Here is a 107,459-nt window from a genome sequence, read left to right on the forward strand (position 1 = left end):
CAGCCCGTCGACCTTGGCCGTTGCGGCGCCATTGCCGCTGGCTTCCCTGAGGTCGGCGATTTCGCGCTTCAGCGAAGCGATCTCGCCATTGACGCCGTCGAGCGAGACCGTGCCCGCCCCTGAGCCCGGAGCGCCAAGCACGCCGGCAAACTGCAGCCCCCCGGCGGCAGCCAGCGCGATGATACCGCCGATGATGCCGGCGGCAATGCCGCTCGTGCGCTTCGGTTGCGCGGCCATGGGCTGGTTCCCGGCTGTCCTTGGGGTTTCCTTGGGTGCACCCGGCTTGGGCGAGGCATCCTCGAAACTGTAGTCGGAGGTTCTGGCGCGCGGTGGCGCATCCGAAGCGGTGGGGTAAGGCTGCTCCGCCTGGGTGGACGCCTTGGCATCGGCGCTTTCGGGAGCGGCCTGCGCCGCGGCATCGGAGTGCTCCCACGGCTCGAGATCGGCTTGATCGGCGTGAACGGGCTCGTCAGGCGTCTCCGGCTGCGCATTGGCCATAGCAGCGGCATCCTCAGCCGCAACCGACCCTGCCGGGGCCTCGACGTCGTCCGAGTTGGCGACATCCGTCTTGGCGGCATCCGCATCGGCAATGCGCGAGACAGCGCCGGGTTCGAGTTCGATGGTCACCGGCTCGCGGCGGCTTTTCGAATGTCGCATCTTCGGCGTCTTGACCATGCCTGGGCTCCGCAATCCTGCTTCGTCTGGGCGCCCGACGGCGCGTGATGGTTTGAAAAATGGTCTAGCACATCATCATCAGGTGAAAAGGGGCGGCGTGATGACACGGGCTCAGTCGCCGCGGTGCAACAGCTCAAGCAGCGCCTCCTCCTGCGGTTCCCGCGCCATGCGTATTTTTTTGCCGGCGGCATTGTCAAACGCCGCTGCCACGCGCTCGGAGAGCGCAAAAGCCTGCGTATTTTCAAAGAGATCGCGCAGTTCCGCCCGGCTGGCCAAGGCCTGCAACGCTGCCGCCGCCTTGGCTGAATAGAGCAGCACCGCGTCGACCGCCTGATCGGACAGGCGTGTACGGATTTCAGCATCGGAATAATCGAGCGAAATCGTGTCGTAGGTTTCGACGGTGCGGACCTCGACGCCGGCCTTTCGCAGCCGCGCCTCGAATGCCGGAAACCGCACGCGCCCTGTGAGATAGACGACCGCCTTGCCGGAAAGGCCGGCAGCAATCGCCTCGGCCAGCCGCTCGGCGTCGCCCGCCCCTTCGCTGACCGACAAGAACCCTGTCGAACGTGCCGCTTCAGCCGTCCTGCGTCCGACGGCATGGCAAGGCAAGGCGGCGAGCGCACGAATGAGTTCTTTCGGCGCATGCCGCACCGCATTTGCGCTGGTCACAGCGACGGCCACGGCATTGTCGCTCGCAGCATCGGCGCCAACCCGCAGTGTCACCGTTTCGGTCAGCGGCAGAAGGAGCGGCTCAAATCCCAATTCCTGCAGCCGCCGCATGGTTCGCGACGCCCCGGGTTGCGGCCGCGTCACCAGGACACGCATATCAGACCCAGCCGTCGAAGAAGGTTTCGCCCGCTTTGACCCGCACCATCCTGGCCGCGTCCGTGCCGATGTCAGCGGCATCCAGCGCCAAGCCTTCGGCCTTGACCTCATGCGATTGCGTGCCATCGGGCGAAATGATCAGCCCGGCGAAAACCAGCCTGCCGCCCGAGATCGTCGCATAGCCGGCGATCGGCGTGCGGCAGGAGCCGTCGAGCGCCGCCAGGAAGGCGCGCTCACAGGCCAGCGCCTGGCCTGTCGGCACATCATGGATGGCCACCAGCATCTTTTCGACCTCGCTGTCGCCGATGCGGGTTTCGATGCCGATTGCGCCTTGTCCCGGCGCCGGCGGAAAAGCATCGACCGGCATCAGATCGGTGACGACCTGGCCGAGCCCCAGCCGCTTCAGCCCGGCAAAAGCGAGGATCGTGCCTTCGGCGACGCCTTCCTCCAGCTTGCGCAGCCTGGTCTGCACATTGCCGCGGAACATGACCACGTCTAGGTCCGGCCGCATGCGCCGGATCAGCGCCTGGCGCCTGAGCGAAGACGACCCGACCTTGGCGCCTTGCGGCAAATCAACAATGCGCTTCACCGCCTTGCCGATGAAGGCGTCCCGCGCATCCTCGCGCGGCAGGAAGGCGGACAGCTCCAGCCCGTCCGGCAGCACTGTCGGCATGTCCTTGGAGGAATGCACGGCGATATCGATCGTGCCGGCCAGCAGCGCCTCTTCGATCTCCTTGGTGAACAGGCCCTTGCCGCCGGCTTCCGACAGCGGCCGGTCCTGGATGCGGTCGCCGCTGGTCGAAATGATGACGACCTCGAAGGCTTCCGCCGGCATGCCGTGCGCTGCCATCAGCCGCGCCTGCGTTTCATGCGCCTGGGCGAGCGCCAGCGGGCTGCCGCGTGTTCCGATTTTCAAAGTTTGCATGGCGCGCGGTCCGTGATAACCCCCGGCTGGCTTTGCGTTTCCGGCGCTCTCCCTAACGAGGCCCGCCTCTACTAACTAGGAAAGTCCGGCGATACAATCTCTGGAGACAGCGACGAATTGATCCGCGTTCTGGGCATTGAGACGAGTTGCGACGAGACCGCCGCCAGCGTGGTGACGCTGGACGGCGATTCCGTGCCGGTGATTGCGTCCAACATCGTGCTCAGCCAGATCGAGGAGCACGCCGCCTTCGGCGGCGTCGTGCCGGAGATCGCCGCGCGTGCCCATGTCGAGGCGCTGGACGGCATTGTCGAGGCCGCTCTTGCGGATTCGGGCGTAGCCCTGGCCGACATCGACGCCATTGCCGCCACTGCGGGCCCCGGCCTGGTCGGCGGGCTGATCGTCGGCCTGATGACGGCCAAGGCGATTGCAGCGGCCGCCGGCAAGCCGCTGATCGCCATCAACCATCTCGAAGGCCACGCACTGACCGCAAGGCTGACCGACGGGCTCGACTTTCCCTATTTGCTGCTGCTGGTTTCCGGCGGCCACACCCAGATCGTCGCCGTGCGCGGCGTCGGCGACTACCAGCGCTGGGCGACGACCATCGACGACGCGCTCGGCGAAGCTTTCGACAAGACGGCCAAAATGCTCGGCCTGCCCTATCCCGGCGGCCCGAACGTCGAAAAGGCGGCAATGTCGGGCGATGCGACGCGCTTTGCCTTTCCGCGGCCGATGAGGGGCTCGGCGCAGCCCGATTTCTCCTTCTCCGGCCTCAAGACCGCCGTGCGCCAGGCGGCGACCGCCATCCAGCCGCTAAGCGAGCAGGATGTCGCCGACATCTGCGCCTCGTTCCAGGCGGCGGTAGCCGACGCACTTGGCGACCGCGTGGCCCGCGCGCTGGCCCGCTTCCGCGACGAATTTCCGGACAAGGCCGAGCCGGCGCTGGTCGTTGCCGGTGGCGTCGCCGCCAACAGAGCGATCAAGGCGACGCTGCAGAAGCAGTGCGCCGAGGCCGGCTTCGCCTTTGTCGCGCCGCCGCTCAAACTGTGCACCGACAACGCGGCGATGATCGCCTGGGCCGGGATCGAGCGGTTGCGGGCAGGCCTGTCGCAAGAGAACGGCTTCGATTTCGTGCCGCGTTCGCGCTGGCCGCTGGACAGCATTTCGGCGCCGATGGTCGGCTCCGGCCGGCGTGGAGCGAAAGCATGAGCGCCAGCAAGACAAGCGGCAGGGACAAGACCGGCTGGCGCGTCGCCGTGCTTGGCGGCGGCGCCTGGGGCACGGCGCTGGCGCTGGCGATGCTGCGCTCCGGTCACGATGTGCGGCTCTACGCCCGCGACGAAGAGACGGTTTCCGCGATCCGCCGCGGCGAGAACCCGCGTTATCTCCCCGGCATCGCCATTGAAACAGGCATTGCGGCGACCAGCGATATCGGCACTGCCCTGACTGATGCCGATTGCGCGCTGGCCGTAGCGCCGGCGCAGGCGCTGCGCGCCATGCTGACGACGGCGAAGCCCCATATGCCGAAAGGCATCCCGCTCGTTCTCTGCGCCAAGGGCATCGAGCGCGACACCGGCGCGCTGCTGTCGGCGATCGTTGGTGACATTCTGCCCGAAGCTCCGGTTTCGGCCCTGTCCGGTCCGAGCTTTGCCGCCGACGTCGCCAGGGGTCTGCCGACCGCTGTCGTGGTTGCTGCACGCGACGACGCCTTGGCGGCCGAGCTTGCCGCGCGCTTTTCGGCGCAGAATCTGCGCTGCTATTCCAGCGACGATTTGATCGGCGTCGAGATCGGCGGCGCTTTGAAGAATGTCTTCGCCATTGCCGCTGGCGCCGTCACCGGCGCCGGGCTCGGCGCCAGCGCGCAGGCCGCCATGGTGACGCGCGGCTTCGTCGAACTGCGCCGCATCGGCGCGTCCTTCGGCGCCAAGCCGGAGACGCTGATGGGGCTTTCCGGCCTCGGCGACCTTTTGCTCACCTGCTCTTCGGCCCAGTCGCGCAATTTCGCCTATGGGCTGGCGCTGGGGCAAGGCAAGCCCTTGGCCGGACTGCCGCTCGCCGAAGGCGTGCCGACGGCGGCGATCGCCGCCCGCATCGCCACCGAGCGCGACATCGACGCGCCGATCATCGCTGCGGTGTCGGCGATACTGGACGGCACGATCACCATTCGGCAGGCTGTGTCCGCGCTGATGACGCGACCCCTGAAGACCGAAACCGACCTCTGATCCCCTAACAAACCGGAGTTTAACATGCTGTTTGCGTTGATTTGCAAGGACAAGCCCGGCAGCCTGCAGGTGCGGGTCGACACGCGGCCGGTCCACGTCGCCTTTCTCGAAGGCCTGAACGCCGACAACAAACTGGCCTTTGCCGGCCCGTTCCTCGACGCCGAGGGCAAGCCCAATGGCAGCCTCGTCGTCGTCGAAGCGCCCGATCTCGCCGGTGCGCAGGCGCTGTCGGCTGCCGACCCCTATGCCAAGGCCGGGCTGTTCGAAAGTGTCGAAATCCGCCAGTGGAACTGGACCTTCAACAAGCCGGCGGCTAGTTAGTTCCGACGGCGCCTAGAGCGATCCCAGGAAAAGTGTGGAACGGTTTTCCGTCCGGAATTGCGCAAAAAATAGTAGTTGGAGCAAAGACATGAACTACTGGCTGTTCAAATCCGAACCTTCGGTCTTCTCCTTCGAGGCGCTGAAGGCCAAGGGCAAGGCCGGCACGCAGTGGGACGGCGTGCGCAACTATGCAGCGCGCAACAACATGAAGGCGATGCAGATCGGCGATCTCGGCTTCTTCTATCACTCCAATGAAGGGCTGAACGTCGTCGGCATTGCCGAAGTCTGCGGGCTTGCCCATCCCGACAGCACCACCGACGATCCGCGCTGGGAATGCGTCGACATCCGCGCCTTCAAGGACGTGCCGGACCCGCCGACGCTGGAGCAGGTCAAGGCCAATCCGAAGCTTGCCGAGATGGCGCTGGTGCGGCTTGGACGGCTTTCCGTACAGCCGGTGACGCCGGCCGAATGGAAGGAAGTCTGCCGCATGGGCGGCCTGACGCCGGCTCCGTGACGGTCCTCACGCCGAACAGCGCGAAAAAGTTCATTCTCGACAACACGGCGCTTATGTCGCCGCCGCATGTGCCGGAGATTGTCCTCAATCTTGCCGACGAAGCGCATGACCTCTGGCAGCGCACGGAGAACGAGCTGATTGAAATCGGCCTGCCGCCGCCGTTCTGGGCCTTTGCCTGGGCCGGCGGTCAGGGCCTTGCCCGTTACGTGCTGGACAATCCGTCGGATGTGCGGGGCAAACGCGTGCTCGACTTCGCCTCCGGCTCCGGCCTTGTCGCCATCGCCGCCGCCAAGGCGGGTGCGGCGCAGGTGATCGCCGCCGACATCGACCCGTTCTGCGAAACGGCGATCCGCCTCAACGCAGAGGCCAATGGCGTTGCCATCGACTTTTGCGGCACGGACTGCATCGGCACCGACGCCGGCTGGGACGTGGTGCTGGCCGGCGACGTCTTCTACGACAAATCCTTCGCCGACACGCTGATGCCGTGGTTTTCGACACTGAAGGCGCGCGGCGCTGACATCCTCGTCGGCGATCCGGGCCGCTCCTACATGCCGAAGGCGGGACTGGAGCCGCTCGCCGTCTACGAAGTGGCGGTGACGCGGGCGCTGGAGGACGCCCTGGTCAAGCGCACCACGGTGTGGCGCTTCGCTTGACGGCATTGCCGAACAGGCGTTCCATCGCGCATTGATTTGAAGAATACGCATGTCGTTATCCCAGAACCGTCAGGCTTTGGGCGGCATGCTTGAGGGGAGGGCTTTATGGATTTTTCAGTGGTGAACTGGCTGGCGGTGGTTGTCGCGGCCGTCGCGGCGTGGCTGTTTGGCGCGGTCTGGTACACGGTCCTCAGCAAGCCTTGGATGAGGGCGGCCAGGATCGATCCGTCAACGTCAAAGAAATCGATATTGCCCTTCATCATCTCCTTCATCGCCGAGCTGATCATGGCGCTGGTCTTGGCCTTGGTCGTCGGCGCGATGACGGGCGGCGAGCCGGTCCTTGTCGTAGGGCTGGTCTTCGGCTTCGTCCTCTGGCTGGGTTTCGTTGCCACGACGCTGACGGCCAACCATCGCTATGAGAATTTCGGCTGGGACCTGACCCTGATCGACGGCGGCCACTGGCTCGGCGTGCTGTTGATCATCGGCGCGGTGATCGGCTGGTTCGGGACGCCGGTCGCCGGCTGAGGCCTGCAGAAGTCGTCAGGTCTGCGTCCTGGCGACTTCGTCGAGGATCCATTCACGGAAAGCGATGATGCGCGGATCGTTGGCAGTGCTCTCGGGATAGACCAGGAAGTAGCCGAACTCCGGCCCCACGCGCAGACCGAGTTCAAAGGGCTGCACCAGCCTTCCCTGGGAAAGGTCGTTTGCCACCATGGCGAACTCGGCGAGCGCCACGGCATTGCCGTCGAGCGCCGCCTGCACGGCATCGGTAGAGGTTCCAAACACGATAGTCCGACTGTCGTCGAAATCGTTGATGCCGGCCGCCGCCATCCACATGCGCCAGTTCGGCCATGTCACGCCTTGGCGCGACCATTCGATATGGGCAAGCGTGTGGTTGAAGAGGTCGCGCGGTTCGCGCAGCGGCGGGCCGGAGGTCAGCAGGCTCGGGCTGCACACCGGAATGAGGATGTTGTCGAACAGGCGATGGGCGCGAAGCCCCGGATACTTGCCGACCCCGAACCGGATGCCGACATCGACGTCGTCGAGTTCGAAATCGCGCACTTCGTAGCCGATGTCGAACCTCAGTTCGATACTGGGCTGAAGTTTGCGAAAATCGTCGACGCGCCGCATCAGCCATTTTGACGCGAATTGCGCGTCGAGCGTTACCTTCAGCAATGCCGTGCCGCGCGTCAGCTTGCGCGCCCGCGACACCGCCCGGTTGAGCAGGTCGAGCGCATCGATCGAGGCCTCGAACAGCACCGTACCTGCCTCGGTCAACCGGATGGTACGACTGGTTCGCGTGAACAGCACCAGCCCGAGCTGATCCTCGATTTCCTTGATCTGATGGCTGACCGCCGCCGGCGTCAGCCCGAGCTCGTCGGCAGCGCGGGTGAAATTGAGGTGGCGGGCGGCGGCTTCCAGAGTCCTCAGCGCGCGCGTTCCGGGCAACAGACGGGACATCAACGTATCCTCAAATAAAACTTGACGATCCGAAAAGAACTACTCGTTTCTCTCATGGATTTCAATGCGGCATGATGCATCCATCGAAACACCATCAAGCCGGATTTGATATCCGGCGGAACACGGGAGCGCATCATGTCCATCTTCGTTTTGAACTCGCCAGCAGCTCGCTCGAACTGGTTGCATGCCGTAACGGACTGGCTTCGCCAGGCGAAAGTCGCCATCAACCTGCCGCGCCAGGACGTGGAGGATCTGTCGGATCGCCAGTTGCGCGACGTCGGCGCGCAGCGCAAGGACGTGACGCGGGCCGTGGACCGGGAACTCGGCCGGCTTGGATTGCTGGACACTGGGTGGCAGAAGCCGAGAAGGCGTTAGGCAATGGTGAGTAGTGAGTAGTGAGTAGTGAAGGATTGAAACGACGCCGAGACCATCCTACTCCCTACTCCCTACTCCCTACTCCCTACTCCCTACTCCCTACTCCCTACTCCCTACTCCCTACTCCCTACTCCCTACCTCACCACCCTCACCACCGTCCGGTCCGACACCAGCGGCAACAGCCGCGCCATTGTCCGCGCTGTCACCGCCACGCAGCCTTGCGTCGGTGTGAAGCCTGGGCGCGCCAGATGGAAGAAGATGGCGCTGCCACGGCCGCGCCGGCGCGGCGCCATGTTCCAGTCGAGCACCAGGCAGGCGTCATAGAGGCGGTCGTCGCGCCGCATTCGCTCATGGCTGGCGCCATAGGGGATTTTCACCGGCCGGTTGTAGTTGCGGTCGTCCGGCACCTCGCACCAGCCGAGATCGGCGCCGATCGGCGCCATCGCCAGCCGGGTTTTGCGGCCGGCCGCGAAATGATCGCCCCGAAAATATCCTGACAAAATCCGCATCTCGCCAAGCGGCGTCGCACCGTCGCCTTCGCGCTTGTTGGCTGAGATGCCGCCGCGTCCGAGCGCGCAGGCAAACACCTTGCTGCCGGCCTGCAATATCCCCTGGCTGGGGTTGCCCGGCCTCGCCCGAACCACCAGCACACGCAGCCCTTTCGGCAAAATTGCGCCGGCTGCATTGCGATCGCGTTTTTTCTTGTATGATCGTGTCACGGAACAAATCACTGTGATCGGACTGTTGCGCCGGTCAGCTTCCGCATAAATGGGGGGCGGTCAACTGAAAATTCTTTTCAAAACAATGGATTGATCCATGACATCACGTACCATTCTGATCGTTGACGACGATGACGACCTGCGCGGAACCCTCGTCGAGCAACTGGCCCTTTACGAAGAATTCGACGTCTTGCAGGAAGCGACCGCCGCCAAAGGCGTCGCCGCGGCGCGCGGCGGGCTCATCGACCTACTCATCATGGATGTCGGGCTGCCCGACATGGATGGCCGCGAGGCGGTGAAGATCCTGCGCAAGGGCGGCTACAAGGCGCCGATCATCATGCTGACCGGCCACGATACCGATTCCGACACGATTCTGGGCCTCGAGGCGGGCGCCAACGACTATGTCACCAAGCCGTTCCGCTTCGCCGTGCTGCTCGCCCGCATACGCGCACAACTGCGCCAGCACGAGCAGAGCGAGGACGCCACCTTTTCGGTCGGGCCCTACACGTTCAAGCCCAGCCAGAAGCTTCTGATCGACCAGCGCGGCGGCAAGGTGCGGCTGACCGAGAAGGAAGCCTCGATCATCAAATATCTCTATCGAGCCGACCAGAAGGTGGTCACGCGCGACGTCCTGCTCGAGGAAGTGTGGGGCTACAATTCCGGCGTCACCACGCACACGCTCGAAACTCACGTCTACCGGCTGCGCCAGAAGATCGAGCGCGATCCTTCCAATGCTGAAATTCTTGTGACAGAAAGCGGCGGCTACAAGCTGGTTCCTTAAACTTTTCATTGTTCAATAGGCGGTCGGGGCGGGACTGTTTCGGGGAGGATCCGGCTGGGGGAGCCTGGATCGGCCCGCTGCGCAGATTGAAGTGTTAGAGCGTCCTTTGCGCGTTCAATTGGACGCGCGGCGCTCTAAGGGAGGGATTGGACTGACCGTTCGGGGACGCAGCTAGAGATGGCGCTGGATGACGACATCCGCATCCTGTCCGCCGTGAAGCTCTTTGAGGGTTTCACGCAGGAACAGCTGCGCCTGCTCGCCTTCGGCGCCGAAGCCACCCATCTGCAGGCCGACCGCAAGCTGTACCGCGAGGATGACGAAGCCGACTCGGCCTATATCGTGGTCAGTGGCCGCATCGTGCTCTACCGGGAGCATGATGGCGACCGCATCCCGATCGGCACCGCCGGCCCCGGCACGATCCTCAGCGAACTGGCGCTGATCGCCGACTCAAGACGGCTGACCAGCGCCTCGGCCGAGACCGATTCGGAAGTGATAAGGTTGAGCCGCAAGATGTTTCGCCGCATCCTGGAGGAATATCCCGAGGTGGCGGTGAAACTGCACCAGCGCATCCTCGATGATTTCCAGGCCATGATCGCCCGCATCGAGAAGCTGGCCCCAAGGTTTGGCGGGTAGGTCCCCGCGACCGCGCTCACGCTTGGGTGTGTCGAGATTCAGGTCAGGCCGAGTCGAAAATGGCTGATACCGAGAACCGGAGCGGAGCGTACTCAAAGTACGCGAGCACCGGAAGCGCAGGTATCGGCCATTTGCAGGCCGGCCTCACCTGAATATCGGCCCGCCTAATCCAGGTCGAACCGCGCAATCACCGGCACATGGTCCGAGGGCCGCTCCCAGCCACGCGCCTCTCGCAGGATCTCATAGCCGGCAAAGCTCGGCACCAGGTTCGGTGACGACCAGACATGGTCGAGCCGGCGGCCGCGGTTCGAGGCTTCCCAGTCCCGCGCGCGATAGCTCCACCAGGTGTAGAGCTTCTGCTCTGGCGGCACGTCGAGCCGCATCAGGTCGACCCAGTCGCCGGCGATCCGCATCGCGTCGAAATTTTGCGTCTCGACCGGCGTGTGGCTGACGACGTTGAGCAATTGCTTGTGCGACCAGACATCGTGCTCCTGCGGAGCGATGTTGAGGTCGCCGACCAGGATCGAGGCCGACACCTCGTCATGCGCGGCGCGGATGGCGTTCATCTCGGCAACGAAATCGAGCTTGTGGCGGAACTTGCGGTTGATCTCCGGATCGGGCTCGTCGCCGCCGGCCGGCACGTAGAAATTGTGGACCAGGATTGCCTTGCCGCCGGCCTGCACCTTGACCGACAGATGCCGGCTGTCATCGATCTCGCAGAAGCGCCGTTTCTCGACAATCTCGATCGGCCGCCGCGCCACCGTCGCAACGCCGTGATAGCCCTTCTGGCCATGGAATGCGATGTGCTCGTAGCCGGCCTTGCGGAACGCCTTTTCCGGAAACAGCTCGTCGGGAACCTTCGTCTCCTGCAGGCAAAGCACATCGGGCGCCTGCTCCGTCAGCAGCCGCTCGACGATCGGCATGCGCAGGCGCACGGAGTTGATGTTCCAGGTGGCGATGGAGAAGGGCATGCGGCGGTCCGAACAAGGTCGCCGATCTACTGCCAGCCTAGCGCCACAAACACAAGCCAGCCTTTGCGGGCGGCGGCTCTGATTCAGGTCAGGCCGAGTCGAATGGCGGTCTCCGAGAACCGGAGCGGAGCGTACTTAAACCACGTGAGCACCGGAAGCGCAGGAGATCGCCATTGGCAGGCCGGCCTCACCGCATCTAGCGCTGGTTGGTGTTCAGCTCGCGGTTCGCCGCATAGTCGATGGCAAAGGTGTCCGCAGGGAAGCTGACGCCTTCCTTGGTGTTGTAGATCATCACCGTGGTGTCCTTGCCCTGCGCGTCGGTGATGGTCCACTGGCGCAGATCATAGGATTTCGGATCGAACATCATAGTGATCTTCGAATTGCCGAACACCGACTTGTCGGCAAGCTGGATGGTGGTGAGGTCGCTCTCTTCCTTGATCGATTTCACGCGGCCCCCCGAGAGGTCGATCTTGGTGTCGAGCAACAGCTTCAGCGGCGTCTTCGACAACGGATAGAGATCGGACGTTTTCAGCCGCTTGTTGAGGATGACCACCGACTTGCCGTCGGAAATCACCCGGAAATTCGACTTGCCGTCATAGTTGAAGCGAATCTTGCCTGGCCGCTCAAGGAAGAACTTGCCGCCGGTCTGCTGGTTGTTGGGGCCGAACTGGACGAACTCGCCGCTCATCGATTTGACCGAGGAGAAATGGTCGGCGATCTTTTGCGCCGTCGGCGGCACCGCCGCCTGCGCCGAGGCCAGGAGCTGGAACCCCGGCACGACGTTGATGGCCGCGGCGCCGGCAAGCATCAGGCCAAGGCCGAGCAACTGGCGACGGTTTGGAGCGAAATCGCTGATCGCGGAAAGATCGTTTTTCATGCCGGTCACTCTCGTGTGGTGTGTGTCTCGTTGCAGTCCGTGGACCCCCAGTTAGACTTAAGTTTGGCGGGCCGGACAGCGCTCAGTCGCTGTAACGCGCCAAAAGGTTCAAGGTTGCCGCCGGGCCGTATCGGCTGATCAGAACTTGTCGTCCTCGGTCGGCACCAGGATTTCGCGTTTGCCGGCATGGTTGGCCGGGCCGACAATGCCTTCCTTCTCCATCTTCTCGATGATCGAGGCGGCGCGGTTGTAGCCGATGCCGAGCCGGCGCTGGATATAGCTGGTCGACGCCTTGCCGTCGCGCAGCACGACCGAGACCGCCTGGTCGTAGGGATCGTCGGAATCCTCGAAATTGCTGTTGCCGCCACCGCCAGCGCCGCCCTTGCCCGACGGCTCGTCATCGTCCTCGCCGTCATCCTCGGTGATGGCGTCGAGATATTCGGGCACGCCCTGCAGCTTCAGATGGGCGACGATCTTCTCGACCTCGTCGTCGGCGACGAACGGGCCGTGCACGCGCTGGATGCGGCCGCCTCCGGCCATGTACAGCATGTCGCCCATGCCGAGCAGCTGCTCGGCGCCCTGCTCGCCCAGAATGGTGCGGCTGTCGATCTTCGACGTCACCTGGAAGGAGATACGGGTCGGGAAATTGGCCTTGATGGTGCCGGTGATGACGTCGACCGACGGACGCTGCGTCGCCATGATGACATGGATGCCGGCCGCGCGCGCCATTTGTGCCAGGCGCTGCACCGCGCCTTCGATGTCCTTGCCGGCGACCATCATCAAATCGGCCATCTCGTCGATGATGACCACTATGTAGGGCATTGGCTCGAGATCGAGGTTCTCGGTCTCGTAGATCGCCTCGCCGGTCTGGCGGTCGAAGCCGGTCTGCACGGTGCGCGAGATTTTTTCGCCCTTCTTTTCAGCCAACTGCACGCGCGCGTTGAAGCCGTCGATGTTGCGCACGCCGACCTTGGACATCTTGCGGTAGCGGTCCTCCATCTCGCGCACGGTCCATTTCAACGCCACCACCGCCTTCTTCGGGTCGGTGACCACCGGCGTCAGAAGGTGCGGGATGCCGTCATAGACCGAAAGTTCCAGCATCTTCGGGTCGATCATGATCAGCCGGCAGTCCTGCGGCGTCAGCTTGTAGAGCAGCGACAGGATCATGGTGTTGATGGCGACGGACTTGCCGGAGCCGGTGGTGCCGGCGACCAGCACATGCGGCATCTTGGCGATGTCGACGATCACCGCCTCACCATTGATGGTCTTGCCCAGCGCCAGCGCCAGCTTGGACTTGGTCGTCTCGAAATCGCGGCTGGCCAGGATCTCCCGGAGATAGACGGTCTCGCGCTTGGCATTCGGCAATTCGATGCCGATGGCGTTGCGGCCGGGCACCACGGCGACGCGGCAGGCAATCGCGCTCATCGAGCGGGCGATGTCGTCGGACAGGCCGATGACGCGCGACGATTTGATGCCGGGCGCCGGCTCCAGCTCATAGAGCGTGACGACGGGGCCGGGCCGCACCGCGATGATCTCGCCCTTGACGCCGAAATCCTCCAGAACGCCTTCGAGCAGGCGCGCATTCTGCTCCAGCGCGTCCTTGGACAGGCTGGCGTCGCGCACCACGTTCTTCGGCTCCGACAGGAAATGCAGCGACGGCATTTCGAATGTTTCCGAGCCAATCAGCGAGGTCTGCGCCTCGCGCTGGACGCGCGCGCCCGGAGCGGGACGCGGCGCAGGTGCGGCGACGCGGGTCGCTGCATCGGAGCGGAAGTTCTGCACCTTGGCGTTCGTCGCGGCACGGCGCTGGACCGGCTCGTCGTCGAGTTCGACCTCCTCGTCGCCATTGTCGAAACCGGCATCGAGGACGTCGTCATCGTCCGGATCGACGGAAACGCTGCGGTCATTGACCATGGCGGCGAAGAACTCCGGCTCGACGCGGGCGCGGCCATCCGGGCTCATCCGCGCTTCGGCGAATTCCGCCGATTCGACCCGTTCGGCGGCGCGGCGCCATGCGGTGGAGCGCTGCTCCATCTCCGGCTCGAACTCGTCGCGCTCCTGCTGGCGGCGCACAGCCCGGCGATGCATCCAGGCGCGGAAAGACAGCCACCAGTGGGTAACGGCGCCGAGCGCCAGTATCCCCTCGTCGCCCTCGTCCTCGTCTTCGTCGAAGAGCAGGTCGTCCTCTCGGGGATCGGGCTCCGCGGTGCGCTCCATGACGGCAAAGCCGTTCTTGCGCGCAATCAGCGCCGAGCCATAGGCAAACAGCCACAGCGCCGGCGCAATGAGCACCATGGCAATGATGCTGGCAACGATGCCGGTCGGGTAGCCGCCAATGACCACGCCCGGAATATTGAGCACCATGTCGCCGAACACCCCGCCGAGGCCGGTCGGCAACGGCCACGTCTTGGGCGGCACCACGCAGCCGGCCATCGCCGCCGCGAGCAGCGCGAAGCCGAACCAGGCAAGGCCGCGCTTCGGCAGCCTGTCGACGCCGCGCGCCGAAAACAGGAGAAAGCCCCAGATCACCGCCGGCACCAGGGCGGCGACCGCGGCAAGGCCGAAGAACTGCATGGCGAGGTCGGAGAATACCGCGCCCGCATAACCCATGGCGTTGGTGACGATGTTGTCGGTGGCGTGCGAGAAGCTGGGATCGGCGACGTTCCAGGTCGCCAGCGCCGCGACGCCAAAGGCGACCAGCGCAAACAGGCCGGCGCCGACCAGCCGCCCGACCTGGCGCCGCGCGAATGCCTGGATGCCGTGCCCCGTATCGGTCAGCGCGAGCGGTGCTGAAGCCCCTGAACGCATGCTTCGTTCCCCGTCTGTCATGGACTGGCCGGGCGCATGACGCACTCCGGCAGATTCGGATGTCAGACTATCGGGGGGAAGGTTAAGGCCGCATTAACTATACGGCAGCCGGAGCCACGATCTTGCTCACTCCACTGTAGGCAGTCTCAACAGTCCGGAACCAATCCGGTCGACGTCTCCCCGCTGGCGGCCATCACTAGAACGTGATTGCGCAGGGACCGAGACCTGCCAGCACGGTTGCCAAAAAGAGAGGCCCGGAATGACCCGGGCCTCAAAGCGTGAACTCCTTTCGGGAGCGTCACGACGGGATGGGAGAATGCGGGGCGGCCGAGCCGCTCCGCAAGGCTTACGAGTGGTAGGCCGCTTCGCCATGCGAAGTCAGGTCGAGGCCTTCGCGCTCGGCGTCGGCTGTCGGACGCAGACCGATGATCAAGTCGACGACCTTGTAGAGGATTGCGCTGCCGATGCCCGACCACAGCAGGGTTACCAGGACGCCTTTGCCCTGCGCCAGGAGCTGCGTGGCCGTGCCGGCATAGCCGGCGGCGAAGTCGGCCGTCGAATAGTCGACGATGCCGGCGCCGCCGAGGGCGGGATTGACCAGAATGCCAGTGCCTAGCGCACCGATGATGCCACCGACGCAGTGGACGCCGAAGACATCGAGGCTGTCATCATAGTCGAACGTGTTCTTCACCACCGAGACGAAGAAGTAGCAGACGAAGGTGGCAACGATGCCAAGCACGATAGCGCCCATCGGGCCGGCAAAACCTGCAGCCGGCGTAATCGCGACGAGGCCGGTGACCGCGCCCGAAACAGCGCCGAGCATGGAGGCTTTGCCGCGCAGCAGCGATTCAAGCACGATCCAGGCCACTGCCGCCGCCGCCGTGGCGACGAAGGTGTTGATCATCGCCAGCACCGCATAGGCGTTCGCTTCGAGGTTCGAACCGGCGTTGAAGCCGAACCAGCCGACCCACAGCAATGAAGCGCCGACCATGGTCAGCGTCATCGAGTGCGGCGCCATGATGTCCTTCTTGTAGCCGATGCGCTTGCCGATCATCAGCGCGCCGACGAGACCGGCAATGCCCGCATTGATGTGAACGACCGTGCCGCCGGCGAAGTCGATGGCGCCGAAGCTGAAGATCAGGCCGGACGGGTCGGCATAGGCGCTCGGGCCGCCCCAGAACCAGACCATGTGCGCGATCGGGAAGTAGATTAACGTCACCCATAGGATAACGAAAAGGATCAAGGCGGAGAATTTGACGCGTTCGGCGAATGCGCCGACGATCAGGGCGGGCGTGATGCAGGCGAAGGTCATCTGGAAGACGACGAACACCAGTTCAGGAATGGCGACGCCCTTGCTGAAGGTTTCCGAAAGCGTTGATACGTTGACGCCGGAGAGAAACATCTTCGAAAGGCCGCCGACGAAGGCGTTGCCCGGGGTGAAGGCGAGGCTGTAGCCGTAGAAGACCCAGATGATCATGACCACGCTGGTGATGGTGAAGACCTGCATCAGCACCGACAGCATGTTCTTGGTACGAACCAGGCCGCCGTAGAAAAGCGCAAGGCCGGGAATGGTCATCAACAGCACCAGCACGGTGGAAATCATCATCCACGTGGTGTCGCCCTTGTCGACGGTAAAAGCCGGCGCTGCTGGCGCTGCCGCCGCGACGGCGGGAGCCGCCTCCTGCGCGAAGGCAGCAACCGTGCCCAATGCTCCGAGCGCTAAGGAGCCCAGCAGCGCGGAGCGCGCCACTGACTTCAAGGTGGAAGGTATATTCATTGAACTCTCCATTGGAATACGTGTTCGCCGCTCAAAGTGCGTCGGTGTCTGTTTCGCCGGTACGGATGCGCACCGCCTGATCGATGCCGAAGACGAAGATCTTGCCGTCGCCGATCTGGCCGGTCTTGGCCGCCGCCGTGATGGCTTCGACGGCCTTGTCGACCAGGTCTGTGCTAACCGCGACTTCGATCTTGATTTTCGGCAGGAAACTGACCGCGTATTCCGCCCCGCGATAGATTTCCGTGTGTCCCTTCTGACGCCCGTAGCCTTTGACTTCGGTGACGGTCAGGCCCTGGATGCCGACGGCGGTGAGCGCTTCGCGCACCTCGTCGAGCTTGAACGGCTTGATGATTGCCATCACGATTTTCATAAGGTTTCACCCTTTGCTGTTGCGGTCCCCCGCGTTTGCACACCTTCACCGATCCCAAAAAGCCCGGAGAGTGCCCAACAGGATTCAAGCTCCGTGCCAGTTGCCGAAGCAGGGTGTTAACTCATTGTAAACAAACGGATCGCTCGAGTCCCGGCGCCACGGTGCGCACTGTCAACGGACAGTCACTGATTAAAAAGTAGGCAATTTTTCGAAAATGCCTATTCCGCAGGCGGCCGCTTCAGCCGGATCAGGCCTTCCTGGGCAACCGAGGCGATCAGGGTGCCGTCGCGGGCAAACAGCGAGCCGCGGGTGAAGCCGCGCGACCCCTGCGTCGACGGGCTGTCCTGCGTGTACAGGATCCAGTCATCGAGCGGATGGCTGCGATGGAACCACATCGCATGGTCGAGGCTCGCCGCCTGGATGTCGCGGTCGAAAATGGCGCGGCCGTGCGCAAAGGTCGAGGTGTCGAGCAGCGTCATGTCGGAGAGGTAAGCAAGCACCGCCGCCTGGATGCCGCGGTCGGCCGGCACCGGGCCGGTGGTGCGGATCCAGATGTTCTGCTGCGGCTCCAGCTTTTCGCGGCTGGTGTAATGCTTCAGCATCACCGGCTTCATCTCGATCGGCCGGTCACGCTCCCAGTAGCGCTTGATGCCGTCCGGCACCGCCTCGCCGAACTTGCCCAGCAATTCGCGCTGCGACAACAGGCTGTCGGGCGGCGGCACGTCGCGCGGCATCGGCAGCTGATGCTCAAGGCCAACCTCGTCCTGCTGGAACGAGGCTTCCAGCGAAAAGATCGCCTGGCCGTGCTGGATCGCCACCACGCGCCGCGTGGTGAAGGAGCCGCCATCGCGGATGCGGTCGACCTCGTAGACGATCGGCACCTTGGTGTCGCCGGGCCGCATGAAATAGCCGTGCAGCGAATGCACGTGGCGCTCGGGCTCGACGGTGCGCTGCGCGGCGACCAGCGCCTGGGCGATGGTCTGGCCGCCGAAAACGCGCTGCCAGTCGAGCTTGGGGCTGCGACCACGGTACAGATTGTGTTCCAGCTGCTCGAGGTCGAGAATGCTGAGAAGCTCGTCCATGGCCGCCGTCATGCTTCGTGACCTCGCCGTAAGATGCTATGGCGGTTTCCGACAGGAATGGCGGGCAGTCAAGGCCGGAATGCCCCAGTGGGCGGGGATGGTCGAGACTTCGAAAGGAATTGACATGGCGAACCGCAACCCGGACGCAAAAACCCCGCTCGACGTGCTGGTCGCTGGCGCCGGCTATGTCGGCCTCGCCGCCGCCGTGTCGCTGAAACAGGCGCGGCCGGGCCTCGCCGTGGCGGTCGTTGATGCTGCCCCCGCCGGCGTCTGGCAGAAGGACCGCCGCGCCTCGGCGATCGCCGCCGCCGCCTGCCGCATGCTCGACCAGCTCGGCGTCTGGCAGGAAATCGTCGGGCAATCGCAGGCGATCACCGAGATGATCGTCACCGATTCGCGCACCGCCGATCCGGTGCGTCCGGTGTTTCTCACCTTCGATGGCGAGGTCGCGCCGGGCGAACCGTTCGCCCACATGGTCGCCAACAAGGACCTGAACGGCGCCTTGCGCCGCCGCGCGCAAAAGCTCGGCATCGACATCATCGAAGGTGTCGCGGTCGCATCGTTCGACGGCAATGGCGCCGGCATCACCGTGCATCTGGCCGACGGCGCGGCGATTGAGGCGCGGCTGCTGGTCGCCGCCGACGGCGTCAATTCCAAATTGCGCGACATGGCCGGCATCAAGACGGTGAAATGGGAATATGGCCAGTCCGGCATCGTCTGCACGGTGGCGCATGAGCGCCCGCACAATGGCCGCGCCGAAGAGCATTTTCTGCCGGCCGGCCCGTTTGCAACGCTGCCGCTCAAGCCGACCGAGGACGGCACCAACCGTTCGTCGCTGGTCTGGGTCGAACGTTCCGAGGATGCCGAAAAGCTGGTCTCGGGCGACGACCTCGTCTTCGAGCAGGAGCTTGAATTGCGCTTCGGCCTGAAGCTCGGCGAAATCCGCGTCACCGACAAGCCGCGCGCCTGGCCGCTCGGCCTGACCATCGCGCGCGCCTTTGTCGCCCCGCGCGTAGCACTTGCCGGCGACGCCGCGCACGGCATCCACCCGATCGCCGGCCAGGGCCTCAATCTCGGCTTCAAGGATGTGGCGGCCCTTGCTGAAGTGGTGGTCGAGGCCGATCGCTTGGGACAGGATATCGGCGCGCTCGACGTGCTCGAGCGCTACCAGCAATGGCGCCGCTTCGACACGGTGCAGATGGGCGTCACCACAGATGTGCTGAACCGGCTGTTTTCCAACGACATCGGCCCGCTGCGCCAGCTCCGCGACATAGGCCTCGGCCTTGTCGAACGGATGCCCAGGCTGAAGGAGTTCTTCATCCGCCAGGCGTCGGGGTTGTCCAACGGCACACCACGGCTGCTCAAGGGTGAGGCGATTTAGGCCGGGAATGAGTGCCGCTTTGTCATAGACGCGGCTCGGCTCCTGACATCAGCCGCGCAATGTTGGCGCGGTGGCGCACGATCACGTAGATGCCGCCGGCGATGACCAGCAACCGGTAGGGCAATGGTTGTTCCATGCCGCCGACGAGGGCGATCGCGGTGAGCGCCGCCAGCATCGAACTCAGGGACACAATTCGGGAAACTGCCAACACCACGGCAAATGCCGTCGCCGCGCCTAGACCCACAGGCCAGGACATCGCCAACAAAACACCCAACCCCGTCGCAGCCGATTTGCCGCCGGTGAAATTCAGCCAGATCGAACGGCTATGCCCAAGCAAAACAGCGAGTCCGGCCAAGCATACAACCCAAGGAGCCCCAACGGGCATATCAGATATTGCCGACGGCGGCGTTGCGGAAGACCAGAAACAAAACCAACGGGCAAAGATGACCGCTGCCGCCCCTTTCAGCACGTCCACCAGAAGCACCACCAATGCTGGCCATTTCCCGAGTGTGCGCAATACATTTGTCGCACCGGTGGACTTGGAGCCGTGCTCCCGGATATCGATGCCCTTAAGCAGTTTCCCCGCCAGATAGCCGGCAGGCGTAGAGCCGATAAGGTAAGCGGCAGCCGATCCTACCACGCTCGCTATCCAGAATGACATGCGCCCGGGCTGTTTCTCAGTTGACCTCAAACCCCAGCTTCTGCCGCAGTCGCAGCATGCGTTGGTCGGCGACCTTGAAACTCTGCTCGCCGCTCTTGGCAACACGATCCAGCATCTGCAGCAGGTCTTCGCGCTCATGCGGATCGAGGCGCTCGCGCAGGAAGGGCGCCAGCTTGTCGATGACGATCGTCGTGTCGTCGATCTGCGCCGCGGCCCATTTGGCGTAGACGACGGCTTCATCGGTCTTCTTCTGGTTGTCCGCAATCTGCGAGATCACCTCGCGGATAACCGTTTCGCGCTTCGGCAGGATCGGACCATGCTCCGCCGCGATTGCCATGATCAGCGTTGCTGCCGCCACCACCGGATCGTCGATCGCCGTCAGCGGCGACAGCGCCGCCTGCTTGCGCAGCTTCTTGCGCCTTATGTTGCCCTGGACGCGGCCGACGACGTCGGCGACCTCGCGCGCGGCTTCGTTCATAGCCTTCATGCGATACCACCAGAACGCCCCGGCTCCCAGCACGCCGAGAATAGCAATCAGGAAAGGCATGTCGAATTCCCCCGAAAATTGCGGCGACGATAGGAGAACTCCGGCGTTGCTTCAACACGCAAGAATTGTATCTGATGAGAAAACAGAGCTGGCATCCAGACGCCGAGATCGGGCGTCCTGGGTGCAGGTCGCTCGTCACGGGCACTAATGATGCAACCGCTTAGCGATAACGCTGACTTCACATCGAGCGCGGTGCCCATTATGACGATCCGTTCGGCCACTGCAACGCGGCTGTCGGCGCGGTGACGCCAACCTGGGACGATCCGATGTTCCACCCGTTTCTCTACGGGTCGGGACAAGGGGCGGAGTTCCGCGCCGGCTTCTACGGCCTCGCCGGTTGGCATAGGGAAGGCCATATGCTGCGCGCGCTGTTCGAGGGCGTGATGTTCGAGCACCGGCGCCACATCGAAGTCTTGAAAAAAGCCGGCGTCGGCTTCGACAGAGCCGTGCTATCCGGCGGCGGCTCGCGCAGCGAACACTGGCCGCAGATCTTCGCCGACGGGCTTGGCGTGCCGATCACCGTCCCCGAAGCGCGCGAGACCGGCGCGCTTGGCGCGGCAATCGGCGCCGGGGTCGCGGCCGGCCTGTTCGCCGACTACGAGGCCGGCGTTGACGCCATGACCCGGTCAAGCGCCGCCTACCGTCCGAACCCGGCCATGCAGGACCATTACAACAGGCGTTATCGCGCCTATTGCGGCCTTGCCGATACGCTGCGATCGTTCTGGGCCGAACAGGCGGCAGAACCGAGTAGAACACCGCCGAGTAAACCACCGCAATGACCCAACGGCTCGATGGCGACTACGACTACATCATCGTCGGCGCAGGCACGGCGGGCTGCGTGCTGGCCAATCGGCTGAGCGAAAACCCGGCGACGCGCGTGCTGCTGCTTGAGGCCGGCGGCAGCGACAATTATCACTGGGTGCATATCCCGGTCGGCTATCTCTATTGCATCGGCAATCCGCGCACCGACTGGATGATGAAGACTGCCCCCGAAGCCGGCCTGAACGGCCGCTCGCTGGTTTATCCCCGCGGCAAGGTGCTGGGCGGCTGCACCTCGGTCAACGGCATGATCTACATGCGCGGCCAGGCGGCGGACTACGATGGCTGGCGGCAGATGGGCAATGTCGGCTGGGGCTGGGACGATGTGCTGCCCTATTTCCTCAAATCCGAGGACCATCATGGCGGCAAGACCAAGCTGCATGGCTCCGGCGGCGAATGGAAAGTGGCGCGGCAACGCCTGTCCTGGCCGATCCTGAACACGGTGCAGGAGGCGGCCAAGGAATTCGGCATCATGCCGCGCGAGGATTTCAATGACGGCGACAATGAGGGGTCCGGCTTCTTCGAAGTCAACCAGAGCAAGGGCGTGCGCTGGAACACAGCCAAGGCATTCTTGCGCCCGGCGCTGCGACGGCCCAACCTTCGGCTGGTCGTCAACGCGCATGTCGAGACAGTGCTGTTCGAGGGCAAGCGTGCTATCGGCGTCCGCTACCGCGCCGGCGGCCAAGCCATAGAGGCAAAGGCCAGGAGCGAGGTGCTGCTGACCGCCGGCTCGATCAACACGCCGAAACTGCTCGAGCTTTCCGGGGTCGGCGAGCCGGATCGCCTCGCCGCGCTCGGCATCGATGTGGTTCACGCCAGCCCCAACGTCGGCGAGAACCTTCAGGACCATCTGCAGATCCGTACCGTCTATAAAGTGTCGGCGGCGCTGACACTCAACACGCTTGCCAACAGCCTGAGCGGCAAGGCGAAGATCGCGCTGCAATATGCCTTTGGCCGCTCGGGACCGATGTCGATGGCGCCGAGCCAGTTCGGCATGTTCTCGAAATCCGATCCGTCGATGGCGACGCCGGACCTGGAGTACCACGTCCAGCCCTTGTCTACCGACCGGCTGGGCGACCCGCTGCACCCGTTCCCGGCAATCACCATGTCGGTCTGCAATCTGCGGCCCGAGAGCGTCGGCTCGGTGCACGCTACGACGCGCGAGCTGGCCGTGCAGCCGGAGATCCGGCTGAACTACCTCTCTACGGCGCGCGACCGCGAGATCGCGCTGCGTTCGGTGCGCCAGGCGCGCAGCATCATGACCGCCAAGGCTCTTGCCGGCTTCCATCCGGAAGAAATCCTGCCTGGTCTCGCCCACCAGTCGGACGAGGACCTGCTGCACCAGATCGGCTCGATCGCGACGACCATCTTCCACCCGGTCGGCACCTGTAGGATGGGTGTCGACGGCCGCGCCGTCGTCAGCCCGGACCTGCGCGTGACCGGTGTCGAGGGCCTGCGCGTCGTCGACGCCTCGATCATGCCGCGCATCGTCTCCGGCAACACCGCCTCGCCAGTGGTGATGATCGCCGAGAAGGCGGCGGATATGATCCGCCGGCCTGCATGACCTCGCCGCTGCCGCCTACGACCCCGGCACGTCGTAGATCGCCCTGACCTCGATCGTGCCGATTTCGGCCAGCGGAATCTCGCCTGCGATCGCCAGCGCCTGTTCGAGACCGTTGGCCTCGATCATGACGAAACCGAGCAATTGCTCCTTGGTTTCGGCAAACGGACCGTCAGTGATCAGCCGCTTGCCTTGGCGCCGCCGCACCGTCTTCGACGTCTTCACCGATTGCAGCGCCTGCGCGATGATCAGCTTGCCTTGCTGGTCCAATGACCGGTCATAGGCCATCGAATCGGCGTCGAGCTTGGCCAGACGCTCCGGCGTCATGGCATGAAGGTGCTTTTCCTCGCCGTAGACCAGACAGACATATTTCATTTCCAGCTCCCTTGCTGTGACGAACCATAGGTGATCACGGCGCCGGCGGCATCCTTGCCGGCAGCAGCGTGGTCGAGCACGCAGACCGCAATGCCGATCACGGCGACCGCAGCAAGCAGCCGGCCGAAGCCGGAAGGTCGCGAGCACTCGATCTCGTGTAGACGCGCGCTTTTGTCGGCGTCGTTCCAATGGGCAGAAAACAGATTGTTCATCTTGGATCTCCATCCGCCACGAGAATCCGTGGACGCTCGCAGGACGGCCGGCGCCGATGCAAGTCGACATTTTTGCACGCACATTTTTTCAGAAGAATTTGCAGGGCACGCCGGCGTCGCATCCGGCCGAAACAGCGCGGTGGTCTTCCCCTGCCGCCGCGCTATAGTTGGAGGGAACGCCGCGTGGCCGGCGCTGTCGCTGTAATCAAGGAGAATTCTATGGACCGTACCGCAAACGCCGTCTGGAAAGGCAATCTGAAGGAGGGCACGGGCACGCTCGACAGCCAGAGCGGCACCTTGAAGGGCACGCCCTATTCGTTCAAGGCTCGCTTCGAGGACGAGAGCGGCAAATCCGGCACCAATCCCGAAGAGTTAATCGCGGCGGCACACGCCGGATGCTACGCCATGCAGCTGTCGCATTTCCTGGCCGAGAACGGCACGCCCGCCACCGAGCTCGACGCCAAGGCGGTGGTGACGCTGGTCCCCGGCACCGGCATCACCGGCAGCGCCATCACCCTGATCGGCAAGGTACCGGGCATCGATGCGGCGAAGTTCAAGGAATTGGCCGAGAAGGCCAAGGCCGAATGCCCGGTTTCGAAGGCGCTCGGCGCCATCAAAGTGTCGCTCGACGCGAAACTGGGGTGATCCGCCGATTTTGCCCGGGGTAGCGATTCTTCGCGCCCCCCTCTGCCCTGCCGGGCATCTCCCGGGGAAATTGGAAGCTCGGTAGCTGGCACTCTTCTTTCGACGTTCGTAATTGGCGAAGGCCGGCGTGACATCTGATCTCCCCACTTGAGGGGGAGATGGCCGGCAGGCCAGAGGGGGGTGCTGTCCCACCAACGTCTCGGATAACTATTAGGCGCCCAGCGCATCAAGCCGGGCGCGAAGGGCTGCGACTTCCTGCTCCAGAGCCTCCAATCTCGCTTCCAGGTCGGAAGCAGGCAAGGCCGGCGCGCTCCGCTGCACCGATAACGCCGCGACGTCCACCGGTCCTGCGAGCAGATGCACGTAGCGGTCCTCGCGCTGGCCTGGCCCGCGCGGTATTTCCTGGATCAGCGGCGGTCGGCGGCCGATCAGCATGTCGAGTTCAGCGCGCAGGTCTTCGATCGACGAAAACCGCGCCATGCGCTCAGCTCGCGCCAGCAACTCATGCGCCGTCTGCGGCCCGCGCAGCAAAAGCAGGCCGATCACCGCAGTCTGCGGCCTCGTCAGCGAGAAGCGCTGCGCCATCTGATGCTCATAGCGCTCGACGCGCGAGCCGAACATCTGACGCACCAGCCCCTTCTGCTCGAGCAGCTTCAGCGTCCGATGCACCTCTGTCGGCTCGAGCGCCATCACAGGCTCGCGCGCCGTCTTCTGGTTGGCGGCTGCAAGTGCTGCATTCAGCGTCAGCGGATAGACATCCGGCGTCAGCTCCTTCTTCTCGATCAGGCAGCCGAGCACACGGACTTCGATCGGATTAAGGATTGGAAGCTCTTCGCTCATTGGGTTGAGTATCCTTTCTAGCGCCGGCGAGACAGCGCCCACCTCTCTGTCCTACCGGATATCTCCCCACCCGTGGGGAGATGTCCGGCAGGACAGAGGGGCGCGCGAAGGATCGCCGCGTTCGAGATTGCCGCGAGCGAACTCGCCTCAACTAAACCCGCCGCTCCACCATCATCTTCTTGATCTCGGCAATCGCCTTGGCCGGGTTGAGCCCCTTCGGGCAGGTCTGGGCGCAGTTCATGATGGTGTGGCAGCGGTAGAGCCGGAACGGGTCTTCGAGATCGTCGAGCCGTTCGCCCGTGGCTTCGTCGCGGCTGTCGATCAGCCAGCGATAGGCCTGCAGCAACGTCGCCGGGCCGAGATAGCGGTCGCCGTTCCACCAATAGCTCGGGCACGAGGTCGAGCAGCAGGCGCACAGGATGCACTCGTAGAGCCCGTCGAGCTTTTCGCGATCCTCATGGCTCTGCAGCCATTCCTTGGCCGGCTCTGGCGACACTGTCTTCAGCCATGGCTGGATCGAGGCGTGCTGGGCGTAGAAATTGGTGAGGTCGGGCACCAGATCCTTGACCACCTGCATATGCGGCAGCGGGTAGACCTTGACGGCGCCGGAAATGTCGTCGCAGCCCTTGGTGCAGGCCAGCGTGTTGGAGCCATCGATGTTCATGGCGCAGGAGCCGCAAATGCCTTCGCGGCATGAGCGGCGCAAGGCAAGCGTCGGATCGATCTTGTTCTTGATCCAGAGCAGCGCGTCGAGCACCATCGGCCCGCAATCGTCCATGTCGACGAAATAGGTGTCGATGCGCGGGTTCTCGTCATCGTCGGGCGACCAGCGGTAGATGCGGTATTCCCGCAGGTTGGTGGCGCCCTCCGGCTTCGGCCAGGTCTTGCCCGGCTGCACCTTGGAGTTCTTGGGAAGCGTGAGTTCGACCATTACCTCAGATCCTTTCGGATGACGGGCTTCGGCACCATGGTCAGTACACCCTGGCCTTCGGCGCGATCTTGGCAAGACTGATGCCGCCGTCCTTTTCCGCCACCAGCGGCTCGGTGTGCACGGGACGATAGCTGAGGCTCACCTGGCCGTCCTCGCTTAGCCGGGCCAGCGTATGCTTGCGCCAGATAGTGTCGTCGCGGGCCGAGAAATCTTCGCGCGCATGCGCGCCGCGGCTCTCCTTGCGCGCCTCGGCGCCGTAGACCGTGGTGATGGCGTTGGCCATCAGATTTTCCAGCTCCAGCGTCTCGACCAGGTCGGAATTCCAGATCATCGAGCGGTCGGAGACTTTCAGGTCCTTGAGCCCGGTCCATATCTGCGAAATGCGCTTGCAGCCGTTTTCGAGCGACTCCTGTGTGCGGAACACGGCGGCGTCTTCCTGCATCGCCTTCTGCATTTTCTCACGCAGAACGGCGGTTGGCGTCGAGCCATTGGCGTGGCGCAGCCGGTCGAAGCGGTCCATGATCTTTTCGACCGAGGCTTCGTTTGGCGAAGGGATCGCCGAATTGCGGTCGATGACCTGGCCGGCGCGGATTGCGGCGGCGCGGCCGAACACCACCAGATCGATCAGCGAGTTCGAGCCCAGCCGGTTGGCGCCGTGCACGGAGGCACAGCCGGCCTCGCCGACCGCCATCAGCCCGGGTGACACCCGGTCAGGATTCTCGACAGTCGGGTTCAGCACCTCGCCCCAGTAATTGGTCGGCACGCCGCCCATATTGTAGTGCACCGTCGGCAGCACGGGGATCGGCTCCTTGGTCAGGTCGACGCCGGCGAAAATCCTGGCCGATTCCGAAATGCCCGGCAGCCGCTCATGCAGCACGGCCGGATCGAGATGGTCGAGATGCAGGAAGATATGGTCCTTGTTCTTGCCGACCCCGCGGCCTTCGCGGATCTCCAGCGTCATGCAACGCGAGACGACGTCGCGCGAGGCCAGGTCCTTGGCCGACGGCGCGTAGCGCTCCATGAAGCGCTCGCCCTCGGAATTGACGAGATAGCCGCCCTCGCCGCGCGCGCCTTCGGTGATCAGGCAGCCGGCGCCGTAGATGCCGGTCGGATGAAACTGCACGAACTCCATATCCTGCAACGGGAAGCCGGCCCGTGCCGCCATGCCGCCGCCGTCGCCTGTACAGGTGTGCGCCGACGTCGCCGAGAAATAGGCGCGGCCATATCCGCCGGTCGCCAGCACCACCATCTTGGCGGAGAAGCGATGGATGGTGCCGTCGTCGAGGTTCCAGGCGACGACGCCGGTGCAGGTGCCGTCCGGTTCCATGATCAGGTCGAGCGCAAAATACTCGATGAAGAACTGTGCATTGTTCTTCAGCGACTGGCCGTAGAGCGTGTGCAGGATGGCGTGACCGGTGCGGTCGGCGGCAGCACAGGTGCGCTGCACCGGCGGGCCGTCGCCATAATTCATCATGTGTCCGCCGAACGGCCGCTGGTAGATCTTGCCCTCTTCGGTGCGCGAGAACGGCACGCCGTAATGCTCGAGCTCGTAGACCGCCGCCGGCGCCTCGCGCACCAGATATTCCATGGCGTCGACGTCGCCCAGCCAGTCCGAACCCTTGACGGTGTCGTACATGTGCCACTGCCAGGAGTCCGGACCCATGTTGGACAGCGACGCGGCAATGCCGCCTTGTGCCGCCACCGTGTGCGAGCGGGTCGGGAACACTTTGGTGATGCAGGCCGTGCGCAGGCCCTGCTCGGCCATGCCGAGCGTGGCGCGCAGGCCGGCGCCGCCGGCGCCGACGACCACCACGTCGAACTTGTGGTCGACAAAGGTATAGCCGGTGGCCGATTTCGCGTCCTTGGCCAAATCAGCCTCCGAATGCCAGTTTGAGCAGGGCGAAGATCGAGGCGACGCCGACCGCTATGGTGAAAAACGTGCTGAGTGCGATCAGCGCCAGCTTCATGCCTTCGGCATGCACGTAATCCTCGATAATGACCTGCATGCCGACACGCATATGGGTGAGACCGGAAACGAGCACCAGCGCCAACACCAGCGCCACGAACGGACTGGCGAGCGCCGCCCGCACCTCGGCGAAGCCGGCGCCATTGAGCGCGATCAGGAACCCGACGAAGAACAGTATCAGCGGGATGTTGGCAATGGCCGTCAGCCGCTGTCGCCAGAAATGCCCGGTGCCTTCGCGGGCCGAGCCCAGACCGCGGACCTTGGCCAGCGGCGTGCGCATATCGTTGTTGTTCGTGCCGCTCATCACAAGGTTCCCCGCGCCATGTAGCCGGCGACCCAGATCAGCAGCGTGAGCAGGATGGAACCGGCGAGCGTCGCCCAGGCGATCTTCGATGCCGTGTGTTTCTCCAGCCCGGCGCCGGTGTCCCAGACGAGATGGCGCACGCCGCCCAGCATGTGGTGCATCAGCGCCCAGGTGTAGCCGAGCAGGATGAGCCGGCCGAGCCAGGTGCCGAAGGCCCAGTTGATCCAATCGAAAGCGCCTTGCGAACTCGCCGCCGCCGTCAGCCACGCGGCGACCAGCAGCGTGCCGAAATACAGCGCCCCGCCAGTGATGCGATGAATGATTGACATCGTCATGGTGATCGGTGGGCGGTAAATCGTCAGGTGCGGCGACAGCGGCCGTTCACGTCTGGCGGTTCGGGTGGCTGGTGATTTGCTCATGGCTGCCCCAGTTCGATGTCCGGAGCCGCGGTGGAAAGCGGCACTTACCGCCTCGATATATGACTTCAGACAGCCGGTTTCTAATGCTCTTTTTGCACCGCGTCAAAGCCGGAAAATCGTTTTGAAAACGTCATTTAGTCTGACAAAAGGCTGCTGTTTCGCTTCAATCGATTTGGCCACCGTCGAAAGCCGGCGCACCGTTCGCTGCAGTGCGGCATTTCCTTTGCAATCGACGCCAGGCTATCGTTTGCAGGTCTGTGGTGTCGAGCCCCTCTTCATCACCAGCGCCTCGCGCGCGTCGATCACGATTGCGTCATGCGACGCGGCTTCCTGGTAGCGGCTGGACTGGTTGGCGGGTGATGCGGCAAACTCCTCGGTCGTGCCATCGGGCCTGACAACGCGCAACGCCGTGCCGAGGTTCTGGATGGTGATCATGCCGCCATTGCCGCATCTGTAAGTTGCCGTGCCGACAGCAGACCGCGGCGCGGTAAGGTCGGTGACGATCTTGGCTGAAGGTGCGGCAGGCGCTGTCGGAGCCGTTGCGGAAGCCGGGGGCGCCACAGGTGCGGCGGACTGCTGAGCCGGCACGGGCGCGACAGTGGGTGGTACGGTATTCACCGCCGTCGGCGCGCCGTTCTGCGGCACGCAGGCTGCGGCAGTCAGCAAGGGGATCGACAACAGCGTCACCCGAAACGTCCGGCGTAACGCCATATGCTGTCCTCCTGCGCGGCTAACTAGCCGCGATGTTCCACCAAGATCAAGCTCACCCGACGTCAGCGTAGTTGTGTGCGTCGCGGCCGATGGTGCGGGCAAGCATGGCCGAATGATGACGCCCGGGTTTTCCATCCCGTCGGATATTAACCATGTTTGGCGAGAGATCGCCGCCGGATGCGCCTGCCCTCTTAACAAAGGTTAAGAAAAGGTTAATTTCCGATTCGATCGGGTCCACAGCAGAGAGGACACCATGCTTTCGAATTCAGGAAGAGCGCGCCTTGCGGCGCTTGTGCTGGCGACAGCCAGTCTCGGCTTCGCCGCCCCGGCAATGGCCTGGTCGCGCCATCATGACCGCGTCTATGCCGATTCCCTAGGCAATCTCGTCATCGACAGCGCCGCCGGCTACAAGCGCATCATTGTCGGCCAAGGCAGGCTGGCCAAGAAATTGTCCGACTACACCAGCGCCGGGCAGCCGGAAGCGGAACCGGAAGTCCTTTATGAAGACGAGGCGGATCACATCTCCAGGCGTGGCTGCTACCAGCCGCCGGTGTTCGTGAAGGGCCGCTCCTATATGTACGGCCTCTCCGATGGCGAAATGCCCAACCTCAGCCCTTGCCGCTGATGATCCGGCACGGCCGAGAGGCCGTTTAAGCGAGACGCTAACCGACGCTGCCTGTATCCGGGATGAACACCGTTTCCGCCCGCTCATAGGACAATCGCACGCTGTCGCGGCCGTTCTTCTTGGCCTTGTAGAGCGCTTCGTCGGCGCGCCGCATCAGCGGCTCCAGCCCTTCGTCGCCGGTGCGCGCCGCGACGCCGAAGCTCGCGGTCACCCTGGTGCCCGGCGGCAACCCGTCGACACTGCCGGCCGAATAGTGCGTGCGCACGGCTTCGGCAAACAGCCGCGCCGTGGCAAGATCGCTCAGCGACAGAAGCACGGCGAACTCCTCGCCGCCGATGCGGCCGGCAACCGCACGCGTGCCGGCGGCCGCGCGAAGCTTGGCGGCGAAGTCGGCGATCACCTGGTCGCCCGCGGCATGTCCGTATTTGTCGTTGAGCGCCTTGAAGTGATCGAGATCGGCCAGCACCAGCGCGACCGGCACCTTGGTAACAGCGCAATGCTGCAGCACCAGCAAGGCGCGCTCCTCGAAACCCCTGCGGTTGAGCAGGCCAGACAGCGGATCGGTGTGCGTCTCGGTCTTCAGCGCCTTCATCACGTCGAGCGCAGCTGCCGAGAACAGGCAGAGCGCGATCAGCAACGACAGCAGCGCGTGCGTCAAAAGCGCCGTCGTCCAGTAGGACGAGCCATAAAACCCGTCATAGCTGGTGAACGGCCCGTGCGAGATGACGACGAGCAGCGTGCGGCCGATGAAGTTCAGCCCGGACAGCAGCGACAACACGAACAGGATTTTTTCCGTCGGGCCGTTCTTGCGCACGGCGCGCAGCTCGGCAGCGACCAGCAGGCTGAGGCCGCCAAAGCCGAAATTGATCGACAGGATGCGCCAAGTCAAGTCCGGCTGGACGAACAGGAACCAGCAGAATGCCACCATCCCGCCACCCGCCAGAATGCCGATCGCGATATAGGGCACGCGCCTGCCGTAGCGTGAGATGATCGCACCGACGAGGCAACAGGCGGCGAGCGTGAAGCAGAGGTTGGAGACCAGCTTGGTCAGCACCATGCCGCCGGGCAGCGTGAAATACTGCAGCAGGAAGCCGGGCGCGGACACGCAATAGCTCGTGCCGAGCACAGCCAGATAGGGCCGGTGGCGCTGATAGAACCACAGCAGGAGGAACGCCGCGCCGAGCGCCAGCGCGATCGTCGGATTGAGCAGCGCTATGAACAGGCCGGTGTCCAAAGGACGGTGACTTCCCCGCTTGACGTCAGGGAAGACCTTAGAGCGCAAGCCCCAACAAGCGGTTAAGCCGGGACGAATATGCAAGTCGCCACTCATGAAGCTGGTGCACGGAACCGGGACCTGAGGCCGGCGTTTCCTGACAGCAATCAAGGAGAAGTTGTTCATGGCCGACACGATCACGCTGACCGATCACGAAGCAATTCGCTCATGGGCCGCAGGGCGCGCCGGATTTCCGGCGATCGTCGATGTATCGCCCGAAACCGGAACGCAGCCGTTGCTGAGGCTCGTCTTCGGCCAGCACGCCTATCAGGACCAGGATCAGCCTGAACGCCCGGTCAACGCAGGCGGCTACGAGCTGGTCGAATGGGACGAGTGGTTCAAGATCTTCGACGAGCGCGAACTGGCGCTGGTGGTCGCGACCGACGAACCCGGCAGCCGGGAGGAATTTCATGAAATCATCCGGCGTGCCGGCTAGGGCATAATACCCCAAGGGTCTTAGAGCGGCGCGCTTTAAACAAAACCCCGAACGGTTTTGCCGTTCGGGGTTTTGCATACGCTCAGGTCAGGCTTGAACCAGTCTGCGCTATTTCCAGTCGCGGATGTCGACGAAATGGCCGGCGATCGCCGCCGCCGCCGCCATTGCCGGCGATACCAGATGGGTGCGGCCCTTGAAGCCCTGCCGGCCTTCGAAATTGCGGTTCGAGGTCGAGGCGCAGCGCTCATGCGGCTTCAGCCGGTCGTCGTTCATGGCCAGGCACATCGAGCAGCCCGGCTCGCGCCAGTCGAAACCGGCGGCAATGAAGATCTTGTCGAGACCCTCGGCCTCCGCCTGTTCCTTGACCAGACCGGAGCCCGGCACGATCATCGCATCGACATGCGCACTCACCGTCTTGCCTTCGACCACCTTGGCCACCGCACGCAGATCCTCGATGCGGCCATTGGTGCAGGAGCCGATGAAGACGCGGTCGAGCGTGATGTCGGTGATCTTCGTGCCCGGCGTCAGCCCCATATAGTCGAGCGCGCGGATCTTTGACGTCCGCTTGTTCTCGTCCGTGATCTCTTCCGGATTGGGAACGACGCCCTGCACCGAAACGACGTCCTCGGGCGAGGAACCCCAGGAGACGATCGGCGGCAGCTTGGCCGCGTCGAGCACGATCACCTTGTCGAAATGCGCGCCCTCGTCGGACTGCAGCGTCTTCCAGTATTCGAGCGCGGCGTCCCACGACGCGCCCTTCGGCGCGCGCGGCTTGCCCTTGACATAGGCGAAGGTGGTTTCGTCGGCCGCGATCAGGCCGGCGCGCGCGCCGCCCTCGATCGACATGTTGCAAATCGTCATGCGGCCTTCCATCGACAGCGCGCGGATCGCCTCGCCGGCATATTCGATGACATAGCCGGTGCCGCCGGCGGTGCCGATCTCGCCGATGATGGCCAAGATGATGTCCTTGGCGGTGACGCCTTCCGGTAACTGGCCATCGACACGCACCAGCATGTTCTTGGCCTTGCGCTGGATCAGCGTCTGGGTCGCCAGCACATGCTCGACCTCGGAGGTGCCGATGCCATGTGCCAATGCGCCGAAGGCGCCATGCGTCGAGGTGTGGCTGTCGCCGCAGACAATGGTCATGCCAGGCAGCGTGAAGCCCTGCTCCGGCCCGATGATGTGGACGATGCCCTGGCGGATATCGTTTTCGGAGTAATATTCGACGCCGAAATCCCTAGCGTTCTTGGCCAAGGCCTCGACCTGGATGCGGCTTTCCTCGTTCTTGATGCCGAACTTGCGCTCGGGCGAGGTCGAGACATTGTGATCGACCACGGCCAGCGTCTTTTCCGGATGCCGGACTTTTCTGCCGGTCATGCGCAGACCTTCGAAGGCCTGCGGGCTGGTCACTTCATGGACGAGATGGCGGTCGATGTAGAGCAGACAGGTGCCATCATCCTGGCGGTCGACGACATGGTCGTCGAAAATCTTGTCGTAGAGGGTGCGCGGTGCGCTCATGTGCGTAAATCCGTCGATTTGCAAAAAGGGGAAGGGCAGACGCGCGAAGCCTTCGGCGCGGCGAAAGCGGCTTAGCTAAGTCGGCTGGTGAGCGCGCCGGAAATGCGCGAAGAGAAACGCGACGGCAGGCGTTTTCTGTCCTGCAGCACGAAACCCTTATAGGCTGGATCGCCAAAAAGCTCTTCCATGGCGTGGCTCATACCAATGTTTTGGCTTTTCGGCAATTGCGGCGTGTTTTCGCTTCTCCCCTTGTGAGAGAAGGCGAAGAGGGCGGCGCTCAAAGCACCTCGAACACAAAAGTCTTCACCAGCGCGTCCGGCTCGGCGATCGCATAGCAGCGGAACCATGGGCTTTGCTCGGCCGGCCGCCATTTCCCGGCCCGCTCCAGCCCGTCGAACACGTCCTGGAAGCCGCCGCTTTCGAAAACCTGGTCGCGCACGGTGAAGATGGCGTGGCCGCCTTTCCTGGTGATGCGGACAAGCTCGTGCAGGCCGGACGCCGGCGCATGGCCGATGGTGAACACGCCAGTCGAGAAGAAGGCGCGGAAATGCCCGTCCGGCCAGGGTAGCGGCCCGCCGAGCATGGCCTGCTTCAGATCGCCATAGGCATTGCGGCTGCCGGCGATCTTCAGCATGTCGTCGGAGAGGTCGAGGCCGGCAATGTCGTGATAACCCAGCGCCTTCAATGACGGGCCTGACAGGCCGGTGCCGCAGCCGGCGTCGAGCAGCGGGCCTTCACCCACCTTCACATGGCGCGCCACCCAGGCGGTGATCAGGAACGGCAGCAGATAGCCGAGCGAAGCGGTCTCGCCGTCATAGGTCGCGGCCCAGTCTGCATAGGCCTTGGCCAGCCCTTCCGGCGTGTCGGCCGAATAGACGGTACCCAGCGCCGCATTGGCCTTGTCGATCGTCATCGCCTGCATCCTCCGGAATCCTGTCCTCCGCGATCGTAGCCGTGCCCGCGTCGGACTTCTATTCCTGCTGCGCCCGCCGCAGTCGTTGCTCCAGCCCCCGCAGCGCCAGCGACAGGCTGACGGTGAGGATGAGATAGATATAGGCGACGATCGAATAGGTCTCGAAGAAGCGGAACGAGCCGGCGGCGTAGATCTTGCCCATCTGCGTGATGTCGGCGACGCCGAGCACCGAGACCAGCGAGGAATCCTTGACCATGGCGACGAAGTCATTGCCGAGCGGCGGCAGGATGGTGCGGATCGCCTGTGGGAAGACGATCAGCCGGAAGCGCTGCGTGCGCGTCAGCCCGAGCGCCTTGGCAGCCTCGATCTGGCCTTTCTCGACTGACTGGATGCCGGCGCGGAAGACCTCGGAGATGAAGGCGGAATAACCGATGGTCAGCGCCATGATCGCACGCCACAACAGCGACACGTCGCGCACCAAAAGCTCGCCGAGATAGCCGGCGTTTTGCAGCGGCGCGGTCAGCGCATTCCACGCAGCCACGAAGGCCGGCGCGCCGGCGAAGGCGATCCAGAACAACAGCACCAGGATCGGCACGCCGCGGATGATCTCGACATAGAAACGAGCGATCTGCTTGAGCCAACGCGACCCCGACAACCCCATCAGCGCAATGCCGAGCCCGACGGCGGAAGCCAGCGCGAAGGCGACCACGGTGACAAGAATGGTGATGCCGATGCCCTTGGCGACGGTGGCAAAAACCTGGGCGTAGAGATCGCTGGCGGCAATGGAGAGCGCAGCGACGACGGCGAGCGCGATCGCGGCGGCAAGCCACCAGGGAAAATCGGGTTTTGAGGTTGAGGCGAGCATCAATGCCCAACGCTGGTGAACAGCTGCGCTCGCAAGATCTGCCGATCTCCCCCCTTGCGGGGGAGATGTCCGGCAGGACAGAGGGGGGTGCTGTCCCTCCAACCTGTCAAACGGTTACAGTCACAACCTTTGGCCTCTTTGGAAAAGCTCAAAACAAAAGGGAGGCGATCCTTCACACCCCCCTCTGCCCTGCCGGGCATCTCCCCCGCAAGGGGGGTCAGCGGCCGTCGCGCCAAGACGGCCTACTGCCCCATCTTGTAGTCGAGAAACCACTTCTTGTTCAGCGCCTCGATCGTGCCGTCGGCCTTCAGCGCCGCGATCGCCGCGTTGACCGGCTTCACCAGGTCCGAGCCCTTCGGGAAGATGAAGCCAAAATCCTCGGTGCCGAGCGGGCCGCCGATCAGCTTGAGCTTGCCGCCGGAGGCATCGACATAGCCTTTGCCGGCGGTGCCGTCGGTCAGGACGACATCGACGTCGCCGGATTTCAGTGCCTGCACCGAAGCGCCGAAGGTCTCGAACTGCTTGATGCGCGGGTTCTGCTCATTGCCGTCGAGCACGCTGTAGACGGCGGTGTAGAACGGCGTCGTTCCGGCCTGCGCGCCGATCAACCCGTCCTTGAAGGCGGCGAAGGTCTTGGCGTCGGTGAAGCGGCTTTCATCGGCGCGCACCAGCATGAACTGCTCCGAACGCATATAGGGGTCGGAGAAATCGACCTTCTCCTTTCGGTCGTCCTTGATGGTGATGCCGGTCATGCCAATGTTGTACTGGTTGTCGGAAACCGCCTGGATCATCGCGTCCCAGGAGGTGTTCTGGTACTCCACCTTGAAGTTCAGCCGCTTGGCGATTTCGTCCATCGCGTCATACTCCCAGCCGATCTGCTTGCCGGTCTTGGCGTCGATGAACTGCAGCGGCGGATAGGCGTTTTCCGTCACCACCACGACCTTCTTGCCGCCGAGATCGGGCAGCGCATCGGCCGCCCATGCAGCGACGGGCGCGAGGAAACAGGCCGCGAGGGCGGCCAGCAGCAGCTTCGATTTGGTCATGACACGCTCCAGGATGAGAAGCCCGCTTGCAGCCGGGCTCGCATGAAAATCCAGGCGCGACTTTAGCCGTCCGCAGACGGCTTGCAAGCCGGTCCGGTGCTCAGCGTCCGGTGAAAGCGGATTCCAATGCCTTCAACCAACGCGGTTTTAGAACGCCCCGTGGTCGGAATTTATTCCGTGATTGCGCCGCCGGCAAACCAGGCCCCTCCTGGACACGGGAACCCGTCAGATGACGGATCAGGATGGTGACGTCGCCTCACGCAGCTTGGCGACAAATCCGGTCAAGGTCCGGTGCAGCGACTTCAGCTCCTCGACTTCCAGCGGCATGGCGCAGGCAAGGCCTGCGGATACGTCCTTGATGCGGGCGCGCAGCGCCTGGCCCTTGGCAGTCGGTTCGACCAGCACGCGGCGCTCGTCGGCCGGATCGCGACGGCGGGTGACGAGACCAGCCGCTTCCATCCGCTTGAGCAGCGGCGTCAATGTCGCCGAATCCAGCCCCAGCGCCTCGCCGAGTTCGCCGACCGTGCTCGGCGCATGCTGCCACAGCGCCAGCATCGCCAAATATTGCGGATAGGTCAGGCCGAGCGGGTCAAGCAGCGGCCGATAGAGCTTGGTCATCAGCCCGCTCGCCGAATAGAGCGCGAAGCAGAGCTGTTGGTCGAGGCGCGGAACGGCGATCCTCCCGGCGGTGTCCGCCGGGACTTCGCTGGCCCTGGTTTCGGTCTTCGTCGTCATGCTGCCTTTGCCGGAAGCGCCACTGTCGAAAGCGCCACCTCGATATTGCCTTTGATCGCATTGGAATAGGGGCAAATCTGATGCGCTGCCGATACAAGCGCTTCCGCCGCCGCCTGATCAAGGCCTTTGGTCTCCGCGGCGAGTGCGACACCAAGTTTGAAGCCTTCACCATTGGGAAGCAGGCTGACGGTGGCGCTCACCGCCGCATCCTCCAGCGGCAGCTTCTGCTTGCGCGCGACGAAGCGGATGGCGCTTTCGAAGCAGGCGGCATAGCCGACCGCGAACAGCTGCTCGGGATTGGTGGCGCCACCCTGTCCGCCGAGCTCCTTCGGCAAAGCGAGGTCGACCTTCAGCAGGCCGTCGCTGGTCTCGCCGTGGCCGGCGCGGCCGCCGGTGACGCGAGCCTGTGTGGTGTAGAGTGCCATGTCAGTTCTCCATTTGATTTGTAAACGATTATTTAGTGTACAATGTAATTCGGGTCAACAGCCGTGGCCAAACTCTCGGCCGGCAATCGTTCACAGTCTGGTGAAACGAAAAAAGGCGGCCGAAGCCGCCTTTTCAAAATCCTTGGACGAGATCTTATTCGGCCGGGGTCGCTTCAGCCGCCTTTGCAGCCTCGTCGGCGGCCTTCTTCTCGGCGGCTTCCTTGGCGGCCGTCTCGGCGGCCAGCGCCTGGGCAGCGGCAACCTTCTCGGCTTCGATGCGGGCCTTCTCGGCGTTCAGCGCGTCGCGTTCTTCATCGTTGAGCTTGCGGGCGCGCACGCCGGTGTTTTCCGAAATACGGGCCGACTTGCCGCGACGGTCGCGCAAATAATAGAGCTTGGCGCGGCGCACCTTGCCGCGGCGCACGATCTCGACGCCTTCGACCATCGGCGAGTAGACCGGGAAAACGCGCTCGACGCCTTCGCCGTAGGAGATCTTGCGGACGGTGAAATTTTCCTGGAAGCCGGCGCCGGCGCGGGCGATGACGACGCCCTCATAGGCCTGGACGCGGGTGCGGGTGCCTTCGGTCACGCGGACCTGCACGCGCACGGTGTCGCCGGGCTGAAACTCGGGAAGCTTGCGCTTGGCTTCGATCTTGGCGGCCTGTTCGGCCTCGAGCTGACGGATGATATCCATCTCAATAGTCCACTTCTTGTTCTTCCGACAGTCAGAGCGTCCGACACTCGCCTTGCAGTTCCATTGACCGCTCGGCTATGCCCTTTGTCCCCGAGACATCTTGTCTTCGAAACATTGGGCAGGGGCGACTACACCGTCATTGTTGACGGGTCCGGGAGATTTTTCTCGCCAGTACGGGCGGGCACATACAGCTATTTCACTGACTTGTCACGCCTTGGCCCTGTCTTTTTTGGTCGCATGCCACCACGCAATCGTCCAGTGCAGGGTTGCGCCGGCCCTTCAAGCTTCCTAATCCGGGAGCAGCACACTTGTCCGGCGGCCTCACAATGTCTGTTTTCGACGCAGTCCTGCTCTTCCTCGCGGGTTTTCTGTCAGGCGCCGTCAACGCCGTTGCCGGCGGCGGCACCTTCATAACCTTCGGCGCCATGACGCTGGCCGGCCTGCCGCCGATCGTCGCCAACGCCACGTCCTCGGTAACGCAGTTTCCCGGTTACATCACCTCGACGCTGGCTTACTGGACCGACATCAAGCATTTCTGGCGCGGCGCGCTGCTGCTTTGCCTGATCTCGGCTTTGGGCGCGCTGGCTGGTGCGCTCATCCTGCTGGCGCTCTCAAATCCGTCGTTCCGCGCCCTCGTGCCGTGGCTGCTGCTGGCCGCAACCGCCTTGTTCGCCGCCGGGCCGTGGCTGAAACCAACGCCGAAGCCTGGGCATGAAGCCACGGTCGGCTCTCTGGCCGGTTCGCTGGCGCAGTTCGCTACCGCCATCTATGGCGGCTTCTTCGGCGCCGGCATGGGCGTCATGATGCTGGCGACGCTCGGCCTGACGCAATCCGGCGACTATCACCGGCTGAACGCGCTGAAGAACATGCTGGCCGTGGTCATCGCCGCCGTTGCCATACTGGTCTTCGTTTCCGGCGGCGTTGTTGCCTGGCCTCAGGCAATCGTCATGATCCCCGGCGGCGCGCTCGGCGGCTATGCCGGCGTCTGGATCGCCAAGCGCGTGCCGCAAAACGCAGTACGCGGCTTCGTCATCGCCGTCGGCCTGTTTCTCGCCGTCTACTATTTTGCCAAGGGCTGAGCGGCGAGCAAATCCGGCCGCCGCTCCTTCGTCAGCCTCTCGGACTCTGCGCGGCGCCAGGCGGCGATCTTCTTGTGATTGCCGGAAACCAGCACGTCGGGGATTGGCCTGCCTTCGAACTCCTGCGGTCGCGTGTAATGCGGATGTTCGAGCAGACCGTTCTCAAAACTTTCTTCCTCGCCTGATACCGCATTGCCCATCACACCGGGCAACAGCCGGACCACGGCATCGAGCAGCACCAGGGCTGCCGGCTCGCCACCGGAGAGGATGAAATCGCCGATCGAGACTTCCTCCAGCCCACGCGCCTCGATCAATCGCTGGTCTACACCCTCGAAGCGGCCGCAGACGATGACGGCGCCCGGCCCGGCGGCCAGCTCGCGCACCCGCGCCTGCGTCAACGGCTTGCCGCGCGGGCTCATCAGCAATTTTGGCCGCGGATCGCCGGACGGCGAGGTGTGGTCGATCGCCTTGGCCAGCACATCGGCGCGCATCACCATGCCGGCGCCACCGCCGGCCGGCGTGTCGTCGACGGTGTGATGGCGATCGCTGGCGAAGTCGCGGATCTGGATAGCTTCCAGCGACCATGTCCCGACTTCGAGCGCCCGTCCGGCCAGCGACAGGCCTAGCCCGCCCGGAAACATCTCGGGATAGAGCGTCAGCACCGAAGCCTTGAACGTCACCGGTTGCCCCCGGCGTCGCGTGGCCCGCGCGGCCGGCCCTTCGCGTCGAAGTCTTCTTCGCGCGGCGCCTCGCCATCCTCGTCCTCGACCAGCCCGGCCGCCGCCGGATCGACACGGACAAAACCTTCGGCAACCACCACCTGCGGCACGGCGGCCTGCGTGAACGGGATCAGCACGCCTTTGCGCCCGCCAAGCGTGACATCGAGAATGTCGCCGCCGCCGAAATTGTGTACCGCGACCACCTTGCCGACAACCGCATCCGTGTCGTCGCGGACTTCCAGCCCGACGAGATCGGCGTGGTAGAACTCGTCCTCTTCGCCATCGTCCGGCAGCATCGAGCGGTCGACGAACAGCTCCGTGCCGGCCAGCGCCTCGGCGGCGTTGCGGTCGGCAATGCCCTTGAAACGCACCACGACGACAGTGTTTGCCGGCCTTATGTCGATGATCTGGAAGGCGCGGCCGTCCTTGGCATAGAGCGGGCCATAATCCGCCAGCGCCAGCGGCTCGCCGGTGAAGGTTTTCACCCGCAATTCGCCCTTGATGCCGTGGGCGGCGCCGATCACGGCCATTTGCACGGGGTTCTGGGGCTTCGACATGGCTGATATCCTTTGCCCTGCTCTAACGCCCTACCGGCGTCATTTCAATGATCGCCCGTGGCCATTTCAATGACAGGTTCTTCACCGCTTCCTAACCCGGCTGCCTGACAATGGCGGCATGCAGGAATTTCTCATCCCGGCAAAACCCGACCTCCAGGCAGCGCGCGAAAGCTGGCTGAAGATGCTGGCGCGCGAGCGTCGGCTGTCACCGGCGACTGTCGAGGCCTACGAGCGCGACACGCGCCAGTTCCTGCATTTCCTGACCGGACATTGCGGCGGCTCGCCCGGCATTTCCGACATCGCAACCTTACGCCCGGCCGATCTGCGCGGCTTTCTTGCCGCGCGGCGCAACGCTGGCGCTGGCGCCCGCACGCTCGGCCGGGGTCTTGCCGGCATCCGTTCGCTGCTGCGTTTCCTCGAACGGCGCGGCCTCGCCAACGCCGCGGGTGCAGCAGCTTTGCGCGCGCCGCGCCAGCCGAAATCGCTGCCCAAGCCGCTGACCGCCAGCGATGCCAAACATGTCGTGTCGGTGGAAGGCCAGCTGGCTGAAGAGCCCTGGATCGCCGCCCGCAACGCCGCCGTGCTGACGCTGCTTTATGGATCGGGCCTGCGCATTTCCGAAGCGCTGGGCCTCAGCGCCGCCGACCTGGCATCGGAAGCCGACACCGTGCTGCGCGTCACCGGCAAGGGTGGCAAGACACGGCTGGTGCCGGTGCTGCCGGTGGCGCTCAGGGCAATCGCCGAATACCGAAAACTGTGTCCCTACCATCTCGATCCCAAGGGCCTGCTGTTTCGCGGCGCCCGCGGCGGGCCGCTCAACCCGGCCATCGTCCAGCGCGACATGGCCAGGCTGCGCTCGGCGCTGAACCTGCCTGACACCGCGACGCCGCACGCGTTGCGCCATTCCTTCGCCACCCATCTGCTCGGGCGCGGCGGCGACCTGCGCACCATCCAGGAACTGCTCGGCCACGCCAGCCTGTCAACGACGCAGGTCTATACCGGCGTCGACACCGCAAGACTGCTCGAGATTTACGAATCCGCGCATCCCCGCGCGTGACCACTGTATAAGTCCAGGACAATTTCCCCACGCCGGTTAACCGTTTCGCCGCTTTTCAGTCCTAGAACCGCACCATGAAACGCGCCCTTGCCATTGCCGATCGCGCGGCCCTTGTGTCGCTGAAGCTGCTCGTCGCGCTCAACGCCGTGTTTTGCCTGTCTTTTCTCGTCGTGCTGCTGCTTGCCATGGGCAGGGCGCATGCCGAAGCCCCGGCCTGCGCCGGCGCCGATCTGCTGTCGGCCCTGCAGAAGGAAGACCCCGCCACCTATTCCAGGATCGAGACGGAAGCAGCAGCGACGCTGAACGGCAAGGGCCTGTTGTGGAAGCTGGAGAAATCAGGCGAAAAGGCATCCTTCCTGTTCGGCACCATGCACATGACCGACCCGCGCGTGACCACTCTGCCGCCGGCAGCCAGGAAAGCCTATGACGCCGCCGGCACCATCATCATCGAGACCACCGACGTGCTCGACAAGCAGAAGATGATGGAGGCCATGCTCAAGGAACCCGAGCTGATGATGTTCACCGACAACACGACGTTGTCGTCGCTGTTGTCGCCGGAGGATGCGGCGGTGGTGAACAAAGGGCTCGATGCGCGCGGCATTCCGCCGGCGAGCGTCTCCAAGATGAAGCCGTGGCTGCTGTCGGCCATGGTCGCGCTGCCGGTCTGTGAGGTCGCCCGTCAGGCAGGCGGCGCACCGGTTCTGGACGTCAAGCTGGCGCAGGACGCCAAGGCCTTGGGGAAGCCGGTGGAAGGGTTGGAGACCGCTGCCAGCCAGCTGCGCGCCATGGCCTCGCTACCGATTGCGTTCCACATCAAAGGGCTGGTCGAGACCCTGAAGCTCGGCGACAAGATAAACGACATCAACGAAACCATGATCGTGCTTTACCAGCGCGGCGACACCGGCACCTTCTGGCCGCTGTTGCGTTCGATCTCGCCCGACGAAGACGACGACGCAGGTTACGCCGAATTCGACCGGACGATGATCACCGGCCGCAACAAGGTCATGGCCGACCATGCCGCACCGATCCTGGCCAAGGGCAATGCCTTCATGGCCGTCGGCGCCATGCATCTTCCCGGCCCCGAAGGCCTGGTCGAGGATTTTCGCAAGGCCGGCTATACCGTCACCGCCGTCGACTGAGCAGCGCCCGTCTTGAATACCGAATCACGTAAGCCCGGCTCTGTGCGGTGCGCAACTGATTCGCAAAGCGGAGGCGGTTGGCCCTATTTTTGGCGGAAAAGGCCAGCTAAGCTCGTTCTACCTCGTTCGTGATTGATTTTGCGGGGGAAATACAGGCCAACGAGCGGTTGCGAATCAGAATTTTCCTGCGTTCGTCAATTTGAAGGCCTAGTATGAACCCGTTCAACGGTTGCGCGTTGAGGGGTGTTGATTGATGCTTTTCATCCACGGAGGACACTTTTATGGCGAACCCTAACGATCCAGCGCCCAGGTCGGGTGGTGGCAGCGGCTGGCTGATTGCGCTGGTCGTCGTCATCCTTGCGATTGTCGCGTACTATGTTTTCGGCAGAAGCGGCGAACATCCTGCACCCGCAGAGCCGCCGGCAGCCAGCACACCGGCGCCCGCACCTGCACCGGCTGAGCCGATGAAGCCCGCCGAACCGGCTCCCGCACCAGCCCCTGCTCCCGCACCGGCTCCTGCGCCAGCCCCGGCACCCGCGCCCGCTCCGGCGCCGAGCCCGTAATCTGGCCAACTGATCTGGCATCTTGATTCCAGCCAAGAACGGCCCGCTGAAAAGCGGGCCGTTTTGTTTGAGGCACCTATCGGCGAGCGTCGCGATTCTTCACCGCCCCCTCTGTCCTGCCGGACATCTCCCCCTCGAGAGGGGAGATCGGCAGTTCACGAACAGCGCCAGGTTAGAAACGTGAGAAACTTGAAGGCTCGCGACGCGGCGGTGAAGTCCAATCTCCCCCGTTGAGGGGGAGATGGCCGGCAGGCCAGAGGGGGGGTGCTGTCCCTCCAGCGTTTCCTTAAATATGGATCGGCTTGAAGAACGTCGCCAGCGCCGCTTCCTTGACCGCTTCCGACATCGTCGGATGCGCGTGGCAGGTGCGGGCGAGGTCTTCCGAGGAGCCGCCGAACTCCATCAGCACCGCCGCCTCATGGATCATCTCGCCGGCGCCGAAGCCGACAATGTGGACGCCGAGCACGCGGTCGCTGGCTTTGTCGGCGAGGATTTTCACGAAGCCGTCTGTGTGCAGCATGGCGCGCGCGCGGCCGTTGGCGGTGAACGGGAATTTGCCGGTTTTGTAGTCGATGCCGGCCTTCCTCAGCTCTTCCTCTGTCTTGCCGACCGAAGCGATTTCCGGGCTGGTGTAGACGACGCTCGGAATGACGTCGTAATTCACATGGCCGGCCTGGCCGGCAATGGTCTCGGCCACCGCCACGCCTTCATCCTCGGCCTTGTGCGCCAGCATCGGCCCGGCGATGACGTCGCCAATGGCGTAGATGCCGGCCACGTTGGTCCTGAGATGCCCGTCGGTCTTGACCCGGCCGCGCTCGTCGACCTCGACGCCGGCTTCTTTCAACCCGAGGCTGTCGGAATAGGCCCGGCGTCCGGTCGAGATCAGCACCGCGTCGGCCTCGATGGTCTCGGCCGCACCACCCCTGACCGGTTCGAACGCAACGGCGGCGCCCTTTTTGGCCTTGGTCACCCCTGTCACCTTGGCGCCGAGCTTGAACTCGAAACCCTGCTTGGAAAGCAGGCGCTGGAACTGCTTGGAGACCTCGCCGTCCATGCCGCCCAGGATGGTGTCGAGGAATTCGACCACGGTGACCTTGGCGCCGAGCCGTGCCCAGACCGAGCCGAGCTCCAGACCGATGACCCCACCGCCGACCACCACCAGATGTCCCGGCACTTTCTCCAGCGACAGCGCGCCGGTCGACGATACGATCACCTTCTCGTCGATGTCGACCTTGACGCCGGGAATGCCGGCGACATCGGAGCCCGTGGCAATAACGATGTTTTTCGTCTGGATCTCCTCGACCTTGCCGTCCTCAGCCGTCACCAACACCTTGCCGGCCGCAACCACCTTCCCGGTGCCACGGAAACTATCGATCTTGTTTTTCTTGAACAGGAAGGCGACGCCATTGACGTTGGCCGAAACGGTCGCGTCCTTGTGCGCCATCATCTTCTTCAGATTGAGTTTCGGCGCCGGTATCTCGACGCCCAGCGCATCGAAGGAATGGCCGGCCTCGGCGAACATCTCCGAGGCATAAAGCAGCGCCTTGGATGGGATGCAGCCGATGTTCAGGCAGGTGCCGCCGAAAGTGGCGTTCTTCTCGACCACCGCGACCTTGAGCCCGAGCTGTGCCGCCTTGATGGCACAGACATAGCCGCCCGGTCCCGACCCTATGATAACGACATCATAAGCCATGTTCGTTTCCCTTAGCTTGGGGCTCAGCGGCCGCCGCTTACATTCAGGATTGCGCCCGTCGTGTAGGACGCTTCATCCGACAAAAGATAGAGAACGGCATGCGCGACTTCATCCGCCGTGCCGGCTCGTTTCATCGGCAGCATGTCGCGGAACCGCTCGACCCGGTCCGGCTGGCCGCCCGAAGCGTGGATCTCGGTGTCGATGATGCCCGGCCGTATCGCGTTGACGCGCACGCCTTCGGTCGCGACTTCGCGCGCCAGGCCGAGCGTAAAAGTGTCGATCGCCGCCTTGGACGCTGCATAGTCGACATATTCGCCGGGCGAGCTGTGTAGCGACGCCGCGGACGAGATGTTGACGATGGCGCCGCCCTGGCCGCCATGCTTGCTCGACATGCGTTTGACCGCTTCGCGCGCGCACAGGAACGAGCCGATGACGTTGATGCGCATCATGCGCTCCAGCCGCGCCAGGCTCATCTCATCGACGCGCGCCTTGACGTCGACGACGCCGGCATTGTTGACCAGCGCGTCGAGCCGGCCATAGGCGCGATCGACGGCTTCGAACATGGCGACGATGTCGGCTTCGACGCCGACGTCGCCCTTGACGGCAAATGCCTCGCCACCCGCCGCCTCGATTTCGTCGACCAGCGCCTTGGCGGCAGCCTCGTTCGAGGCATAGTTGACCGCGACCCGGTAGCGCGCCTTTGCCGCAAGCCGGCAGGTGGCCGCGCCAATGCCACGACTGCCGCCGGTGACCAGAAGCACCTTCTTGGACGCGCTCATTCCTGGCAACCTTTCAGCAGAAACACGTCCCATGGCAGTTTTGAGAAACCGTTCGGGCCGAAGGCCGTCGACATCTGCAGCGACGGCCCGAGATCGGGGAAGATCAGGCTCTGCGGCGCGTCCGTGCCTTCCGCCGCCAGGAGCGCGATGTTGCCCTTGTCGTCGGCGCTGTAGATGACGCCATGCCAGACCGTGCAGGCGGCAAGCTCGTCACCGGTGACGTCGCCGGTCGGGCATTTGTACATCAGCGACCCTTGCGGTCGCGAAACACCGGATGTCCACATGACAATGCCGTCGAGAACGATGCCCTTGTCGAGCACCATCTTGAACGAGTTGGTGACGGTGACCGCATCCGTCGTCGGCCGGAAATCAATGCCGGCCTCGCTTTCGGCATCGCCATAGACAGCAAGCGCCAGCGGGCAGGCGGCATGCGCCTCGTAACCCGCTGCGAGAACAGCCAGCCCGGCCATAAATCCGATCATTGGCGAAGCGATGTTTGTCATGAATTGCTCGGGCTGCTCTCGCGGCCGTCGGCGTTTTCGAGCACCTCGAAATCGGTCATCAAGACCAGCGGCTCGCCGGCCGCATCCAGTCCCCAGAAGGAATAATAGTTCCCATCACCGAAGCCAGTGTCGAACATGGCTATATTAAGCGGATTTCCATCAACCGGATTATCCATGCGGAACTTGTCGAACGAGCATGCAACGTCAGCAAGATAGCTGTCGAGTTCCTCCTGCTCGGACATCAGCGTCAGAACCGACTTGTCCATGAACGAAGCAACATTGTCATCGACAATAAATCCAGACTTCCAGGACGATGTGCCGACGTCGCGGACGAAGGCAGCCAACTCCCACCGCACCGGCAAGCCAGTGCCAAACCGCAATACCGCTGCAGCAACACGGCCTTGCGCCTCAAGCAACGTGACTGGATAGCATCCCGGCCTGACCTTACGGCTAAACACAGGCCGTTCCAGCCCGGTAATCAGTGGATCGCAAGCGATGATTTCGCCGGTCGGTAGCTCAAGCTCACCGATCGCGGTGACGATGATCTTCCGCTCCGCCATTTCGGCTTCGCTGAGAGCGAAGACACCGAGATTGCTGCTCGCCGGCGCCGAATCCCATTCAGTCGAGGTCGCCGGCGGAGAGATGGCGGCGGAAGCCGCCGGCCGGGAACGCCTCAATACGCTACCCGCTACTCGACCCAGCTTGAACCCAAACCGCGCCAGCCAGCCGCTCATGACGGATCAGCTCCGATCACAAATCAAGCACCAGCCGTTCGGGATCCTCCAGGCTATCCTTGACGCGGACCAGGAAGGTCACGGCTTCCTTGCCGTCGACGATACGGTGATCGTAGCTCAGCGCCAAGTACATCATCGGCCGGATCACGATCTGGCCGCCGACCACGACCGGCCGGTCCTGGATCTTGTGCATGCCCAAAATGCCGGACTGCGGCGCATTGAGGATCGGCGTCGACATCAGTGAGCCGTAAACGCCGCCATTGGAGATGGTGAACGTACCACCCTGCATGTCGGCGACCGACAGCTTGCCGTCCCGCGCGGCAATGCCCAGCCGGCCGATATCCTTTTCGATCTCGGCAATCGACATTTGGTCGGCATTGCGCACCACTGGCACGACGAGACCCTTTTCGGTGCCGACGGCAACGCCGATATGGGCATAGTTCTTGAAGATGATGTCGGTGCCGTCGATCTCGGCATTGACCGAGGGGATTTCCTTCAATGCGTGCGTAACCGCTTTGGTGAAGAAGCCCATGAAGCCGAGCTTCACGCCGTGCTTCTTCTCGAAGATGTCCTTGTACTTGGTCCTGAGCGCCATCACCGCCGACATGTCGACCTCGTTGAAGGTGGTCAGCATGGCGGCGGTCGACTGCGCTTCCTTGAGCCGGCGCGCAATGGTCTGGCGCAGCTTGGTCATGCGCACGCGCTCCTCGCGCGACGCATCGTCGCCCGAGGACGGCGCACGCACGGCGACCGGAGCCGGTGCGGCCTTCGGAATTTCGGCCGGCTGCGACGGCGCGCCCTTGGAAATCGCGTCGAGCACGTCGCCCTTCAGCACCTGGCCGCGCTTGCCCGAGCCAGAAACCTGGTCGACCGACAGATTGTTCTCGGCGATCAGCTTTGCGGCAGCTGGCGCCGGCGGCATTGTGCGCGGCTCGACCGGCCCGGCATCGCCGGCTATCTTGGCGGTCTCGGCCGCGGCCTGCTTGGTCGTATGTGCCGCGTCGGGGCTCGACGCCTGCGACACAGCTTGCGGCTTGGTCTCCTGCTTGGACGCCGGGGCGGCCGTGGCGACGCCTGCCGAGATCGAACCCAGCAACGCGCCGACGCCGACGGTCTCGCCTTCCTTGGCGGTGATCTCGCCCAGCGTGCCGGCGGCGGCGGCAGGCACCTCCACCGTCACCTTGTCGGTTTCGAGCTCGACCAGCGGCTCGTCGACGGCAATGGCATCGCCGACCTTCTTGAACCACTTGCCTATGGTCGCCTCGGTGACGGATTCGCCGAGAGTGGGAACGCGGATTTCGGTAGCCATTGTGCCTGTTCCGTTTCTTCTCTGTCTGTTCTATTCGCCGGGTTTGTTCTATTCGCCGAGCGCGTCTTCGAGCAGGGCGGCGAGCTGCGCCAAATGCTTCGACATCAAGCCGGTCGCCGGCGATGCCGCCGCAGGACGTCCGGTATAGCGCACCCGCTGGTGCTTGGCGTCGATATGCGCCAGCACCCATTCCAGATACGGATCGATGAACGACCAGGCGCCCATATTCTTGGGTTCCTCCTGGCACCACACCATCTCGGCATTGCGGAAGCGCGACAGTTCGGTGATCAGCGCCTTGGCCGGGAACGGATAGAGCTGTTCGACGCGCAAGAGATAGATGTCGTTGATGCCGCGCTTCTCGCGTTCCTCGTACAGGTCGTAATAGACCTTGCCCGAGCACAGCACGACGCGGCGGATTTTGGAATCCTTGGTGAGCTTGATCGCCTGGTTCTGCAACAGCTGGGCGTCGTCCCACAACAGCCGGTGGAACGAGCTTTCGCCCGAAATCTCCGGCAGCGTCGACACTGCCCGCTTGTGGCGCAGCAGCGACTTCGGCGTCATCAGGATCAGCGGCTTGCGGAAGTCGCGCTTCAGTTGCCGGCGCAATATGTGGAAGTAGTTTGCCGGCGTGGTGCAGTTGGCGACTTGCATATTGTCTTCGGCGCAGAGCTGCAGGAAACGCTCGAGCCGGGCCGAGGAATGTTCCGGCCCCTGGCCCTCATAGCCATGCGGCAGCAGGCAGACCAGGCCCGACATGCGCAGCCACTTGCGCTCGCCCGACGAGATAAACTGGTCGAACACCACCTGGGCGCCGTTGGCGAAATCGCCGAACTGCGCTTCCCAGAGCGTCAGCGCCTTAGGCTCGGCCAGGCTGTAGCCATACTCGAAGCCGAGCACCGCCTCTTCCGACAGCATCGAGTTGATGACTTCGTAGCCGGCCTGTGCGGCCGAGAGATTGTTGAGCGGGATGTAGCGGGTCTCGTCGCGCTGATCGTAGAGCACGGAATGGCGCTGCGAGAAGGTGCCGCGTTCTGAATCCTGGCCGGAGAGCCGGATCGGATTGCCGTCGAGCAGGATGGCGCCGAAGGCCAGCGCCTCGGCCGTCGACCAGTCGATGCCTTCGCCGGAGTCGATCGCCTGGCGGCGGTTTTCGAGGAAGCGGATGATGGTCTTGTGCGCCTCGAAACCTTTCGGCACCTCGGTCAGTTTCTTGCCGATGTCCTTCAGCACCTTGACCGGCACGGCGGTCTTGCCGCGGCGCTGTTCGTCCTGGTTGTCGGCGGTGCGCAAACCAGACCAGGCGCCGTCCAGCCAGTCGGCCTTGTTGGGCTTGTAGTGCTGGCCGACTTCCCATTCGGACTCCAGATGGGCGCGCCAGTCGGCCTTCATCTTGTCGAGTTCGGCCTGGCTGATATGGCCCTCGGCGATCAGCCGGTCGCCATAGATCTGCACCGTCGTCTTGTGGTTGCGGATGTTGGCGTACATGATCGGCTGCGTGAAGGCCGGTTCGTCGCCCTCATTGTGGCCGAAGCGGCGATAGCAGAACATGTCCACCACCACCGGCTTGTGGAACTTCATGCGAAATTCGATCGCCACCTTGGTGGCATGCACCACCGCTTCCGGGTCGTCGCCATTGACGTGGAAGATCGGCGCCTCGATCATCTTGGCGACGTCGGACGGATAGGGCGACGAGCGCGAGAAGCGCGGATTGGTGGTGAAGCCGATCTGGTTGTTGATGATGAAATGCAGCGTGCCGGCGACGCGGTGGCCGCGCAGGCCCGACAGGCCGAGAATTTCCGCGATTACGCCCTGGCCAGCAAAGGCGGCGTCGCCATGCAGAAGCAGCGGCAGCACCTTGGCGCGCTCTTCCAGCGGCACGATCTCCTCGCGGCTGCGGCCGAACAGATAATCCTGCTTGGCGCGCGCCTTGCCCATCACAACCGGATCGACGATTTCCAGATGCGAAGGATTGGCGGTCAGCGACAGATGCACCTTGTTGCCGTCGAATTCGCGGTCCGACGAGGCGCCGAGATGGTACTTGACGTCGCCCGAGCCCTCGACCTCGTCAGGAGCGGCCGAGCCGCCCTTGAATTCGTGGAAGATGGCGCGATGCGGTTTGGCCATCACCTGGGACAGCACGTTCAGCCGGCCGCGATGCGCCATGCCGAGCACGATCTCCTTCATGCCGAGCTGGCCGCCGCGCTTGATGATCTGCTCCAGCGCCGGGATCAGGCCTTCGCTGCCATCGAGGCCGAAGCGCTTGGTACCCTTGTACTTGACATCGATGAACTGCTCGAAGCCTTCGGCCTCGACCAGCTTCTGCAGGATCGCTTTTTTTCCCGTAGCGGTGAAGGAAATCTCCTTGTCGGCACCCTCGATGCGCGCCTGGATCCAGGCCTTCTCCTCGGGGTCGGAAATGTGCATGAACTCGACACCGAGCGTCGAGCAATAGGTGCGGGTCAGGATCTCCAGCATCTGCCGGATGGTGCCGAATTCGAGGCCGAGCACATTGTCGAGGAAGATCGGCCGGTCGTAGTCGGCTGCGGTGAAACCGTAATTCTCCGGGGACAGCTCGTTATAGTCCTCAAGCGGCTTGGCGATGCCGAGCGGGTCGAGATTGGCATGCAGATGGCCGCGCATGCGGAAGGCGCGGATCATCATGATGGCGCGCACCGAATCGCGCGTCGCCTGATGCACGTCGGCATCCGACAGCACGACGCCATTGGTGACCGCCTTGTCCTTGACCTTCTTTTCCAGATGCTTCTCGACGATGCCCCAATTGCCGTCGAGCGCCGACACCAGTTCGCCATTGGCCTGCAGCGGCCAGGAGGGCTTTGCCCAGGAAGCGCCCTTGGCGTTCTTGCGCACATCGCCGGCGTCGTCCTTCAGCCCGGCGAAAAAATCCTGCCATTCGGGGTTTACCGACTCTGGATCATCCTCATAGGACGCGTACAGCGCGTCGATATAGTCGGCATTGCCGCCATAGAGGAAAGAGGTGAGCGAAAATTGGTCGTTGGCCTGATCTTGTCTTGCCATTTTTGTCCGCGGAGCCTGGCTCCGTCTCCTTTTCAAAAGCGAATAGTGAGTAGCGAATAGCGAGTAGGGATTTTTCCCGGGTCGCGCCGTTACTCTCTTTTCGCTATTCGCTATTCACTACTCGCTACTCACTTGGCCTTGATCGCCTCGACCAGCGTCGTGCCCAGACGCGCCGGCGATGGCGATACTTTAATGCCGGCCGATTCCATCGCCGCGATCTTGTCTTCCGCGCCGCCCTTGCCGCCGGAGATGACCGCGCCCGCATGGCCCATGGTGCGACCGGCCGGCGCGGTGCGCCCGGCGATGAAGCCCGCCATCGGCTTTTTGCGGCCGCGTTTGGCCTCGTCCTTGAGGAACTGCGCGGCGTCTTCCTCGGCCGAACCGCCGATCTCGCCGATCATGATGATCGACTTGGTCTCGTCGTCGGCGAGGAACATCTCGAGCACGTCGATGAACTCGGTGCCTTTGACGGGGTCGCCGCCGATACCGACGGCGGTCGTCTGGCCGAGGCCGACATTTGTGGTCTGGAACACTGCCTCATAGGTAAGCGTTCCCGAGCGCGAAACAACGCCGACCGAGCCTTTGCGGAAGATGTTGCCGGGCATGATGCCGATCTTGCATTCGTCGGGGGTGAGCACACCAGGGCAGTTCGGGCCGATCAGCCGCGAGGTCGAGCGGTCGAGCCGCGCCTTGACCCTGACCATGTCCATCACCGGAATGCCTTCGGTGATGCAGACGATCAGCGGGATCTCGGCTTCGATGGCTTCGAGGATGGCTTCGGCGGCGCCCGTCGGCGGCACATAGACGACCGAGGCGTTGGCGCCGGTCTTTTCCTTGCCCTCGGCGACCGAGGCGAAGATCGGCAGGTTTTCGCCCTTGGCGCCGGTCCAGGTCTCGCCACCCTTCTTTGGATGGATACCGCCCACCATCCTGGTGCCGTGATAGGCCAGCGCCTGTTCGGTGTGGAACGTGCCGGTCTTGCCGGTCAGGCCCTGCACCAGCACCTTGGTGTTCTTGTCGATGAGAATGGACATCGGAGCCCTTTTCTAAAAACCGTTGATCGAGGAAGGCGAGACGCGCCGGTAGACGCCGCTCACCATGTCTTGCCAGCTGTCGCTGCCGGCAGGTTTGAAATGCAATCGCATGCGGTAGGCATCGGCATTGTCGAAAATATATGTGACCCGCGCGGAACCGCGCGGCGACGACCGATCAAGAGTGAGCTCGCTGCCGTTCCATGCGCCTGTGGCCGGCGAGGCCGGCACAAAGCCCATGGAATCGAACTGGTGCATGGTGACGAGGCTGTTTTGCTGATCGAATCCGAACACTGAGTGCGAGCCGAACGAGACCGTGCCGTCGCGGCGCTGGCGATAGCGCTGCACCACGAACAGGCCGCCGAACTGTGCCTCCCCCAGCACTTCCGACGTCGCCGGTCCACCATCGGCCCATTGTGTTTCCGCCACCTCTTCCTCGCCGCGCCACGCGCCGACCAGCGCCTGCAGGCGCTGGTGATCGGCCGAGAGCAAGGAGAACGCGTTCATGGGTCAGAGCCGCTTCAGGTCGGAGACGGTGAGGTCGCTCTTGGCGTTGCCGGTGTTGAGCGTCGTTGCCGGCTCGAACATCAGCACCACCGGCTCGGCGGTCAGCGACCGCGGCCGGTGCTCGACGCCCTTCGGCACGACAATGAAATCGCCCTCGCCGAGCTCGACCGGGCCGTCGCGAAAATCGATGGCGATCTTGCCCCGCAGCACGAGAAAAGCCTCGTCCTCATGCTCATGTGCATGCCAGTCGAAGGTCTCGCCGAACTTGGCGACCTTCGCCTGGCTGTCATTGACGTCGCCGGCGATATGCGGATCGAAGACCTTGGTGATCGTTCGATCCGCCGCCTCGACCAGGTTTATCTTGCGCGGAGGCACAGGTTCATTCCTTTTTCGTCATTTGGCGTCTGCGTCTGCAATGTGCTGCTCATCAATCTCGTCTCTCAAGAAACGATCAGGCGGATGTCCGAGAACATTCTCTTTGCCATACATCCAGCCCCGCATTTTCATCGTAGATTTGAGCGGGCTTTTTCCTGTTCCAACAACAACGTACCACTCACGTCCAATCTCATCTGATGCCTGATAAAGCCAGAAACGCCGCCCATTCTCTATCTGCTCTGCGACGACACCCCGCACTTTGTAGTGCATCGATTTTTCGTCCAGCATCCAGTGATAGTGGCACCGCCAAAGGTACTGTTCGATTTCTTCGATGGAATACGGGCAGTGGTCAGGTAATAGATCAAGACTTTGTACCTCTTCTTCCCAGTGGAGGGGGAAGCCAGCCACCTAGCGCGCTCCTAGTTTCCTCAGCCCTTCACCGCCGCCACGATCTTCTTGGCTGCGTCGTCGAGATCGTCGGCCGACACGACGTTGAGGCCGCTGTCGTTGATGATCTTCTTGCCGAGTTCGGCGTTTGTGCCTTCGAGGCGCACCACCAGCGGCACTTCCAGGCCGACTTCCTTGACTGCGGCAATGACGCCCTCGGCAATGATGTCGCACTTCATGATGCCGCCGAAGATGTTGATCAAAATGCCTTTGACCGCCGGGTCCCTGGTGATGATCTTGAACGCTGCCGTCACCTTCTCCTTCGACGCGCCGCCGCCGACATCGAGGAAGTTGGCGGGCTCGGCGCCGTAGAGCTTGATGATGTCCATCGTCGCCATCGCGAGGCCGGCGCCATTGACCATGCAGCCGATATTGCCGTCGAGCGCGACATAGGCGAGGTCGTATTTCGACGCCTCGATCTCCTTCTCGTCCTCTTCGGTGGTGTCGCGCAATTCCATCAGTTCGGGGTGGCGAAACAGCGCGTTGTTGTCGAACGACACCTTGGCGTCCAGCACGCGCAGGCGGCCGTTTTTCATCACGATCAGCGGGTTGACCTCGAGCAGGCTCATGTCCTTCTCGACAAAGGCCTTGTAGAGGATCGGGAACAGCGTGCCGGCATCCTTGGCGGCATCGCCGTTTAGTCCCAGCGCTTCCACCAATATGTCGACGTCGATGGTCGTCACGCCGGCCAGCGGATCGATGGCGCGGGTGATGATCTTGTCCGGTGTGTCGTGGGCGACGCCTTCAATGTCCATGCCGCCCTCGGTCGAGACGACGAAAGCGATGCGGCCGACCGAGCGGTCGACCAGGATCGACAGATAAAGCTCGCGCTCGATGTCGGCGCCGTCCTCGATATAAAGACGGTTGACCTGCTTGCCGGCGGGGCCGGTCTGCTTGGTCACCAGCGTGTGGCCGAGCATCTCATTGGCGTTGGCAACGACTTCGGCAACCGACTTAGCCAGCCGCACGCCGCCCTTTGCGTCGGGCGACAGTTCCTTGAACTTCCCCTTGCCGCGGCCACCGGCGTGGATCTGGCTCTTCACCACATAGAGCGGGCCGGGCAGCGCTTGTGCCGCGGCTTCCGCCTCGCTTGCCTTGAACACCGGCACGCCTTCGGCCACCGGCGCACCAAACGACTTCAGCAGCGCCTTGCCTTGATATTCATGGATGTTCATCTGGATGGTCTCCGGATCGGCTGCTTTGGGGGATTACTTCGAGGCGAGGTGCGGGGCGATCTTGACGCAAGCCTCGGTCAGGCCCTGCACTGTCGCCACCGAAGCGTCGAACATCTTCTGCTCGGCCTTGTTGAGGTCGATCTCGATGATGCGCTCGACGCCGCCGGCGCCGATGACAACGGGAACGCCGACATAGGTGCCCTTGACGCCATACTGGCCCGAGAGATGCGCAGCACAAGGCAGCACGCGCTTCTTGTCCTTGAGATAGGATTCGGCCATCGAAATTGCGGAAGCCGCCGGCGCGTAGAAGGCCGAGCCGGTCTTCAAGAGGCCAACGATCTCGGCGCCGCCGTCACGGGTGCGCTGGACGATCTGGTCGAGCTTTTCCTTCGAGGTCCAGCCCATCTTGATGAGGTCCGGCAGCGGAATGCCCGACACCGTGGAATAGCGGATCATCGGCACCATGGAATCGCCATGGCCACCGAGCACGAAGGCGGTGACGTCCTCGACCGAGACCTTGAACTCCTCGGCGAGGAAATAGCGGAAGCGCGCGCTGTCGAGCACGCCGGCCATGCCGACGACATGGGTCTTGGGCAGGCCCGAAAACTTCTGCAGCGCCCAGACCATGGCGTCGAGCGGGTTGGTGATGCAGATGACGAAGGCCTTGGGCGCGTATTTCTTCAGCCCGGCGCCGACCTGTTCCATGACCTTGAGGTTGATGCCGAGCAGATCGTCGCGGCTCATACCCGGCTTGCGCGGCACGCCGGCAGTGACGATGCAGACATCGGCGCCCTCGATCCCGGCATAATCATTGACCCCGGTCAGCCGGGAGTCAAAACCATCGACCGGCGAAGACTGCGCGATATCGAGCCCCTTGCCTTGCGGGATGCCCTCGGCAATATCGAACAGCACCACGTCGCCGAGGTCCTTGAGGCCGATCATGTGAGCGAGCGTGCCGCCGATCATGCCGGAGCCGATGAGCGCTATCTTGTTGCGTGCCATGTGAGGAAATTTTCCCTTTGTCTGTGACGACGCCCAAATCTCTGGCGATCTGGTTGACGGCGTCGAGGAAGAGGCCGGAATGCTGTGGTGTCAGCGGATTTCGCCGCATCCAGTAGCCCTGGTGGAAAATATATTCAATCGATTATTTTCGAGTGAATAATTTCAATCGGTTAGAAACATTGGGATTTACGTAAACGTCAAAGTTTGTAAGCCGACTTGAGAGATTTTACACAATGAACGTGGAAATCAGAAGACTATATCCAGGCGATGACGCCCTTGTGAAGCGCATCGCCGAAGACGTGTTCGATGAACCGGTACGGGCCGACAGACTGTCCGCCTACCTCGCCTCCTCAGGTCGTATGATGATTGTGGCACTGGCCGATGGCGTCGTCGTCGGCCAGTGTGCTGCCGTCATCCACCGCCACCTGGACAAGGTCAGCGAACTCTACATCGACGAGGTCGGCGTCTCACCCGCCTACCAGCGCCATGGCATCGCGCGAAAGATGCTCGACGCCATGTTCGCGCTCGGCCGCGAGCAGGGATGCGGCGAAGCCTGGGTCGGCACCGAACCGGACAATGTGCCAGCGCGCGCGCTTTATGAATCGCGCAAGGAGGTGCATGGGCCGGCGGAGTCGTTTGTGATGTATGTGTACGAGCTTTAGGCGTCGGCGGGACAGCGCCCCCCCTCTGCCTTGCCAGGCATCTCCCCCACGAGGGGGGAGATCGGACGTCACGCGACCTTTCGCCAATCTCCAATGGCCGCAGGAATGAGCGGAGCGCCGAAACCGCCAATCTCCCCCCGTGTGGGGGAGATGTCCGGCAGGACAGAGGGGGGCGCGAAGGATCACTACATAATGACCTCTTGGAACCCTCAGACGTGCGCTTCCGCGTTGTCCTTCTGCCGTTCCGCCCAGTCCTCCAGCCAGTCGCGGCTTTGCATCTCGATCAGCCGCGAGGCGGTGCGTTCGAATTCGAACACCTCGACGCCGCGCCTGGCCGTGTAAAGCTCAGGCGGGGGAGCCTCAGCGCTCACCACCAGCCGCGTGTGATGATCGTAGAGCGTGTCGATCAACAGGATGAAGCGCTTGGCCTCGTTGCGCTTGCCTTCGCCCAGCACCGGCACGTGATCGATGAAGACGGTCGAGAAGCGGCCGGCAATGGCCAGGAAATCGCGTGCGCCGAGCGGCTTTTCGCAGAGGTCGGCGAAGGAAAACCGCGCTGCATCCCCGGCGGCAGCCGGTATCCTCACTTGCCGCCCCTTGAGCGTCAGCGAGGTCTCGGCCGTCAGCGCTCCACGCGTCATCGCCTGCCAGGCCTCGTCGAGCACACGGTCGGCTTCGGCATCCGCCGGGGTGACATAAACCGGCGTGCGGGCGAGCTTTTCCAGCCTGTAGTCCTTGTCGGCATCAAGCGTCAGCACATGGGCTTGGCGCTCGAGAATGCTGATGAAGGGCAGGAAAAGCTGGCGGTTCAGCCCGTCGCGATAAAGGTCCTGCGGCGCGACATTCGAGGTGGCGACCAGAACCACGCCATTGACGAACAGCGCCGAAAACAGCCGCGACAGGACCATCGCATCGGCAATGTCGGTGACCGAAAACTCATCGAAGCACAGCACCCAGGCCTGTTCGGCAAGCTGAAGCGCGACCGGCGGGATCGGGTCGTCCTCCTTGACGTCGCCGTTCTTGCGCGCCTGCCGGTGCTTCTGGATGCGATCCTGCACATCGGCCATGAAGTCGTTGAAATGAACGCGGCGCTTGCGCCTGACCGGCAACAGCTCGAAGAACATATCCATCAGCATGGTCTTGCCGCGACCGACGCCGCCATGAATGTAGAGGCCCTTGACGACCTCGCGCGTCTCGCGCTTGCGGGCAAACAGCCAGCCGAGCGCGCTCGACTTGTGCGCCAGCCGCTTGACCGAGATCTCGTCGGTCAGCCGGTCGAGCGCGGCGGCGATGCGCTCCTGCGCAGGATCGCGCTCGATGGCGCCGGTTGCGACCAGATGGTCGTAGCGCTGCCTGACGGTCGCATGGGTCTGGAGGCCGTCACGCAGATGCATCGGTCACGTCGCTTACTTTGAGCGGATTGCTCCAGGAAAGATCAGGGTGTGTTGAGGTTCAGGTCAGGCCGAGCCGAGAATGGTGGCTCCCGAGAACCGGAGCGGAGCGTACTTAAGTACGTGAGCACCGGAAGCGCAGGAAGCCGCCGTTCGCAGGCCGGCCTCACCTGAATATCAGCATACCCTGCCTACCTTGTAAGCGATATCGGCAAGCCGTTGGTAGTCTGGCCGTCGAATTTCGAACCGCCCGAGGAATAGAGCCGCGCCAGCGTGCCGCCATTCTCGTCATAGAGCGTCAGCTGCTTGCCGGCGACGTTCCACGATTTGATGCCGTCGATGGGCGGCGGGCAATGCAGCGGCCCGGCGCGGAAGCCGGCGCCGAATTTGGTCTGCGGCGTCGCCACCTTGCAGCTCTGTCCGGACACGCTGGCGTTCCAGACGCCGGCAACGCTCGCAGCGGTAAGGTCGGAGGCTCCGGCCGGCGCCGATCCGTCCGGCGGCAGCGAGGCGACCTGCGCGCCTGCCGGCGCGGTCGGGAATTGCGATGGGTCGGTGGTGCCCGGCGCTGCCGGGGGCGGCAGTTGGCTTCCGCTCACCGTGCCGGCGGGCGCGGGCTGCAGCGGGGCGGGCTGCTGGTCATCCATCGATGAAAAACGCGAGGTCGAACAGCCGCTCGCAACGAGCGCTGCCAGCGATACGGCCATCAGCCCGCTTCTCGAAAAAATCATTCCAACCTCCGTCGGATCTGGCTGGGGGGAAGCCGTCCGCACAATCTCACCCCTCACCAAGATGGAGAAGGTGGCGAAATTTCAACCCGATATGGTTAAAATAGGGTTTGCACCACGAATTGTTGTAAATTTGTCGCAAAATGGCTGGCGCGACAAAAGGCATGTCTTCGCTCTAGCGCGGTTCCAACCGGTACATTGGTTGCGAAAGCGGCACCGGAGCCCGCAGCAGGTCGGCGCATCGGCGGTCGAGCGCAACTGCCGGCGCAAAACTGACTGAAGCGCTTGAGGCGCAAGGCCTGGCGCGTGAGCGGTTTCGCGCCTTGCGTCCGGGCGAGGTTTGGGACGTTCCCGAGATCGAGCGCGGCTGGAGTCTGCATTTGGCCGTTTACGGCACTGCCATTTTAGCCGATGGTCTATCGCAACAGGGGGAACAGATGAAATCAATCTTGGCAGTTTTGATCGCGCTGGTAATTTCGACGCCGGCCGCTTTCGCGGGTGAAATCACCGATCGCGCCGCTGAAGCCGAAAAGGCACTGCAGGCGGGTGATGGCGCCGGCGCGCTGGACAAATTCCGCAGCGCCGAGGACGCTCTGTGGCAAGCGATGCCGCTTGGCGTGCAAAATGTGAAGCATATCATGTCGGCCAGCGGCTTCGGCGCCTACGCTGAGCGCCCGAACCATGTCTACAAGCCGGGCGAAGAGATTGTGCTTTATATGGAGCCGGTCGGTTACGGCTACGGCTCGGATGGGCTCGGCAACAACCAGATCGCGCTTTACGTTGACCTTACTGTGCTTTCCCAGTCGGGCGAGAAGCTGGGAACCGTCGAAAAGCTTGGCCGGGTCCAGCTCGCCTCGCGCTCGCATAACCGAGAGATGTTCTTCAAATTAAACGTCTCCCTGGATGGCGTTCCCCCCGGCAAATACCGAGCGGATTTCCTCATGCATGACGAGAACTCGCAAAAGACGGCGCCTTTCACGACCGACTTCGAGATTGCCGAATAGCGCGCCCAGTCGGAGAGAGCCTCGCGGCAAGAGGGAACCAGAGCGCGGCAGATGCGTTCTTAGGCCGCTGCAGTCAATTTGCGAGGCATTGTCCATGATCAAATGGATCATCATTCTTCTCATCGTTGCTGCCGCCGCCAGCCTGCTCGGCATGCCGGCGCTGGCCGGTGCCGCCGCCACCGGCGCGCGCGTGCTGATCGGCATCGTTCTCGTCATCTTCCTGCTGATCGTGCTCGGCGTTTTCGCGGTAACCTAGACGCAGCCCACACTGGTAATTCCCGCCCGTTTCCGCCATATAGCGGCGAAACGCACAGGAATTACCTCAGATCATGGCAGGCACTGCCCCCTTCGCCAAGATGAACGGCATCGGCAACGAAATCATCGTCGCCGACATGCGCGGCCGTGCCGATAGGGTCACGGCGGCGTCGGCTGTCGCGCTGAACGCCGATGCGGCGACCAGGTTCGACCAGATCATGGCGATTCACGATTCGCGCACGCCGGGCACCGCCTTTTACATCGACATTTTGAATTCCGACGGCTCGGGCGCGCAGGCCTGCGGCAACGGCATGCGCTGTGTCGTCCAGGCGCTGGCCGCCGAAACCGGCCAGAAGACTTTCACCTTCGAGACCCGCGCCGGCATCCTCAACGCCGTCGAACATGCCGACGGCACCATCTCGGTCGACATGGGCACTCCGCGCTTTGGCTGGCAGGACATTCCGCTGGCCGAGGAATTCCGCGACACCCGCATGATCGAGTTGCAGATCGGCCCCATCGACGCGCCGGTGCTGCATTCGCCTTCGGCTCTCTCGATGGGCAACCCTCACGCTATCTTCTGGGTCGACAACGATGTCTGGTCCTACGAACTCGAGCGTTTCGGCCCGCTGCTCGAAAACCATCCGATCTTCCCCGAGCGCGCCAACATCACCATCGCCCAGGTAACGTCGCCGGAGACGATGATCATCCGCACCTGGGAGCGCGGCGCCGGCCTGACCAGGGCTTGCGGCTCGGCCGCTTGCGCTTCCGTCGTCGCCGCTGCCCGCACCCGGCGCACCGGCCGCAGCGTTACGCTGATGACGCCCGGCGGTGGCTCGCTGCATGTGGAATGGCGCGACGACGACCACGTCATCCTGACCGGCGCTGCCGAATGGGAGTTTTCCGGCAATTTCGATCCGTCGACCGGCACCTGGGCCCGCGACACCGAAAGCGCGGCCTGATGTCTGCACTTGCCGATACCAAGGGCCCCAACTCCCAAGGCATAGACGTCGTCACCTTTGGCTGCCGTCTCAACACCTATGAATCCGAAGTGATGCGCCGCGAGGCCGAAAGCGCAGGTCTCGGCGCGGTCAAAGGCGGCGCCATCATCTTCAACACCTGCGCCGTCACCGCCGAAGCGGTGCGCCAGGCCAGGCAGTCGATCAGAAAGGCCCGCCGCGAAAATCCGGCGGCGCGCATCATCGTCACCGGCTGCGCCGCGCAAACCGAACCGCAGAATTTTGCCGCCATGGACGAGGTCGACCTCGTGCTTGGCAACGAAGAGAAGCTGAAGGCCAACGCCTACCGCGCGCTGCCGGATTTCGGCGTCAACGACAGCGAGAAGGCGCGCGTCAACGACATTTTCTCGGTGCGCGAGACCGCCGGCCACATGGTCGACGCCATTGAGGGCCGGGCACGTGCTTTCGTCCAGGTGCAGAACGGCTGCGACCATCGCTGCACCTTCTGCATCATCCCCTATGGCCGCGGCAACTCACGCTCGGTGCCGATGGGCGCGGTTGTCGAGCAGGTCAAGCGTCTCGTCGGCAACGGCTACGCCGAGATCGTGCTGACCGGCGTCGACATGACCTCTTTCGGCGCCGACCTGCCGGGCGCGCCGAAGCTGGGAAAGCTGGTGAAGACCATCCTGAAGCAGGTGCCTGATGTGAGGCGGCTGCGGCTGTCCTCCATCGATTCGATCGAGGCCGACGACGATCTGCTGGACGCCATCGCCACCGAGCCCAGGCTGATGCCGCATCTGCATCTGTCGCTGCAGTCGGGCGACGACATGATCTTGAAGCGCATGAAGCGCAGGCATTTGCGTGACCAGTCGATCCGCTTCTGCGAGGATGTGCGCAAGCTGCGCCCCGAAATCGTCTTCGGCGCCGACATCATCGCCGGCTTCCCGACCGAGACCGAGGAGATGTTTCAGAATTCGATAAAGATCGTCGAGGAATGTGGGCTGACGCACCTGCATGTCTTCCCGTTTTCGCCGCGCGAAGGCACGCCCGCCGCGCGCATGCCGCAGGTCCGCCGCGAACTGGTCAAACAGCGGGCGGCCCGGCTGCGCGCCGTCGGCGAGGCCGCCTATCGCCGCCATTTGTCGTCGCTCCCGGGAACGCGCCAGTCGATCCTGGTCGAGCGCGACGGCCTCGGCCGCACCGAAGGGTTCACGCTTGCCGCGCTAGGCACAGGCGCGCCGGGCGAGATCGTCGAGGCAGACATCACCGGCCATGATGGCGCGCGCCTGATAGCCTCGCCCCTCACTGCCCGCGCCGCCTGAGACGATTGAAGCATGGCCGGTTTTTTCAAGAACATATTTTCGTTCGGCAAGAAGGAAGTCGTCGAGGAGCGCATCGACGAAACCGCTCCCCTGCCGCCGATCAAATGGGATGCGCTTGAGGCGCTGAAGCCGGCGGCCGAGCAGGTCGTTCCGGAGTTCTTGAAGCGCGAGGAGCCCGAGCCGCCGACGCCCCACCCTCCCCTCGATGGGGAGGGTCGCCACGAAGTGGCGGGGAGGGGTGAGAGCGCCGACGCCGGCGCCACTCACCCCCACCCCCAAGCTTCGCTTGGGACCTCCCCCATCGAGGGGGAGGTAAAGCCTGCGCCGCAGTCGGCGCCAGAAGAACCGAAGCCCGAACCCGCGCCGACCATCCCGCCCGCGCCGGAACCGGTCGTCCCATCCGAGCCGGAACCGTTGCCGGAGCCCGCGCCGGTAGAAGAACCGCAGCCTGAGCCGGAGATACCCGAGCCGCCTGCACCGGAAGAAGTTCCTGCGCCAGCCGTTCCGGAGCCGGCTCCCGAGCCGCAGCCCCAAGAAGTGCCGCCGGCGCCGGCCGAGCCGGAGATCGAACCATCGCGTCCGGAACCGCAGCTGGAGCCCGCTCCCGTCGAAGTGCCGACGCCTGCCGAGACTCCAGCAGAACCGGCCGCCCCGATCGAAGTGCCGCAACCGTCCGCGCCTCCCGCAGAGCCTAACTCAGAGGTCAGCGCCGCCCCTCATCCGCCTGCCGGCACCTTCTCCCCGTATAGCCACGGGGAGAAGGACGAGGCGCCCCACCCTCCCCTCGATGGGGAGGGTCGACGCGAAGCGGCGGGGTGGGGTGACAGCGCTGACGCCAGCGCAAATCACCCCCACCCCCAAGCTTCGCTTGGGACCTCCCCCATCAAGGGGGAGGTAAAGCGCACGTCGGTTGAAGCTGTACCCGCGCCGGTCGAAGCCAAGACCATCGTTGCCGAGCTAGCGCCCGCGCCGGCCCCGCAACCTTCGCCACAGTCAAAACCAGCTCCCGGCAAAGTCACCGTCACCAAAAAGGTCGAGCAGAAAGCCGAGCCGCAAAAGGCGCCCGAACCGGCGCCTCGACGCTCCTGGTTCCAGCGCATGCGCGACGGGCTTGCCCGCTCCTCGAAAGAACTCACCGGCAACATCGCCGGCGTCTTCACCAAGCGCAAGCTCGACGAGGAGACGCTGCAGGATCTGGAGGACGTGCTGATCCGTGCCGATCTGGGCATGGAAACAGCCTTGCGCGTCACCGATGCCCTCGCTGCCAGCCGCTACGGCAAGGATGTCTCCGACGCGGATGTCCGCACCATCATGGCGGCCGAGGTGGAGAAGGTGCTGGCCCATGTCGCCATGCCGCTGGAGCTCGACCTGTCGCACAAGCCGCATGTCATTCTGGTGGTCGGCGTCAACGGCACCGGCAAGACCACGACCATCGGCAAGCTCGCCGCCAAACTGACCGATGGTGGCCTGTCGGTGATGCTGGCCGCCGGCGATACCTTTCGCGCTGCAGCCATCGAGCAGCTGAAGATCTGGGGCGAGAGGACGAAGTCTCCGGTCATCGCCTCGAAGATCGGCGCGGATGCCGCCGGCCTTGCCTACGACGCTTTCGAACGCGCCAAGGAGGCCGGCTCCGACGTACTGATCATCGACACCGCCGGCCGGCTGCAAAACAAGACCGAACTGATGGCGGAGCTGGAAAAGATCGTGCGCGTGCTGGGCAAGCTCGATCCGGAAGCGCCGCATACCGTGCTGCAGACGGTCGACGCCACCACCGGCCAGAATGCGCTCAATCAGGTCGAGATCTTCCGCAATGTCGCCGGCGTCAACGGCCTGGTGATGACCAAGCTGGACGGCACGGCGCGCGGCGGTATTCTGGTCGCGATCGCGGCAAAGCACAAACTGCCGGTCTACTTCATCGGCGTCGGCGAACAGGTCGACGACCTCGAACCATTCTCGGCCGGCGAATTCGCCAGGGCGATCGCCGGCGTAGCGTAACAGGCAATGATCCCGAAGAGCTGACGGCTTTTTGGACAAGATCATGCGTCAGAAGGAAGTCATGAACCCACCCATCCTCGAACGCGACCCGTCCGACCCGCGAAAGAAGAAAGAAAGCGTCAATCCGCTGCTCAAGCTGGTGCTGGAACTCGGGCCGCTGATGGTGTTCTTCTTCGCCAATGCACGCGGCGCCTGGCTGGTGCAGAAATTTCCTGTCCTGGCCGAATTCGGCGGGCCGATCTTCGTCGCCACCGGCCTTTTCATGGCGGCGACGGCGATCGCGCTGATCGCCTCCTGGCTGCTGCTGCGCACCTTGCCGATCATGCCGATGGTCTCGGGCGTCGTCGTCTTCATCTTCGGCGCGCTGACGCTCTATCTGCAGGACGACGTGTTCATCAAGATGAAGCCGACCATCGTCAACACCCTGTTCGGCGGCGTGCTGCTCGGCGGTCTGTATTTCGGCCGATCGCTGCTCGGCTATGTCTTCGATTCGGCCTTTCGCCTCGATGCCGAAGGCTGGCGCAAGCTGACTTTCCGCTGGGGCCTGTTCTTCCTGTTCCTGGCTCTTGCCAATGAAGTGGTGTGGCGGAATTTTTCCACCGACTTCTGGGTTACCTTCAAGGTCTGGGGCATCATGCCGATCACCCTGTTGTTCACCTTCAGCCAGATGCCGCTGATCCTGCACCATTCGATCGAGGATAAGGCCGAGAAGGTGGAAGAAGCCGGCAAGTAGAGCAATTCCAGGAAAAGTGTGAAGCCGTCCGGAATTGCGTCAGAATAAACGGAGACGGCCATGGAATTCGTCACCACGCGCGATGAACTGAGGACGATCTACAAGACCCCGCGGCCGACCGACACCTCGATGCGCAAGGAACTCAGGGCGCTCGACGGCCACTGCCGCTCTTTCATCGGCAAGAGCCCTTTCGTGCTGATCGGTTCTTCCGACGGCGCCGGCAATGCCGACGTGACGCCGAAAGGCGACAGACCGGGCTTTGCCCTTGTCCTCGACGACAGGACCATCGCCATTCCCGACCGGCCCGGCAACAACCGGCTGGACACGCTGGAAAACATCCTGCTCAACCCTTCGGTCGGGCTGCTTTTTCTCATCCCCGGCATGAACGAGACGCTGCGCATCAATGGCGACGCCCGCATAACCGTCGATGCCGGTTTGCGCGAGCGCCTCACCGTCGACGGCAAGCAACCGCAAAGCGTCGTCGTGGTGAGCGTCAAGGCCGCTTACATGCACTGCGCCAAGGCCTTCATGCGCTCCGAATTGTGGAAGCCGGACAGCTGGCACGACCGCGCGACGTTGCCGACGCTCGGTCAGATCCTGTCCGATCAGATGGCGCATGCCGAAACTGCCGACGATTTCGACCGCTCGCTGGACGAAGCCTACAGCAAGACCCTGTGGTAGATTTCGGGTACGATTCGCCATTGCGGTCCTTTGCCGGTTTTCCCTAGCCCTGTTTCCCCGTGATCGAACTCCTCGCCATCTCCGGCAGCCTGCGCGCCGCCTCGACCAATTCGGCGCTGCTGGCGGCGCTGTCCGCGAACGCGCCTTCGGATTGCCGCGTAACTGTCTATGACGGGCTCGGCCTGCTGCCGATCTTCAACCCGGATGACGAAGGCGAGCGCACACCGGCCGAGGCCATGCGGCTGATCGAGGCCGTCACCAGCGCCGATGGCATCATCGTCTCCTGCCCCGAATATGCCCATGGCGTGCCCGGCGGCATGAAAAACGCTCTCGACTGGCTGGTCTCGCGCGACGCCGCAGTCGGCAAGCCCGCCATGCTGGCCCACGCCTCCGCGCGCTCGCTCTATGCCCGCGCCGCGCTGGCCGAGATCATGCGCACCATGTCGTTCGCGCTTTGTGAGAATGCGGTTCTGGAGATTGCCTTGCTCGGCAAGAAACCGCCGGAGATAGAAGCGATCCTGGGAGAGGACGAGAACCTGCGGGCCATGCGCGAAGCGGTGCAGGTTTTCGCGAGTTTTATACGCGCAAACGTTGCCTCGTCATCCTAGGGCGGAGCAAGGAGCGAAGCGACGCGGCGCAGACCCTAGGATGACGAACGAAAGGGTGCGGCGCACCCCAACGTGCCGCTGTGCTACCCCTTCCGCAACGTCTCGACATCGGTCACACCGACATACCAGTCGCGCGCGTTGACCTCTTCGAACACCACCCAGACGTCGTCATTGCTAAGCCCGGTGGCGTCCATGATCGCCGCCGTGACCTTTTTGGCAATGTCGGCCTTCTTGCCAGCGGGATCAGCGGCGATCACTTCCTTGACGATGCGGATGTTGACGAATGGCATGACGTCCTCCCCTTGAATTGTGTCTGATACCGCCGCCGCTGGGCGGCTTCGAAATCCGCTCCGGCGAACCGCTTGGCGGTGGTTCCGCGGCCGCAGCGCTACAGGCGCCGCCGGCAGGCGCAGAAACGCCATCAAGGGCCGCCAGAGAAGCGTTTCCAGCAGCCTCAATACGTCTTCGCCCCGTTCACCATCAGCCGCACCATGTAGAGCGACGTGGTGCCGGCGATGTAGAGGCAGTTCAGCTTGTTGCCGCCGAACACGCAATTGGCGGTCACTTCCGGCACCTTGACCTTGCCGATCAGCGTGCCGTCGGGATCGTAGCAATGGATGCCGTCGGCGGCACTGGTCCAGATGCGGCCGGCCTCGTCGAGCCGGAAGCCGTCGAATAGACCGGCCGTGCAGTCAGCGAACACCTTCCCGCCCGAGACCTTCTTGCCGTGCTTGCCGACGTTGAAGACCCGCATATGCGCGGGGTTCTGCGCGCCATGGGTGCGGCCGGTGTCGACGACATAGAGCTGGCTTTCATCCAGTGAAAAGGCAAGCCCGTTCGGCCGGACCATGTCGGTGATGACGGCCTCGACCTCGCCCGTATCCGGATCGACCCGGTAGACATTGCAAGCGCCGATCTCGCTTTCGGCCTTGTCGCCCTCATAGTCGGTGTCGATGCCGTAGCTCGGATCGGTGAACCAGATCGAGCCGTCGGATTTCACGACCGCGTCATTGGGCGAATTCAGCCGCTTGCCTTTCCATTCGGCCGCGATGGTGGTGACGGAACCGTCATGCTCGGTGCGGCTGACGCGGCGGCCGGAATGCTCGCACGTCACCAGTCGGCCCTGGCGGTCGACGGTGTTGCCGTTGGAATTGCCGGAGGGCTGACGGAAGACGCTGACATTGCCGTCGGTCTCGTCATAGCGCAGCATGCGGTTGTTGGGGATGTCGGACCAGACGACATAGCGGCCGGCGGCGAACCAGGCCGGCCCTTCCGCCCACTGACATCCGGTAAACAGCTTTTCCACCTGGGCGTTGCCGTTGAACAGCCGCGCGAAACGCGGATCCAGAATTTCGTAATAGTCTGCGGTCGCCATGCATTTCCTCCGGGCATCACGTGACGCGCGGATCAAGCCAGCCTGCGGGCGCGATGGCAAGGTGGCGCAGGCGCAATTTGTAAGACAAAAGGTGCCCGGCCGGCATGGCCCGCCAGCCTGTCCGGCCGTTTATGGTGCTGGAGCGCTGTATTAACCCGCTATGCGCCCTGTGCAATGGTGCATTGCAACATCTTCTTTTTGCATCGCACCATTCCTATGTCATGGTGCGAACGACCAAGGGAGGAACAAATTCACCGCTGATATGCGGCACGAAAGGACCCTTGCTATGGCTTTTGACAACCTCTTCTCCCGCGCGCGCACCTCGATGGCCAAGCGCCGCCACTATAACCGCCTCGTCGCGGAAATCGAAAACCTGACGAGCCGCGATCTGGCCGACCTGCGCGCCGACCGCTCGGAAATGCTCTACCAGGTCCACAGGCAGATCTACGGCTGAGCATTTCAGACCTCAGCGGGGCACCGCCCCCTCACCCGGATTGCCAAACCGAATTGCATGAGCAATTCGGGCAATCCGACCTCTCCCCCCGGGGAGAGGAGCTAGCCTGTGCCGATGCTTCCCTCTTCTCCCCCACGGGGAGGGGGCGCGTAGCGGCCCGATGAGGGGGCATGGCGCCAACGTCAGCTCGGTGCCGCGAGCGCCTTTTCAATCTGCGGCAACAGAACATCCCTCGCCGACTCCCCTGTCAGCGGCCCGACATGCTTGTAGGCAATCTTGCCGTCCTTGCCGATGACGAAGGTTTCCGGCACGCCGTAGACGCCCCAGTCGATGGCCGTGCGGCCGGCCTCGTCGACACCTATCGCCTGGAACGGATTGCCGAGATCACCAAGGAACCGGCGCGCGTTTTGCGCTTGGTCCTTGTAGTTTAGCGCGGCCATGACGAAGCGCTTGTCCTGCGACAGCTGCAAGAGCACCGGATGCTCTTCCCGGCACGGCGCGCACCACGATGCAAAGACGTTGACCAGCGTTACCTTGCCGGCGAAGGCTTTCGAATCCAGCCCGGGCAGGTTTGACCCTTCCAGCGCCGGCAGGTTGGTCTGCGGCGCCGGCAGGCCGATCAGCGCCGACGGCACTGCCGCCTCATCGCGTCCCGACAAAAGCTGCGACAGGAACAATCCGGCGAGGCCGAGAAAAACCAGCAGCGGCAACAGCACGATCAGGCGGCGGCGCGGCGACGCCGTCGTTTCGCTTTCCGTGCTCATGGCTTGCTGGCCCCAGTGCTGGCCCCAGTACCGGCTTTGTCCGAGCGACGCCGCACGCCGGCCGCTTCGAGGTCTGCCAGTTCGCGCTTGCGGGTCCGCTGGTCGAGCAGGATCCAGCCGATCAGCCCGGCCAGCACGATCACCGTGATGCCATAGGCGGCCGCGACATAGAGTGCGTGTGCACTCATGCGCTTCGCTCCCCTTCCACCGTCACTTCGTCGTGCTCGATCATGGCCTTCCCATGGCTTTGCGGCTTTCTTAGCTTTGCGGCTGGGGCTTCGCAATTGATCGTCGCGCCGCAGCGGTCATATCAATCCGTTCCATGCCGCAGCGCCAGTGCTGCCGCCACCGGACCCAGCACGGCAAGAAACAGCGTCAGCGCGGCAAGAATGAGGAAGGGCTGCAGGAACGGATCAGGGTCGGCCACCGCGCCGTAGCTCGCCGACACCCCGAAGATCAGCACCGGGATGGTCAGCGGCAGCACCAGCACCGAGATCAGCAGACCGCCACGCGGCAGCGCCACCGCCACCGCCGCCCCGACCGCGCCGATGAAAGTGATCGCCGGCGTGCCGACCAGCAGCGTGAGCGCGGTGGCGCCGATGCTGAGCGGCTCCATGTTCATGAACAGGCTCAGCAGAGGTGCCGCAACCACCAGCGGCAGAACGCTGCCCGCCCAATGCGCCAGGCACTTCACCAGCACCGTCAACGCCAGCATGTGGCGGTCATTGCCCAGCACCAGAAGATCGAGCGACCCGTCTTCGCGATCGGCCTGAAACAGCCGGTCGAGGCCGAGCAGGCAGGCGAGCAGAGCGCCGATCCAAAGGATCGCCGGACCGATGCGGGCGAGCAGCTTCAGGTCCGGTCCGACACCGAAGGGGATGGTGGCGATGACGGCGAGGAAGAAGATGACGCTGGTGAGCGCTCCGCCGCCGGCCCGGATGGAGAGGCGGATGTCGCGCAGGAAGAGGGCTAGCATTGCCAAGCCGCGCCTGCCGTTTGATCGCCATCTTGCCGAAGGTGGCGTTCCTTCACACCCCCCTCTGTCCTCCCGGACATCTCCCCCGCAAGGGGGGAGATTGGCAGCTCCGTTACTGACGCCTCTTTTTCAATGCCGGTGATTGGCGAAAGCCGGCATGACATCTGATCTCCCCCCCTGCGGGGGAGATGCCCGGCAGGGCAGAGGGGGGTGGGCGGGAATGCCGACATCACCCTGTTGCTCCCATCCTCAATTCCTTCGCCCCATCCAATCCCAGCGGCAAGTGCGTCGCCGCGACAATAATCCCGCCCTCCGCGCAATGCCTCGTCATCAGCCCCGCAAACCGCGCCTCCGAAGCCTTGTCCAGCCCAGCCGTCGGCTCATCCAGCAGCCACAGCGGCTTATGACTGACCAGCAATTTCGCAATCGCCGCGCGCCGCCTTTGCCCGGTCGACAGATAGCCGAAAGGCAGATGGCCGATGCCGCCGAGACCAACCGTCTCCAGCGCCTCTCCGACACCCAACTGCCCATCGCCGTTGAAATCGCGCCAGAAGCGCAGATCCTCCGCCACGCTGAGCGCCGTCTTCATTGCATTGAGGTGGCCGAGATAGTGGACCGCCGAAGCGATCGTCGGAAACCTCTCGCCGCCCTCGATGCGCACATCGCCTTGCGCCTTCGGCAGCAGCCCGGCGATGACCCTGAGCAGCGTCGATTTGCCCGAGCCGTTCGGCCCGGTGACGACCAGCACCTGGCCCTTGTCGAGCGCAAAACCGATGCCGGAAAAGACCGTCTCGCCGCCGCGTTCGCCGCCCAGATTTTCGGCAATCAGCCGCATGCCTGCCCGTCCCGAAAACTTTACCGCGCGATAGCTGCCGCATCGCACAAATTTGCTCCGCAACTGTCTAGAACTATTCCAGAAAATTCTCTATATGCGGGACATCCGTGCCAGCGGTCGGCACGGGAACAGAATTTGCGCCGAACCAGCGCACGCGCCGCCTTGAACGGCTCGGGTTGGCTGGGAACGGACAGCGGAAATGGCCGTACCCGCACCTTTGCGCGTGATTGCATGCCCATCGGCGTCCGTTCCCTTTCAGGCTGAACAGACAAGGACGGACCGCACGTGTCAAAATCCCTCGACAGTTTCAATTGCCGCCGCACCCTCACCGTGGGTGGCGCGGACTATGTCTATTACAATCTGGTCGAGGCCGAGAGGAACGGCCTCACCGGCATTGCCCAGCTGCCTTATTCGATGAAGGTGCTGCTGGAAAACCTTTTGCGCAATGAAGACGGCCGCTCCGTCACCAAGGACTCTATCCAGGCTGTTGCCGGCTGGCTGACCGACAAGGGCACCGCCGGCGTCGAGATCGCCTATCGCCCCGCGCGTGTCCTGATGCAGGATTTCACCGGCGTCCCGGCGGTGGTCGACTTGGCCGCCATGCGCGACGGCCTCAAGGCGCTCGGCGGCGATCCGCAGAAGATCAATCCGCTGGTGCCGGTCGACCTCGTCATCGACCACTCCGTCATCGTCGACGAATTCGGCACGCCACTGGCCTTTGCCAGGAATGTCGAGCTCGAATATGAGCGCAACGAAGAGCGCTATAAATTCCTGAAATGGGGCCAGCAGGCGTTCCGCAATTTTCGCGTCGTGCCGCCCGGCACCGGCATCTGCCATCAGGTCAACCTCGAATATCTCGGTCAGGTCGTCTGGACCAACACGGAAGACGGCGGAACGACCGCCTATCCCGACACCTGCGTCGGCACCGATTCGCACACCACTATGATCAACGGCCTTGGCGTGCTCGGCTGGGGCGTCGGCGGTATCGAGGCCGAGGCGGCGATGCTCGGCCAGCCGGTTTCCATGCTGTTGCCCGAAGTCATCGGCTTCCGCCTTACCGGCAAGCTCAGGGAGGGCATCACCGCCACCGACCTCGTACTGACCGTCACCCAGATGCTGCGCAAGAAGGGCGTCGTCGGCAAGTTCGTCGAGTTCTTCGGCCCGGGCCTGTCCAACATGACGCTGGCCGACCGCGCCACCATCGGCAACATGGCGCCCGAATATGGCGCCACCTGCGGCTTCTTCCCGGTCGACGGCGAGACCATCCGCTACCTCACAATGTCGGGCCGCGAGGAAAGCCGCATCGCCCTGGTCGAGGCCTATTCCAAGGCGCAAGGCATGTGGCGTGACGCCGGCTCGGCCGACCCTGTCTTCACTGACCTGCTCGAACTCGAGCTCGACAGCGTCGTGCCGTCGATGGCAGGTCCCAAGCGCCCCGAAGGCCGCGTTCCGCTCGAAGGCATTCCGGCCGGCTTCGCAAAGGCGATGGAAACCGAGTACAAGAAGGCTGCCGAAATCCACAAGCGCTATGCCGTCGAAGGCACCGACCATGATCTCGGTCATGGCGATGTCGTCATTGCCGCCATCACGTCCTGCACCAACACCTCCAACCCGAGCGTGCTGATCGGCGCCGGCCTTTTGGCGCGCAACGCCAACCGGCTCGGCCTCAAGCAGAAGCCGTGGGTGAAGACCTCGCTGGCGCCGGGCAGCCAGGTGGTCGCCGAATATCTGGAAAAGTCCGGCCTGCAGAAGGAGCTCGACCAGATCGGCTTCAACCTGGTTGGTTTCGGCTGCACCACCTGCATCGGCAATTCCGGCCCGCTGCCGGCGCCGATCTCCAAGACCATCAACGATAAGGGCCTGATCGCCGCCGCAGTGCTCTCCGGCAACCGCAACTTCGAAGGCCGTGTTTCACCTGACGTGCAGGCGAACTATCTGGCGTCGCCGCCGCTGGTGGTAGCCCATGCTTTGGCCGGCACCGTCACCAAGGACCTGACCACCGAGCCACTCGGCGAAGGCCGCGACGGCAAGCCGGTCTATCTCAGGGATATCTGGCCGAGTTCGGCCGAGATCCAGGAGTTCATCGAGAAGAACGTCACACGTGAGCTATTCGCCCGCAAATATGCCGACGTCTTCAAGGGCGACGAATACTGGCAGAACGTCAAGGCGCCGGAAGGCCAGACCTATGCCTGGGACGACAACTCGACCTATGTGCAGAACCCGCCCTATTTCGCCGGCATGACCTCCGGTTTCGGCAAGATCGGCGACATCAAGGGCGCGCGCGTGCTCGGCCTGTTCGGCGACAAGATCACCACCGATCACATCTCACCGGCGGGTTCGATCAAGGCCGCTTCCCCGGCCGGCAAATACCTCACCGACCATGGCGTCGGCGTTGCCGACTTCAACCAGTACGGCACAAGGCGCGGCAACCATGAGGTGATGATGCGCGGCACCTTCGCCAACATCCGCATCCGCAACCACATGCTGGGCGAGAACGGCCGCGAGGGCGGCTACACCATCCACTACCCGTCGAAGGAAGAGGAATCGATCTACGACGCGGCGATGAGATACAAAAAGGAAGGCGTGCCGCTGGTCATCTTCGCCGGCGTCGAATACGGCAACGGCTCCTCGCGCGACTGGGCAGCTAAAGGAACGAATCTCCTCGGTGTCCGTGCCGTCATCGCCCAGTCCTTCGAGCGCATCCATCGCTCCAACCTAGTCGGCATGGGCGTCATCCCCTTCGTCTTCGAGGAAGGCACCTCATGGGCCTCGCTCAACCTCAAGGGTGACGAGCTGGTCGAGATCGACGGCATAAGCACCATCAAGCCACGCCAGACGATGATCGCCAAGGTGACCTATGGCGACGGCACCGTGAAGAACGTGCCGATCATCTGCCGCATCGATACGCTGGACGAACTCGACTACTTCAAGAATGGCGGCATTTTGCAATACGTGCTGCGCGATCTGGCCGCGTAGCGGCCAGGGCTTAGGCAGTAGGGATTGGGCGGTAGCGGGGAACGACATCCCCTACTCCCTACTCCCTACTCCCTACTCCCTACTCCCTACTCCCTACTCCCAGTCTTTCCAAAGCATTGCCCGACCCGATCGAAGCCCCGCCCTGTACGACAGGAGTAAAAACCGGCTGGGCTCAGCAAGATCTGCCCCACGCTCCTGATGCCATGCTCCCGATCGAACCGGGCGGTGAAGTGCTCCCCCTGTGATGCCATACCCATGGTTGCGGCAGCAAAAATTTCACCGCAACGTGACTTCCCGTTGACTGTCGCTTCTGCCACAAATCTGGGCAACCAGAACAAGGCCGGCGTCACCGGCGGGAATCGGAACGATCATGGCACCTCGACAACCTCTGCGGCTTGCGGCTTTTGCGCTGGCCTTCTCGGCGCTTGCCGGGACCGGGTTCGCCGAGGAATCGGGAACGACCCAGACCGACAAACCGCAGATTGACAGGCCCTTGGGCGTGGTCGAGCTGTTCACCAGCCAGGGCTGCAATTCCTGCCCGCCGGCGGACGCTTTCTTTGCCGAGCTGGCGGCCAAGGACAACGTCGTCGCGCTCGCCTACCACGTCAATTACTGGGACTATCTCGGCTGGCAGGACACGCTGAGCAGCAAGGACAATACCGACCGGCAATATGACTATATGCGCGCCTTCGGCACCCGCTCCGTCTACACGCCGCAAGCCGTCATCAATGGTCGCAGCCATGTCAACGGCGCCAGCCGCAAGGAGGTCGACGGCGCGCTTGCCCGCATGGAGAAATCCGGTGAAGGCATGCGGGTCAGCGTCAAGGTCAGCCGCACCAGCGATCGCGTCATGATCGATGCCGGCGACGCCGGTAGCGGCCCGAGCGACGCCCATGTCGTCATCGTCTATTTCGAACCACCGCAGACGGTGACCATCGCCAAGGGCGAGAACACCGGCCGCAGCATGACCTACTGGAACGCCGTCACCGGCATCCAGACCGCCGGCATGTGGCACGGCAAGGCGCAGCGCTACGAATTGCCGATGACCGAGATCGCCAAGAAAGGCGGCTGCGCCGTGCTGCTGCAATCGGTTGGCAAGGACGGCCTGCCGGGGCCTATTCTGGGCGCGGCGTTTATTCACAAGCCTTAAGAGGCTGGTCCATACCTTTTGATATCGGCGGGACAGCACCCCCCTCTGGCCTGCCGGCCATCTCCCCCGCAAGGAGGGAGATTGGCAGCTTCGCCACATCCGCCATCCTGTCCCACGTTTGAGATTGGCGAAAGCAAACGCGAAATCTGATCTCCACCCTTGCGGGGAGATGTCCGGCAGGACAGAGGGGGGTGTGAAGGATCACGACGACAAGTGTCTGGCGCCGCCCAACAAAAAAACCGACGTCAGCTTGCTTCTGACGTCGGTCATTTAGGCTTTGGGATCGTCGCACCCGGTCTCTCCCTGAGGAAAGTCCGAGGTTGGTTCGATCCGACGCAGACCCGTGGGCGGGGGGCTTGGGGTTTACGAGCCGGTGCCGGACCGAACCGTCTCAGGCAACGCCGGTAAATTCGTCGGACATTGGGGCATGAGCGCGGATAAAAAAGGGCGGAAATGTGGCGAGGCATCACCAATTCAAACACCGCGTTTTATAAAAGTGACTGGACGTTGCGAAAACAGCGCGGTCCCGGGATGGTTAGCCGGGCCTTGCAATTCCACGGCGAACACGCCAACTTCTGCAAGCGAGATTCATTTTCAAAGGGATCGCGGGATGACCGATCGCAGCGGTGGGACGGAGGATGGGGACGCATCCGCAATATTGATCCCGCTGCACGAGGCGCGACGCGAACGCCTCGACCAGCCGGTCCGTTTCGACCGGCGTGAACTCGATGAGATCCTGAGGCTGTACGGACGCATGGTCGCCGCCAACGAATGGCGCGACTATGCCATCGATCATCTGTCTGATCGGGCTGTGTTTTCAGTCTTCCGCCGGGCCAGCGAAGTGCCGCTGTTCCAGATCGTCAAGGATCCGAAACTGGCGCGCCGGCAAGGCGCCTTCGCCGTCATCGCCGCCGGCGGCCGAATCCTCAAGCGCGGCCAGGAACTCGGTCGCGTGCTCAACGTCTTCGATGCTAAGCTGAAGATTGTCCAGGCCTAATTGAGAATTGGGGAATTGAAGAATTGAAAAAAGAGGATGTAACGGTCGAAATACCGCCGGGTTTGTTGCTATTCAAATCCTCAATTCTTCAGTTCTTCAACTCCTCAATTCCCGCTCCTCAGGCTCTCACGAAACTTCCGCTCCGGCAGCGAATGCGGATCGGGCGGAACCGTTGCGCCGCCATTCAGCGACAGCTGCATGAACACCGTGTCAAGCCAGCGCCCATGCTTGTAGCCGGAGCCTTCCAGGCGACCGGAATGGCGAAAGCCGAGCTTTTCATGCAGCCGCACCGAGGCGCTGTCTGCATGGCCGTCACCGATCACCGCGACGATCTGGCGAAAGCCCGCCATACGGCAGGCTTCAATCAGCGCCTGCATCAGCAGCAGCCCGACGCCCTGGCCCTTCGCATCAGGCGCGACATAGACGGAATCCTCTACGATGAAGCGGTAGGCCGGGCGCGGCCGGAACGCGCCGGCATAGGCGTAGCCGAGCAGCGCGCCATCTCGTTCCGCCACCAGATAGGGAAAGCCCCCCGCCGTCAGGCTGTCGAAGCGCCCACCCATCTCAGTGCGGCTGGGCGGCTCGAGCTCATAGCTCGCGGTGCCATGCGTCACGGCATCGCCGTAGATCTCGGTGATTCGGCCGAGGTCGCCTTCCAAGGCCGCGCGGATGGAAATAGTGCTCATGATTTATGCAGACGATTCATCTGCCTCCATGACAGCAAAGGCCGGCACAAAAGAAAAGGGCGGCCGTTGGCCGCCCTCTTGATATCAGCTGGTCCAGTTGCCTGATGGGAAGACCGCCTAGCGGCGATCGCCCATGAACTGCAGCAGGAACATGAACAGGTTGATGAAGTCGAGATATAGCCTCAACGCGCCCATGATCGCCTTGCGGCCGGCAACGTCGGCCTGATCGCCTTCGTAGTACATTTCCTTGATGGTCTGCGTGTCATAGGCGGTGAGCCCGGCGAAGATCAGCACGCCGATCGCCGAGATGGCGAAGCCGAGCGCCGACGACTGCAGGAAGATGTTGATCAGCATGGCGATCACCAGGCCGACCACGCCCATGACCAGGAACGAGCCGAACGCCGAAAGGTCGCGCTTGGTCGTGTAGCCGTAGAGCGACAGCGCGCCGAAGGCGGCCGCCGTGGCAAAGAAGGTCTGAGTGATCGAGGCGCCGGTGTAGACCAGGAAGATGGTCGACAGCGACAGGCCGACCAGGCCCGAATAGACCCAGAAGGTGGTTTGCGCCGCGGCCACGCTCATCGACTGGATCCTGAACGACAGGAAGAAGACGGCGGCGAGCGGAGCCAGGATGACCACCCAGCGGAAGGCGCTGGCATAGATCAGCGTGCCGAAAGCGGTCAGCTGTCCGTCGCCGGTGACGGCGAGCTGGAAAGCGCCCCAGGCGGCGACGCCGGTGATGAGGAGGCCAAGCCCCATCAAATTGTAGACCTTGAGCATGTAAGTGCGCAGGCCTTGGTCGATGTCGGCGCGCGCGCCCGGCACGGCCGAAGTCTGGTAGTTGCGAATGGGCTCAGCCATTGGAATCCTCTGTTGCTTCTGCCCCGTACGGTGTCAGGCCCTTTCGGACCTGGGCGCCGCTGGCGGGGCTCCAGCATGCCTGTGGCGAAATATGATGGTTCTTGACGTCAAGAACAAGACCGTAACGGGCTGCAACGCTTGGTGAATCTCCGGAAGCCGGTTTTCTTGGGCTTCCATGACTGCACATTACCAAGATTTAATCGGAAACGGCAGATTCGGCCAACCTTGCCGTTTTGGGCCTAGAGGTCGCGCAGCACCGGCGCCGCCTTGTGCCCGAGCACCCGCCAGGTGCCGGCAAGGCCGATGCCGACCGTGATCACCAGCGCAAACACCAAGGTCGCCACTGCCACCTCCGGCATGAAATGCGACGGCAACGTCATGATGCGGGCAACGATGTACCAGGCGGCGATGCCGCCGGCAGCCAACGCAAACACCGCGGTGGCCAGGCCGATCAGCATGTATTCCAGCGAAAACGCCGCGATCAGCGTGCGCCTCGTGGCGCCCAACGTCTTCAGCACCACGGCATCGTGGATGCGGGCGCGATTTCCCGCGGCGAGCGCGCCGGCCAGCACCAGCACCGAAGCGATCAAGGCAACGCCGGCCGCGACCCGGATCGCCGTGCCGAGCTGGCCGACCAGCCGGTTGACGACATCGAGCGCGTCCTTGACCCGAACTGTCGTCACCGCCGGGAAGGCGCGGGTGACGGCGTTCAGCAGGCGGGCATCCTCTGCTGCCGTGGCATCCTTTTCGGTCAGCGTCGCCAGCCAGCCATGCGGGGCGCCGGCAAAAGTGTTGGGCGAGAACACCATGACGAAGTTGATGCCCATCGTCTCCCATTGCACCTCTCGGAAATTGGCGATCCTGGCCGTCACATTGCGTCCGAGCACATTGACGGTGACGGTATCGCCAAGCTTCAGGCCGAGCGCCTTGCCTTCATCGTTGGAGAACGAAACCAGCGGTTCGCCGCTGTAATTCTCCGACCACCAGATGCCTTCGGTCAGTGTCGCATTGGCCGGCTGTTTGGCGTCGTAGGTCAGGCCGCGATCGCCGCGCAGCACCCAGGCGCCTTCCGATGGCACATTGGCCTTGTCGACACTAACGCCGTTCAGCGCCATCACCCGGCCGCGCAGCATCGGCACCTTGACCAGCGTTCCCTTCGGCGCCTCTTTGCCGATCAATGTCGAGAAGGCATCGACCTCGCTATTCTGGATGTCGACGAAGAAGAAATTCGGCGCCCGTTCCGGCAGACTGCCGGAGATCTGCTGCCTGAGATTGCCGTCGATCAGCGCCAGCGTCACCAAAAGCGTCAGCCCGAGCCCGAGCGACAGCACGACGGACGGCGTCAGCGCGCCGGGCCGGTGGATGTTGCCGATGGCGAGCCGAAGCGCGACCGAGCGCACACGCGGGCTTTTGCGCGCCACCCACTGCACCAGCGCACCGACCAGGCGCAACACCAGAAAGGCAAAGACCGTCGCGCCGACGAAGATCAAGGCGATGCGCCGGTCGCCGGAAAACAGGATGGCGAGCGCCGCCAAAGCGAGCGCGATGCCGACCGCCGTGGCAAGATAGGGCAGGCGTGGAAAGCCGCGGCCCTCAAAACCCATTTCGCGAAACAGCGCGGTCGCCGGCACATCGCGGGCGCGGCCGAGCGGCAACAGCGCGAAGGCAAGCGTCACCAGCAGCCCGAACAGCGCGGCAAGAGCCAGCGCACCGGGATAGAAGCCGCCTTTAGCCGGCACCGGAATGACCGACTGGAGCGCAGCGCTGGCAGCAAACGGCATGGCGGCGCCGAGGATGAGGCCAAGCGCGATGCCGAGGCCGGCGATCATCAGGATCTGCACGAGATAGACGGTGAAGACGAAGCCGCCCGAGGCGCCAAGGCTCTTGAAGGTGGCGATGACGCCGCGCTTGCCGTCGAGATAGGCGCGCACCGCATTGGCAACGCCGACGCCACCGACGACCAGCGCCGTCAGCCCGACCAGCGTCAGGAATTGCGAGAAGCGCTCGATGTTGGAGGACAGCGCCGGCGCGGCGTTCGAGCGGGTGCGGATCGACCAGCCGGCTTCGGGGAAATCGCTCGCCGCCCGATCCTGGATGGCCTTGAGATCGGCCTCGCTGGCGCCGGCCGGCAGCCGAACCTTGTAGGCATTCTCGACCAGGCTGCCTGGCTGGATCAGACCAGAGGCGGCGAGCCCTTGCATCGAAACCATCAGCCGCGGCGCGAAGCCGAAACCGTCCGACACCGCATCCGGTTCGCTCACCAGCCTGGCCCGCAATTCGAATGTCGCGCTGCCGACCTTCAGCCGGTCACCGATCTCCACATTCAGCCGGTCGAACAACAGGTCGGGCGCGGCGGCGCCAAAGACGCCTGATTTCTCGCCGAACAAATCCTCTCTGCCAAGCTGCGGCGCGGTCTCGAGCGCGCCATAGAGCGGATAGGCGTCGTCGACGGCCTTGGCCTCAACCAACGCCTGGTCGGAGCCGTCATCCAGCCGCGCCATCGAGCGCATATTGGCGCTGTGCGACACAGTGCCGAGGCGGTCGAGGAAGGTGCTTTCGGCTGGCGTCGCATCGCGCTGGTTGAGCTGGAAGCGCAAGTCGCCGCCAAGCAGCGTCTGGCCCTGGTCTGCAACGCCTGCGGTGATCGCCTGCGCCACCGAATTGACCCCGCCGATTGCAGCGACGCCGAGCGCAATGCAGGCAAGGAAGATCAGGAAACCCGACAACCCGCCGCGCATCTCGCGCAGCGAGAAGCGGAACGCGAGCTTCAGCGTCTGCGACAGTGGCATCAGGCCGGCACCTTGACCTGCGCTACCGGCGCATCCTCGATGCGGCCCGAGCGCATCGACACCTGGCGCGAGCAGCGCGCCGCAAGGGCCGGATCGTGCGTGACCAGCACCAAGGTCATGCCGCGCTCGGCCGCCTTGGCGAACAAAAGGTCGGCAACCTGCCGCCCCGTCGCCTGGTCGAGATTGCCGGTCGGCTCGTCGGCGATGAGAATGCGCGGCGACGGCGCCAGCGCGCGGGCGATCGCCACGCGCTGCTGTTCGCCGCCGGACAGCTCGCCCGGATAGTGGGTGACGCGGTCGCTCAAGCCCACCGCTGCCAGCTCGCGCGCCGCGACACCGAACGGATCGGCATGGCCGGCCAGTTCCAGCGGCACCGCGACATTTTCGAGCGCCGTCATGTTGGGAATGAGATGGAACGACTGGAAGACGATGCCGATGTTTCGGCCCCGAAACGATGCGACCTCGTCCTCGCTTTTGCCGTTCAGCAATTCGCCGGCGATCCGCACCGTCCCCGAATCGACCTGCTCCAGCCCGGCCAGCACCATCAGCAAGGTCGACTTGCCGGACCCCGAAGGGCCGACGATGCCGGTCGCCTCGCCGCGCGTCACGTCCAGGCTGACGCGTTTCAGCACATGCACTGAGGAAGCGCCTTGGCCAAGGGTCAGGGATACGTCTTTCAGCTCGATGACGGCTTCTGTCACAATTAAAGCGTCCTATATCAGGATGAAGGCTCTGCTTGCCGGAAGCCGTCGCCGGAAGAATTCCTCGGGTATATGGGGGCTGCCACATGTCTTTCAAACGCTTGAATGCCGCAGGGCTCGTCCTTTTCGTCACCCTTTGCGGCGCCATTTCGTCTGTGCGCGCCGAGACGTTCACCATCGTCGGCTTCGGCGACAGCCTGATGGCCGGTTTCGGCCTCGGGCCTGGCGATGGCTTTACCGACAAATTGCAAGCTGCGCTGCGCGCCAAAGGCCATGACGTCACCGTCGCCAACGCCGGCGTTTCAGGCGACACCTCGAGCGGCGGCTTGGCGCGGCTTGACTGGTCGGTGCCGGATGGGACAAGGCTGGTTATCCTCGAACTCGGCGCCAACGACATGCTGCGCGGCGTCTCGCCCAGCACTACGGAAAAGAACCTGGACGACATGCTGGCGAAGCTGAAAGCGCGCAAGATCGCGGTGCTTTTGGCCGGCATGCGCGCCGCTCCCAATCTCGGCGCCGACTACCAGAACGCCTTCGATGCGATCTACCCAAAGCTGGCCGCGAAATACGATGTGCCGCTCTATCCGTTTTTTCTCGATGGCGTCGCCGGGCAGTCCGGCCTGCAGTTGGAGGATGGCCTGCATCCCAATCCGAAGGGCGTCGCAGCGATGGTCGAGCGCATCATGCCCGCCGTGGAGAAGGCGATTGCGGCAGTTGAGGGTGGCGGTTGAACGCCGGCCTGACGAGAATAACGCGGCGTTCGCCTCGCGCGAACTTTGAAACAAAAGACCGGGCTGCCGATGACCCGAGTCATCCATGCTGCGCTCGAAGAGCATATGCAGCATCTGGGTAATGCAAGCGCCGAGGCGGCACGGCAATAGTGCTTATTCATCGCTTGGAGGCGCCTGTTCGTAAAAATGCCTGCAACCAACAAACCACTTGCCCCGTTTGACTATCGATGATTCGCTAGGGGCACAGTTCGATTCGAGGAAGGGAGGCTCACCATGCCGCGTCTTTTCACCGCCCTCGAAATACCCCGTGATGCCGCTCTTTCGCTGTCCCTGCTCAGGGGCGGCCTGCCCGGAGCCCGCTGGATCGATGTCGAAAACTACCATCTGACGCTGCGCTTCATCGGCGACGTCGAAGGCCATGTCGCCGACGAAATCGCCAACGCACTCGACCGGGTGCACCGCCCATCCTTCTCGCTCACCCTGTCCGGAGTTGGCGCTTTCGGCCAGAAGAAGCCGCACGCCGTCTGGGCCGGCGTCTTCGCCTCGCCCGACCTTTCGGCGCTGCAAGGCGAAATCGACCGCATCTGCCAGCGGCTCGGCTTGCCTGCCGACCCGCGCAAGTTCACCCCGCATGTTACGCTGGCACGCTTGCGCAATTCGAGCCCGCTCGACGTCGCCCAGTACCTGTCGGCGCGCGGCAATTTTTCGACGCTGCCGTTTCGCGTCGGCCGCTTCGTGCTGATGTCGTCGCGCGATTCGGTCGGCGGCGGTCCCTACATTGTCGAGGAGGCGTGGCCGCTCTCCGGCGTCGACGCCCGCGCCACCAATCTCGTCGCCAGCGCCTCCGACGCTTCGCGGATCATGCGGTAGACCGAAGCGAACGCTTCGGCCCCGTCATAATAGGGATCCGGCACGTCGCGGGTTTTGCCCTGCGCAAACTCTGCCAAGAGATGAATACGTTCGCGGGCACCGGCCGGCGCCAACGCCTTGAGGTCGCGGACATTCTGCCGATCCATGCCGAGGATCAGGTCGAAGCGCGAAAAATCCCCCGGCCTGACCTTGCGTGCCCGCTGCCCTGATATGTCGATGCCGTGGCGGGCCGCAATCGCGATCGAGCGCGGGTCGGGCGCTTCGCCGAGGTTCCAGCCGCCGGTCGCCGCAGAGTCCAGCACGATATCGTCCAGCACCATGTCGCGGCCGCGTTCCGCCAGCACGGCGCGAAACACGCCTTCGGCCAGGGGTGAGCGGCAGATGTTGCCGAGGCAGACGAAGAGTATGGAATTTATCGGCTTTACGCTCATTCGATATGCGCCGTTCGTGCATTTGGAAGCCCAAAACGCAAAGGACTTTTGGGCGACTTGCATTATGGTGAGGGTCGATATCTGGGATAGCACGGGAAATCATCATGACGAGAGAGAAACTCAGCAAGGACGCCATCGCCGCCGCACTGGCCGAACTGGCCGGCTGGTCGCAGGCAGCCGATGGCGCCTCCATCAAGCGCAGCTTCGACTTCAAGAATTTTTCCGAAGCCTTCGCCTTCATGACCCGCGTCGCGCTGGCCGCCGAGAAGATGGACCATCATCCCGACTGGTCGAACGTCTACAAGACTGTCGACGTGACGCTCAACACCCATGATGCCGGTGGTGTCACTGCGCTCGACATCGCGCTGGCCAAGAAGATGAATGGGTATGCTGGCGGCTGAACGCTGGGGCGGCAACGCCAAATCGGCGCCATCCTCTTGCAGTGGACCGGGACTTTCACCACATTTTCCGTGGCGGCCGCGCAACGCGTAGCGCGACGGCCGGCAAGGAGAGGATTGATGGCGCAGCAGCCCGGTTTTGATTTCTTCGGCTTCGGCAGCAAGCTCGGCGACGAGAGTGAAGTGCGCGCCAAATTCTGGCGCACGGCCAAGAAGGCCGCCCGGCAGATTCCGTTCATGGAAGAGGTCGTCGCCGGCTATTATTGCGCGCTCGACAGGAAGACGCCTTTGCGTGCCAAGGGCATATTGCTGGCAGCGCTTGGCTATTTCGTGCTGCCGGTCGACGTCATCCCCGATTTCGTCTTCGGCCTCGGCTTCACCGACGACATCGCCGTGCTGACCGCCGCGATCTCCACGGTAAGCGCCCATATCACCCCTGCGCACCGCAAGGCCGCCAAGGAGGCGATCGCCGACAAGAGCTGAATCGGCGTCGCGTTGGCAACTGGGTTCAGAAGAAATCCTCCGCTCAAACAGGACGATAGCGGCTTGGCTTCGGGTTCCGCTGCGGCCGTTGGAAAAGTCAAACTCTTGCCGCTTTCGTGGCCTCCAAGTCGCCGCAGGGACATTGCGAAAGCCGTTTTTTCAAGAAGCGGCGCGGAAATGGCGGTGGTTTCCATGGGTGAATGTCCTTTTCCGAGGGAAATTCACCGTTTGGTAACCCAGATTAAATCAAAATGAAGCGACGGGCAGGACGCCAAGCCGGCCTGCCCCGCACCATTTGGAATACGGGAAAAGCGATGCGCGGATTGATTGCACTAGTCTCGAGCCTGGTCCTGGTGGCTTTTGCCGCGCCGGCGCTGGCGCAGCAGGCGACCAAGATCGGCCAGCACAATGCCTGGGGCACCTACAGCTACCAGGCGCAGGGCGGCAAGGTCTGCTATGTGCTCACCGTGCCGACCGACAAGCAGCCGCCGACGCTCGATCACGGCGACATGTTCTTCTTCGTCAGCCAGCGGCCGGGCCAGCAAGTGTCCTACGAGCCGCAATTCATCGCCGGCTACACATTCCAGGAAGGCTCCAAGGCCACCGTCACCATCGACAAGAAGACGTTCTCGATGTTCACCCGCGGCAAGTCGGCCTGGGTCGAGAACGCCGCCGAAGAGCCGGTGCTGATCGCCGCCATGAAGACCGGCACCGACATGAAGGTCTCGGCGAAGTCTGGCCGCGGCAATCCGACGACCTATGTGTTTTCGCTGAAAGGCATCTCGGCCGCGCTGACGTCGATCGCCAAGTGCAAGTAGGCTAGCGCGGTTCCCGCCGCATGACTCTCGCCGCAACCTGTGCTATGCGCCGCGCTTCTTTTCGGCACGATGGATGAAATCGGCCGCAATTTGCTTATATTGGCGCTGATATGACCCTTTCCTTCGATCTCACCACTGAGGGCGCACGCGACGCGTTGCGCGCTCGCGCCACGCCCGAGAAGCCGTCGCTGATCGGCCTGACCCGGGCCGAGCTCGGTGAAGCCCTTGTCAGTGCCGGCATCGTGCCCGAGCGCCAGGCGAAAATGCGCGCCCAGCAGCTCTGGCACTGGATGTATGTGCGCGGCGTCTCCGATTTTGCCGGCATGTTCAACATCTCCAAGGATCTGCGCGCCGAACTCGACAAGCATTTTACCGTCGCCCGGCCCGAAATCGTCGAGGAGCAGATTTCCTCCGACGGCACGCGCAAGTGGCTGTTCCGCTTTCCGCCGCGCGGTGCCGGCCGTCCCGTCGAGATCGAGACCGTCTACATCCCCGAAGAAGGCCGCGGCACGCTCTGCATCTCCTCGCAGGTCGGCTGCACGCTGACCTGTTCGTTCTGCCACACCGGCACGCAGAAGCTGGTGCGCAATTTGACGGCGGAAGAGATCCTGGCGCAATTGCTCACCGCCCGCGACCGGCTCGGCGATTTCCCCGACCGCGACACACCCGACGGCGCCATCGTCCCTGCCGAGGGCAGAAAAGTCTCCAACGTCGTCATGATGGGCATGGGCGAGCCGCTCTACAATTTCGAGGCGGTGAAGAAGGCGCTGCTGATTGCCTCCGACGGCGACGGACTGTCGCTGTCGAAGCGCCGCATTACGCTCTCGACCTCCGGCGTGGTGCCCGAGATCTTCCGCACCGGCGAGGAGATAGGGGTCATGCTGGCGATCTCGCTGCACGCCACCAATGACGATCTGCGCGACCTGCTTGTGCCGATAAACAAGAAGTATCCGCTGAAGGAACTGATCGAGGCCTGCCGCGCCTATCCCGGCCTGTCCAACGCCAAGCGCATCACCTTCGAATATGTGATGCTGAAGGACGTCAACGATTCCATCGAGGACGCCAAGGGGCTGATCAAGCTGCTCAAAGGCATTCCAGCCAAGATCAATCTGATCCCGTTCAACCCGTGGCCGGGCACCAACTATCAGTGCTCGGACTGGGAGACGATCGAGAAATTTGCCGACTACATCAACAATGCCGGCTATGCCTCGCCGATCCGCACGCCGCGCGGCCGCGACATCCTGGCCGCCTGCGGGCAGCTCAAATCCGAATCCGAACGCATGCGCAAGGTCGACCGCCTGGCGCTGGAAGCCATGATGATTGCGGGGCATGGCGAGGCGTGAGCCGCCTCTTCGCCTATATCCTCCGTTTCGCTGTCATCCTGTTCGGCTATGTCGTCGCCTCATTGGCGGCGAGCGCCTTTCTCAACGTGTTGTTCCTGGCTTCCGTCGGTTATATGCCGGACGATGCGCACCCAGCGGCGGCCGCGGCGCTGTATTTTTCGATCCCGTTCGTGGCGCTGTTTGTCGCCTATTTCGCTTTCATACCGGCGGTGGTCGCAATCCTGATCTCCGAGGTCCTCAGCCGCCGCGACTGGCTGTTCTATGCACTCGCGGGCGGCTTGGTGGCCGCGGCCTTCCTCGGCTTCGTCCACCAGAACGTGGATTTCGACGTCACCAAACCGCGCGCCATCGCCGCGGTGATCGGCTGCGGCATGGTCGGCGGCATCTTCTACTGGCTAAGCGCCGGCCGCTGGGCCGGAAGCTGGTGGCAGGCCGCTACTTCGCCTGAGCGGTCAGGATCTTGAGCGCGAAGGCCGAAAACACACCGGCAAAGAGATAGTCGACGACCCGCGTTACGCGCGGGCTGGCCTTCATCGCCGCCGAAAACCTTTCCGCGGCAAACACCATCGGCGCCGTCACAGGGATCGACAGCACGATGAACATGAGGCCGAGGGAGAACAGTTTTCCCGGCGCGTTCGGATCGTGAGCCGAGACGAACTGCGGCAGAAACGTCATGAAGAACAGGATGATCTTCGGGTTGAGTAAATTGACGCCGAGTCCGGCGGCCCAGCTGCGGAACAGCGAAATCTGCGGGCCATTCTTCTTCTGCGGTGAAAACGCCGAGCCCTTGGTCATCGCCTGCCAGGCCAGGAACACCAGATAGACGGCGCCGAAGATTTTCAGCACCAGGAAGGCCATCGGCGAGGCGACGATCAGCGCCGAGATGCCGACCGCCACCAAAGTTGTATGGATCAGCGTGCCGAACAGAGCACCCGCCAGCGAGGCAAAGCCGGCGGCGCGGCCCTGGCTCAGTGTTCGCGAGACGAACAGCGTCATATCCGGCCCCGGCGTGATCGCCAGGATCATGGTGGCGATGGCGAACTGGATCAGTGTTGTGGTGTCGGGAATGAAGGACATCGGTGGCCCCTGGCGAATGATCGTCGGTCTATAACGCAGCCTCCCCGCTCACGCCAGCAACTGACTGGCGTGGCATCTGGTCCAGCGGCTGCGGCGGCCGGCGCCCGTTCATCCCTTGCGCTGGCCGGAAATGCCGTGATACCTCGCCCGCGAAACTCACGCGCGGAACCGCCAAAATGTCCCCAGCAATGCCCAAGACAAAAGACGTCAAGAAGGTCGTGCTCGCCTATTCCGGCGGTCTCGACACCTCCATTATCCTGAAATGGCTGCAGACCGAGCTCGGCGCCGAAGTCGTCACCTTCACCGCCGATCTCGGCCAGGGTGGCGAGTTGGAGCCGGCGCGCAAGAAGGCCGAGATGATGGGCATCAAGGATATCCGCGTCGTCGATGTCCGCGAGGAATTCGTCGCCGACTTCGTCTTCCCGATGTTTCGCGCCAATGCCGTCTATGAAGGCACCTACCTGCTCGGCACCTCGATCGCCCGGCCGCTGATCTCCAAACACCTGGTCGAGATCGCCCAGGAGGTCGGCGCCGATGCTATTGCGCATGGCGCCACCGGCAAGGGCAACGACCAGGTGCGTTTCGAGCTGTCGGCCTATGCGCTGAATCCCGACATCAAGGTCATCGCGCCGTGGCGCGACTGGTCGTTCAAGTCGCGCACCGACCTGATCAACTTCGCCGAGCAGCACCAGATCCCGGTGGCCAAGGACAAGCGGGGGGAGGCGCCGTTCTCGGTCGACGCCAACCTTCTGCACTCCTCTTCCGAGGGCAAGGTGCTGGAAGACCCGTGGAGCGAGCCGCCGGAATTCGTCCATCAGCGCACCGTCTCGCCGATGGAGGCGCCGGACAAGGTCACCGAGATCGAGATCGAATTTTTGAAGGGCGATCCGATTGCACTGAACGGCAAGAAGCTGTCGCCGGCCACCATGCTGACGGCGCTTAACGATCTTGGCCGCGACAATGGCATCGGCCGGCTCGATCTGGTCGAGAACCGCTTCGTCGGCATGAAATCGCGCGGCGTCTACGAGACCCCCGGCGGCACCATCCTGATCGTCGCCCACCGCGCCATCGAATCGATCACGCTCGACCGCGGCGCCGGCCACCTCAAGGACGAGTTCATGCCGCGCTACGCCGAGCTGATCTACAACGGCTTCTGGTTCTCGCCCGAGCGGCTGATGCTCCAGGCGATGATCGACAAGAGCCAGGAAGACGTCGAAGGCACGGTGCGCCTGAAACTCTACAAGGGCAATGTCATGGTCACCGGCCGCAAATCCAAGAAGACGCTCTATTCCGACGCGCTGGTCACCTTCGAGGATGACCGCGGCGCCTACGACCAGAAGGACGCCGCCGGCTTCATCCGCCTCAATGCGCTGCGGCTGAGGACGCTGGCGGCAAGGAGCCGCAAGGGTGAACCAAACTAGTGTTCCAGGAAAACCCGGCGGTCACGCAGGGTTTTTATTTGGTACCTCTAATATAAGAGGCCAAGCTGGCTGACATGGTTTCCGTTTGACCTTTTAAAAGCCTCATCTAAATTCCTTCGCGGGACGGAGGGATTCTGATCGTGAAAAACGCCATTTTTCTCATGCTTGCGGCGGCCATCGTCTTTACCGGATGCCAGTCCTCGCAGGCGGCCGCAAAACGCGAGCAGGACGGGTGCATCTCCGCCGTCCATCTATGGAGCATCACGTTCAAGCACGAAATCGCCTCTTTCATGGGCGTCTCGCAGGAGCGCATGCCGGCCCTGTTCTGCCAGCGCATCACCGAAGGAGTACGCAGCGGGCGGATCAGCTACTCCGATTTGAACAGAGTGCAGCTAGACCTGCCGACCGAGATATGGCTGGTCATCAAGGGCAAGTCAAAGGCGGCTGCCAGGGCCGCGCCGGTGCTGCGCAACTCCAAATTCCGGAGCTGCAAAGGTACTGAAGGCGCCTTCGAGGTTCCTATTTCCGAGAAGTGCCCGTTGAGCGGCTACGCACATTATTGAGAGCCCAGTCGCTCAGCCGGCATTTGCGCCAACGATCGAGCAATTCGAGAAAGAGCATGCCCGACTTCGTCCGTAACTGCGTAAAAACAAAGAAATAGAGCGCCGGCAAAGAACTCAGTGCTTTTCCTGCTTGATCTTTTCGGGCCCTTATCTAGCCTCCTCACAATCGATGGGGGCAGCTGACAATGAAGCCGTGGTTTGTGGCGCTGCCTGCAATGGTCGTCATGCTGGCCGGTTGCCAGACTGGGCAGGAGCAAGTGAAACAGGATCCCGAGGCGGCATTCGATCGCTGCATCACCAAGGTGGCCATATCGAATATATCGGCCAAACACGAGATCGCCGCTTTTATGGGCGTTTCCCTGGAGCGCATGCCGCCACTGCTGTGCCGCCGCCTTGCCGATGCCATGAAGAGCGGCCGGCTGACCTTCTCCGACATAAACCGCCTCCAGTTCGACCAGTCCACGGACATCTGGAAGGTCATAAAAGGCGGGTAGCCGCTCGGCTGCTGAACGGTTTGAACGCCAAAAGCTCCAGTCCTTGCAGAAAAGCCCGGCGCATGGCCGGGCTTTCCGTTCTTCGATCTGGATATTTCTATCAGCCGCCGTCGATCGCGTCGGCGATCTGGGCGATGGCCTGCTGGTAGACGCTGGCGGAATTCCAGCCGGCGATGGCCCCCATATTCGCACTTGCGCTCGCACCCGCCCGCCAGCCATGAGCCTTGAGAAAGTTGGCCGTCGAAGCCAAGGCCGTCGCCTTGTCGCGCAGATTTCCGTTGCCGACGCCATACTTCAGGACATTGCCGGGCAGGAACTGCGTATGGCCGATCTCGCCATGCGCAGCGCCGACCGACGAGGCGCTCAGCGCGCCGCGATCGACCAGCTTCAGCGCCGCAATGGCATGCGGGTAAAAGAAGCCCGGGCGACGGCAATCATAGGCAAGCGTCAGAATGGCGGAGACCGTGTTCTGGTTGCCCAGGGAGGCTCCGAAGCCGGTTTCCATGCCCCAGATGGCCAGCAACACGCCCGGCGACACCCCGTAATTGCTCTCGATCCTGTCGAACATCGCTGCATTCGACTTCTTCAGCGCACGGCCCCTGGAAATGATCGCAGCTCCGCCACGACGCTTCATGAAGGCGTCCACCGAACCGCTGAACGCCTTGTGGATGGCGCGGTCGACGGAGATTGTCTTTGTCGCGTAGCTGGCACCGGCCAGAGCAGCCAGACCCTTCCCGCCGACACCTTCGGACCTGGCCTGCGCGGCAAAGTCCTGCTTCCACGCCTCGAAGCCCGCGCCGGTCTTGCCGCAGCTGGCCGCCGCCTGCGCGCCCGTCGCCAGCGCAAGTACCGCGACCACCGCGGCAGCAATAATCTTTCCCTTGGCAAGCAATGCCATGCTTTTTCTCCTGATTGCCTGAATCACGTCCCGGTTGCGAACTTGCCAGCGAAACGCGCCATTGTCACCGTACCCCCGGCGCTACCCTGGCCAATGCAGCGGAATTTGCTTACGATCAAGTGCTTATTGTGGCCGAAACGCCCGGTGCCGGGCAGGCGAATTCGCTGCTCGGGTAAAAAGAGGTGACGGGGGCATGGAACGGCGGCCCGTGGCGGGCGTTTGGGCGAGGCGCCGCTCCGCACCATATTCCTCCTCTGACGCCATACGCCAACGCCTGACGCATCGAGATCGACATGAAACTGTTCGACTGCCCGCATTGCGGCCACCGCCTCTACTTCGAGAATGCGCAGTGCCTGAATTGCGGGAGTCTCGTGCTTTACGATCCCGAGCATGCGCGCTTTGCCTTGTCTGACGTCGACGGCATCTTCCACTGCACCAATGCGGATGAATGCGCCTGCAACTGGATGGCCGAACCGGGTCATACCTACTGCCGCGCCTGCGTGCTGAACCAGCTGATCCCCGACCTCTCCGTCGACGGCAACCGCCGCCGCTGGATTCGCGTCGAGGCGGCCAAGAAGCGCGCCGTCTATTCGCTGCTCGCCTTCGGCCTTCCGGTCGTGCCCAAGCACAAGCACGGCGACGAAATCGGCCTCGCCTTCGACTTCATTGCCGATCCGATCGGCGGCGGTCCCGGCGGCGAACGCATCCTTACCGGCCACGACAACGGCCTGATCACGCTCAACGTCGCCGAGGCGGACTCGGCCGAGCGCGAGCGGCGTCGCGTCGAGATGGGCGAAAATTACCGCACGCTGCTCGGTCATTTCCGTCATGAGCTTGGCCATTACTACTGGGACCGGCTGATCCGCGACGAGCCGCAACGGCTCGATGCCTTCCGGGCGCTGTTCGGCGACGAACGCCCCGACTACGAGCAGGCGCTGAAGGCCTATTACGCCAATGGCGCTGCGCCCGACTGGCAGCAGAACCACATCTCCGCCTATGCGACGTCGCATCCATGGGAAGACTGGGCCGAGACCTGGGCGCACCATCTCCACATCACCGACACGCTGGAGATGGTGCACGCGCTGAATTTTCCACTCGGCCAGCTTGAGACGATGGAGACCAATGTGCTGCCGCAAGGCGACACCGGCGGCCGGTTGCAGGCGGCGCCCGCGGAACCTGACGCCGTGCCCGAGCCGTTCGAAAAGATTCTCGCCCGCTGGCTGGTACTCTCGGAAGCCTCCAACTCGATCAACCGCTGCATGGGCCTGCCCGACCTTTATCCCTTCGTCATTTCGGACGTGACGGCGCAGAAACTCAGCTTCGTGCATGAGCTTTTGACCGGTTTGCCGAAAGAAACCGGAACAAATCGTGAGCTGGCGTCGGTATTTTAGCCGGAACGCATGCGTTCTGGTTTCGTTTGGTGTCGCGAGGGACCATGAAAGGGAGAGAAACCATGAGACGCATATTGTTTCCGGCCGTCGCCGGGGCGCTTGTCGCGATGTCGGGTGCGGCACTCGCCGATACCGCCGTCTCGGCCGTCACCGATCTTAATGTGCGCGCCGGCCCCGGCCCGCAATATCCTGTGATCGGCGTGCTCGCCGCCGGCCAGTCGGCGACGCTCAATGGCTGCATCGAAAACAGCAAATGGTGCACCATTGCCGAAGCCGGAGGCCAGGGCTGGGTCTATTCCGACTATGTCACGGCCGATTTCGGCGGCAACCGGGTCGTTCTGACACGCCGCCCCGCCAACGCCGCCATCACCGTGGTTACACCGCCGCAGGATGATTATCCCGATACCTATACCGGTGCGATTCTGTCCGACGACGGCCCCGTCGACGCCATCGACAGGCCACCGGCGGAAGTCGGCACCTATGTCAGCACGCACCGGCTCGATCCTGTCTATCTCGAGGGCGAGGTGGTGACCGGTGCCACCTTGCCCGACACGGTCGAACTGCGCGAAATCCCCGACTACCGCTACCGCTACGTCTATGTGAATGGCCAGCAGGCGCTGGTCGACCCGCAGACACGGCGCATCATGTACGTCGTGCGCTGATTTTGCCTGGAAAGAATGACAAGTGAACTCGTGCCGCCCTCCTGCCGAGGCTGAGGGCGGCAAAAGGGTCGCTGAACAGCAGCAATTGCGCGAGAGCCGACGATCCCCTAGATCATGCGACCCGATGCGTTCGGCAGAGGAACTCGCGTGATATCAGATCCAGCCGCCTTCGAGCGCTATAGCAACACGGCCACCGAAAAGACGAACCTGCCGCGGCTGATAATTGGAACTGCAGTCGTCGTCCTGTTCTGGGTGGCGATCACCCTGGTTGTGGTGCTTGGCGGCACCTATGTCGCGATCGTCTGGCATGTACTGCCGGACGACCCGCGCGGGCCGCTTCAGGGCTTTCTGGCCTCGCCCATCGGCATACTCACCGCACTCACCTCGTTTACCGGCATCTGGCTCGGCCTCTGGCTTGCCATGCGTTTCGTCCATGGCGAGCCGCTCTCGGCGCTTTTCGGCGCCAGTCGCCGCGTGTCCTTGTCGGGCTTCCTCAAGGGCCTGGTCGCGGTGCTGATCACATCGGCGCTTTCCGAAATCCTGCTCTACTGGCTACAGCCCGAAATCGCCCGCGGCACGATCAACCTGTCGACCTGGCTGCTGTTCCTGCTCCCGATCGTGGCGCTGACCCTGCTGCAGACCTCGTCCGAGGAGATGCTGTTTCGCGGCTATCTGCTGCGCGGCCTGGCCAGGCGCTTCGAGAGCCCTTACGTGTGGGCGCTATTGCCCGCTTTGCTGTTCACCTTCTTGCATTGGAGCCCGGGCTCGACCCCCGCCATCAACGCCTGCGTGCTGGCCTCGATCGCCGCCTTCGCCTTGCTGTTGACGCTGGTGGTTTATGTCACCGGCAATCTCGGCGCCGCCTTCGGCGCCCATCTCGGCAACAATCTCACCGGCTTCCTGCTGATCTCGCATCAGGAGAACTACAATTCCTTCGCCCTGTTCAACGCCAAGCCGCTGGAAGGTCCGGACTGGACGACGACGGATGCCGTCATCATCGCCGCCATCGGTATCGTCTGCACCTTGCTGACGATCCTGCTGCTTCTGCACCCGCGCTCGCCGCTGAAGGTTACGGCCGACCCTCGGGATGCAGGGTGAACTAAACAGGGACCGATCCAGAGACCGGGAAGCCGCCCTTGTCTTGACTCTTCGGCCGATTTCCTGTCTACAGCCCCGAAATCCGCGACGAGTATCCCTCCGAGCAAGCCGACCAGGACGCCAAAACCTTTTGAGGTGGGTGCTGTAAACAGATCCTGGAGGCCAACACCCGGCAGCGCTGAGCGCCCCCGGGTGCTTTTTGGTTTTGAGCTTTGCTTGGATGAGCGGCGCGAACGCACTACCTCTCGGGCACCATCGGGGTGCCTGAGAAAAAGGAAACGGAATGTTTGAATCGCTGCAGGAGCGCACAAGAGGCGTGGAGGGCCATCGGCCCGACAGGGATCACCATGAATCCAAGGCGCTCTCGCGCGGCGGGTTGACCAATGTTTGAATCACTTCAGGAGCGCCTTGGCTCCATCCTGAACGGCCTGACAGGCCGCGGCGCGCTATCGGAGGCTGATGTCTCGGCGGCGTTGCGCGAGGTGCGCCGTGCGCTGCTCGAAGCCGACGTTGCGCTGGAAGTGGTGCGTTCCTTCACCGACAAGGTGCGCGAGAAGGCCGTCGGCGCCGCCGTCGTCAAGTCGATCAAGCCTGGACAGATGGTCGTCAAGATCGTCCATGACGAGTTGGTCGACATGCTCGGCGCCGAGGGCGTCGCCATCGACCTCAATGCGCCGGCGCCGGTCGTCATCATGATGGTCGGCCTGCAGGGCTCCGGCAAGACGACGACCTCCGCCAAGATCGCCAAGCGCCTGACCGAGCGCCAGAACAAGAAGGTTCTGATGGCCTCGCTCGACACGCGGCGGCCCGCGGCGCAAGAGCAGCTGCGCCAGCTCGGCGAGCAGGTCAAAGTCGCGACCCTGCCTGTCATTGCGGGCCAGAACCCGGTCGACATCGCCAGGCGCGCCGTCCAGGCAGCCAAGCTCGGCGGTCATGACGTCGTCATCCTAGACACCGCCGGCCGCACCCATATCGATGAGCCGCTGATGGTGGAGATGGCCGACATCAAGAAGATGTCGAGCCCGCACGAAATCCTGCTGGTCGCGGATTCGCTGACCGGCCAGGACGCCGTCAACCTTGCCAAAAGCTTCGACGAGCGCGTCGGCATCACCGGCCTGGTGCTGACCCGCATGGACGGCGATGGCCGTGGCGGTGCCGCGCTTTCGATGCGCGCCGTCACCGGCAAGCCGATCAAGCTGATCGGCACCGGCGAAAAGATGGACGGGCTGGAGGAATTCCACCCCAAGCGTATTGCAGACCGCATCCTCGGCATGGGCGACATCGTCTCGCTGGTCGAAAAGGCCGCCGAAAACATCGACGCCGAGCAGGCGGCGGCGATGGCCAAGAAGATGCAGTCGGGCAAGTTCGACCTGAACGACCTTGCCGGCCAGCTTCAGCAGATGTCGAAAATGGGCGGCATGGGCGGCATCATGGGCATGATGCCCGGCATGGGCAAAATGAAGGACCAGATGGCGGCCGCCGGCCTCGACGACAAGATGTTCGGCCGCCAACTCGCCATCATCTCGTCGATGACCAAGGCCGAGCGCGCCAATCCGGACATGCTGAAACATTCGCGCAAGAAGCGCATCGCCGCCGGCTCAGGCACGGATGCGGCCGAGATCAACAAGCTCTTGAAAATGCATCGCGGCATGGCCGACATGATGAAGGCGATGGGCGGCAAGGGCAAAGGCGGCGGCCTGATGCGCGGCATGATGGGCGGCCTTGCCTCCAAGATGGGCCTCGGCGGCATGATGCCGGGTGGCCCCGGCGGCATGATGGGTGGCGGCATGCCCGACCTCTCCAAGATGGATCCCAAGCAGCTCGAAGCCTTGCAGAAGCAGATGCCCGGCCTTGGCGGCATGAAGGGCCCGCCCACCCCGAGCGGCGGTGGCCTGCCCGGTCTGCCCGGCGGCATGAAGCTTCCCGGCCTTGGCGGCGGTGGTCTGCCCGGCCTCGGAAAGAAGAAGTGAGGACGCTATGAACGAAGAAAAAGACATGGCCGACGCACGCACCATCCTGGCCGGCTATCGCGCCTCGATCGACAACATCGACGCCGCCCTCATTCATATGCTGGCCGAGCGCTTCCGCTGCACCAAGGCGGTCGGCGTGCTCAAGGCCGAGCATGGCCTGCCGCCCGCCGACCCGGCGCGCGAGCAGGAGCAGATCACCCGCCTTCGCCAGCTGGCGAAGGACGCTCATCTCGACCCCGATTTCGCGGAAAAATTCCTCAACTTCGTCGTCCGCGAAGTGATCCGCCATCACGAGCAGATCGCCGCGTCCAACGGCGCAAGCAAAACCGGCTAACAAAGTGCATGTCGCCCAAAAGTGCGCAGCGGTTTTGGGACAACGACCTGCACCAGACAAAGCCATTAACCCAACACTGAAATCAGAAATTTAGGAGAAATGAAATGCCCTTGAAGATCAGACTGGCCCGTGCGGGCTCGAAGAAGCGCCCTTACTACCACGTCGTCATTGCTGACGCCCGTTCGCCGCGCGACGGCCGGTTCATCGAGTCGATCGGCTCGTGGAACCCGCTGCTGCCCAAGGACGGCGAGCGCGTCAAGGTCGACGCCGACCGCGTCAAGCATTGGCTGTCGCACGGCGCTCAGCCGACCGACCGCGTGCTGCGCTTCCTCGATGAGGCCGGCCTCCTCAAGCGCGAAGCCCGCTCCAACCCGAAGAAGGCCGAGCCCGGCAAGAAGGCGCAGGAACGCGCCTCTCTGCTGAAGAAGGCCCAGGAAGACGCTGCCGCCGCCGTTGCCGCCGCTGCTGCAGCCCCGGCCGAAGCGGAAGCCGCCACCGCCGAATAAGCATCGCGTCATCGCATCGACAAAACGGCGGGCCTGTGCCCGCCGTTTTGCTAATGTGCGGCGATGTCATATGCGTTCGAACGAAAGATGACTGAGCGGACCGTCACGGAAGAGACCCTTTTCGGCGGCGTAGCCGGAACGCTGTTGCGATGCGCCGGCGCCACGACAGGCGTCGTCGTGCTCAGCGGATCGAGCGGCCGCATCGACGTCACCCGGGCCCGGCTCTTTGCCAAGGAAGGAGCATCCGCTCTCGCGCTGCAATGGTTTGGCGGCGAAGGTCAGGTGCCCGGCATTTGCGAGATCCCGCTCGAAACGTTTTTCGCGGCGACCGACTATCTTGTCCAGATGGGATGCCGGCGCATCGTCTATGTCGGGACCTCGAAAGGCGCCGAGGCCTCCCTGCTTGCGGCGGCTCACGATCCACGCATCGGCCTCGTGGTTGCGATCAGCCCGACATCGGTGGTCTGGGGCAATATCGGGCCGGGCCGCGACGGCGTCAGCTGGCCGGAACGATCGTCGTGGACGCTCGAGGGGATTCCTTTGCCGTTTGTCCCAAGCAATCCCGCTTGGAACGCTGAGTATGTCGATGGTCTGGTGTCCTACCGGGGGCTCTTCCTACGTGCCTTGCAAACCTTCAAGGACGCAGCGGCCAAGGCTGCCATTCCCGTCGAAGCTATTTCAGCCGACATTGTTCTGGTTGCGGGCGGCGACGACGCGCTATGGCCATCGCTGGATTTTGCCCAGTCGATCGTTCGGCGTCGCCAGGACACCGCAATGACCACCTGCCTCGTCTCAGTGCCCGACGCCGGCCACCGCATTCTGCTGCCGGGCGAAATCACGCCGCGCTCGAGGCTGCATGCCCATGGCGGCAATGACGACGCCGACACGCGCCTGGGCCGCCTGGCTTGGGAGCATATCCGGGGATTGCTGTAGCGCAGGCAGCCAATGGTCCAGCTGCCTTGGGCAACAGCGAAACCGGCGATCTATAGCCGCCGGTTTCCGATGTTGGACCTGGCTGTGTTCAATAACCGTCGGGGCAGCTGGCGATATAGGTGCGCCCGTTCCGGCCGCGGTAGCGACATTGACCGCTTTCGCTGGCACGGCCGATCAGCGCGCCGGCCACGGCGCCGACGGCGCCGCCGACGACGGCCCCCTGAACCGGATCATTTGCCACAGCTGCGCCAACCGCCGCGCCGCCGAGGCCGCCGACCGCGGCACCCTTTTCGGTTTGCGAGCACGCGCCCAGCGCGGTCGCCAGTACCAGAATGATCATCGCTCTTTTCATTATCGTTCCTCTCTCACGCGGATCGCCGTCCTCGCCGCCACGGCTCTAACTCCCAGACGGCTGATTTGATCCCGATGACGTGAGAGATCGCGGTGTCCGCGCCGGTCACATTCGTGCCGACCGCCGCCGAGCTTGTTGAAAATCCAGGCTTTTCTACTTTTCGGCTGCCTTTTTCAGATTGGCGAGGCCAGCCTCGAAATCCTTGCCGATCAGCGTATCGAAACTCATGAACAGGCCCATCAGCTTGGCAATGAAGGGCCGGTTGCCGCGCATTGCCCAGGTGACAGCGGTGGTGTCGCCCGAGGGCTTCAGGGTGAAGTCGACGCTGTTGCTGGCCCGGAACGGCTTCTCGAAGTCGAGCTTCAGCGACACCAGCGAGGATGGCACGGAATTGACGATCTCCATGCGTCCCTTGCCGGCCTTGGCATTGCCTTCCCAGGCGTAGGCGGCGCCCTTGCCGGCATCAGCGCCCGACAGCGTGCGCTTCATCTCGGGGTCGAGCTTTTCGTAGGGTGACCACTCCGGCCAGTGCTTGAAATTGTTGATCAGCGGAAAGATCGCTTCCGGCGCGGCCTTGATGCTGGCGGTGCGGGCGGTGCGGGCGGTGACGAAATCATTCGACCTCGTCGCCGCATAGATGAGCACGGCGACGATGATCACGACCAGGATGATGAGAATGGTGCTGAGCATGTTTTTCTCCTCGCTTAACGGCTGAACGGGATCAGGGCGCGCACGCTTGGGTCGCGCAGATAGAGACCGCCCCACAGGATGATGCCGAGATAGACGCTAAACAGCGTGTGCGAAAACAACGGGCTGCCGACGCGCATGTTTGTGGCGATGGCGCCGCCGAGATAGCCGGTGAGCAGGATGGCGCCGAGCACCGAGGTGCGGGGCAGCGCATAGAGCGCGGTCGAGATCAGCCCGATAATGCCGAGCGTGCGCGCGACATTGACATCGGCCGGCCAGCCGAGCGGCACCATGGTCTGGGTGACGACATCGAGCGGCGGCAGCTTGATGACGCCGTCGAAGATCATGAACAGGATGATGAGGCCGCTGAGCACGCGGCCGGTCCACAGGGCGCCCGACGAGACGGGCATGGTTTGAGAAATACTCACGGTGTTCCCTCCTAAGCGGTTCGAGCCGTTTGCTGGCTTCGGACCAAGGACGAGCGATGGGGCGGCGATCCTACAGGGTGCGGATTCTTTTTGGGTAGCAGCAAGCAAAAGCCGCTGCGTGGCGATCCTTCACACCCCCCTCTGGCCCGCCGGCCATCTCCCCCGCAAGGGGGGAGATTACACGCTCGACCGCTTCGGCAATGTTCCATGAATGAGCGGAGCATCGAAACCGCCGATCTCCCTCCTTGCGGGGGAGATGCCCGGCAGGGCAGAGGGGGGTGCTGTCCCTCGACCTTGACGGACTATCGACATCCACCAGTCACGGCTATTGTTAGGGCTGGGCGAGAGACGAGCGAATGGCCGGCGAGACTGATCTGAAAAAGCTGCTGGCGGCGATGACGCCGGAACTGCTTCCCGGCATCCATGTCTTCGCCACCCTGGTCCCCGGTGCACCGGTTCCCGAGACGCTCAATCCGGTGATGCTGTTTCGCGAGAAGGAGGGCACGACGCTGATCTTGCCCGAAGACCAGGCCGCCGGGCTGCAGTCCGCCTTCCGCTGCCGCATGATCACCCTGAACGTCCACTCCTCGCTGGAAGCCGTCGGCTTCCTCGCCGCCATCACCGCCCGGCTGGCCGCCGCCGGCATGGGCGTCAATCCGGTCTCTGCTTTCTATCATGACCATCTGTTCGTGCCCGCTGAGCGGGCCGAGGAAGCGATGGAGTTATTGCGCCAACTGGCCAAGGATAACGCCGGCTGAATATCAAGCCGACGCACGTAGAGAATATCCGGCAGGCCTTCTTCGTTGGTGGTGCCCGCGCCGAACGCCTCGGGGCGAAAGCCATGGCGCTCGTAGAAGCGACGCGCGCCGGTGTTGCCCTGGAAGCAATGCAGTTTAACGATCCGTAGCGCGGCGGTCGCTTGCACCAGCAGCCGGCTGCCGATGCCTTGCCCAATCCAGGCGGGGTCGAGATAGAGCTGTTCCACCCAATCGCCGCTCAGGGCAATGAAGCCGACAATGCCGGTGCCGGCCTCGGCGACCGTCACCTGCTGCCGGGACAGCACGATCTCGCGGATGAAGGCAAGATCCTCATCCGGCGTGTGGATGACCGGCATCCAGGAGAACGAGCCAAGTGCGGCCCGCATGACAATGGCGATGGTCGCGGCATCCAAAGCCGTGGCGGGTCGCAGCACGATTTTGGTGGGATCGTTCAAAGGCGTTTCTCAACAGAGGTCAGCGCTGCCCTCATCCCCCTGCCGGGACCTTCTCCCCGTGAACGGGGAGAAGGAAGGCTTCGGCCGAAGGCCGAGCCCGCGACTACGGGCCGCCGGCTTTCCGGCGCCCCGCGGAGGGCCAGCCGCGGCAGCGGCGATACGGCCCGTGAGCGATAAACGGAATCGGCCGAAGGCCGAACCCCGTGAGCGAAAACAAACCAGCCGTCAGGCCGCCTTCTTCTTCGGCTGGATCAGGCCGCGCTCGACCAGAAGCTCGGCGATCTGCACCGCGTTGAGCGCCGCGCCCTTGCGCAGATTGTCGGAGACGATCCACATCGACAGGCCGTTGTCGATGGTCGAATCCTCGCGGATGCGCGAGATGAAGGTGGCGTCCTCGCCGGCCGATTCCAGCGGCGTGATGTAGCCGCCATCCTCGCGCTTGTCCAAGACCTGGCAGCCTGGCGCTTCGCGCAGGATGTCGCGCGCCTCGTCGGCGGTGATCGGCTTTTCGAACTCGATGTTGACGGCTTCGGAATGGCCGATGAACACCGGCACGCGCACACAGGTCGCCGTCAGCTTGATCTTGGGGTCGAGCATCTTCTTGGTCTCGGCGACCATCTTCCACTCTTCCTTGGTCGAGCCGTCGTCGAGGAAGACGTCGATATGCGGAATGACGTTGAAGGCGATGCGCTTGGTGAACTTCTTGACCTCGACGCCATCGGCGACGAACACCGCGCGGGTCTGTGTAAAGAGTTCGTCCATGCCCTCCTTGCCGGCGCCGGATACCGATTGATAGGTGGCGACGACGACGCGCTTGATGGTGGCGACATCGTGCAGCGGCTTCAGCGCCACGACCAGCTGCGCCGTCGAGCAGTTCGGATTGGCGATGATGTTCTTGCGGGTGAACAGCGAGATCGCATCCGGGTTCACTTCCGGCACGATCAGCGGCACGTCCTGGTCGTAGCGGAAGGCCGACGAGTTATCGATGACGACGCAGCCCTGCTTGCCGATCTTCGGCGACCACTCCTTCGAGACGTTGCCGCCGGCCGACATGATGCAGATGTCGGTGTCGGAAAAATCATACTGGTCGAGCGTCTTGACCTTCAGCGAACGGTCGCCGAACGACACTTCGGTGCCCTGGCTGCGCCGCGAGGCCAGCGCCACGACTTCGCTTACCGGAAAGCCGCGCTCTTCCAGTATGTTGAGCATTTCGCGACCCACATTGCCCGTGGCGCCGACTACCGCAACCTTGAAACTCATCAGAAATCTCCTGTCCCTCTCCGCTTGGTTTTTGGAGAAAACCCGCCGGCCAATGCGGGTTTCGTCCCCCAGGCCGGACCCGGGAGAGGGTGGTTAGGCCAAGGGAATCACACCGTTTTGGTGGTGGTTTTGGCCATAGTTTTGCTGGAACGGTAAGACGCGCCAACGCGCCCGGCCCCATGATTGTGGCCGGGGAAGTCGAATGCAAGAAGAGCCATCAGAAGGCCGCGCATCGAAAATGATCCCGTTCGATGCCGGCTTTTACGCGGTTTGCGTCAGGAGTCAATTGCGGGAGGCACACGCCTGCTCTGTACAATAGCGGCCGCAAGAAGTACGAACGCCCAAATAGTGTTTGGCTGGCGTGCGTCAGCCCCGGCATGTGCTCCATGATGAGCCCAGACCCTGAATTCCGAAAGAGTGAGATGTCCAATTTCGAAGCTATTGTTCCTGCGCTGGCAGAGGCGCTGGAAAAACGCGGCTATACCGAGCTGACGCCGGTGCAGAAGGCGGTGCTGGAGCTCGGCGAGTCCGACGCTCTGGTGTCGGCGCAGACCGGCTCCGGCAAGACCGTCGCCTTCGGCCTCGCTTTGGCGCCGACCCTTCTGGGCAGCGCCGAACGTTTTGACCAGGCTGGCGCACCGCTGGCGCTGGCCGTGGCGCCGACACGCGAGCTCGCTCTGCAGGTGATGCGCGAACTGCAATGGCTCTACGCGCCGACCGGCGCCACCGTCGCGTCCTGTGTCGGCGGCATGGACATGCGCTCCGAACGGCGCGTGCTGGAGCGCGGCGCCCACATCGTCGTCGGCACGCCCGGCCGCCTGCGCGACCACATCACCCGCAACTCCCTCGACATGTCGGCGCTGAAAGCCGTGGTGCTGGACGAGGCCGACGAGATGCTCGACCTCGGCTTTCGCGAGGACCTCGAATTCATCCTCGATGCCGCACCGGCTCAGCGCCGCACGCTGATGTTTTCGGCCACCGTGCCGCGCTCGATCGCCACGCTGGCGCAAGGCTATCAGCGCGACGCCGTACGCATCTCGGCCGGCGGCGAGGAAAAGCAGCATCTCGATATCGAATACCGGGCGCTGAATGTCGCCTATCCCGACCGCGAGAACGCCATCATCAACGTGCTGCGCTTTTACGAGGCGAAGAACGCGCTGGTGTTCTGCAACACCCGCGCCGCCGTCAATCATCTGACGGCACGCTTCAACAACCGCAATTTTTCCGTCGTCGCATTGTCGGGCGAGCTCAGCCAGAACGAACGCACCCACGCGCTGCAGGCGATGCGCGACGGACGCGCCAAAGTCTGCATCGCCACGGATGTCGCCGCGCGCGGCATCGACCTGCCCAATCTCGAACTGGTCATCCATGCCGATCTGCCGACCAATCCCGAAACGCTGCTGCATCGCAGCGGCCGTACCGGCCGCGCCGGCCGCAAGGGTGTCAGCGCGCTGATCGTGCCCAACGGCGCCCGCAAGCGCACCGAGCGCCTGCTGCAGAATGCAGGGCTGAAGGCGACATGGGCGAGCCCGCCCTCGGCCGACGACGTGATCAAGCGCGATGACGAGCGCATCCTTGCCGATCCAGTCTTCGACGAGCCGGTAGCCGAGGACGAGCGCGGTTTCGTCGACACGCTTCTGGCCAGGCATGGCGCCGAACAGATTGCGGCCGCCTTCGTGCGCCAATGCCGCGCCAGCCGCTCGGCGCCCGAGGAGCTTACGGATGTCGCACCGTTCACGCCTTCGCGTGACAAACCGGCGGGCGAAAAATTCGAGCGCCGCGATGAAGCGCCAAGCCGGCGCGACGACTTCGGCGACAGTGTCTGGTTCTCGCTGTCGATCGGGCGCAAGCAAAATGCCGAGCCGCGCTGGCTGATCCCGATGCTGTGCCGCACCGGCAACATCTCCAAGCGCGAGATCGGCTCCATCAAGATGCAGCAGGATGAGACCTACGTGCAGATCGCGGCCGACTGGGCCGATCGCTTCCTCGCCGCCGTCGGCCCCGACAAGAAATTGCAGGGCAACATTGCGGTGAAGCGCCTGGACGGCACGCCCGACCTGTCGCGGGCCGGCTACCAGGCGCCGAAGCCCGACAAGAAGCCGCATCGCGGCAAGCGCCCGTTCGAGGCGCCGCAAAGCGCACACAAGCCGAAATTCGAGAAGCGGGAACGGCCCCCCGGCGATGCAAAGCCTTGGGCCGGGAAACCGAAATTCGACAAGGCTGGACCGCCGAAGAACAAGAAACCGAAGAAGCGGCCGGTTTGAGGCTCTTATCGGCCAATTACAGATGTAGGCGCTGCCCCTCATTGCCCTGCCGGGCGTTTCTCCCCGTATAGTGACGGGGAGAAAGGGCTGACCGCAGCCTTGGCGCTCTCTTGCAACGTTGGCGATTGGCGGAATCGTCGATAACAGCGACCCCTCTCCCCGCCACTATACGGGGAGAGGATGCCGGCAGGCAGGTGAGGGGCAGCGCCAACGCACCGGAAAATAAAGCAACTCATGCCTGAACCGTTCGCCCTCCATTTCGTCCACCCCCTTGCAGTCCGCCGCAACTTTGAACAGTCTGTGCCTGCACGGGGGCGAGGCTAAATGCGCGGCGAAGTTCTTCACTATGACGAGGCCCAGGGTTTCGGCTTCATCACCGGGGCGGACGGCAACCGCTACACCTTCGCGCGCGAGGATCTGCGCCGTGATACCGTGATCGCGAACGGCGCTGTGGTCGAGTTTCTGCCGGCAAGCGGTCAGGCGCGCGACGTTTTTTCAATCCGCGCCCAGCCCGCCAGTCCCGCCACCGCTGCGCCAGCGGCAAGCGCCGCGCCGCCCAAGGCGGCTGCCGCTTCAGCCGCCCCACAGCATTTCGGCCGCCTGGCGGAAGACGGCGCGGTTCGCGATAGCGGACTGCCGGGTTATTTCTGGCGAGGCGTGACGCGCAACTACATCAACTTCGCCGAACGCGCCCGCCGCAAGGAATTCTGGGGCTACTGCCTGTTCTGGACCGTCAGCTTCATCCTGGTCGGAATTGCCGGCGCCCTCGCCGACCAGGCCGTCGGCAATTTCGATGCCGGCAACTGGCCGATTGTGATGATCGGCGTCTGGGGGCTGTTTTGGCTAGCGACGTTCCTGCCCTGGGTCGGGCTCGTCGTGCGCCGCTTGCACGACATCGGCCTGACCGGCTGGCTGGCAATACCTTACTTCGCAATCACCTTCATGTTCGCTCCGGCTACGCTGATCCTCGCGCTGATACTCGGATTGATCCCGACCCAGGCCCACGAAAACCAGTGGGGGCCGGTGCCTAGAGGAGGCGGAGCCTAGACCCGCACCAAGAAATGAGCAGCCGGCTGTTTGCGGACAGCCGTGCTATAACAATGGCTTAGGTCGCAGCCGGGAAGGCAGCTGCTGTTTTGACCGAACGAACGAAATATTTCTCTTGCCATTTAGTCTGTGCACAGACAATCTGTGCAATCATCAAATCGACGATCGAAAACGGATGATGGAGCCAAGACAAATGTGGACCAACGAGTACACCGCAATTTCCCCCCTTTCGGCGCAGGCCATCTGGAACGCGCTCAAGGCGCTGCACGAAGGCCGCCTCACCTACGAAGGCTCCGATACCTTCGTGCTGCACGGCCCGTTCGCCAAGGGCACCCGCGTCTCTGTAACGCCCGTCGGGCAGGACACCTTCGAATCGACGATCGTCGACCTCGTCGACGCTGTAACCTATGCCGACGAGACCTCGTTCGGCGACACGAAACTGCTGTTCAGGCATACGCTGACGCCGGTCGAGGGTGGCACTCAAGTGACTCATCGCCTCGAGATTTCCGGCCCATCGGCCGCCGAGGTCGGACCAGAGCTCGGGCCGCAGATCAGCGGCGATTTCGACACTTCGATGGCTAAACTGTTCGAGCAGGCAATGGTGTTGGCGAACGGTGGCTGATCAAGGGGATCTGAACACGCGCTTCAGCGGACCATCCGAGAGCCCCGGCTTGCTGCTCTGGCGAACCACCATGCGCTGGCAGCGCGTCATGACGGCGGCGCTGGCCCCGCTTGACCTTACCCATGTCCAGTTCGTGCTGCTGGCTTCGGCGATGTGGCTCGGCCGATATGGCGAGCCGCCCAACCAGGTCCAACTCGCCGCGCAGGCCGGCACCGAGGTGAAGATGACGTCGGACGTCGTCGCCCGGCTTGAGGCAAAGGGACTGATTGTGCGGGACACCGACCCGCGGGATTCCCGCGCCAAGGTGATCCGCGTCTCCACGACGGGGACGGCCGCAGTCCAGCGCGCTATCGTCGCCGTCGAAGCCGCCGACGCTGCTTTTTTCTCAACCGTGGATGAGGCGCAACTCGTCGGCCTGCTGAAACGGCTGGCCGGCGAGATCCGCTGAGTCGGCCGCTAAGCCAGGAACTTGGCGATGATGGCATCGCCCATTGCGACAGTGCCGACTTCGGTCATGCCCTCGGACAAAATATCCTTCGTCCGGAGCCCGTCGTCGAGCACGGCGGCTATTGCGCCTTCGAGCTTGTCGGCCTCATCGACCATGCCGAAGGAATATCGCATGCACATGGCAAACGACGCGATCATGGCGATCGGGTTGGCGATGCCCTGTCCGGCAATGTCGGGCGCCGAGCCATGCACCGGCTCGTACAGCGCCTTGCGCTTCCTGGTCTTCACATCGGGCGCGCCGAGCGAGGCCGACGGCAGCATGCCGATCGATCCGGTCAGCATGGCGGCGATGTCGGACAGCATGTCGCCGAACAGATTGTCGGTGACGATGACGTCGAACTGCTTTGGCCAGCGCACCAGCTGCATGCCGCCGGCATCGGCCAGCATGTGGTCGAGCTTGACGTCAGCATAGCGAGTCTTCTGGGTCTGGGTGACAACCTCGTTCCACAGCACCCCGGATTTCATGACGTTGCGCTTTTCCATCGATGTCACGTGGTTCTTGCGCGTGCGCGCCAGCTCGAAGGCGACGCCGGAAATGCGCTCGATCTCGAACGTGTCGTAGACCTGCGTGTCGATGCCGCGCTTCTGGCCGTTGCCGAGATCGATGATCTGCTTCGGCTCGCCGAAATAGACTCCGCCGGTAAGCTCGCGCACGATCAATATGTCGAGGCCCTCGACGACTTCCTGCTTCAGCGAGGACGACGCGGCCAGCGCCGGATAGCAGATGGCGGGCCGGAGATTGGCGAACAGCTCCATATCCTTGCGCAGCCGTAGCAACCCGGCCTCGGGACGCACCTCGTAAGGCACCTTGTCCCATTTCGGCCCGCCGACGGCGCCGAACAGCACGGCGTCCGCAGCCATCGCCTTTGCCATGTCGCCATCCGAAATCGCCGCGCCATGCGCGTCGTAGGCACAGCCGCCGACCAAGCCTTCGTCAGTGGCAAAACCGCTGCCGAGCTTTGCGTTCATGGCCGCGATCAGCTTCTTCACCTCGGCCATCGCCTCGGGGCCGATGCCGTCGCCGGCGAGCAGGAGAAGATTTTTCGAAGCCATGGAGAACCGTCCGATGCTGTTTGGAGAAACCGCGGCCTTGCTAAACGCCAAGAGCTTGCGGCGCAAGGGGATGAAGAACGCTACGACGGCGCCCGCCTCTCAAGACCTGGGTTCCTCGCCGTGGCCAGAGGCGGGGGAGAGGAACAAATCACTTGTGCGACAAAATATTCACCAACCGGCCGAACGGATCGCGCACATAAAACCGCCGTACGCCCCACGGCTCGTCGGCCGGACCGTATTCGACGGCAAAGCCGGCGGCCCTCATGCCTTGCAGCGCCGCATCGACATCGTCGACCTCGATGGAGAGGTCCGGCACCGGCGTGCCGGAGCCGCCCTGGGCCATGAAGCTGATCTGCACCTGCATCCGTTCGTCGGACCCGTAGGTGACGATCCAGCCCTGATCCATCAGCACATCGAGGCCAAGCACGTCCTGATAGAAGCGTTTCGCCGCCGCCGCGTCCTGCGTCCCGATATTGGCTACGATGCGCCGGACCGTCATGGCTTTGGCCTCCTCAAGCCGTGCGCCGCAGCGCCGTGACTTCGATCTCGATCTTCATTTCCGGCTTGTTGAGCTGGCACACGATCATCGTCGCCGCCGGCCTGATGTCGCCGAAAGCCTCGCCGAGGATGGGGAAGACGACGTCCACGATGGCCCGGTCTGTGATGTAGTAATGCGCCCGCACCACATCGGCCATGTCGAAGCCGCCATCCCTCAGCGCCTCCGCGATGGTCGCCAGGCAATTGCGCGTCTGCGCCTCCACCGTTTCCGGCATGGTCATCGTCGCATAGTCGTAGCCGGTCGTTCCCGACACGAAGCACCAGTCGCCCTGCACCACCGCGCGCGAATAGCCGGCGGTTTTTTCGAAGGGCGAACCGGTGGAGATGAGTGTGCGCATGGAGCCTCGCTGTGGTTTCGGACACTTTGCAGGGAAAGGGCCGGCCAGGCCATGGGCCAAGTCAGGTGCAAATCTTGGTCGTCGGCGGGACAGCACCCCCCTCTGGCCTGCCGGCCATCTCCCCCTCAAGGGCATAGGCGCTAAGATAGGTATTGCCCTGCGGAATCGGGTGTGATTCTACACTGCGATGACACACGAATCGCTTGTTGATGACGGCTGGGCC

Annotated in this window: 119 protein-coding genes and 1 pseudogene (1 of these 120 only partly in view); 53 read left to right on the plus strand and 67 right to left on the minus strand. The window is 63.5% G+C overall.

The window, feature by feature from the left end; genetic code table 11:
- The 3 genes from NKI05_RS21605 to hemC form a co-directional block, all read right to left on the minus strand.
- Positions 1–675, minus strand: the beginning of a protein-coding gene (locus NKI05_RS21605) for a COG4223 family protein (protein ID WP_023670481.1). It extends 816 nt beyond the left edge of the window; 675 of the gene's 1,491 nt are visible here — the first part of the coding sequence; the start codon lies at positions 673–675; its stop codon lies beyond the left edge, outside the window.
- 111 nt (positions 676–786) lie between these two features.
- Positions 787–1,500 (minus strand): uroporphyrinogen-III synthase, encoded by a 714-nt coding sequence (locus tag NKI05_RS21610; protein ID WP_023815312.1) that lies wholly within the window; start codon positions 1,498–1,500, stop codon positions 787–789.
- A 1-nt stretch (position 1,501) separates the two neighbouring features.
- Positions 1,502–2,425: a hydroxymethylbilane synthase gene (gene hemC, locus NKI05_RS21615; protein WP_023670483.1), complete on the minus strand. Its 924-nt coding sequence runs from the start codon at positions 2,423–2,425 to the stop codon at positions 1,502–1,504.
- Between the two features lie 120 nt (positions 2,426–2,545).
- Between hemC and tsaD the strand changes: the two genes are divergently transcribed.
- The 6 genes from tsaD to NKI05_RS21645 all read left to right on the plus strand — a co-directional run bounded on the left by tsaD (position 2,546) and on the right by NKI05_RS21645 (position 6,657).
- Positions 2,546–3,631, plus strand: coding sequence for a tRNA (adenosine(37)-N6)-threonylcarbamoyltransferase complex transferase subunit TsaD (tsaD, locus tag NKI05_RS21620; protein ID WP_196813717.1), 1,086 nt, complete (start codon positions 2,546–2,548; stop codon positions 3,629–3,631).
- Positions 3,628–4,644 (plus strand): NAD(P)H-dependent glycerol-3-phosphate dehydrogenase, encoded by a 1,017-nt coding sequence (locus NKI05_RS21625; protein ID WP_023815313.1) that lies wholly within the window; start codon positions 3,628–3,630, stop codon positions 4,642–4,644. The genes tsaD and NKI05_RS21625 overlap by 4 nt, the downstream gene beginning before the upstream one ends.
- 24 nt (positions 4,645–4,668) lie before the next feature.
- Entirely contained in the window at positions 4,669–4,965 is a 297-nt protein-coding gene (locus NKI05_RS21630; RefSeq protein ID WP_023670486.1) for a YciI-like protein, read from the plus strand.
- Positions 4,966–5,053: 88 nt separating this feature from the next.
- The gene (locus NKI05_RS21635; protein ID WP_023752691.1) at positions 5,054–5,479 is read left to right on the plus strand and encodes an EVE domain-containing protein; all 426 of its coding nucleotides are present in this window, start codon (positions 5,054–5,056) and stop codon (positions 5,477–5,479) included.
- Positions 5,434–6,132: a class I SAM-dependent methyltransferase gene (locus NKI05_RS21640; RefSeq protein ID WP_031205339.1), complete on the plus strand. Its 699-nt coding sequence runs from the start codon at positions 5,434–5,436 to the stop codon at positions 6,130–6,132. Before NKI05_RS21635 ends, NKI05_RS21640 begins: the two co-directional genes overlap by 46 nt.
- Before the next feature lie 105 nt (positions 6,133–6,237).
- Positions 6,238–6,657, plus strand: a complete 420-nt coding sequence (locus NKI05_RS21645; protein ID WP_023815315.1) for a DUF1761 domain-containing protein — start codon at positions 6,238–6,240, stop codon at positions 6,655–6,657.
- Positions 6,658–6,672: 15 nt separating this feature from the next.
- Here NKI05_RS21645 and gcvA read toward each other — a convergent pair whose 3' ends face one another.
- Positions 6,673–7,593, minus strand: a complete 921-nt coding sequence (gcvA, locus tag NKI05_RS21650) for a transcriptional regulator GcvA (RefSeq protein WP_023683901.1) — start codon at positions 7,591–7,593, stop codon at positions 6,673–6,675.
- A gap of 135 nt (positions 7,594–7,728) precedes the next feature.
- Here gcvA and NKI05_RS21655 point away from each other — a divergent pair, with 135 nt between their 5' ends.
- The gene (locus NKI05_RS21655; RefSeq protein ID WP_023670491.1) at positions 7,729–7,968 is read left to right on the plus strand and encodes a hypothetical protein; all 240 of its coding nucleotides are present in this window, start codon (positions 7,729–7,731) and stop codon (positions 7,966–7,968) included.
- 134 nt (positions 7,969–8,102) lie between these two features.
- Here the strand turns inward: NKI05_RS21655 and NKI05_RS21660 are convergent, their stop codons facing one another.
- Positions 8,103–8,639 carry a L,D-transpeptidase family protein gene (locus NKI05_RS21660; protein ID WP_196813612.1) on the minus strand — a complete coding sequence of 179 codons (537 nt, stop codon included), beginning with the start codon at positions 8,637–8,639 and terminating at the stop codon, positions 8,103–8,105.
- A gap of 145 nt (positions 8,640–8,784) precedes the next feature.
- Between NKI05_RS21660 and NKI05_RS21665 the strand changes: the two genes are divergently transcribed.
- Together NKI05_RS21665 and NKI05_RS21670 are read left to right on the plus strand one after the other, a co-directional pair.
- Positions 8,785–9,468 (plus strand): response regulator transcription factor, encoded by a 684-nt coding sequence (locus NKI05_RS21665; RefSeq protein WP_023670493.1) that lies wholly within the window; start codon positions 8,785–8,787, stop codon positions 9,466–9,468.
- Between the two features lie 177 nt (positions 9,469–9,645).
- A complete protein-coding gene (locus tag NKI05_RS21670) occupies positions 9,646–10,101 on the plus strand; it encodes a cyclic nucleotide-binding domain-containing protein (RefSeq protein ID WP_023670494.1) in 456 nt (151 codons plus the stop codon).
- Between the two features lie 164 nt (positions 10,102–10,265).
- On the opposite strand, the gene xth is transcribed toward NKI05_RS21670, so the two are convergent.
- The 6 genes from xth to tesB all read right to left on the minus strand — a co-directional run bounded on the left by xth (position 10,266) and on the right by tesB (position 17,998).
- Positions 10,266–11,072 (minus strand): exodeoxyribonuclease III, encoded by an 807-nt coding sequence (gene xth, locus NKI05_RS21675; RefSeq protein ID WP_023670495.1) that lies wholly within the window; start codon positions 11,070–11,072, stop codon positions 10,266–10,268.
- Between the two features lie 196 nt (positions 11,073–11,268).
- Entirely contained in the window at positions 11,269–11,949 is a 681-nt protein-coding gene (locus tag NKI05_RS21680; protein ID WP_023670496.1) for an outer-membrane lipoprotein carrier protein LolA, read from the minus strand.
- 138 nt (positions 11,950–12,087) lie between these two features.
- Positions 12,088–14,757 (minus strand): DNA translocase FtsK, encoded by a 2,670-nt coding sequence (locus NKI05_RS21685; protein ID WP_023698379.1) that lies wholly within the window; start codon positions 14,755–14,757, stop codon positions 12,088–12,090.
- Positions 14,758–15,103: 346 nt separating this feature from the next.
- Positions 15,104–16,534, minus strand: a complete 1,431-nt coding sequence (locus NKI05_RS21690) for an ammonium transporter (RefSeq protein WP_023670498.1) — start codon at positions 16,532–16,534, stop codon at positions 15,104–15,106.
- Between the two features lie 31 nt (positions 16,535–16,565).
- Positions 16,566–16,904 carry a P-II family nitrogen regulator gene (locus NKI05_RS21695; RefSeq protein ID WP_023670499.1) on the minus strand — a complete coding sequence of 113 codons (339 nt, stop codon included), beginning with the start codon at positions 16,902–16,904 and terminating at the stop codon, positions 16,566–16,568.
- Between the two features lie 218 nt (positions 16,905–17,122).
- Positions 17,123–17,998 (minus strand): acyl-CoA thioesterase II, encoded by an 876-nt coding sequence (tesB, locus tag NKI05_RS21700; protein WP_023687727.1) that lies wholly within the window; start codon positions 17,996–17,998, stop codon positions 17,123–17,125.
- Between the two features lie 112 nt (positions 17,999–18,110).
- Here tesB and NKI05_RS21705 point away from each other — a divergent pair, with 112 nt between their 5' ends.
- The gene (locus NKI05_RS21705) at positions 18,111–19,367 is read left to right on the plus strand and encodes a ubiquinone biosynthesis hydroxylase (RefSeq protein ID WP_023806429.1); all 1,257 of its coding nucleotides are present in this window, start codon (positions 18,111–18,113) and stop codon (positions 19,365–19,367) included.
- Positions 19,368–19,389: 22 nt separating this feature from the next.
- On the opposite strand, the gene plsY is transcribed toward NKI05_RS21705, so the two are convergent.
- A complete protein-coding gene (gene plsY / locus NKI05_RS21710) occupies positions 19,390–20,028 on the minus strand; it encodes a glycerol-3-phosphate 1-O-acyltransferase PlsY (protein WP_023815316.1) in 639 nt (212 codons plus the stop codon).
- A gap of 16 nt (positions 20,029–20,044) precedes the next feature.
- Positions 20,045–20,575, minus strand: a complete 531-nt coding sequence (locus NKI05_RS21715; protein WP_023698376.1) for a hypothetical protein — start codon at positions 20,573–20,575, stop codon at positions 20,045–20,047.
- Between the two features lie 176 nt (positions 20,576–20,751).
- Between NKI05_RS21715 and NKI05_RS21720 the strand changes: the two are divergent.
- Both NKI05_RS21720 and NKI05_RS21725 read left to right on the plus strand, forming a co-directional pair.
- Positions 20,752–21,354 (plus strand): annotated as a pseudogene (locus tag NKI05_RS21720) (FGGY-family carbohydrate kinase); the annotation flags it as partial.
- Positions 21,351–22,958, plus strand: coding sequence for a GMC family oxidoreductase (locus NKI05_RS21725; protein WP_023815318.1), 1,608 nt, complete (start codon positions 21,351–21,353; stop codon positions 22,956–22,958). The pseudogene NKI05_RS21720 and the gene NKI05_RS21725, both read left to right, overlap by 4 nt.
- A gap of 15 nt (positions 22,959–22,973) precedes the next feature.
- On the opposite strand, the gene NKI05_RS21730 is transcribed toward NKI05_RS21725, so the two are convergent.
- Both NKI05_RS21730 and NKI05_RS21735 read right to left on the minus strand, forming a co-directional pair.
- Positions 22,974–23,330 carry a YciI family protein gene (locus tag NKI05_RS21730; protein WP_023815319.1) on the minus strand — a complete coding sequence of 119 codons (357 nt, stop codon included), beginning with the start codon at positions 23,328–23,330 and terminating at the stop codon, positions 22,974–22,976.
- A complete protein-coding gene (locus tag NKI05_RS21735) occupies positions 23,327–23,542 on the minus strand; it encodes a hypothetical protein (RefSeq protein ID WP_023698372.1) in 216 nt (71 codons plus the stop codon). Before NKI05_RS21735 ends, NKI05_RS21730 begins: the two co-directional genes overlap by 4 nt.
- Before the next feature lie 219 nt (positions 23,543–23,761).
- Between NKI05_RS21735 and NKI05_RS21740 the strand changes: the two genes are divergently transcribed.
- Positions 23,762–24,187: an OsmC family protein gene (locus NKI05_RS21740; protein WP_023670508.1), complete on the plus strand. Its 426-nt coding sequence runs from the start codon at positions 23,762–23,764 to the stop codon at positions 24,185–24,187.
- 210 nt (positions 24,188–24,397) lie between these two features.
- Here NKI05_RS21740 and NKI05_RS21745 read toward each other — a convergent pair whose 3' ends face one another.
- The 6 genes from NKI05_RS21745 to NKI05_RS21770 form a co-directional block, all read right to left on the minus strand.
- Positions 24,398–25,027, minus strand: a complete 630-nt coding sequence (locus tag NKI05_RS21745) for a YceH family protein (RefSeq protein ID WP_023683887.1) — start codon at positions 25,025–25,027, stop codon at positions 24,398–24,400.
- A 151-nt stretch (positions 25,028–25,178) separates the two neighbouring features.
- Positions 25,179–25,958 carry a succinate dehydrogenase iron-sulfur subunit gene (locus NKI05_RS21750; RefSeq protein ID WP_023670510.1) on the minus strand — a complete coding sequence of 260 codons (780 nt, stop codon included), beginning with the start codon at positions 25,956–25,958 and terminating at the stop codon, positions 25,179–25,181.
- Positions 25,959–25,998: 40 nt separating this feature from the next.
- Positions 25,999–27,828, minus strand: a complete 1,830-nt coding sequence (gene sdhA / locus NKI05_RS21755) for a succinate dehydrogenase flavoprotein subunit (protein WP_023815320.1) — start codon at positions 27,826–27,828, stop codon at positions 25,999–26,001.
- Between the two features lies 1 nt (position 27,829).
- Complete coding sequence (gene sdhD, locus NKI05_RS21760; protein ID WP_023683885.1) at positions 27,830–28,228, minus strand: succinate dehydrogenase, hydrophobic membrane anchor protein; 399 nt, start codon at positions 28,226–28,228, stop codon at positions 27,830–27,832.
- Complete coding sequence (gene sdhC / locus NKI05_RS21765) at positions 28,228–28,647, minus strand: succinate dehydrogenase, cytochrome b556 subunit (protein WP_023815321.1); 420 nt, start codon at positions 28,645–28,647, stop codon at positions 28,228–28,230. Before sdhC ends, sdhD begins: the two co-directional genes overlap by 1 nt.
- Positions 28,648–28,887: 240 nt before the next feature.
- Complete coding sequence (locus tag NKI05_RS21770) at positions 28,888–29,358, minus strand: hypothetical protein (RefSeq protein WP_023709350.1); 471 nt, start codon at positions 29,356–29,358, stop codon at positions 28,888–28,890.
- Between the two features lie 253 nt (positions 29,359–29,611).
- On the opposite strand from NKI05_RS21770, the gene NKI05_RS21775 reads away from it, so the two are divergent.
- On the plus strand, positions 29,612–29,983 hold the full coding sequence (locus tag NKI05_RS21775; protein ID WP_023687709.1) for a hypothetical protein: 372 nt from the start codon (positions 29,612–29,614) through the stop codon (positions 29,981–29,983).
- A 37-nt stretch (positions 29,984–30,020) separates the two neighbouring features.
- Here the strand turns inward: NKI05_RS21775 and NKI05_RS21780 are convergent, their stop codons facing one another.
- Positions 30,021–31,217 (minus strand): GGDEF domain-containing protein, encoded by a 1,197-nt coding sequence (locus NKI05_RS21780; RefSeq protein WP_023815322.1) that lies wholly within the window; start codon positions 31,215–31,217, stop codon positions 30,021–30,023.
- Between the two features lie 163 nt (positions 31,218–31,380).
- On the opposite strand from NKI05_RS21780, the gene NKI05_RS21785 reads away from it, so the two are divergent.
- Entirely contained in the window at positions 31,381–31,692 is a 312-nt protein-coding gene (locus NKI05_RS21785) for a hypothetical protein (RefSeq protein ID WP_023706723.1), read from the plus strand.
- Between the two features lie 108 nt (positions 31,693–31,800).
- Here the strand turns inward: NKI05_RS21785 and leuC are convergent, their stop codons facing one another.
- From leuC to rplS, 8 genes are all read right to left on the minus strand, one after another.
- Entirely contained in the window at positions 31,801–33,210 is a 1,410-nt protein-coding gene (gene leuC, locus NKI05_RS21790) for a 3-isopropylmalate dehydratase large subunit (protein ID WP_023670518.1), read from the minus strand.
- Positions 33,211–33,281: 71 nt separating this feature from the next.
- Positions 33,282–33,491 (minus strand): hypothetical protein, encoded by a 210-nt coding sequence (locus NKI05_RS21795; protein WP_196813720.1) that lies wholly within the window; start codon positions 33,489–33,491, stop codon positions 33,282–33,284.
- Entirely contained in the window at positions 33,488–34,123 is a 636-nt protein-coding gene (locus NKI05_RS21800; protein ID WP_023815323.1) for a class I SAM-dependent DNA methyltransferase, read from the minus strand. Before NKI05_RS21800 ends, NKI05_RS21795 begins: the two co-directional genes overlap by 4 nt.
- 58 nt (positions 34,124–34,181) lie before the next feature.
- On the minus strand, positions 34,182–34,988 hold the full coding sequence (locus NKI05_RS21805) for an amino acid ABC transporter permease (RefSeq protein ID WP_023683878.1): 807 nt from the start codon (positions 34,986–34,988) through the stop codon (positions 34,182–34,184).
- A 242-nt stretch (positions 34,989–35,230) separates the two neighbouring features.
- Complete coding sequence (locus NKI05_RS21810) at positions 35,231–36,031, minus strand: transporter substrate-binding domain-containing protein (protein ID WP_023687705.1); 801 nt, start codon at positions 36,029–36,031, stop codon at positions 35,231–35,233.
- Between the two features lie 237 nt (positions 36,032–36,268).
- Complete coding sequence (locus NKI05_RS21815) at positions 36,269–36,766, minus strand: MarR family winged helix-turn-helix transcriptional regulator (RefSeq protein WP_023683877.1); 498 nt, start codon at positions 36,764–36,766, stop codon at positions 36,269–36,271.
- The gene (locus NKI05_RS21820) at positions 36,763–37,191 is read right to left on the minus strand and encodes an organic hydroperoxide resistance protein (protein ID WP_023683876.1); all 429 of its coding nucleotides are present in this window, start codon (positions 37,189–37,191) and stop codon (positions 36,763–36,765) included. Before NKI05_RS21820 ends, NKI05_RS21815 begins: the two co-directional genes overlap by 4 nt.
- A gap of 154 nt (positions 37,192–37,345) precedes the next feature.
- The gene (gene rplS / locus NKI05_RS21825) at positions 37,346–37,885 is read right to left on the minus strand and encodes a 50S ribosomal protein L19 (RefSeq protein WP_023683875.1); all 540 of its coding nucleotides are present in this window, start codon (positions 37,883–37,885) and stop codon (positions 37,346–37,348) included.
- Positions 37,886–38,211: 326 nt separating this feature from the next.
- Here rplS and NKI05_RS21830 point away from each other — a divergent pair, with 326 nt between their 5' ends.
- On the plus strand, positions 38,212–38,964 hold the full coding sequence (locus NKI05_RS21830; RefSeq protein WP_023683874.1) for a sulfite exporter TauE/SafE family protein: 753 nt from the start codon (positions 38,212–38,214) through the stop codon (positions 38,962–38,964).
- Here the strand turns inward: NKI05_RS21830 and trmD are convergent.
- On the minus strand, positions 38,946–39,644 hold the full coding sequence (gene trmD / locus NKI05_RS21835; RefSeq protein WP_023670527.1) for a tRNA (guanosine(37)-N1)-methyltransferase TrmD: 699 nt from the start codon (positions 39,642–39,644) through the stop codon (positions 38,946–38,948). The genes NKI05_RS21830 and trmD overlap by 19 nt on opposite strands.
- A complete protein-coding gene (gene rimM, locus NKI05_RS21840) occupies positions 39,641–40,240 on the minus strand; it encodes a ribosome maturation factor RimM (protein ID WP_023814767.1) in 600 nt (199 codons plus the stop codon). Before rimM ends, trmD begins: the two co-directional genes overlap by 4 nt.
- Before the next feature lie 118 nt (positions 40,241–40,358).
- On the opposite strand from rimM, the gene NKI05_RS21845 reads away from it, so the two are divergent.
- Positions 40,359–41,297: a tyrosine recombinase XerC gene (locus tag NKI05_RS21845; protein ID WP_023670529.1), complete on the plus strand. Its 939-nt coding sequence runs from the start codon at positions 40,359–40,361 to the stop codon at positions 41,295–41,297.
- 74 nt (positions 41,298–41,371) lie between these two features.
- On the plus strand, positions 41,372–42,436 hold the full coding sequence (locus NKI05_RS21850) for a TraB/GumN family protein (RefSeq protein WP_023683873.1): 1,065 nt from the start codon (positions 41,372–41,374) through the stop codon (positions 42,434–42,436).
- An 849-nt stretch (positions 42,437–43,285) separates the two neighbouring features.
- On the opposite strand, the gene lpdA is transcribed toward NKI05_RS21850, so the two are convergent.
- From lpdA to mdh, 12 genes are all read right to left on the minus strand, one after another.
- Complete coding sequence (gene lpdA, locus NKI05_RS21855; RefSeq protein WP_352793134.1) at positions 43,286–44,692, minus strand: dihydrolipoyl dehydrogenase; 1,407 nt, start codon at positions 44,690–44,692, stop codon at positions 43,286–43,288.
- 23 nt (positions 44,693–44,715) lie between these two features.
- Positions 44,716–45,471: an SDR family oxidoreductase gene (locus NKI05_RS21860; RefSeq protein ID WP_023683871.1), complete on the minus strand. Its 756-nt coding sequence runs from the start codon at positions 45,469–45,471 to the stop codon at positions 44,716–44,718.
- On the minus strand, positions 45,468–45,974 hold the full coding sequence (locus tag NKI05_RS21865) for a hypothetical protein (RefSeq protein WP_023736766.1): 507 nt from the start codon (positions 45,972–45,974) through the stop codon (positions 45,468–45,470). The genes NKI05_RS21860 and NKI05_RS21865 overlap by 4 nt, the downstream gene beginning before the upstream one ends.
- Positions 45,971–46,708, minus strand: a complete 738-nt coding sequence (locus NKI05_RS21870; protein ID WP_050485860.1) for a DUF4241 domain-containing protein — start codon at positions 46,706–46,708, stop codon at positions 45,971–45,973. Before NKI05_RS21870 ends, NKI05_RS21865 begins: the two co-directional genes overlap by 4 nt.
- 16 nt (positions 46,709–46,724) lie before the next feature.
- Complete coding sequence (odhB, locus tag NKI05_RS21875) at positions 46,725–48,017, minus strand: 2-oxoglutarate dehydrogenase complex dihydrolipoyllysine-residue succinyltransferase (protein WP_023683869.1); 1,293 nt, start codon at positions 48,015–48,017, stop codon at positions 46,725–46,727.
- Positions 48,018–48,065: 48 nt separating this feature from the next.
- Positions 48,066–51,053 carry a 2-oxoglutarate dehydrogenase E1 component gene (locus NKI05_RS21880; RefSeq protein WP_023670536.1) on the minus strand — a complete coding sequence of 996 codons (2,988 nt, stop codon included), beginning with the start codon at positions 51,051–51,053 and terminating at the stop codon, positions 48,066–48,068.
- Positions 51,054–51,181: 128 nt separating this feature from the next.
- Positions 51,182–52,087 carry a succinate--CoA ligase subunit alpha gene (gene sucD / locus NKI05_RS21885; RefSeq protein WP_023805930.1) on the minus strand — a complete coding sequence of 302 codons (906 nt, stop codon included), beginning with the start codon at positions 52,085–52,087 and terminating at the stop codon, positions 51,182–51,184.
- Between the two features lie 12 nt (positions 52,088–52,099).
- Positions 52,100–52,591 carry a DUF1579 family protein gene (locus tag NKI05_RS21890; RefSeq protein ID WP_023699238.1) on the minus strand — a complete coding sequence of 164 codons (492 nt, stop codon included), beginning with the start codon at positions 52,589–52,591 and terminating at the stop codon, positions 52,100–52,102.
- A 3-nt stretch (positions 52,592–52,594) separates the two neighbouring features.
- Positions 52,595–52,966 (minus strand): cupin domain-containing protein, encoded by a 372-nt coding sequence (locus NKI05_RS21895; RefSeq protein WP_023706740.1) that lies wholly within the window; start codon positions 52,964–52,966, stop codon positions 52,595–52,597.
- 18 nt (positions 52,967–52,984) lie between these two features.
- Complete coding sequence (locus tag NKI05_RS21900; protein WP_155929533.1) at positions 52,985–53,374, minus strand: hypothetical protein; 390 nt, start codon at positions 53,372–53,374, stop codon at positions 52,985–52,987.
- A 20-nt stretch (positions 53,375–53,394) separates the two neighbouring features.
- Positions 53,395–54,588: an ADP-forming succinate--CoA ligase subunit beta gene (gene sucC, locus NKI05_RS21905; RefSeq protein ID WP_023745421.1), complete on the minus strand. Its 1,194-nt coding sequence runs from the start codon at positions 54,586–54,588 to the stop codon at positions 53,395–53,397.
- Between the two features lie 33 nt (positions 54,589–54,621).
- Positions 54,622–55,590 (minus strand): malate dehydrogenase, encoded by a 969-nt coding sequence (gene mdh / locus NKI05_RS21910; protein WP_023670541.1) that lies wholly within the window; start codon positions 55,588–55,590, stop codon positions 54,622–54,624.
- Positions 55,591–55,823: 233 nt separating this feature from the next.
- On the opposite strand from mdh, the gene NKI05_RS21915 reads away from it, so the two are divergent.
- The gene (locus NKI05_RS21915; protein ID WP_023814771.1) at positions 55,824–56,252 is read left to right on the plus strand and encodes a GNAT family N-acetyltransferase; all 429 of its coding nucleotides are present in this window, start codon (positions 55,824–55,826) and stop codon (positions 56,250–56,252) included.
- A gap of 209 nt (positions 56,253–56,461) precedes the next feature.
- On the opposite strand, the gene zapE is transcribed toward NKI05_RS21915, so the two are convergent.
- Together zapE and NKI05_RS21925 are read right to left on the minus strand one after the other, a co-directional pair.
- Positions 56,462–57,646 carry a cell division protein ZapE gene (gene zapE, locus NKI05_RS21920; RefSeq protein ID WP_023814772.1) on the minus strand — a complete coding sequence of 395 codons (1,185 nt, stop codon included), beginning with the start codon at positions 57,644–57,646 and terminating at the stop codon, positions 56,462–56,464.
- A 188-nt stretch (positions 57,647–57,834) separates the two neighbouring features.
- Positions 57,835–58,374 carry a protease inhibitor Inh/omp19 family protein gene (locus tag NKI05_RS21925; protein ID WP_023687689.1) on the minus strand — a complete coding sequence of 180 codons (540 nt, stop codon included), beginning with the start codon at positions 58,372–58,374 and terminating at the stop codon, positions 57,835–57,837.
- A 377-nt stretch (positions 58,375–58,751) separates the two neighbouring features.
- Between NKI05_RS21925 and NKI05_RS21930 the strand changes: the two genes are divergently transcribed.
- The 8 genes from NKI05_RS21930 to NKI05_RS21965 all read left to right on the plus strand — a co-directional run bounded on the left by NKI05_RS21930 (position 58,752) and on the right by NKI05_RS21965 (position 65,925).
- A complete protein-coding gene (locus NKI05_RS21930) occupies positions 58,752–59,375 on the plus strand; it encodes a hypothetical protein (protein ID WP_245261720.1) in 624 nt (207 codons plus the stop codon).
- A gap of 94 nt (positions 59,376–59,469) precedes the next feature.
- A complete protein-coding gene (locus NKI05_RS21935; protein WP_023683859.1) occupies positions 59,470–59,631 on the plus strand; it encodes a DUF1328 family protein in 162 nt (53 codons plus the stop codon).
- Positions 59,632–59,704: 73 nt separating this feature from the next.
- Entirely contained in the window at positions 59,705–60,589 is an 885-nt protein-coding gene (gene dapF / locus NKI05_RS21940; RefSeq protein WP_023687687.1) for a diaminopimelate epimerase, read from the plus strand.
- Positions 60,589–61,908: a tRNA (N(6)-L-threonylcarbamoyladenosine(37)-C(2))-methylthiotransferase MtaB gene (mtaB, locus tag NKI05_RS21945; RefSeq protein WP_352793144.1), complete on the plus strand. Its 1,320-nt coding sequence runs from the start codon at positions 60,589–60,591 to the stop codon at positions 61,906–61,908. Before dapF ends, mtaB begins: the two co-directional genes overlap by 1 nt.
- A 12-nt stretch (positions 61,909–61,920) precedes the next feature.
- Positions 61,921–63,903, plus strand: a complete 1,983-nt coding sequence (gene ftsY / locus NKI05_RS21950) for a signal recognition particle-docking protein FtsY (protein WP_352500498.1) — start codon at positions 61,921–61,923, stop codon at positions 63,901–63,903.
- Between the two features lie 61 nt (positions 63,904–63,964).
- Complete coding sequence (locus NKI05_RS21955) at positions 63,965–64,636, plus strand: septation protein A (RefSeq protein ID WP_023687683.1); 672 nt, start codon at positions 63,965–63,967, stop codon at positions 64,634–64,636.
- 60 nt (positions 64,637–64,696) lie between these two features.
- The gene (locus NKI05_RS21960; protein ID WP_023683854.1) at positions 64,697–65,317 is read left to right on the plus strand and encodes a pyridoxamine 5'-phosphate oxidase family protein; all 621 of its coding nucleotides are present in this window, start codon (positions 64,697–64,699) and stop codon (positions 65,315–65,317) included.
- A gap of 59 nt (positions 65,318–65,376) precedes the next feature.
- On the plus strand, positions 65,377–65,925 hold the full coding sequence (locus NKI05_RS21965; protein ID WP_023683853.1) for an NADPH-dependent FMN reductase: 549 nt from the start codon (positions 65,377–65,379) through the stop codon (positions 65,923–65,925).
- Positions 65,926–66,008: 83 nt separating this feature from the next.
- On the opposite strand, the gene NKI05_RS21970 is transcribed toward NKI05_RS21965, so the two are convergent.
- Together NKI05_RS21970 and NKI05_RS21975 are read right to left on the minus strand one after the other, a co-directional pair.
- A complete protein-coding gene (locus tag NKI05_RS21970; protein ID WP_023683852.1) occupies positions 66,009–66,215 on the minus strand; it encodes a tautomerase family protein in 207 nt (68 codons plus the stop codon).
- Positions 66,216–66,379: 164 nt separating this feature from the next.
- Positions 66,380–67,300 carry an SMP-30/gluconolactonase/LRE family protein gene (locus tag NKI05_RS21975; RefSeq protein WP_023671738.1) on the minus strand — a complete coding sequence of 307 codons (921 nt, stop codon included), beginning with the start codon at positions 67,298–67,300 and terminating at the stop codon, positions 66,380–66,382.
- Positions 67,301–67,586: 286 nt separating this feature from the next.
- Here NKI05_RS21975 and NKI05_RS21980 point away from each other — a divergent pair, with 286 nt between their 5' ends.
- On the plus strand, positions 67,587–67,754 hold the full coding sequence (locus NKI05_RS21980; RefSeq protein ID WP_023671737.1) for a hypothetical protein: 168 nt from the start codon (positions 67,587–67,589) through the stop codon (positions 67,752–67,754).
- Between the two features lie 182 nt (positions 67,755–67,936).
- On the opposite strand, the gene NKI05_RS21985 is transcribed toward NKI05_RS21980, so the two are convergent.
- The 4 genes from NKI05_RS21985 to ccmA form a co-directional block, all read right to left on the minus strand.
- Positions 67,937–68,518 (minus strand): DsbE family thiol:disulfide interchange protein, encoded by a 582-nt coding sequence (locus NKI05_RS21985; protein ID WP_023671736.1) that lies wholly within the window; start codon positions 68,516–68,518, stop codon positions 67,937–67,939.
- Positions 68,515–68,706 carry a heme exporter protein CcmD gene (ccmD, locus tag NKI05_RS21990; protein WP_023671735.1) on the minus strand — a complete coding sequence of 64 codons (192 nt, stop codon included), beginning with the start codon at positions 68,704–68,706 and terminating at the stop codon, positions 68,515–68,517. The genes NKI05_RS21985 and ccmD overlap by 4 nt, the downstream gene beginning before the upstream one ends.
- Before the next feature lie 122 nt (positions 68,707–68,828).
- The gene (gene ccmB / locus NKI05_RS21995; protein ID WP_023698868.1) at positions 68,829–69,494 is read right to left on the minus strand and encodes a heme exporter protein CcmB; all 666 of its coding nucleotides are present in this window, start codon (positions 69,492–69,494) and stop codon (positions 68,829–68,831) included.
- Positions 69,495–69,723: 229 nt separating this feature from the next.
- On the minus strand, positions 69,724–70,329 hold the full coding sequence (gene ccmA, locus NKI05_RS22000) for a heme ABC exporter ATP-binding protein CcmA (RefSeq protein WP_023671732.1): 606 nt from the start codon (positions 70,327–70,329) through the stop codon (positions 69,724–69,726).
- Positions 70,330–70,614: 285 nt separating this feature from the next.
- On the opposite strand from ccmA, the gene acnA reads away from it, so the two are divergent.
- From acnA to NKI05_RS22015, 3 genes are all read left to right on the plus strand, one after another.
- Positions 70,615–73,305 carry an aconitate hydratase AcnA gene (gene acnA / locus NKI05_RS22005; protein ID WP_023745430.1) on the plus strand — a complete coding sequence of 897 codons (2,691 nt, stop codon included), beginning with the start codon at positions 70,615–70,617 and terminating at the stop codon, positions 73,303–73,305.
- Between the two features lie 370 nt (positions 73,306–73,675).
- A complete protein-coding gene (locus NKI05_RS22010) occupies positions 73,676–74,455 on the plus strand; it encodes a DUF1223 domain-containing protein (RefSeq protein WP_023671730.1) in 780 nt (259 codons plus the stop codon).
- 610 nt (positions 74,456–75,065) lie between these two features.
- Positions 75,066–75,452, plus strand: coding sequence for a DUF2794 domain-containing protein (locus NKI05_RS22015; RefSeq protein WP_023683844.1), 387 nt, complete (start codon positions 75,066–75,068; stop codon positions 75,450–75,452).
- A 104-nt stretch (positions 75,453–75,556) separates the two neighbouring features.
- Here the strand turns inward: NKI05_RS22015 and NKI05_RS22020 are convergent, their stop codons facing one another.
- From NKI05_RS22020 to NKI05_RS22035, 4 genes are all read right to left on the minus strand, one after another.
- The gene (locus NKI05_RS22020; protein ID WP_023698867.1) at positions 75,557–76,138 is read right to left on the minus strand and encodes a GNAT family N-acetyltransferase; all 582 of its coding nucleotides are present in this window, start codon (positions 76,136–76,138) and stop codon (positions 75,557–75,559) included.
- A gap of 117 nt (positions 76,139–76,255) precedes the next feature.
- The gene (locus NKI05_RS22025) at positions 76,256–76,996 is read right to left on the minus strand and encodes a Bax inhibitor-1/YccA family protein (protein ID WP_023671726.1); all 741 of its coding nucleotides are present in this window, start codon (positions 76,994–76,996) and stop codon (positions 76,256–76,258) included.
- A 239-nt stretch (positions 76,997–77,235) separates the two neighbouring features.
- The gene (locus NKI05_RS22030) at positions 77,236–79,785 is read right to left on the minus strand and encodes an ABC transporter permease (protein ID WP_023814777.1); all 2,550 of its coding nucleotides are present in this window, start codon (positions 79,783–79,785) and stop codon (positions 77,236–77,238) included.
- The gene (locus tag NKI05_RS22035) at positions 79,785–80,486 is read right to left on the minus strand and encodes an ABC transporter ATP-binding protein (RefSeq protein ID WP_023683841.1); all 702 of its coding nucleotides are present in this window, start codon (positions 80,484–80,486) and stop codon (positions 79,785–79,787) included. Before NKI05_RS22035 ends, NKI05_RS22030 begins: the two co-directional genes overlap by 1 nt.
- A gap of 86 nt (positions 80,487–80,572) precedes the next feature.
- Between NKI05_RS22035 and NKI05_RS22040 the strand changes: the two genes are divergently transcribed.
- Together NKI05_RS22040 and thpR are read left to right on the plus strand one after the other, a co-directional pair.
- Positions 80,573–81,217: an arylesterase gene (locus NKI05_RS22040; protein ID WP_023814778.1), complete on the plus strand. Its 645-nt coding sequence runs from the start codon at positions 80,573–80,575 to the stop codon at positions 81,215–81,217.
- A 273-nt stretch (positions 81,218–81,490) separates the two neighbouring features.
- The gene (gene thpR, locus NKI05_RS22045; RefSeq protein WP_023683839.1) at positions 81,491–82,087 is read left to right on the plus strand and encodes an RNA 2',3'-cyclic phosphodiesterase; all 597 of its coding nucleotides are present in this window, start codon (positions 81,491–81,493) and stop codon (positions 82,085–82,087) included.
- Here thpR and NKI05_RS22050 read toward each other — a convergent pair.
- Complete coding sequence (locus NKI05_RS22050) at positions 81,991–82,518, minus strand: low molecular weight protein-tyrosine-phosphatase (protein WP_023671721.1); 528 nt, start codon at positions 82,516–82,518, stop codon at positions 81,991–81,993. The genes thpR and NKI05_RS22050 overlap by 97 nt on opposite strands.
- A 104-nt stretch (positions 82,519–82,622) precedes the next feature.
- Here NKI05_RS22050 and NKI05_RS22055 point away from each other — a divergent pair, with 104 nt between their 5' ends.
- From NKI05_RS22055 to NKI05_RS22075, 5 genes are all read left to right on the plus strand, one after another.
- The gene (locus NKI05_RS22055; protein ID WP_023671720.1) at positions 82,623–82,919 is read left to right on the plus strand and encodes a 4a-hydroxytetrahydrobiopterin dehydratase; all 297 of its coding nucleotides are present in this window, start codon (positions 82,623–82,625) and stop codon (positions 82,917–82,919) included.
- A 117-nt stretch (positions 82,920–83,036) separates the two neighbouring features.
- Positions 83,037–83,399 carry a YkvA family protein gene (locus NKI05_RS22060; RefSeq protein WP_023671719.1) on the plus strand — a complete coding sequence of 121 codons (363 nt, stop codon included), beginning with the start codon at positions 83,037–83,039 and terminating at the stop codon, positions 83,397–83,399.
- 314 nt (positions 83,400–83,713) lie between these two features.
- On the plus strand, positions 83,714–84,217 hold the full coding sequence (locus NKI05_RS22065) for an invasion associated locus B family protein (protein WP_023671718.1): 504 nt from the start codon (positions 83,714–83,716) through the stop codon (positions 84,215–84,217).
- Between the two features lie 110 nt (positions 84,218–84,327).
- Positions 84,328–85,560, plus strand: coding sequence for a dual-specificity RNA methyltransferase RlmN (rlmN, locus tag NKI05_RS22070; RefSeq protein ID WP_023671717.1), 1,233 nt, complete (start codon positions 84,328–84,330; stop codon positions 85,558–85,560).
- A complete protein-coding gene (locus NKI05_RS22075) occupies positions 85,557–86,024 on the plus strand; it encodes a hypothetical protein (protein WP_023683838.1) in 468 nt (155 codons plus the stop codon). The genes rlmN and NKI05_RS22075 overlap by 4 nt, the downstream gene beginning before the upstream one ends.
- Here the strand turns inward: NKI05_RS22075 and NKI05_RS22080 are convergent.
- Positions 85,996–86,637, minus strand: a complete 642-nt coding sequence (locus NKI05_RS22080; RefSeq protein ID WP_023671715.1) for a LysE family translocator — start codon at positions 86,635–86,637, stop codon at positions 85,996–85,998. The two genes, NKI05_RS22075 and NKI05_RS22080, sit on opposite strands and share 29 nt — an antisense overlap.
- Before the next feature lie 188 nt (positions 86,638–86,825).
- Here NKI05_RS22080 and NKI05_RS22085 point away from each other — a divergent pair, with 188 nt between their 5' ends.
- The 3 genes from NKI05_RS22085 (at position 86,826) to NKI05_RS22095 (ending at position 89,115) form a co-directional block, all read left to right on the plus strand.
- Positions 86,826–88,058 (plus strand): argininosuccinate synthase, encoded by a 1,233-nt coding sequence (locus NKI05_RS22085; protein ID WP_023683837.1) that lies wholly within the window; start codon positions 86,826–86,828, stop codon positions 88,056–88,058.
- Between the two features lie 140 nt (positions 88,059–88,198).
- On the plus strand, positions 88,199–88,621 hold the full coding sequence (locus NKI05_RS22090; protein ID WP_023755652.1) for a hypothetical protein: 423 nt from the start codon (positions 88,199–88,201) through the stop codon (positions 88,619–88,621).
- A 215-nt stretch (positions 88,622–88,836) separates the two neighbouring features.
- Positions 88,837–89,115, plus strand: coding sequence for a hypothetical protein (locus NKI05_RS22095; RefSeq protein WP_023824376.1), 279 nt, complete (start codon positions 88,837–88,839; stop codon positions 89,113–89,115).
- Positions 89,116–89,215: 100 nt separating this feature from the next.
- On the opposite strand, the gene NKI05_RS22100 is transcribed toward NKI05_RS22095, so the two are convergent.
- Positions 89,216–90,013, minus strand: coding sequence for a lytic murein transglycosylase (locus tag NKI05_RS22100; RefSeq protein WP_023671711.1), 798 nt, complete (start codon positions 90,011–90,013; stop codon positions 89,216–89,218).
- Between the two features lie 293 nt (positions 90,014–90,306).
- On the opposite strand from NKI05_RS22100, the gene NKI05_RS22105 reads away from it, so the two are divergent.
- The 7 genes from NKI05_RS22105 to NKI05_RS22135 all read left to right on the plus strand — a co-directional run bounded on the left by NKI05_RS22105 (position 90,307) and on the right by NKI05_RS22135 (position 96,907).
- Positions 90,307–91,404, plus strand: a complete 1,098-nt coding sequence (locus tag NKI05_RS22105; protein ID WP_023671710.1) for a zinc-binding metallopeptidase family protein — start codon at positions 90,307–90,309, stop codon at positions 91,402–91,404.
- Between the two features lie 62 nt (positions 91,405–91,466).
- Positions 91,467–92,066: a DUF1236 domain-containing protein gene (locus NKI05_RS22110; protein WP_023671709.1), complete on the plus strand. Its 600-nt coding sequence runs from the start codon at positions 91,467–91,469 to the stop codon at positions 92,064–92,066.
- 147 nt (positions 92,067–92,213) lie between these two features.
- Positions 92,214–93,164, plus strand: a complete 951-nt coding sequence (locus tag NKI05_RS22115) for a CPBP family intramembrane glutamic endopeptidase (protein WP_023687661.1) — start codon at positions 92,214–92,216, stop codon at positions 93,162–93,164.
- A 383-nt stretch (positions 93,165–93,547) separates the two neighbouring features.
- Positions 93,548–95,134, plus strand: a complete 1,587-nt coding sequence (gene ffh / locus NKI05_RS22120) for a signal recognition particle protein (RefSeq protein WP_023671707.1) — start codon at positions 93,548–93,550, stop codon at positions 95,132–95,134.
- A 7-nt stretch (positions 95,135–95,141) separates the two neighbouring features.
- Positions 95,142–95,468: a chorismate mutase gene (locus tag NKI05_RS22125; RefSeq protein WP_023671706.1), complete on the plus strand. Its 327-nt coding sequence runs from the start codon at positions 95,142–95,144 to the stop codon at positions 95,466–95,468.
- A 104-nt stretch (positions 95,469–95,572) separates the two neighbouring features.
- Positions 95,573–95,974 carry a 30S ribosomal protein S16 gene (rpsP, locus tag NKI05_RS22130; protein WP_023671705.1) on the plus strand — a complete coding sequence of 134 codons (402 nt, stop codon included), beginning with the start codon at positions 95,573–95,575 and terminating at the stop codon, positions 95,972–95,974.
- 87 nt (positions 95,975–96,061) lie between these two features.
- Positions 96,062–96,907, plus strand: a complete 846-nt coding sequence (locus NKI05_RS22135) for an acyl-CoA thioester hydrolase/BAAT C-terminal domain-containing protein (RefSeq protein WP_023687658.1) — start codon at positions 96,062–96,064, stop codon at positions 96,905–96,907.
- A gap of 88 nt (positions 96,908–96,995) precedes the next feature.
- Here NKI05_RS22135 and NKI05_RS22140 read toward each other — a convergent pair whose 3' ends face one another.
- The 3 genes from NKI05_RS22140 to NKI05_RS22150 form a co-directional block, all read right to left on the minus strand.
- Positions 96,996–97,259 (minus strand): YMGG-like glycine zipper-containing protein, encoded by a 264-nt coding sequence (locus NKI05_RS22140; RefSeq protein WP_023687657.1) that lies wholly within the window; start codon positions 97,257–97,259, stop codon positions 96,996–96,998.
- 153 nt (positions 97,260–97,412) lie between these two features.
- A complete protein-coding gene (locus NKI05_RS22145; RefSeq protein WP_023814780.1) occupies positions 97,413–97,949 on the minus strand; it encodes an SRPBCC family protein in 537 nt (178 codons plus the stop codon).
- Between the two features lie 14 nt (positions 97,950–97,963).
- The gene (locus tag NKI05_RS22150) at positions 97,964–98,374 is read right to left on the minus strand and encodes a DoxX family protein (protein ID WP_023687655.1); all 411 of its coding nucleotides are present in this window, start codon (positions 98,372–98,374) and stop codon (positions 97,964–97,966) included.
- A 356-nt stretch (positions 98,375–98,730) separates the two neighbouring features.
- Here NKI05_RS22150 and NKI05_RS22155 point away from each other — a divergent pair, with 356 nt between their 5' ends.
- Positions 98,731–99,132 (plus strand): ACT domain-containing protein, encoded by a 402-nt coding sequence (locus tag NKI05_RS22155; RefSeq protein ID WP_023814781.1) that lies wholly within the window; start codon positions 98,731–98,733, stop codon positions 99,130–99,132.
- Here the strand turns inward: NKI05_RS22155 and NKI05_RS22160 are convergent.
- Positions 99,048–99,587, minus strand: a complete 540-nt coding sequence (locus NKI05_RS22160; protein WP_023814782.1) for a GNAT family N-acetyltransferase — start codon at positions 99,585–99,587, stop codon at positions 99,048–99,050. The genes NKI05_RS22155 and NKI05_RS22160 overlap by 85 nt on opposite strands.
- Positions 99,588–99,812: 225 nt before the next feature.
- Positions 99,813–100,847: an aspartate-semialdehyde dehydrogenase gene (locus tag NKI05_RS22165; protein WP_023671698.1), complete on the minus strand. Its 1,035-nt coding sequence runs from the start codon at positions 100,845–100,847 to the stop codon at positions 99,813–99,815.
- A 422-nt stretch (positions 100,848–101,269) separates the two neighbouring features.
- On the opposite strand from NKI05_RS22165, the gene NKI05_RS22170 reads away from it, so the two are divergent.
- From NKI05_RS22170 to NKI05_RS22185, 4 genes are all read left to right on the plus strand, one after another.
- The gene (locus tag NKI05_RS22170) at positions 101,270–103,111 is read left to right on the plus strand and encodes a DEAD/DEAH box helicase (RefSeq protein WP_023828756.1); all 1,842 of its coding nucleotides are present in this window, start codon (positions 101,270–101,272) and stop codon (positions 103,109–103,111) included.
- A gap of 324 nt (positions 103,112–103,435) precedes the next feature.
- Entirely contained in the window at positions 103,436–104,158 is a 723-nt protein-coding gene (locus tag NKI05_RS22175; protein ID WP_023730273.1) for a DUF805 domain-containing protein, read from the plus strand.
- A gap of 193 nt (positions 104,159–104,351) precedes the next feature.
- On the plus strand, positions 104,352–104,780 hold the full coding sequence (locus NKI05_RS22180; RefSeq protein ID WP_023708789.1) for an SRPBCC family protein: 429 nt from the start codon (positions 104,352–104,354) through the stop codon (positions 104,778–104,780).
- A gap of 70 nt (positions 104,781–104,850) precedes the next feature.
- Entirely contained in the window at positions 104,851–105,228 is a 378-nt protein-coding gene (locus NKI05_RS22185) for a MarR family winged helix-turn-helix transcriptional regulator (RefSeq protein ID WP_023683823.1), read from the plus strand.
- An 8-nt stretch (positions 105,229–105,236) separates the two neighbouring features.
- Here the strand turns inward: NKI05_RS22185 and leuB are convergent, their stop codons facing one another.
- The 3 genes from leuB to NKI05_RS22200 form a co-directional block, all read right to left on the minus strand.
- Positions 105,237–106,340 (minus strand): 3-isopropylmalate dehydrogenase, encoded by a 1,104-nt coding sequence (leuB, locus tag NKI05_RS22190; protein WP_023756211.1) that lies wholly within the window; start codon positions 106,338–106,340, stop codon positions 105,237–105,239.
- Between the two features lie 148 nt (positions 106,341–106,488).
- Positions 106,489–106,839 carry a VOC family protein gene (locus NKI05_RS22195; RefSeq protein ID WP_023740123.1) on the minus strand — a complete coding sequence of 117 codons (351 nt, stop codon included), beginning with the start codon at positions 106,837–106,839 and terminating at the stop codon, positions 106,489–106,491.
- Between the two features lie 13 nt (positions 106,840–106,852).
- Positions 106,853–107,236, minus strand: coding sequence for a RidA family protein (locus NKI05_RS22200; RefSeq protein WP_023814784.1), 384 nt, complete (start codon positions 107,234–107,236; stop codon positions 106,853–106,855).
- Between the last annotated feature and the right edge of the window lie 223 nt (positions 107,237–107,459).

It is taken from the genome of Mesorhizobium sp. M0771 (genome assembly GCF_040320155.1).
Taxonomy (GTDB): Bacteria; Pseudomonadota; Alphaproteobacteria; order Rhizobiales; family Rhizobiaceae; genus Mesorhizobium.

Excerpts from the sequence above, each read along its gene's own strand:
- NKI05_RS22040 (WP_023814778.1), top strand. The coding sequence starts at position 80,573 with ATGTCTTTCAAACGCTTGAATGCCGCAGGGCTCGTCCTTTTCGTCACC.
- NKI05_RS22020 (WP_023698867.1), bottom strand. The coding sequence starts at position 76,138 with ATGAGCACTATTTCCATCCGCGCGGCCTTGGAAGGCGACCTCGGCCGA.
- NKI05_RS21685 (WP_023698379.1), bottom strand. The coding sequence starts at position 14,757 with ATGCGTTCAGGGGCTTCAGCACCGCTCGCGCTGACCGATACGGGGCAC.
- NKI05_RS21975 (WP_023671738.1), bottom strand. The coding sequence starts at position 67,300 with ATGGCGACCGCAGACTATTACGAAATTCTGGATCCGCGTTTCGCGCGG.
- NKI05_RS21625 (WP_023815313.1), top strand. The coding sequence starts at position 3,628 with ATGAGCGCCAGCAAGACAAGCGGCAGGGACAAGACCGGCTGGCGCGTC.
- NKI05_RS21725 (WP_023815318.1), top strand. The coding sequence starts at position 21,351 with ATGACCCAACGGCTCGATGGCGACTACGACTACATCATCGTCGGCGCA.
- NKI05_RS21980 (WP_023671737.1), top strand. The coding sequence starts at position 67,587 with ATGGCTTTTGACAACCTCTTCTCCCGCGCGCGCACCTCGATGGCCAAG.
- NKI05_RS22195 (WP_023740123.1), bottom strand. The coding sequence starts at position 106,839 with ATGACGGTCCGGCGCATCGTAGCCAATATCGGGACGCAGGACGCGGCG.
- NKI05_RS21745 (WP_023683887.1), bottom strand. The coding sequence starts at position 25,027 with ATGAGCGAAGAGCTTCCAATCCTTAATCCGATCGAAGTCCGTGTGCTC.
- NKI05_RS22200 (WP_023814784.1), bottom strand. The coding sequence starts at position 107,236 with ATGCGCACACTCATCTCCACCGGTTCGCCCTTCGAAAAAACCGCCGGC.
- NKI05_RS21805 (WP_023683878.1), bottom strand. The coding sequence starts at position 34,988 with ATGCTCGCCTCAACCTCAAAACCCGATTTTCCCTGGTGGCTTGCCGCC.
- NKI05_RS21880 (WP_023670536.1), bottom strand. The coding sequence starts at position 51,053 with ATGGCAAGACAAGATCAGGCCAACGACCAATTTTCGCTCACCTCTTTC.
- hemC (WP_023670483.1), bottom strand. The coding sequence starts at position 2,425 with ATGCAAACTTTGAAAATCGGAACACGCGGCAGCCCGCTGGCGCTCGCC.
- ccmD (WP_023671735.1), bottom strand. The coding sequence starts at position 68,706 with ATGAGTGCACACGCACTCTATGTCGCGGCCGCCTATGGCATCACGGTG.
- NKI05_RS21640 (WP_031205339.1), top strand. The coding sequence starts at position 5,434 with ATGGAAGGAAGTCTGCCGCATGGGCGGCCTGACGCCGGCTCCGTGACG.
- NKI05_RS21890 (WP_023699238.1), bottom strand. The coding sequence starts at position 52,591 with ATGAACGCGTTCTCCTTGCTCTCGGCCGATCACCAGCGCCTGCAGGCG.
- NKI05_RS22030 (WP_023814777.1), bottom strand. The coding sequence starts at position 79,785 with ATGCCACTGTCGCAGACGCTGAAGCTCGCGTTCCGCTTCTCGCTGCGC.
- sdhD (WP_023683885.1), bottom strand. The coding sequence starts at position 28,228 with ATGAGCGGCACGAACAACAACGATATGCGCACGCCGCTGGCCAAGGTC.
- NKI05_RS22025 (WP_023671726.1), bottom strand. The coding sequence starts at position 76,996 with ATGGCTGAGCCCATTCGCAACTACCAGACTTCGGCCGTGCCGGGCGCG.
- NKI05_RS21925 (WP_023687689.1), bottom strand. The coding sequence starts at position 58,374 with ATGATTTTTTCGAGAAGCGGGCTGATGGCCGTATCGCTGGCAGCGCTC.
- sucC (WP_023745421.1), bottom strand. The coding sequence starts at position 54,588 with ATGAACATCCATGAATATCAAGGCAAGGCGCTGCTGAAGTCGTTTGGT.
- NKI05_RS22095 (WP_023824376.1), top strand. The coding sequence starts at position 88,837 with ATGGTCGTCATGCTGGCCGGTTGCCAGACTGGGCAGGAGCAAGTGAAA.
- tesB (WP_023687727.1), bottom strand. The coding sequence starts at position 17,998 with ATGACGGCGGCCATGGACGAGCTTCTCAGCATTCTCGACCTCGAGCAG.
- NKI05_RS22050 (WP_023671721.1), bottom strand. The coding sequence starts at position 82,518 with ATGAGCGTAAAGCCGATAAATTCCATACTCTTCGTCTGCCTCGGCAAC.
- NKI05_RS21690 (WP_023670498.1), bottom strand. The coding sequence starts at position 16,534 with ATGAATATACCTTCCACCTTGAAGTCAGTGGCGCGCTCCGCGCTGCTG.
- thpR (WP_023683839.1), top strand. The coding sequence starts at position 81,491 with ATGCCGCGTCTTTTCACCGCCCTCGAAATACCCCGTGATGCCGCTCTT.
- NKI05_RS22180 (WP_023708789.1), top strand. The coding sequence starts at position 104,352 with ATGTGGACCAACGAGTACACCGCAATTTCCCCCCTTTCGGCGCAGGCC.
- NKI05_RS22060 (WP_023671719.1), top strand. The coding sequence starts at position 83,037 with ATGGCGCAGCAGCCCGGTTTTGATTTCTTCGGCTTCGGCAGCAAGCTC.
- NKI05_RS21630 (WP_023670486.1), top strand. The coding sequence starts at position 4,669 with ATGCTGTTTGCGTTGATTTGCAAGGACAAGCCCGGCAGCCTGCAGGTG.
- NKI05_RS21655 (WP_023670491.1), top strand. The coding sequence starts at position 7,729 with ATGTCCATCTTCGTTTTGAACTCGCCAGCAGCTCGCTCGAACTGGTTG.
- NKI05_RS21845 (WP_023670529.1), top strand. The coding sequence starts at position 40,359 with ATGCAGGAATTTCTCATCCCGGCAAAACCCGACCTCCAGGCAGCGCGC.
- rimM (WP_023814767.1), bottom strand. The coding sequence starts at position 40,240 with ATGTCGAAGCCCCAGAACCCCGTGCAAATGGCCGTGATCGGCGCCGCC.
- mtaB (WP_352793144.1), top strand. The coding sequence starts at position 60,589 with ATGTCTGCACTTGCCGATACCAAGGGCCCCAACTCCCAAGGCATAGAC.
- NKI05_RS21815 (WP_023683877.1), bottom strand. The coding sequence starts at position 36,766 with ATGACGACGAAGACCGAAACCAGGGCCAGCGAAGTCCCGGCGGACACC.
- NKI05_RS21915 (WP_023814771.1), top strand. The coding sequence starts at position 55,824 with ATGAACGTGGAAATCAGAAGACTATATCCAGGCGATGACGCCCTTGTG.
- NKI05_RS22065 (WP_023671718.1), top strand. The coding sequence starts at position 83,714 with ATGCGCGGATTGATTGCACTAGTCTCGAGCCTGGTCCTGGTGGCTTTT.
- mdh (WP_023670541.1), bottom strand. The coding sequence starts at position 55,590 with ATGGCACGCAACAAGATAGCGCTCATCGGCTCCGGCATGATCGGCGGC.
- NKI05_RS21955 (WP_023687683.1), top strand. The coding sequence starts at position 63,965 with ATGAACCCACCCATCCTCGAACGCGACCCGTCCGACCCGCGAAAGAAG.
- NKI05_RS21705 (WP_023806429.1), top strand. The coding sequence starts at position 18,111 with ATGGCGAACCGCAACCCGGACGCAAAAACCCCGCTCGACGTGCTGGTC.
- ftsY (WP_352500498.1), top strand. The coding sequence starts at position 61,921 with ATGGCCGGTTTTTTCAAGAACATATTTTCGTTCGGCAAGAAGGAAGTC.
- NKI05_RS21735 (WP_023698372.1), bottom strand. The coding sequence starts at position 23,542 with ATGAACAATCTGTTTTCTGCCCATTGGAACGACGCCGACAAAAGCGCG.
- NKI05_RS22105 (WP_023671710.1), top strand. The coding sequence starts at position 90,307 with ATGAAACTGTTCGACTGCCCGCATTGCGGCCACCGCCTCTACTTCGAG.
- NKI05_RS21820 (WP_023683876.1), bottom strand. The coding sequence starts at position 37,191 with ATGGCACTCTACACCACACAGGCTCGCGTCACCGGCGGCCGCGCCGGC.
- xth (WP_023670495.1), bottom strand. The coding sequence starts at position 11,072 with ATGCCCTTCTCCATCGCCACCTGGAACATCAACTCCGTGCGCCTGCGC.
- NKI05_RS22170 (WP_023828756.1), top strand. The coding sequence starts at position 101,270 with ATGTCCAATTTCGAAGCTATTGTTCCTGCGCTGGCAGAGGCGCTGGAA.
- NKI05_RS21610 (WP_023815312.1), bottom strand. The coding sequence starts at position 1,500 with ATGCGTGTCCTGGTGACGCGGCCGCAACCCGGGGCGTCGCGAACCATG.
- NKI05_RS21750 (WP_023670510.1), bottom strand. The coding sequence starts at position 25,958 with ATGGTCGAACTCACGCTTCCCAAGAACTCCAAGGTGCAGCCGGGCAAG.
- NKI05_RS22185 (WP_023683823.1), top strand. The coding sequence starts at position 104,851 with ATGCGCTGGCAGCGCGTCATGACGGCGGCGCTGGCCCCGCTTGACCTT.
- rplS (WP_023683875.1), bottom strand. The coding sequence starts at position 37,885 with ATGGATATCATCCGTCAGCTCGAGGCCGAACAGGCCGCCAAGATCGAA.
- NKI05_RS21985 (WP_023671736.1), bottom strand. The coding sequence starts at position 68,518 with ATGAGCACGGAAAGCGAAACGACGGCGTCGCCGCGCCGCCGCCTGATC.
- NKI05_RS22100 (WP_023671711.1), bottom strand. The coding sequence starts at position 90,013 with ATGGCATTGCTTGCCAAGGGAAAGATTATTGCTGCCGCGGTGGTCGCG.
- NKI05_RS22080 (WP_023671715.1), bottom strand. The coding sequence starts at position 86,637 with ATGTCCTTCATTCCCGACACCACAACACTGATCCAGTTCGCCATCGCC.
- leuB (WP_023756211.1), bottom strand. The coding sequence starts at position 106,340 with ATGGCTTCGAAAAATCTTCTCCTGCTCGCCGGCGACGGCATCGGCCCC.
- NKI05_RS22145 (WP_023814780.1), bottom strand. The coding sequence starts at position 97,949 with ATGCTCAGCACCATTCTCATCATCCTGGTCGTGATCATCGTCGCCGTG.
- NKI05_RS21800 (WP_023815323.1), bottom strand. The coding sequence starts at position 34,123 with ATGACGATCGACAAGGCCAATGCGGCGCTGGGTACCGTCTATTCGGCC.
- NKI05_RS22125 (WP_023671706.1), top strand. The coding sequence starts at position 95,142 with ATGAACGAAGAAAAAGACATGGCCGACGCACGCACCATCCTGGCCGGC.
- NKI05_RS22135 (WP_023687658.1), top strand. The coding sequence starts at position 96,062 with ATGACTGAGCGGACCGTCACGGAAGAGACCCTTTTCGGCGGCGTAGCC.
- sdhC (WP_023815321.1), bottom strand. The coding sequence starts at position 28,647 with ATGAGCAAATCACCAGCCACCCGAACCGCCAGACGTGAACGGCCGCTG.
- rlmN (WP_023671717.1), top strand. The coding sequence starts at position 84,328 with ATGACCCTTTCCTTCGATCTCACCACTGAGGGCGCACGCGACGCGTTG.
- dapF (WP_023687687.1), top strand. The coding sequence starts at position 59,705 with ATGGCAGGCACTGCCCCCTTCGCCAAGATGAACGGCATCGGCAACGAA.
- NKI05_RS22110 (WP_023671709.1), top strand. The coding sequence starts at position 91,467 with ATGAGACGCATATTGTTTCCGGCCGTCGCCGGGGCGCTTGTCGCGATG.
- NKI05_RS22175 (WP_023730273.1), top strand. The coding sequence starts at position 103,436 with ATGCGCGGCGAAGTTCTTCACTATGACGAGGCCCAGGGTTTCGGCTTC.
- NKI05_RS21715 (WP_023698376.1), bottom strand. The coding sequence starts at position 20,575 with ATGCCTTTCCTGATTGCTATTCTCGGCGTGCTGGGAGCCGGGGCGTTC.
- ccmB (WP_023698868.1), bottom strand. The coding sequence starts at position 69,494 with ATGCTAGCCCTCTTCCTGCGCGACATCCGCCTCTCCATCCGGGCCGGC.
- NKI05_RS21960 (WP_023683854.1), top strand. The coding sequence starts at position 64,697 with ATGGAATTCGTCACCACGCGCGATGAACTGAGGACGATCTACAAGACC.
- NKI05_RS21665 (WP_023670493.1), top strand. The coding sequence starts at position 8,785 with ATGACATCACGTACCATTCTGATCGTTGACGACGATGACGACCTGCGC.
- leuC (WP_023670518.1), bottom strand. The coding sequence starts at position 33,210 with ATGAGCGCACCGCGCACCCTCTACGACAAGATTTTCGACGACCATGTC.
- NKI05_RS22155 (WP_023814781.1), top strand. The coding sequence starts at position 98,731 with ATGGCCGGCGAGACTGATCTGAAAAAGCTGCTGGCGGCGATGACGCCG.
- lpdA (WP_352793134.1), bottom strand. The coding sequence starts at position 44,692 with ATGGCTTATGATGTCGTTATCATAGGGTCGGGACCGGGCGGCTATGTC.
- NKI05_RS22010 (WP_023671730.1), top strand. The coding sequence starts at position 73,676 with ATGGCACCTCGACAACCTCTGCGGCTTGCGGCTTTTGCGCTGGCCTTC.
- rpsP (WP_023671705.1), top strand. The coding sequence starts at position 95,573 with ATGCCCTTGAAGATCAGACTGGCCCGTGCGGGCTCGAAGAAGCGCCCT.
- odhB (WP_023683869.1), bottom strand. The coding sequence starts at position 48,017 with ATGGCTACCGAAATCCGCGTTCCCACTCTCGGCGAATCCGTCACCGAG.
- sucD (WP_023805930.1), bottom strand. The coding sequence starts at position 52,087 with ATGTCCATTCTCATCGACAAGAACACCAAGGTGCTGGTGCAGGGCCTG.
- NKI05_RS21935 (WP_023683859.1), top strand. The coding sequence starts at position 59,470 with ATGATCAAATGGATCATCATTCTTCTCATCGTTGCTGCCGCCGCCAGC.
- NKI05_RS21810 (WP_023687705.1), bottom strand. The coding sequence starts at position 36,031 with ATGACCAAATCGAAGCTGCTGCTGGCCGCCCTCGCGGCCTGTTTCCTC.
- NKI05_RS21865 (WP_023736766.1), bottom strand. The coding sequence starts at position 45,974 with ATGACAAACATCGCTTCGCCAATGATCGGATTTATGGCCGGGCTGGCT.
- NKI05_RS21740 (WP_023670508.1), top strand. The coding sequence starts at position 23,762 with ATGGACCGTACCGCAAACGCCGTCTGGAAAGGCAATCTGAAGGAGGGC.
- gcvA (WP_023683901.1), bottom strand. The coding sequence starts at position 7,593 with ATGTCCCGTCTGTTGCCCGGAACGCGCGCGCTGAGGACTCTGGAAGCC.
- NKI05_RS22165 (WP_023671698.1), bottom strand. The coding sequence starts at position 100,847 with ATGAGTTTCAAGGTTGCGGTAGTCGGCGCCACGGGCAATGTGGGTCGC.
- NKI05_RS21860 (WP_023683871.1), bottom strand. The coding sequence starts at position 45,471 with ATGAGCGCGTCCAAGAAGGTGCTTCTGGTCACCGGCGGCAGTCGTGGC.
- NKI05_RS22085 (WP_023683837.1), top strand. The coding sequence starts at position 86,826 with ATGCCCAAGACAAAAGACGTCAAGAAGGTCGTGCTCGCCTATTCCGGC.
- NKI05_RS21695 (WP_023670499.1), bottom strand. The coding sequence starts at position 16,904 with ATGAAAATCGTGATGGCAATCATCAAGCCGTTCAAGCTCGACGAGGTG.
- NKI05_RS21870 (WP_050485860.1), bottom strand. The coding sequence starts at position 46,708 with ATGAGCGGCTGGCTGGCGCGGTTTGGGTTCAAGCTGGGTCGAGTAGCG.
- NKI05_RS21730 (WP_023815319.1), bottom strand. The coding sequence starts at position 23,330 with ATGAAATATGTCTGTCTGGTCTACGGCGAGGAAAAGCACCTTCATGCC.
- NKI05_RS21680 (WP_023670496.1), bottom strand. The coding sequence starts at position 11,949 with ATGAAAAACGATCTTTCCGCGATCAGCGATTTCGCTCCAAACCGTCGC.
- NKI05_RS21770 (WP_023709350.1), bottom strand. The coding sequence starts at position 29,358 with ATGGCGTTACGCCGGACGTTTCGGGTGACGCTGTTGTCGATCCCCTTG.
- NKI05_RS22015 (WP_023683844.1), top strand. The coding sequence starts at position 75,066 with ATGACCGATCGCAGCGGTGGGACGGAGGATGGGGACGCATCCGCAATA.
- NKI05_RS21670 (WP_023670494.1), top strand. The coding sequence starts at position 9,646 with ATGGCGCTGGATGACGACATCCGCATCCTGTCCGCCGTGAAGCTCTTT.
- NKI05_RS21775 (WP_023687709.1), top strand. The coding sequence starts at position 29,612 with ATGCTTTCGAATTCAGGAAGAGCGCGCCTTGCGGCGCTTGTGCTGGCG.
- NKI05_RS22140 (WP_023687657.1), bottom strand. The coding sequence starts at position 97,259 with ATGAAAAGAGCGATGATCATTCTGGTACTGGCGACCGCGCTGGGCGCG.
- NKI05_RS21970 (WP_023683852.1), bottom strand. The coding sequence starts at position 66,215 with ATGCCATTCGTCAACATCCGCATCGTCAAGGAAGTGATCGCCGCTGAT.
- NKI05_RS21645 (WP_023815315.1), top strand. The coding sequence starts at position 6,238 with ATGGATTTTTCAGTGGTGAACTGGCTGGCGGTGGTTGTCGCGGCCGTC.
- ccmA (WP_023671732.1), bottom strand. The coding sequence starts at position 70,329 with ATGCGGCTGATTGCCGAAAATCTGGGCGGCGAACGCGGCGGCGAGACG.
- ffh (WP_023671707.1), top strand. The coding sequence starts at position 93,548 with ATGTTTGAATCACTTCAGGAGCGCCTTGGCTCCATCCTGAACGGCCTG.
- NKI05_RS21830 (WP_023683874.1), top strand. The coding sequence starts at position 38,212 with ATGTCTGTTTTCGACGCAGTCCTGCTCTTCCTCGCGGGTTTTCTGTCA.
- plsY (WP_023815316.1), bottom strand. The coding sequence starts at position 20,028 with ATGTCATTCTGGATAGCGAGCGTGGTAGGATCGGCTGCCGCTTACCTT.
- NKI05_RS21785 (WP_023706723.1), top strand. The coding sequence starts at position 31,381 with ATGGCCGACACGATCACGCTGACCGATCACGAAGCAATTCGCTCATGG.
- NKI05_RS22055 (WP_023671720.1), top strand. The coding sequence starts at position 82,623 with ATGACGAGAGAGAAACTCAGCAAGGACGCCATCGCCGCCGCACTGGCC.
- NKI05_RS21850 (WP_023683873.1), top strand. The coding sequence starts at position 41,372 with ATGAAACGCGCCCTTGCCATTGCCGATCGCGCGGCCCTTGTGTCGCTG.
- zapE (WP_023814772.1), bottom strand. The coding sequence starts at position 57,646 with ATGCATCTGCGTGACGGCCTCCAGACCCATGCGACCGTCAGGCAGCGC.
- NKI05_RS21635 (WP_023752691.1), top strand. The coding sequence starts at position 5,054 with ATGAACTACTGGCTGTTCAAATCCGAACCTTCGGTCTTCTCCTTCGAG.